We start from the raw sequence: 115,343 nt of genomic DNA on the forward strand, positions 1-115,343 counted from the left end.
CGCTCCCGGAAGGGAGGAGCCTCCGGCGCGGGCAGCGCGACGGGCGACAGCGCGCGCACGTACCGCCTGCCCTCGCGGATCGCCACCTCCGCGACCTCGGCTTCGCCGGTCTCGGCGACGATGGCCGGGACCAGGGCGCCGAACCGCGCCCCGAGGTCCTCGCCGCGCCCGCCCAGCAGCGGGACGTCGAGGACGGCGAACTGCCACCGGGAGAGCTCCCTCGCCGCGGATTTGCACAGCCCGACGAGGCTCGCCGCACCGGGGTTGAGCACGGCCTCGCGACCGACCCGGAGCGCGTCGTTGGTTACCACCTTGATCTGCAAGGCGCGGTGCGCGTGCGTCGCGTGGAGGACGTGGAGGCGGCGGAGCAGCCGGAAGAGCGTGAGCACGCCGTGCTCCTGGCTCCGGCCCAGCGCGCTCAGGTCGGCAGCGGCGAACGGCGCAGGCGAGAGCCCACCCAGGAAGTAGATCGTGTCCACCGCGTCCAGGGCGTCGCCGGCGGCGCCGTCCAGGAGACGGGACAGCGCCTCCGGATCGTCGGCTCGGATGGACCAGGCCCCAGGCCCGAGCGGGCGCTCCTCGGCGCCGAGCTGGATGCGGCGCACGGTTCCTGGCGGGAACGCGCTGCTCAGGGCGGGGATCCAGCCGGAGACGGCGGCGGGGTGGACGAGCAGCACCCCGCGCGGGGCCGCGGCCCTGGGCGGCTCCGGGAGCGGGCGCTCCTGGAATGCCGGCACGAACAGCGACGGCGCGCGGGCGTCGCGGTACTCGCGCACGGTCACGTCGTGGAGCAGCGCGCGCGTCACGCCGGCGTCGTCGAGGATCGCAACGTGGAACCGGAGCTCCCCGGCCCTCTGGACGTAGACGTGGCCCGGGGAGACGAGCGCGTCGAGCACCTCCACCCGACCGACCGAGAAGGGCACCAGCGTCCGGCCGGCGCCCTCCCCGCCCTCGTCCAGGAGGCCGGTCAGCGCCTGGAACGCCGCATCCACCAGGCAGGGATGCAGCACGACCCGGCGGTCCTCCCGGAACGCGGGCCCGGCGGCGGGCTCGAGCGCCAGCGCGCCGAGGACCTCGTCGCCCTTGATCCTGACGCTCTTCAGGCAGTGCAGGGTGGGCCCGTGGTGGAGCCCCGCGGCGCGGGCGCGCGCGCGCAGCGCCTCGCCGCTGGAGAGACGGGCTCCGTCCTCGACCTGGGCCACGGACAGCCGCGCCGGCGCCGGCCCCACGGCAGCCGGAAGCAGCGCGCCCCGCGCGTGGACAATCTGCCGGCCGCCGGCCTCGCTCCGGATCTCGAAGGAGCGCCTCCCGCTCGCCTCCGTGAGCACGACGCGGACGTCCACGGGCTGGTCGACCCAGAGCGGCTGGAGGAACACGACGTCCGCAGGCCACGTGGGCGCCGTGCTCGCGGCCGCCGGCGCGGCGCCGGGCGCCTCGACCAGCGCGGCCGCCGCTCGAGCCATCTCCAGGTAGGCCGCGGCCGGGAGGGCCGGCCGGCCGTGGAGCAGGTGATCCCGGACGATGGGCTCCTCGGGCCACAGGGTCCTCTGGAACACGACCTCCCCGGCCCCGAGGCGCGGGACGACCCGATCGATGAGCGGGTGCAAGGGCGCGACCAGGCCGGGCTCCCGCGGAACCGGGACGGGCACCCAGTAGCGCTCTCCGGCGAACGGGTAGACGGGCAGCGAGATCCTGCGCCGCCCCCGCGACCCGGGCAGCCGGCGGAAGTCCACGGCCACGCCCGTCACCCAGAGCCTGGCCAGCTTGTCGAGGGCGCCCTGGTGCAGCCAGCGCTCGATGAGCACCTCGGCGTCCTCGCCGCTGATCGCCGCCGTCCACGGCGACGTGCTGCCCGCGGCGCTCCCGGCGACGAAGCCGCCGCCCTCGCCGGCCAGGAAGCGGTCCAGCGCGTCCACGAGCTCGCGCCGCGAGGACACGACCAAGGCGAGGCGCGCGGGCATCACCTCGCGGCCGGTCTGCAGGGTGTAGGCGGCGTCGGCGAGGAACCGGCGCTCCTCAGAGGGCGAGGGCCCGGCCTCCTCGCGCCTGGTCATGGCGTCGCGCAGGCGGCGGGCGACAGCGGCGAGGCGCTCCTCGTCCTGCGCGGAGAGCGGGATGAGCACCTGGCCCCCGGCCGGGTCGCTCCCCGGCGAGGGCGCGGCGCTCGCCGGGTCCTCGTGGGACTCCAGCAGGACGTGGATGTTGGCCCCGCCGGCGCCGAACGAGCTGACGCCGGCGCGGAGCGGCAACGCCCGCCCCTCGGCGTCCGTGGCCGGGCGCCAGGGGGCGAGCTCCTGCGCGACGCGGAACGGGGAGCCATCGAGGTGCGCGCGGGGGTTCAGCCGCGCGGCATGCAGCGAGGGCGCCACCTGCCGGTGCTTCATCTGCAGCAGCACCTTGGTGAGGCCAGCGATGCCCGCGGCCGACTCCAGGTGACCGATGTTGGATTTGACCGAGCCGATGGCGCATCGCCCGGGCTCGACCGCGGCGGGGCCGAAGGCCCTGGAGAGCCCGGCGATCTCGATGGGATCCCCCAGCGCGGTGCCGGTGCCATGCGCCTCGACGTACGTCACCGTGCGCGGAGGCCACCCCGCCTGTCGCAGCGCGTCCTCGATGAGCGCGCCCTGGGCGGCGGGGCTCGGCACCGTGTAACCGCTGGTCCGGCCGCCGTGGTTGATCGCGATCGCCTTGATGACGGCGTGGATGCGATCGCCGTCCGCGATCGCTCGGTCGAGCGGCTTGAGGAGGACGGCGCCCACGCCCTCTCCGGGGACGTAACCGTTCGCGCTCTCTCCGAAGGCGCGGCAACGCCCGTCGGGCGAGGCCAGGTGACCCTGGCTCAGGAACAGGTGCTTGTTGGGGTGGAGCGTGAGGTTGACGCCGCCGGCCAGGGCGAGCTCGCTCTCCCCGCTGACCAGACTCTGGCAGGCCAGGTGGATCGCGGTCAGCGAGGACGAGCACATCGTGTCCACGGCCATGCTCGGACCGCTGAGGTCGAAGAAGTACGAGACGCGGTTCGCGATGGAGGAGAACGACGAGCTCAGCGCGATCGGATGGCCGAGATCGGAAGGCGGAACGCCGTGGAGCTGGTACTGCCCCCACATCACCCCGGCGAAGACCCCGACCCGCTTCCCGCCGAGCTGAGCCCGGGTGTAGCCGGCGTCCTCCAGCGCTTGCCAGGCGATCTCCAGGAACAGCCGCTCCTGCGGGTCCAGCGTCGCCGCGTCGCGCGGGTTGATGTGGAAGAACATCGGATCGAAGCGATCCACGTCGTCGAGGAAGCCGCCCCACCGCGTGTACGCCTTGCCCGGCGAGCCCTCCGCAAAGAAGGCGCTGTGGTTCCAGCGCTCGGCGGGGATCTCGGTGATGCAGTCCCTGCCGGCCTCGAGGTTCTCCCAGAAGCGATCGAGATCGGGCGCCATCGGGTAGCGGCCGCTCACGCCGACGATGGCCACGTCGAGCGGCGCCGGGCCCCGCTCCCGCGGCGGAGAGGCCGCACGCGCCGCCGTCGCGCGCGCGGCGGACACAGGCTCGCGATCGGTCGCCGCGGCGGGCGGGCGGACCACCGCGGGCGGGCTCGCGGGCGTCTCTTCCCGGGGCGCGAGCGCGCTTCCCAGGGCGGCGCGGAGCTTGTCGGCCTGCCCCCGCAGGACGGCGAAGCTCGTGCCGCTGGAGGAGAGCCCCGCGAGGAAGGCCTGGATGCCGGCCTCCGCGGACAGCGGCTGCACCCCCTTGGTCCTGGCCAGGTGGGCCTCGACGCGCGGATCCACGCGCATGCCGCCGTCTCTCCAGAGCGGCCAGTCGATGGACAGGCTCTTCCCGGAGCGCTCTCCGCGCGCGCGCAGGCGGTCGCGCGCCTCGGCGAACCGGTCGAGGAAGGTGTTGGCAAAGGCGTACGCGCTCTGGCCGGGGTTCGCGGCGATCGCGGCGGTCGACGAGAACAGGACCAGGAAATCGAGATCATCGCCCCGGGTCGCCTCGTCCAGGAAGACGGCGCCGAGGACCTTCGGGGCGACGACGGCCTCGAAATCCTGGCGGCTCCGGGTGACAGCGAGGCCGTCACGGAGGACGCCGGCGGCATGGAGCACGCCGTGGATCCGGCCGAAGCGCGCCCTGGCCGCGGCGACGAGCGCGGCGACCTGCGCGCGGTCGGCGATGTCGGCGCTGACGTAAATCGCCTGCCCGCCCAGCGCGGCGAGCTGCTCGAGCCGGGCGTCGATGTCCGCGCTCCGCTCGGAGCGGCCCGCCAGCACCAGGCGCGCCCGATGATGGCGCGCGAGGTAGGTCGCGAAGAGGAAGCCGAGCCCGCCGGCGCCGCCCGTGATCACATAGACGCCCTGGTCGACGGGGCGCGGGCCCTCCCCGGCGAGCGGGAGCGGGATCTCCCGCCACTGCCGCGCAGCGCGACGCCCGCCGGCGAGGCGGATCTCTGCGGCCGTGTCCGGATAAACGATCTCCGGCCAGAGGAGCTCGGCGAGCTCGGACGGCGAGAGCCTCGCCGGGGCGGCCACGCAGAGGATCCGGCACGAGACGGAGCTCGGCAGCTCCGCGGTGACGGTCCTCGCGAAGCCGGCCACGGCGGCGTGCAGCGGCCGGGACAGGCCATCGATCTCGCCGTGGACATGGAGGACGCGGACCGCGTGCCCGAGGCGCCGCGCGACGAGCGCCTTGACCAGGGACAGCAGCGTGAAGAGGCTCGATCGCGAAAGCGCCTCGAGCGCGCTCGGCTCCTCGCCTGGCGGGGCGCTCGGCTCCATCACCACGACGGTCCGCGGAGCGAGCCCGCGCTCGACCAGCGCGCCAAGGAGCGCGAGGGCGTCGTCCTCGCGACCGAAGTCGAGGCGATAGGTGGCCGGATCCACGGCCTCGAAGCGCTGGCCTGGCTCGATCAGGAGGACCGGGCTCGGCTCGCCGGCGCCGCCGGTCGCCTCCCGGAGCTTCCGCTCGAGGTGCGCCCGCAGCGCGGGATCATCGGCGAAGAGGAGGACCGGCGCGAACGGCTCCTTCGACGAGGTCCGCCGCTGCGCATCGCGCCACTCCGGCCGCAGGAAGAGCGTCTGTTCCTCGGCCTCCGACGCGACGGACCGGGGCGTCTCGGGCGCGCCGAGCGAGCGGCCGGGGAACTCCCGCCGCAGGTGGGCGACGAGCGCGTCGATCGTCGGGTGCTCGAACAGCACGGTCGGGTAGAGCTGCTCGCCGAGGAGCGCCTCCAGCTCCCGCGCGAGGCTCAGCAGATCGGTGGACTCGAGGCCCAGCTCGTAGAAGCCGCTGTCGGACCGGACCTGCGCGGGCGGGACCCCGAGCAGCCCGGCGATCTTGCGCCGCAGCGCGTCCTCCAGGGGCGCCGTCGCGAAGGTGGAACCGGGCGTGTCGAGCGTAACGAGCGTGTCGGGCGTGTCGAGCGCGCCGGCCGCGCCCGCGGGGCCGGCGGCGTCCGACGGCGCAGCGCTCGCCGTGGTCGGCGCCGCGGCGAGCCGGTCCGGGTGCGCGCGGCGGAGGTACGCGGCGAGCTCGTCGATCGTCGCGTGCTCGAACAGGAGCGTGGGATAGAGCTGCTCACCGAGGAGCGCCTCCAGCTCGCGGACCAGATCGAGCAGATCGGTGGACTCGAGGCCCAGCTCATAGAAGCCGCGCTCCGTCGGGACGCTCTCTGGATCTCGCCCCAGCCGGCCGGCGACGAGCTGCCGCAGGCGCGCCTTGAGCGCCGCCGCGGCGTCCGGCGCGTGTTCGCGAGGGCGGGCCTCGGGCGGCGGGGCCTCGCCAGCGAGCAGCGCGGGCGCGCCTGCGTGGCCGGCCCCCTGGAGCCGGGTGATCAGCGCGCTCGACCGGATCCGCTTCGTCCCGAACCTGCTCAGCCGGGCGACCAGCTGGCCCTGCTCGTCGTGGAGGTCCAGGTCCACGTACATCAGATCGCCGAGGAGGTTCTCCGCGGTGCGGCGGAGCACGCGCACGTAGCATGCGCGCCCGGGCGCCTTCGCGGCGCGGAAGGACCGGATGTAGATGGGCACCGCGGGCTTGTCCGCGGCCTGCTGCGCCTCCTTGACGAAGAGCGCCGGGACGAGCGTGGCCCCGTCCAGGAAGACGGGGTGGAACGCGAAATGCGGCAGGTACGCCTGGGCCGACTCGCTCAGCACCAGCCGGGCCAGCACGCCGTCCGGCTCGAAGAACACCTCGCCCAGGTTCTTCATGAAGACGCCGTGGCGGATATCGACGCTGCGAGCGAACGCGTATGCCTCGTCGAGATCGGCGACCCGGGAGGCGCGGCGCTCGATGGCGCCCGGATCGAGCGCCCCGGCAAGGGGCTCGCGCGTGAGGTGCGCCTCGCACTGGCAGTGCTCTTCCCAGGCGTCCTCGACGATCCGGCCGCCCTTCACCTTGCGCGAGCACGCTGCCACCTTCCAGAAGGCCCCCGCGCGTTCGAAGCGGATCTCGAGGTCGCGGTCGTACGCGTCCGCTGTCACGAGGGGCTTCGAGAACAGGACGTTGCGCAGCTCCACCCGCTCCAGCGCGTGTCCGCACGACTGCAGCGCCCGGCAGATCAGGTCGAGGAACGTGACCCCCGGCATGATCCGCACGCCGTGGACGCGGTGATCGCGGACGATGGGATCCTCGTTGGTGATGACCACGCGGAAGGGCGGCAGTTGCCCCTCCGATGCCGGCGCGCCGCGCGCCTCGACGCGGAGAAGCGGCGGTAGCGGCTCGCGCGCCTCGCGCTCGGCAACACGCGCCGCGCTCTCCGTCCCGCGCGCGGCGAGCGCGGGGCCCGCGCCGGCCGCGACCTTGTCGAGCCAGAAGCGCCGGAGGTTGAACTGGACAGGAGGGAGCGGCTGCCGGAGCGCCCGGCCCGCCTCGGCGAGCCCTGGCACGAGCTCCCCGACGATGACATGCGCGTTGGTGCCGCCGAAGCCGAAGGCGCTGATTCCCGCGTGGCGTCCGAGGTCGCCGCCTTGTTCCCATTCGCGCAGGCGGAGGTTGGGGAAGAAGGGCGAATCGGCGAAGCGAAAGCGCGGGTTCGGCGTCTCGCAGTTCAGGGTGGGCGGGATCTGCCGGTTCTGGAGGGAGAGCACCACCTTGATGAAGCCGGCCATGCCCGCGGCGCTCAGCAGGTGGCCGATGTTCGTCTTGATGCTCCCCACCGCGCAGTAGCCGCGCGCGTCCGTGTCCTCGCGGAACACGCGCGTGAGGGCCTTGAGCTCGATGGGGTCGCCGATCATCGTGCCTGTGCCGTGGGTCTCCACGTACGTGATCGCCCGCGCGCTGATCCCTGCCCGGCGCAGCGCCGCGCTGACGACCCTGGCCTGGGCGTCGGGGTTCGGCGTGGTGATCCCCATGGTCCGACCGTCGTTGTTCACGGCCGTGGCCTCGATGACGGCGAGGATCCGGTCGCCGTCGGCCAGGGCCTGCGCGAGGGGCTTGAGGAGCACGGCGCCCGCGCCCTCCCCTGGCACCAGCCCGCTCGCCTTTTCATCGAACGCGCGGCACACCCCGTCCGGCGAAAGCGCCTGACTCTCGCTCAGCCGGAGATAAGGCTTCTCGTCGAGGAGCAGGTCCACGCCGCCGGCCAGGGCCATCTCCACCTCGCCCGACAGGAGGCTCTGGCAGGCCAGGTGAATCGCCACGAGCGATGACGAGCAGGCCGTGTCCACGAGCAGGCTCGGGCCGGCGAGGTCGAAGACGTGCGAGATGTGGGCGGCGATGAAGTTCTGGCCCGTGCTGGCCATGACGCTCTTCGTGCCCATGTGGATGCGCTCGCCGTAGTCGCCGACCCGCCCGCCCACGAACACCCCGATCGCACGTCCGCCGAGCTCGCGCCTCTCGTACCCGGCGTGGCGGAACGCCTGCGTCGCGACCTGGAGGGCCTGACGGATCAGCGGGTCGACCGACGGCGCGTCTTCCGGCTTGAAGCCGAAGTGCTCCGGGTCGAAGAGCTCGATCCCCTCGATGAAGCCACCCCACTTGCCGGTGCTCTTCCCCGGCTCGAGCGTGGCGCTGTAGAAGCGCTCGACCGGCCAGCGCGACGGCGGAACCTCCGCGATACCGCTCTTCCCGGCCGCGAGGTTGCGCCAGTAGGTGTCCAGATCGGCGGCTCCGGGGAAGTTGCAGGCCATCCCGATGACGGCGATCCGATCCGGCCGCGGCGCTGCGGCGGCGCCCGCTGCGCCGGGGGCAGCGCTCTCCAACCGCGCCTGAAGCACGGGCGCGCTGTCGTACGCGCCCCGGGGCGCCGCGCCTGCGTGGGCGCCGCCCGAGCTACCCGCGGAGATCGCGCGGGTGATGGCGGGGCAGGCCTCGTCCAGCCAGCCGCACAGCCGCTCCAGCGTCCGGTGCTCGAAGAGCTGCGCCGGATCGAGGGCGACCTCGAACGACGCCTCGATGTGGTGCCGCAGCGACGTCAGGACGGTGGGATCGATGCCGAGCTCCTCGATGGGCGTGCTGGCGTCGAGCTCTGCCTCGGGGACCTTGACGAGGCCGGCGAGCTGGCCGCGCACCCACTGCAGCGTGGCGGAGCCCTCGCGCGCTGGCGCCGCCGCGGCATGCCCCGCGGACGCGGCCGGCGGCCGGGCGGCGAGAGCGGCGGCCGAGGGCGCCGGGGCCGGCTCTTTCCAGGAGGATCCGAGCTGCGCGGCGAGGCGGGCGAGCGTGGGGTACTCGAAGAAGAGCGAGGGATCGATCTTGGAGCCCACCCGCTTCTCGACCTTGGCGATGAGCCCGATCAGCAGGACGGAGTCGACGCCGAGCTCTTCGAAGCGGGTGTTGTCGTGCAGCTCGTGCTCGGCCAGCTTGAGCTCGCGGGCGAAGAGCTCGCGGAGGCCGGCCAGCGCGCGCGACACGCCGTCCGTGGATGCGCCCTCGGACACCGGCGGGCTCGCCGGCCGCGCCGGATTGCCTTGCTGCGCGTGATTCCCTTGCTGCGCGTGATTCCCTTGCTGCGCGTGATTCCCTTGCTGCGCGTGACTCCCTTGCCTCGCGTGCAGCAGAACGGTCGTATCGAAGCGCTCGGGATCGACCAGGCACGGGACGAGATGGGCGCTCCCCTCGTGTGCCATGGCCTGCTCCAGGAGCTCGAGCCCCTGCGCCTCGGCGTGGGGCAGGAACCCGAGCTGCCGGTAGATGGGGCTCGTGTGCTCGCCCAGGCCCACGCCCTCCCAGACAGGCCAGCTCAGGGCCAGGTAGGGGGCGCCATGGAGCGCGGCGAAGTGGTCCATGAACGCGTTGGCGGTGGCGTAATCGCTCAGGCCGGCGCCCAGCGCGGGGAGCACCCCGGCGACCGAGGAGAACAGCACGAAGAAGTCGAGCGCGTCCCGGGAGAACAGGCGGTGAAGGACCTCGAGCCCCTGGACCTTGGGCTCGAGGATACGGAGGAAGTCCGGGAGCGGCTTCTGGATGAAGGCGACGTTGCTCGACGGCGCCAGTCCGGCCGCGTGGAGCACACCGCCGATGGGGCCGAGATCGCGCCGCACGCCCGCGAAGAGCTCCTCCAGGCGGCGCTCGTCGACGAGGGAGCCCGACCAGGAAATCACGCGGGCGCCCCGCGCCTCGAGATCGAGGACCTGCTGCAGGGCGCGGCGAACCCTCGGATCGGCGCCGGGATCGCCGGCCACGCGCTCCCACTGGTCGCGCGGCGGCAGCGGGCGATAGCCCATCAGCACGAGCCGCCGCGCCCCCCGGTCGACGAGGAAGCTGGCGAGGAGCTGGCCAATCCCTCCGGTGGCGCCGGTGATCACGTAGACCTTGCGAGGATCGCAGGCGAGCGGAGCGCGCGCGCGCCCGCCGCCGGCGATCGGCTCGAGCCGGGGCGCGAGGCGCTGGCCGTCCCGATAAGCGATCTCGACCTCCGGACCGGGCTCACCCGCTTCCCGGAGCGCGCGCTCCGCGATCACCTCGGGCGCCGCGTCCGGCTCCACGTCCACGGTCCGCGCCCGGAACCGGCGGTGCTCCGCCGCGAGGGCGCGGACCAGCCCGGAGAACAGCGCGCCCGCCTTGCGGCTGGGCCGCCCGGAGACGCCGGCGAGGCCCCGGGTCAGGTGCACGTAGAAGAGGTCGCGGTGAACGCGCTCGGCGAGGATCTCGCCGGCGAAGGCGAGCTTCGGCGCGACCTCCGCGACGTCGCCCACCTCCGCCGCGCCAGCGTCGGTGAGGTCCACGATCCCCTCGATTGAGGGGCTCTGCCGGAGCGCCTCTCGCGCCGCGGATACGGCGGAGTCCACGTCCCACACGTCCTGCCCCGGGCGGCCGAAGCGCACCGGAAGGAGGTCCGGGAAGCGCGCGCGGAGGGGCTCGACCAGGGACGCCGTCTCCGGCGTCGAGAGCACGATCACCCGCCCGCCGGCCGCGGGACCGGAAGCACGGGCGCCCGCGCCGGGCACCGCGCCGATCCCATGGACGCCGTTGATCACATTGACGGCATTGATCCAGTTGATCCCGTCGCTCGCAGGCATCGTGGATGGACTGGGGCGCCAGTTCTTCTCGAGGATCATGGCCCTGGACCCGGCGCGGGCTCCGCCCGCGGCGCCGGGGCTTGCCGGGACAGGAGGCCAGTAGTGTTTCTTCGCGAACGGCGTGAGCGGGAGCGGCACGACGCGGTGAGGCTCGCCGGCGTAGAGCTGCCCGAAGTCCAGCGGGAAGCCCTGGAGATAGAGCGCCGCCACCTCGGCCAGGGCCTCTGCGTAGCGTTCCGGGTCCATGGAGGTCAGCGACGCCAGCAGGACGCGGCCGCGCTGGAGCCGCTCCGGCTCCGGCTCGCACGGGTCTTCCTTCAGATCGCGGACCTCGTATCCGGGCCACGGCTCACCGGCTGCCACGGCTTGCAGGCCGCGGACCAGCTCGTCCCTGCCGGAGAACAGGAACGCGGCGCGGAGCGGGAAATGGGCGCGCCCGAGGAGCGCCGTCGCGCACAGGTCTCCGAGATCGACGCGCGACAGGCCCTCCCACCGGGCGAGATCGCGGATCTTCGCCGCCAGCGCGGCCTGGTTCTTGGCCGACACGGGGAGGAAATAGCGAGGGCGGCTCCGCGCCCTGCGCGGCGGCGCGCTCGGCCCTTCGGCGATGACGGCATGGACGTTGGTGCCGCTGAAGCCGAAGGACGACAGCGCCGCCATGCGGGGCCGGCCTGGAGGAGCGTCCCAGTCCCTGTGCTCCGTGCTGATGTAGAATGGACTCTCGTCGAGCGCGATATGCGGGTTGATCGCCTCGACGTGGAGAGAGGGCACGAGCTGCTTTCGATCGAGGCAGCGCAGGACCTTGATGAGCGAGGCGATCCCGGCCGCGGCCAGCGTGTGGCCGATGTTCGTCTTCACCGAGCCGAGCGCACAGTAGCTGCGCTTCGCGGTGAAGCTCCGGAACGCGTCGGTGAGCGCGTCGCACTCGATGGGATCGCCGAGCTTGGTCCCGGTGCCGTGGGCCTCCACGTAGCCTATCGCCTCGGGATCGATCCGGAACTCGGTGTAGACGCGGCGGATCAGCTCGGCCTGGGACGCTGCGCTGGGCGCGGTGATGCCGTTGGTCTTCCCGTCCTGATTGACGCCGATCCCCTTGATCACCCCGTAGACGGGGTTGCCGTCCGCGAGGGCGGCCTCGAGGGGCTTGAGCACGACGACGCCGACGCCCTCGCCGGGGACGAAGCCGTCGGCCCTCCTGTCGAAGGCCTTGCACTGCCGGTCGGGCGAGAGCATCCCCGCCTTGCCCAGGAGATCGTAAATGACCGCCGTCGAGAACGCGGCCACCCCGCCCACGACGGCGAGCTCGCTCTCCCCCTCGCGGATGCTGCGAAACGCCATGTGAAGGGCCGTCAGCGAGGACGAGCAGGCGGTGTCGACGGCCACGGCCGGCCCTTTCCAGTCGAGGAAGTAGGCCAGCCGCGAGGCCAGGATCGACGTCGCGATGCCCATGAGCTGGTAAGCGTTCGCGCTGCTCTGCTCGACGAGATGCAGATAGCCGCTGTCGGCGGAGCACCCCACGAAGACGCCGCAGCGCCGGCCCCGCAGCCGCTCCGAAGAGCAGCCCGCGTCCTCCAGCGCGTGCCACGCGGCCTGGAGGAAGAGGCGCTGCTGGGGCTCCATGAACTCGGCCTCCAGGGGCGAGATGTTGAAGAAGAGCGGGTCGAAGCCGCCGACGTCGTCGATGAACCCCGCACGCCGCCTCCGGCCCGAGGCGTCGAACGGGTCGGGATCCCGGAAGCCGGCGTGGCTCCGGCGCGGCTCGGGGATCTCGCGGATGGAGCTTCGCCCCTCGACGAGGTTGCGCCAGAAGGCGTCCACGTCCGCCGCCCCGGCAAACGTGGCGGCCATGCCCACCACGGCGACCTCGACGCCGACATCGGAATCGGAAGAAGCAGGCTGCGGAGGCGGCGCGGACGGGGCGCGCGCCTCGGCGGCCGCGCCCTCCTCGGCGCCGGGGCCCGTGGCCTCCTGCTCCCGGCCGTCGGAGCGCGCCTTGAGCAGGCGATGCGCCTCGGCCCTCGAGATCTGCCCGTTCTTCAGCTGCTCGAAGATCACCCTGGGGTCGCGTTTCATCACGGGAGCTCCAAGAGGCGGCAGGCCTCGTTCACATCGAGCGCGCCGCTCTCCACGCCGCGGAGCAGGCGCCACAGGGGCTCGTCCCCCTCCGGCTCGCCGCCTCGCGGCTCGTCGACCGGCGCCGGCGCCGGCGCCGCGCCGTCGCCGAAGAGCGCCGCCGTATCGATCTTCGCGGCTCCGGGCAGGCGGACGTCGGCGGCGAAGCTCGAGAGGACATGGCCGGCCAGCTCGCGAACCGACGGATAGCTGTACGCGTCCGTCGTGCGGAGCGTGATCCCGAGCTGCTTGTTGATGCGGTCCACGATGCGGATGGACAGCAGCGAGTCGACGCCGAGCTCCGTGAACGGAGCGTCGCGGTCGATGCGCTGCCTGTCGGTCTGCAGGACCTCCCCGAGGCAAGCGACGATGGCGCGCTCCACGTCCCGCCCGATCTGCGCGGCGCGCTCCTCGGGCTTGCCGGCCTCCGGCGGGCCCTGCCAGCGAGGCGGCGCGGCGCCGTTGCCGCTCGCGTGGCGAGGCGGCGCGGCCGGCTCGGCGCCGTGGCCGTTCGCGTGGCGAGGCGGCGCGGCCGGCCCGGCGCCGTTGCCGTTGCCGTTCGCGTGGCGGCCATGCGGCGCGGCCGGCTCGGCCCCTCCGGGGGCCTGCTCGACCCTTCCGGGGGCCCGGGCGTTCGCCGTCTGCTCCGCCTCCGCCCCCTCCGCTGCTTGGCGCGGCAGGCTCACCACGCCGTCGCTCTGCGCCACGATGACGTGCTGGGAGAAGCCGAGGACCATGCCGCCGGGCGGCCCGAGGCTCACGGGCGTCGTGAAGCCCTCCTCGCGCAGGAGCTGCTCCCACATCGGGGCGCTCAGCAGCGGAGACGCCGGCAGCCGCCGCGTGGCGTCGTCGAACAGCCACCAGCCCTTCAGCAGGCCGAAGGTGAGCATGTTGAACGGGTGGTTCTCGGTCACCTCGTTCAGCACCAGCCAGCCGCCGGCCTTGAGGAGCGCCTTGGCGTTCGCCAGCGCGACACGCAGCGCTGCTGTCGCGTGCAGCACGTTGCTGGCCAGCACCAGGTCGAAGCTCGCCGGCGAGAAGCCCTGCTGCTCGACGGGCCGCTCCACGTCGAGCAGCGCGAACGTCGCGAAGGGGTACGCGGGGCCGTAGGCGTCGGCGCCATGCCGCGTGAACGCCCGGGAGACGTCGGTGTAGACGTAGCGGACCTTGCTCGCGTACGGCGCGAGCGCCTCGAGGACAGGCTCGCTCGTGCCCCCGGTGCCGGCCCCGATCTCCAGTACCTGGATCCTCTCGTCCCCGCCGAGCAGCGGCGAGCGCTCGCGGACATAGGCGAGCACCACGTCGACGACGCGCCGGTTGACGTAGTCCGTCAGGACGTTTCCCTTGTGGACCCCCTCGACCTTCTCCATCGACGCGCCGGGGAACATCACGTCGGTCGCGGCGACGGCCCCTGTCAGCACGTCGGGATACCGCTCCAGGCATAACCACAAGAGCTCGGCGTGGTGCCGGATCTCCGGGCGTCTCGCGAGCAGGCGCTCCTTCTCGTGCTCCAGCGAGGCGCGCTCGACGCGGGGGGCGCTGCGGACCGTGATCCGGCTCCCGCCGCCGTCGAGCTCAAGCCAGCCCGCCTCGGCCAGGTGGGCGAGCAGGACCGGGAACAGCCGTTCGTGGGCCGGCGCGATGCGGAGCGCTGCCTTCAGCGCCGCGAGCTCGTACCGCTCGCCAGACGCGCGGAACACGCCGAGCCGCTGGAAGGCTGCGAGCAAGCATCGCTGCCCGAGGCGGACGAGCTCGCCGAAGCCGTCGTGGAACGCGAGCAGCACGCCCGCGGGAGCGGGGGGCGCTCCGATGCTGCTCCTGGCGTGCTGGAGCACGGGCAGCCCGCTCTCGGGGTAGTGCTGGCACTGCCGGCCCAGATCGCACCCGAGCTCCACCAACGCGTGCGGCTCTGCCTTGATGGGCATGACGCGCTCCACCCGGGCGGTCAGGGCCTGCTCGACCGCGGCCATACCCTCGTCGGGCTCGATGGATCCGATCCCCATCGCGGCGAATCGCTCGCGGTGGCGGTCGTCGGCGACCACGCCGACGCTGCCCCAGTAGCCCCAGTTGAGGACCTTGACCGCGGTGTCCAGCCGGCGCGCGAGGCCCAGGGCGAAGGCATCCTGGAACGTGCTGGCCGCAGCGTAGTTGCTCTGGCCCGGGCGGCTCGCCTGCGACTGGGCCGAGGAGAAGAAGAGGATGAAATCGAGCGGCTCTCCGCGCGTGACCGCGCAGAGGACCTGGCTGCCCTGCACCTTGGGCGCGAGGGCCGCCCGCAAGGTCGCCTCGTCCATGCGATCGATGGTCCTGTCCTCGAGCCGGAGGGCCGAGTGAACGACGCCATGGAGGGCTCCGAAGCGGGCCTTGCCCGCGTCGACGGCAGCGCGCAGGGCGACCGGATCGGCCACGTCGGCGCGGAGGTAGAGGGCCGCGCCGCCGAGGGCCTCGATCCGCCTCACCTTGCCGCGGATCTCCTCATCCTCCGGCCGGCGGCCGATCAGGATGAGCCTGGCCTTGTACCGCCGGGCCAGGTGCAACCCCAGGGTGTGGCCGATGCCGCCGGCCCCGCCCACGATCAGGTACACGCCGCCGGGCCTGAAGGCGGATCGCTCGTTCGCGGGCACGCTCAGCGGCTCGATGGTCGGCACGAACCGCTGCCCACCGCGCCAAGCGGCGACCTCCGCGCTCCCGTCCATCAGGGCGCCGAGGACGGCCTCGCGCGCCGCGCCCGTGAGCGGCTCGCCGGCCTCGCCGAGGTCGAGGTCGACGTACTCGACGCGGACCCCCGGGTACTCTCCGGCCAGCGACCGGCTCCATCCCAGCAAGGCCCCGCCGTAGAGCGCGTTGACCTCGCCCGGGAGCACGGGGAAGGCGCGGCTCGTGACCACCTGGAAGCGCAGCGGAGCGAGCATGAGCCCTGCCCGGCTCACCGCCTTGACGAGGCGGAACAGGGCGAAGAGCCCCTGGTTCAGGCAGCGATCCAGCGCTTCGCCGTCGTGGAGGCTCGCCTCATCCCGGGAGATCCCGCCCAGGAAATGAAGCGTGGAGACGAGCGAGGCGTCGCGCAGGGGTTGCTCCCAGGCGCCGGGGTCCGCCGTGTCGACCTCCCAGCTCCGCGCGTCGAGGCGGCGTGTCCGTGACCCGAGGCGCACGGCGAGCACGCGCTCCCCGCCGTAGACCTCGGTCAGCGCCGAGGCGAGGGCCTGCTCTGCCGGTGGGTAGACAACGACGACGGTCCTGCCCGCGTCACGGCCGCCGGCATCCGGCCGAGAGCCCTCGCCGGCGCGGCTCGGAGCAGCCACCCAGCGCGGCAGGAAGAGCGCGCAGCGCGCGCCTCGCCGGAGGGGCCGGGTGCGCAGCTCCTGCAGCTTCGCGCAGACCTGGCCCTCCTCGTCGAGGATCGCGAGGTGGTAGCGCCCCTCGGCGATCTTCCTCGCATAGAGGAAGCCGCTGCCCCGCGGCGCCCGGCTCACCTCCACACCGGCGAGCGACGCAGGCACGCTCGCCTCGATCCGGTCCTCTTCCAGAGAGGCGGCCACGTGAAGGGCGCCGGTCAGCAGGGCCGGATGCAGCCAGATCCTGGCCGGCTCCCGGGCGGCCGAGCGAGGCAGCTCGTAGCGGGCCAGCGCCTCGCCGTCGCCGACGTGCACGACCTGGATCACGCGCCGCTCGGCCTGCTCGTGCAGCCCGCGGGGCTCGAGCGACGCATGGAAGGCCTCTCCATCGAGGCGCCTCGGGCAGCGGGCGATGACCGACGCGATCGCGATCTCGCCGCCGGTGCCCTCGCCGGGGGCGTCCACGGCGCCCTGGCCGGAGAGCAGGTCGCCTTCCTTCCCGTCCGCCTGGATGCGGAACGCGAGGCCCCCGTCCTGGCGGTGCAGCGCCACGCGGAGCCGGTGCACGCCGCCGTGGAGCGGCCGCAGGTCCCCCCAGCTCACGGCGCGCAGGCCGCTGCCGCTGCCGGGGCGCGCGTGCTCCAGCGCCACCCGCGCCATCTCCAGGAGCGCGAAGGGGCAGAGGAGCGTCTGGCCGGCGAGGCGAAGGTCCACGCCGGCGGCGCCCGAGATGTCTTTGACATAGGAAAGCCCCTCGCCGAGGCTCTCGGACAGCTCGAGCGCGTCGAGGAGCGGGTGCAGCGGACCGGAGCGGGGGGACAGGCCGGCGCCTCTCGCCGTGAACCAGTGGCGTTCCTGGGCGAAGGGATAGGTCGGCAGCGAGAGCCGCTGGTAGCTCCCCTCGCCGAGGAGCGCCTTCCAGTCCACCGCGCCGCCGCCGACCCAGAGCTCGGCGAGGGCGAGGAGCTTCTCGCGGACGCTCTGCGGAGGCAGCGCCCGCGCCTCCCGCAGCTCGCCGACGAGCCGGCCGCCGCTCTCCTGCGGCGCAGCGGGCTGCGCCGTGCTCCGCGGGGACACGAAGCCTTCCGCGGCGCCCTCGCGCAGCGCGGCCCGGGTGGACTCGAGCAGGCCGCGGCCGTCGGAAGCGACGAAGGCCGCGCGGTGCTTGAACTGCGGCTTCCCCGCGGCCAGCGTGTACGCGACGTCTCCCAGATCGCTGTCCGCGCCGCCCTGCTCGAGCCAGCGGTCGAGATCGGCGATCTTGCGATGCAACGCGTCCTCGGTCCTCGCCGACAGGACGACGGGGTACCAGGGCCATGCCGCCCGGACCGGCGCTCGATCGCGCGCGGGCGGCTCTTCCAGGACCAGGTGGGCGTTGGTGCCGCCGATGCCGAAGGCGCTGATCGCCGCCCGGCGCGGGGCGCCGCCGATCGGCCGCCACGCTGTGCGCGCGGTGCTCACGAAGAACGGGCTGCTCGCGAAATCGATGTGCTCGTTCGCCTCGCGGAAGTGCAGCGACGGGGGGATCTCCCCGTGCTGCATCGCGAGCAGGATCTTGAGGAGCCCGGCCATGCCTGCGGCCGTGGCCGCGTGCCCGATGTTGGTCTTCACCGAGCCGATCGCGCAGTACTGCCGCTCGTCGGTGAACCGGCGGAACGCCCGGGTGAGCGCCTCCACCTCGATCGGGTCTCCCAGCTTCGTGCCGGTCCCGTGGGCCTCCACGTAGCCGACGGTCGCGGGGCTCACGCCGGAGCGCTCGTAGACAGAGACCTCGAGCTCGGTCTGGGACAGCGTGCTCGGCGCGCTGATGCCGTTGGTGCGGCCGTCCTGGTTGACGCCCGATCCCTTGATGATCCCCAGGATGCGATCGCCGTCGCGCAGCGCGGCGTGGAGCGGCTTCAGGACCACCACGCCGACCCCTTCCCCGGGCACGAAGCCGTCGGCGCGGTTGTCGAAGGCGCGGCACTCGCCCGCGGGCGACAGCATGCTGCCGCTGCTCCAGAGGATGAACCAGTCGGCCGTGAGGTTGACGAAGATCCCGCCGGCGAGGGCCATGTCGCAGTCGCCGTCCATCAGGGCGCGGCAGGCCAGATGCACGGCCACCAGGGAGGACGAGCACGCGGTGTGCACGGCCAGCGCTGGCCCCTTGAGATCGAGGAAGTACGAGATCCGCGAGGCCAGGACCGAGACGTCGTTGCCCCAGACGCACTGCCCCTCTCGCCGGGCCCCCTCGTCGCGCAGCAGGCTGAGGTACTCGCCGCGGTCCGCGCCCACGAAGACCCCGCAGCGGGTCTCGGACACCGAGGCGTCGGCATACCCCGCGTCCTCGAGGGCGTGAAACGCCTCCTGCAAGAACAGACGCTGCTGCGGATCGGAGAGATCGGCCTCCTTGCCGGAGATGTTGAAGAACGAGGCGTCGAAGCTGTCGATGTCCTCGAGGAAGCCTCCCCATTTCGAGTAGGTCTTGTCGACGTCGCGGGGATCGGGGTCGTAGAAGACGGCCGGATCCCAGCGGTCCCTGGGGACCTCGGTCACGGAGCAGACGCCGGCAGCGAGGTTCTGCCAGTAGGCATCCAGGCCGTTCGCGCCGGGGAACCGCCCCGACATGCCGATGATGGCGATGTCCGTGCTGACGACCCGGGGCGCGGGGCCGACCGCCGCGCCGTCATCGGCCTGCGTGAACATGGCCGGCGCAGCGAGGGAGCGCGCTGCGGACGCGGACGCGGGCGCCGGCACATCGCGCCGTGAGGGCCCGTGCCGGAACAGATCGTCCGCCGAGCGGTGTGGCGCCTGCTCCTCGGGGAGGCGCGTCGGCGGTTCGCCGTCGAGGCGAGCGACCTCGGTCCATCGCGTGGCGATCGCCTCTCCGTGCTCCTGCCACAGGAGCTCGGACAGGGCGTTCACGTCGGGGTAGTCGTAGAGCACCGTGGTCCGCAGCGCGGTCCCGAACGCCCCGTTGAGGCGGTTGACGAGATCCACGCCGATGATGGAGTCCACGCCGTACTCCACGAAGGGAGCGCTCGTGGGCACCTCGGCGACGGTGGATCCCAGGGCGAGCGCGACCTCGGCGGCGACGCGATGGGCGATGCGCTCCTTGACCGCCTCGCCGCTCCGCGCGCCCGCGGGGCGCCCCGTCGGCGCGGCGCTCGTGGTCTCGACGGGCCGAGTGCCTCGCTCGGAGGCGGCCGGCTCCGAGCGCTCGCGCGCGACGACGGCGCGCGCGCCGAGCTGCCCGCTCGCCGGGCGGCGCGCCTCGCCGAGCACCCAGCCGTCGCTCTCGGCGGTGATGACGTGCTGGGTGGGGCGCAGCCCCTCGATCGACGTCGACTCGAGCCCGATCCGCTCGAAGCCCAGGCCAGCGAGCAGCCCGCGCCACCCCTCGGCGTCCAGCAGCGGCGATCCGGGCACGCGCAGCTCGCTGTCCTCGGACAGCCACCAGCCGTCCAGCAGGCCGAAGGTGAGCGTGTTGTAGTCCTGGACTGCGGTCTGCTCGTTGACGATCAGCCAGCCGTGCGCGCGCAGGAGCCGCTTCACGCGGGTGATCGTCGCCCGCATGCTCCGCGTCGCGTGGAGCACGTTGGTCGCGAGGATCACGTCGAAGGAGCCGGGCGAGAACCCCTGCTCCCCGGGGTCTCGCTCGATGTCGAGGCGCTCGAACGCCACGAAGGGGTGCGCCTGCCCGAAGGTCTGCTCTCCATGGCGGAGGAAAGCGCGCGAGACGTCGGTGTACACGTAGCGGATCCTGCTCGCGAACGGCGCCAGCGCCTCCAGCACGACCGCGCTCGTGCCGCCGGTGCCCGCGCCGATCTCGAGCAGATCGAGGGTCTCGCCCTCGCCGAGGTGCGCGAGCCGAGCCCGGACGATCTCGACCACCCGGCGGGCGACGAGGCGGTTGAAGTGATCGGCGACCGGGTTGTTCCGGTAGATCCCCTCGACGCGCGCCATCGAGCCGCCGGAGAACAGGAGCTCGGTGGCGAGCGCCTCGCCGGCGAGGATCGCGGGCAGATGCTGGAGGCAGGTCGAGAGCAGCGCGACGTGCGCGCCGATCCCGGAGAAGGCCGGTCCGCTCGGCGCGCCCGGGGCCTCCACGGCGAAGGCAGGCGCGGCGCCGACCGTCACGCGATCGCCCTCGACCCGGACCACACCTTCGCACGCGAGCAGGCCGAGCGCGGCATCGAAGAAGCGGCCGTGCCTGGGCAGGATGCCGAGGTGCTCCCGCAGCGCCTCGCGGTCGATGGAGCGTCCCTTGGCGCGGAAGAGCCCCATGGCGCCGAGCTGCCGCGCCAGCGCGCGGCGCCCCCAGCGATCGAGCTCGTCGAGCGCGTTCAGGGCGCGGCCTACCTCCTCCGCCGCGGGCGCCGCGCCCATCGCGGGCGTGGTCGAGAGGAGCGCCGGGTAGCGGCGAGGCAGGAGGATCACCTCGTGCCCCAGATCGACGCCCATGGCGGCGAGCACGTCGTCGTCGGCCTTCACGGCGAGCGCCTGATGGACCGGGCTGGAGAGGACCCGCAGGAGGGCCTCCATCCCCGCCTCGGGCGGCATGGCCTGGTATCCCAGGGTCACGAGCCGCCTGTCGTACTCCTCGTCGCCGGACTGCCAGTATCCCCAGTTGATTGTCTTCACGGGGAAGGGCGCGCGCGCGCGGAGGTGATCGGCGAAGGCGTCCTTGAAGGCGCACCCGGCCGCGTAGTTGCTCTGCGATTTGTCGCCGGTGAACGACTGGATCGACGAGAAGAAGACAAGGAAGTCCAGCGGCTCGTCCGCGAGGGCCCGGTAGAGCGCGACGCTGCCCTGCACCTTGGGAGAGAGGACGCGGGCGAAGGTGTCCGTATCCATCGAGGCGAGCGGCGCGCCCTGGTACGAAAGGGCCGAATGGAAGGCCCCGTTCACGGCGCCGAAGCGGGCCCTGGCGTGGGCGACGGCGGCGCGCAGCGCGGCCGGATCGGCGGCGTCGGCCTGGGCGTACAGCACCTCGCCGCCCTCGGCTTCCACCGCGGCGATCTTCGCCTGGATGCCCGCGTCGAGCGGCGAGCGGCCCACCCACACAAGGCGGGCCTGGAGCTTCCTGGCCAGGAAGCGGCTGACATCGACCCCGAGGCGCCCTGCGCCGCCCAGGATCAGGTACGTCCCCCGGGGCCTCAGCGTCGGCGCGTCCGCGGCCGGCTCCGACAGCAGCGCCGGCGCGATGACGCGGCAGGTACGCTGCCCGCGGCGGATCGCCGTGACCGCCCCGTCCGGGTGCGGCGGCTCGTCGAGCACGGCGCGCGCGAGGCCGAGGAGCGCGCTGCTCTCCGCCGCGCCGCCCTGCTCGTCGAGACCGAGATCGAGGCAGCTCACCATGAGCTCCGGAAGCTCGTGCGCGAGCACCCGGCAGAGCCCGTAGAGCGTCGCCCCGGCCGGGTTGGTGTGAGCCCCGGGCAGCACCGGGTAAACGTCGCTGGCCACGACGCACAACCGGCGCGGCCGGTCGACTGCGCGCCGGGCCGCGAGCTCGCGGACCAGGTGCAGCAGGGCGAAGGCGCCGTGCTCGAGGCCCTCCTCGAGCGCCTGGGCGTCCTCGACATCCCACGGCCGAGCGCGAACGCCGCCCAGGAAGATCACCGCGCCGAACGCCTCGCCGGGCATCGCGAGCTCGAGAGGCCCCTCGCCCGTCCGGCCGCGGCCGCCCTCGATCCTCCGCGCCACCACCCGATCGCGCCCGAGCAGCTCGACGAGCGCCTCCTTCAGAGGCGCGCCGTCCTGCGTATAGAGCACCAGGGTCCGCTCTGCCCACGGCGCGGGTGAGCCGGCCGCCGGCGCCGGAAGGGCGCGGGGGACCCAGCGGGGGACGAAGAGCATGCTATCGCCCCGCGCCGTGCCCGCGGCGCGCTCGCTCTCCGTGACGGAGATGCCGTCGAGCCGGGCGTCCCCCCGGCTGCTGTCGTCGAGGATCGTGGCCCGGTCGTCGCGCGCCCGCGCGGCGGGCGCCTCGGGCGGCGAGAACCAGTGTCGGTCCCGCGCGAACGCGTAGCCAGGCAGGGAGATGCGCCGCGGCGCCTCGCCTGGCGAATACAGCATCTCCCAGTCCACCTCGGCGCCGAGGACCCAGAGCCGGGCGAGCTTGGCCAGGTTCTGGCTCGCGAGGATCGCGTCGAGGAAAGCGCGGCCCTCCGTGCCGGAGACGAGGTGCATCAGGTCGTCGTCTCTCCCCCGGACGCTCCCGTGGAAGAGCCCCTCGATGCGATCGCGGCCTGAGACGAACAGGCCCAGCTTGTCCGAGAGCTCCGCAATGTCCGAGGCGACCACCGCGAGGCGCGCGTTCATGGGCTCGCGGCCCACCTGGAGCGTGTAGGCCAGATCGGCGAGCGCGATCGGGCCCGCGGCGGGCGAAGGCTGCGAGGGCGCGCGCGCGGCCTGATAGCAGTCGCGCAGCGGCGCCTCGAAGCTGTGGCAGAGGTGCTGCGCCAGGGTGCGGAGCGAGTGGTGCGCGCCGAGCCCGTGGGGGGTGAGGTGCAGGTGGTATCGCTCGTTGATGCGGGAGGTGAAGACCGAGAGGCCCACCTGATCGAAGCCGATTTCCAGCAGGTCGCCCTCGGGCTCGATGTCGTCCGGCTCGTGGCGCAGGACCCCGGCGGCCATCAGCAGGAGATCCCGGCCCACGAGATCGGCCAGATCGGCCAGATCGGCGAGATCGCGGGACACCTCGGGCTCCGCGCCGAAGGGGACCCGGCGCAGGTGCTCGCAGAGCTGGGCGGCTTGCGCCCTGAGCCTCTCCTCGGATCTGGCGGAGAGCACCACGACGCGAGGAGCGCGCGCGTCCACCGCCGCGGCGCCGGGCCGCGCCTCGCTGGCCTCGAAGTCCTCGACCACGACGTGGGCGTTGACGCCGCCGAAGCCGAAGGAGCTGATGCCCGCGCGTCGCGGCGCGCCCTCGATCGGGTCCCACGGCACGGTCCGATCCAGGACGAAGAAGGGCGATCCTTCCAGGCGGATGTAGGGGTTCAGCTCCCGGAAATGCAGGTTTCCCGGGAGCTTTTTGTGCTTCATCGCCAGCAGGATCTTGATGAGCCCGGCGATGCCCGCCGCGGTCTCCAGGTGGCCGATGTTCGTCTTGATCGAGCCGAGCGCGCAGAACGGCGCGTCGGGCGCGGCGGCGCCCTGCTGGGCGAACAGCGCCTCGAACGCCTTCTTGAGCGCTTCGATCTCGATGGGATCGCCCAGCTTGGTCCCGGTGCCGTGTGTCTCGATGTAGCTCACGGTGGCGGGGTCCACGCCCGCTCGCCGCCAGGCCTCGGCCACAAGCGCCGCCTGCGCGCTCGGGTTCGGAGTCGTCAGGGTGTTGACCCTGCCCCCGTGGTTGACCGCATGCCCCCGGAGGATGCCGTGGATGGGATCGCCGTCCTCGAGGGCCCTGGACAGGCGCTTGAGCAGGAGCATCCCGGCGCCCTCGCTGCGGACGTAGCCGTCTGCGTCCTTGTCGAAGGTCTTGCAGCGCCCGTCCGGGGAGAGCATGCCGGCCTTGCTCAGCGAGATGTAGAGCGTGGGGCTGACGATGACGTTCACCCCGCCGGCCAGGGCGGTGTCGCACTCGCCGGCCAGGAGCGCATCGACGGCGCGGCAGACCGCCACGAGGGAGCTGGAGCACGCGCTGTCCACGACCTCGCTGGGCCCGTGGAGGTTCAGCAGGTACGAGATGCGGTTCGGCGCGATCGCGTGGCTGAGCGCCCCGGTAGCGAGGTGCGCCTCGGCCGGCACGAGGCGTCTCGCCATCACCTCGCGGTAATCGGCGTTCCCGATCCCCACGTAAACGCCCGTCCGGCTGCCGGACAGCGACGACGGCCGGTACCCGGCGTGCTCGATGGCCTTCCAGGTGATCTCCAGCAGGATGCGCTGCTGTGGATCCATGAGGGCGGCCTCCCGCGGGGAGATCCCGAAGAACGCGGCATCGAACCGATCCACGTGCTTCATAAAGCCGCCCCAGCGGACAGCGGTCTTGTCGAGCTCCTCGGAAGAGGCCCAGTGCTCCTCCCAGTTCCAGCGGTCCCTGGGGATGACCTCGATGACATCGCGCCCCGCTTCGAGGTGCGACCAGAGCTCGTCCACGCTGTCGGAGGCAGGGAACACCCCGCTCATCCCGATGACGGCGATGGGCTCACGCTCCAGGGGGCCGGCGGCCATAGCCGGCTGGAAACGCCGTGGCGCGGCCTTGGCCGGCGGTGCGCCGCCGGCGACCCGGGGGCCCCCCTGGGCCGTCCCTTCGTTGCGCGGCTCGCCGCTGGCGCCGTCTCCGGCGCGCGCTGCCGGACCCGACCAGCGGGCCCGGATCGCGTCACCGTGGCTTCCGCACAACGTGCGGACGACGGAGCCGATGGTCCGGTGCTCGAAGAAGACAGACGGAGTGAGGTCCACCCCGTACGACGTGTTGAGCTGATTCGTCAGCTCCACGAACGTCGTCGAGTCGAATCCATAAGCGCTCATCTCCTCCTGCGGATCGATGTCTCTCGGCGCGATGCTCAGGATCGCGCCGATGATCTCCAGCAGCTCCGCCTGGAACCGCGCGTTCAGCGCGGCGTCCTCCGCCGCGGTCGCGCTCCGCCGCGGCGCCGATCGCGGCCTCGCGGCCGGGACGGTGGTGCCGACGCCGAGCGCCCTGTCGAGCCGCTCGGGCACGCCCTCCAGGACCAGGAAGGTCTCGTGGGGCAGGCGCAGGCCGCGGTCGAACGCGTCGAGGCCCGTCGCCGTCGTCAGCGGGCTCATCCCCAGCGTAAGCTCGAGCCGCTGTGCGGTCGACCGGTCCATCTGCATGCCGCCCTCCCGCCAGAGGGGCCAACCGATGGAGAGCGTCTTTCCGGTGCGCGCTCCCCGCGCCCGCTGCGCCTCCCGCCACACGGCGAACTCATCCATGAAGCGATTGGCGTACGCGTAATCGCTCTGCCCCACGTTCCCGAGCGCCCCCACGAACGACGAGAACATCACGAAGAAATCGAGCGGCTCGTCCCGGGTCGCCTCGTCGAGCGCCAGCGTCCCGAGGACCTTCGGCGCCAGCACCTCGGCCATGTCCTTGCGGGTCTTGGAGAGGCAGAGGCCGTCGCGGAGGACGCCGGCGGCGTGGATCACGCCGTCGATGCGAGAGAACCGGCGCTTGACCGCCTGGATCAGAGCCGCAGCCTGCCCGCTGTCGCCGATGTCCGCCTGGAAGTACGCGGCCTGTCCGCCGAGGGCATCGATCTCCTGCAGCACGGCCTGCGTGCGCGGGTCCGGCGCCGAGCGCCCGCAGAGCGCGATGCGCGCGCGCGAGGTGCGCGCGAGGTGCCGAGCAAACAGCGCGCCCAGCCCACCTGCTCCGCCCGTGATCACGTGGACTCCCTCGTCCTTGAATGCACGCAGGGCGCCGGATCCTTCAGAGCTCAGGGCGGGATCGAGCGCGGCGAACCTCCGGACGAGGCGCCTGCTGCCCTCGAAGCGCACCTCGACCTCGTCTCCTCCATCCCACGCGCCGACGATCCGCCCGAGCCAGGCGTCCAGGTGGAAGGCCTCATGCGCCGCGACCGACAGGCCGACGACCTCGAGGCGGAGCCTGTCGCTCTCCTGGCGAACGGACCGCGCGAAGCCGGCGACGGCAGCGTGCACGTGGCCGGGATCGCGATCGCTCGAGGGGTAGACATAGCGGACGCTCAGGGGCGCTCCGCCCTCGCGCGGGCGCATCTCCTGGAGGAGGGGCAAGAGCGAGTGGATGCCGCGGTCGAGCTTGTCGGCCAGGCTCTCCCGGGCGGCCTCCGCGCCCAGGGACCAAAGGTGGAGCACGTGGCGCGGCGCTGCCCCTCGCTCCCGGAGCTTCTCCGCGAGGAGACGGTAATGGTCTGCGCGCCGGGGCTCGATCGCGAAGGTGGTGTCATCCTCCTGGAGGAACGCTTCCCCCGGCTTCACCACCACGACGGGTTGTCCCCGCAGGTGCCGGGCGAGCGCGCGTCCCGCGCTCGGATCGCGGGCCAGAACGAGCACAGGCCCTTCGGGCGGCGCCCCTGCCGCGCTGCCGGCCTCCCGCCATGCCGCGTGATAGAAGCGGACGGCGTGGCTCGCTTCGGCGGCCGGCGGCGCGGCTGCGGCCGGCGGCGCTGCGGCCGGCGGCGCGGCTGCGGCCGGCGGCGCTGTGGTCGTGGCGCTCGCTCCGGACGCGGTCGCGGTGCTCGCTCCGGGCGCGCTCCGAGGCGCGGGCGCGTCGGGCAGCCAGTAGCGCTGCCGCTGCCACGCATAACGCGGCAGCGGGACGCGATGGTCACCCCCTGGGGAAAGGCCCGACCAGTCCAGATCGAGCCCGCGGCAGTAGAGCTCGCCCGCAGCGCGCAGCATCATCTCCCGTTCGTCTCTCCCCGCCTGCAGGAGCGGCAGCGCGACGCCCTGCGCCTCGACGCGCTGGAGGCTCCGCTGGATCACCTCCGCTAGCGCCGGTTCCGGGCCGATCTCGAGGAACAGCGCGTCCCGGCCGAGGGCGATGCCCTGGATCGCCTCGTCGAGGCGGCTCGGCTCGCGGAGGTTGCGCGTCGACGAGTGCGAGGCGTCGAGCGCCGCGCCTCCCACGACGCGAGCGGCCTCGTCGAGGCTCAGGGCACCCGAAAGATGCGCGGCGGCGATCTCCCCGAGCCCCTCGCCCACGACCGCCTCGGGCACGACGCCCCAGGAGCGCAGCAGCGCGACGAGGGCGATCTGCACGGCGAAGACGGCGGGGTGCGCGACCTCGGGGCGAGCGAGCCGCGACGCGCCCCCCTCGGCGAGGAGCTCCGCCACCACGCCGCAGCCATGGGCGGCGAGCGCCCGGTCGCAGGCCAGGAGCGCCTCGCGGAACACCGGGCTCCACCTGGAGAGGACACGCGCCGCGCTGGACGCGCCGGCCCCCGCGGCCTCGTACGACGGGAGCACGAAGACCACGCGCGGCGGCCCTTCCGCTGAGCTCCGACCCCGCGCGACCCCCTCGATCGCGCGGCTGCCGTCGCGCAGGACCTCACCGAGCTTGCGGTCCGCCTCCGCCCCGCTCGCGGCCACCACGGCCAGGCGGCGGCGGTGATGGGCGCGCCGCCGCGCCGCCGAGGCGCACAGCGCGGGCCACGCGGCCCTCGCGAGGTGATCCCGGTAGCGCCCGACCAGGTCCGCAAGCGCCTCCTCGGTGTGCGCCGAGATCGGCAGCAGCCGCGGCTCCTGCGGCTGCGGCTCCTGCCGACGCTCGCCCCCATCATCCAGGAGCTCTCGCTCCAGGACGCGACGATCGCCCGCGGACTCGAGCCCCTCCCAGCGCAGCGCCGCACCCTGCTCGAAGAGCCGGGCGGCCGCGCTCCGGATCGTCCGGTGCTCGTCCTCGTCGCGGCGCATCGATTCGAGGACCAGCGGGGGTTCCCCTGCGCCGTCGAAATGAGGCGGGATGTACCGGAGCAGCGCCGGATGGGGGCTCAGCTCCAGGTAGATCCGGTGATGGAGCGCGAGCGCGCGCATCGCCTCGTCGAAGCGCACCGGCGAGCAGATGTTGTCGCGCCAGTAGTGCCAGCCGAGCTCGCCCCCCTCGACCGGACCGGCGCGCACCGTGGAGATCATCGGCACCACGGCCCGCCCCGGCGACAGCCGCGCCGACAGCCTGTCCACCGCCTCGGCGAACGGCTCCACCAGCGGGCAGTGGGAGCTCATCGCGTTGAGCCCGTGGCAGTAGACGCCCCGGCTCTCCAGCGTGCCGAGGAGCTGCTGCAGCGCCGCGCGCCCCCCGCAGATCAGGCAGGAGCCCGGCGCGTTGCGCGCCGCCAGGTGGAGGGCGCCGCCGATCCCCTGCTCCGCGGCGATGCGCTCGACCTCCTCGAAGTTCGCCCCCACCACCGCGAGCGCGCCGTCCCCCGAGGCGACGGTGCGCTGGTAGATCGCGCCGAGCTCACGGGCGACCCGCATCGCGTCGTCCAGGCTCAGGATCCCCGCGGCGTAGGCCGCCGCCACCTCACCCGAGCTGTGCCCCACCACCGCCGCGGGCTCGACGCCGAAGGAGCGCCACAGGTCGACGAGCGCGATCTGCACCGCGGTCAGCGCGGGAAAGGCGGCCTCGAGCGCGTCCGGGTCGGCCAGCGGGGACCGGGCGGCGTCCGCCCAGAGGACCTCGGTCAGCGACCAGCCCGCGGCCTCGCGCAGCGCGGCGTCGCAGCGCGCCAGCGCCTGCTGGAACACGGGTTCTGCCATCCACAGCCGCTGCGCCATGCCCGCCCACTGCGGCCCGATCCCGGGAAAGACGAAGACCGGCCGGGCAGCGCCCTCCGGCGCGGCCCCCGGCGGTGCCTTCAGGGACGCGACGGACGCGAGGCGGGCGCTCAGGTCGGCGCGCAGCGCGTCGCGCGAGGCGCCTTCGGCCACGAGCCGGCACGGGGCGGCCCGCACGCGCGAGGCCGCGGCCCCGCAGAGCTCGCCGAGGGGGACATCGCGCGCGCCGCCGTCGAGCACGCGCAGCCACGCCCGGGCCTCCTCGGCCAGCTCGTCGGGCCTCGCCGCGGCGAGGGGCAGCAGGTGGGTTGGCCGCTCAGGCAGGCCTTCCAGGACCATGTGCGCGTTGGTGCCGCCGTAGCCGAAGGAGCTGACGCCGGCGCGCGGCGGTCCCTCCCCGCTCTCCGGCCACGGCGCGAGCCCGGTCACCACGCCCAGGCGGAGCGCGCCGAAGTCGATGTGCGGGTTCGGCGTCTCGTAGTTGCAGCTCGGCACGAGCGTGCGGTGGTGGAGGCACAGCACGGTCTTGATGAGCCCGGCCACCCCGGCCGCCGCTTCCAGGTGGCCGATGTTCGTCTTCACGGAGCCGATCCGGAGGCCGTCCTCCGCCGGGCGCCCGGCGCCGTAGACGGCGCCCAGCGCCGCCGCCTCCACGGGATCGCCCAGCTCGGTCCCGGTCCCGTGGGCCTCCACGTACTGGACCGAGCGCGGCGCCACGCCCGCCCGCGCGCAGGCCTCGCGCAGGACCGCCTCCTGCGCGCGCGGGTTCGGCGCCGTGAGCCCGTTGCTCGGACCGTCGTTGTTCACCGCGCTGCCCCGGATGACGCCGTAGATCCGATCCCCGTCGCGCTGCGCCCGCGACAGCGGCTTGAGCAGGAGGACGCCCCCGCCCTCGCCCCGCACGTACCCGTCCGCCCTCGCGTCGAAGGTCCAGCACCGGCCGGTGGGCGACATGACGCCGAGCTTGTGCATGCCGATCGCGGCGTCGGGCGCCAGCATCAGATTCACGCCGCCGATCAGGGCGAGATCGCACTCCCCGGCGCGGATGGCCTGGCACGCCAGGTGTGCGGCCACCAGGCTCGACGAGCACGCCGTCTCCACGGTCATGCTCGGGCCGTTCAGCTCGAGGAAGTACGAGACGCGGTTCGCCACGATGCAGTGGGAGGTCCCTGTGCTCGAGTAGGCCGTCACGGCCTCGATCCCGCGCCGGCTCTGGAGCGCGGCGTAATCGCCGAACAGGACCCCGAAATAGACCCCTGTGCGGCTCTCCTTGAGTGTCGCCGGGACGACCCCCGCGTCCTCGATGGCCTCCCAGCACAGCTCCAGGGTGAGGCGCTGCTGCGGGTCCATGTCCGCCGCCTCTCGCGGAGAAATCCCGAAGAACAGGGGATCGAAGCCGTCCACCCGATCCAGGAACCCGCCCCACCGCGAGGCGCTCGTCCGGTCAGGGGCGGCGCCCTCCTCGCCGCCTCCCGGCGCGGTCTCCCAGCGGTCGGGAGGCACGCTCCGGATCGCGCTCTCGCCGCGGCAGAGCGCGCTCCAGAAGGCGTCGATATCGTCCGCGCCGGGGAAACGGCAGCTCATGCCGATGATGGCAATGGGCTCGTCCTGCCGCTCTGGCGTCCCCTCGGCCGCGGCGCGCTCCTTCGCCGGCCCTCGGGCCAGGTGCGTGGCCAGGCTCTCGAGCGTGGGATACGACCACAGCAGCGTGAGCGGCAGAGCGCGATCGATCTCGGCGGACAGCCGTCTCAGGAGCGCGATAGCGCCGACCGAGTCGAGCCCCAGGGTGCGAAACGGCACGCCGGGGTCGATATCCTCTTTCGCCCGCCCGAGCAGCTCGGCGGCAGCTCGGCGGAGCGCGCCGACGAGCGCTGCTTTCTTGTCACTGGAGCGATCTTCTCTGTCACTTTCACGATCAAAGGATCCGCCGTCCATCACGACCTTTCCCGCGTCGGCGCCCGGGCGCGCGCCACCGCGCCCGCGGCGCCGCTAGCATCCCTGGCAATGGCCCCGCTCACGCAGCGTTCATGGCTGCGTACGGGTGCGCGGGCGCATAGCGCTGGGCCACGTGAGCGAGCAGCGCGGCCGTGGATTCCATCAGCCGGAGGGCGATGACGTCGGCGTGCCGGTTCCGCCAACTCTCGAGCTCCGTCCCTGTGACCCACTGGTTGAACGCGCCCAGCGCCGGGCTGCAATAGACCTGGAAGTCGACCTTGTTGCCCTCGTCGCCGCGCAGCGCGAGCTTGAAGGCGTGGTCGAGGTACCATTTGAAGACGAGGGCCATCCTGTGCTTGGGGTCGCGCTCGGCCCGCTCGATCTCTCTCGGGCTCTTCTCCCGCAGGAGCGCCCTCGTCTCTTCCCATACCTGCTGGAAGGAGCGCTTGAAGTACTTCTGCTGGACGTGGGTGCTCGTCTTCTCGTCGATCTCTTCGAGCGCGCCGTGGTGGCGATAGAGCTCGTACAGCTTGTTCGCCCTCGCCGCGAAGAACACGCCCTTCTTGAGGACCTGGACCTTCGCGCCGAGCTCGAACATGTCGCTGGCCGGCGCGTAATCCGTATCCTGGACGTGGACGCCCTGGAGCATGTCCTTGACGGCATCGCTCGTGCCGGCCTCCACCGTGCATTGATTGATCGAGCCCGTGACGATGTAATCGGCGCCGAGCACGAACGCCGCGAGCGCGGCCTCGGGCGTGCCGATCCCCCCGGCGGCGCCGATCCGGATCGTCTGCGCATAGCCATGCTGCTTCACGGCCTCGTCCCGCAGCCGGATCATCGTGGGGAGCAGGACGGCGGCGGCGCCGTGGTCCGAGCTCCCGGCGCAGTCCGCGGTCACGGTCAGGTCGTCCGCCATCGGCAAGCGCCTGGCCATCTCGGCCTGAGCGGCGCTGATCTTGCCGGCGGCGAGCAACCTCTCCACGATGCGCGCGGGGGCCGGGCTGCAGAACGCCTGGGCGATCTCGGGGCGCGACACCTTCGCGAGGACGCGGTTCTTGCGGAGGATCGCGCCGTTCGCGCCGCACTCGAGCCCCTTGAGCCGGAAGCGCACCAGCGCCGGCGTGAGCTGGATGTACCCCGACGCCTCCACGTTCCTGATGCCGAGTCGGAGGTACAGGTCGACCATCTCCTCCTCGACCTCGGGGAGGGCGGGGTTCGACGGGAGGTCCACGCCGTAGCTCGCCCCTGCGCCGAGCTCACGCTCGATAAAGGAGACGGCGCTCTCGATCGCGGGCAGCGTCATCCCGGCGGTGCCGAGGAAGCCCATGAAGCCGGCCTTGCCCATGCGGACGCAGAGCTCCTTCGAGGAGATGCCGTCGCGCATGGAGCCCGCGATGCAGGCATAGCGGAGGCGGTAATCCGATCGGAACGACGCCGCGCCCAGGGACCCGGCCGTGACGCCCGAGCCCTCAGCGACGTCCGCCGCCGGCGCGATCGCGCGCGGCGCCGCGTGCGACGGGCGCTCGGCCGCCGGCGACGGGCGCTCGGCCGCCGGCGACGGGCGCTCGGCCACCGGCGATGGGCGCTCGGCCTCCGGCCCCGCCCCTGCGGGCCGCGGTGCCGAGAGCGGCGTGGCCTCCTGCTTGATCTGCTGGACGAGCTTCGTCAGGACGTTACCGGGCCCGATCTCCTTGAAGTCGGTCTCGCCGAGCCCCATGAGGTACCTGATGCTGTCGGTCCACTGAACAGAGCTCGTGATCTGCTCGGTGAGGAGCTGGGACGCTCGCCCGTCGACGTAGGGGCGCGCGGTGACGTTCGAGACGACCGGGATGCCCGGGTTCCGCAGATCAAAGCGCGCGATGTAGGCGGCGAACTCTTCCCTCGCCTCCGCCATCAGCGGGGAGTGGAACGCGCCGCTCACGTTGAGCGTCACATACCGCGCCCCCGCAATGCCGTCGAACACGGGCTTGGCCCGCTGGATCTCCTCTGCCGCGCCGGAGATGACGATCTGCGAGGGGGTGTTGTGGTTCGCGATGTGGAGCCGGCGGAGCCCGTGCCTCTGCAGCGCTTCGAGGATGTCGTCCTCGCGCAGGCCGAACACCGCGGCCATGCCGCCCTTGTCGGCCTTGCTCATCAGCTCTCCCCTCTTCTTGACGAGGAGGAGGCCGGTCTCGAAGTCGAACGCGCCCGCGGCGAGCAGGGCGCTGTACTCTCCCAGGCTATGGCCCGCCAGGTACGCTGGCCGCACCCCCTGGTCCTCGAGCCGCTGGTAGTACGAGAGGGCGTTGATCGTGAACAACGCGGGCTGTGTGTACTGCGTCTGATTCAGCCGCTGATCGGGGTTTTCGAGGCACAGCTCCTTGATCGAGTAGCCCAGGATCTCGTCGGCGGCGCCGATGACGCGGCGGAACCGATCGAAGAGATCCGCTCCCATTCCCTTGCGTTGCGCTCCCTGTCCGGGAAAAACGAATACCGCCATCACCGCCTCACAGTTGTGCAAAGCACTGGATGCATCATGACTGGCGCCTCGCACCAACGAGATCAGGCCTCGTGGCGCACCACCGCATAGTCTCCGGCGGCACCTCGCGGGCGCAACCGGGCGCGACCGGGCGCGCGGCACCATTGACGCTGGACAGCGCCATGGGCCACAGCAATGTCTACTCTTTGGTCTGCAGACAAACCATCAAGCGAGCGTCGGAGCAGACACGCGCTGCCCACAGACGCTGCACGTCATGGTCGAGCCCTCAGGGCCGTTTCTCAGCTTACAACCACCTGGCGCCTAGCCTACAGCGGAAATCTTGCTATGCAAGGCACATATTTGCCAAACAATTCGTCCCACAATGTGGGACACGCCGCGACACTCAACTCGATCAGGTCTCGCGCATCTGTCGAGCGGCTGAGCTGCGTGGTGCGCAGTTTGCATCGATCCTGCGCCGCCATATGTCGCATCTTGGTTGCAAGATGCAATACAATTAACATAGTAGCGCAACCATATTTCGGCGCGATTTCCTCTCCTGATTTCGTATGTATCCACGCGCGCCGAGGCCGTCGTCCGCGTCGGGACCGTCGATAGGCAGAGGCGGCGCCGAGCGCCGCGTCCGCGCCCTGCAGCGCACGACAGGCCGACAGCGCTCCTCGGCCGCAGCACCAGGTTCGCGGGCGCATCACCTCGCGGTCGTGCCGCTTCGCCGCCTGGCCGCTGGCGCAGATCGCCACTCCGCACAACGCCAGCTTTATTCGACGGGGGCAATGACAGTCCCGTTGCATCATGAAGGAGATTCAATGACTGAATGGCCGTGGTCAGCTGCTCGCTGGGAAGACCGGGGTCCACGCACAGCGAGTCAGCGCGGCGGCCGGCTACCCGGACGAAGGGGCATGATTCGAAAGCTCGTGAGGTGTCCAGTAGGGCCCGTACGTTACGTGAGCCTGGGCAGCCTTGAGGAGCCATGCCGCCGTCGATGGATGCCTCCACATTGTTTCGCGATGGTTTCGAGAATCGATCATCTACGCGATCTGTCACTTCTATTGAAATGGAACAACAGTATCCCCAGAGCGCAGACACGCCGCAGCTGGACGAGTCCTGGCGGGGCTATGGCCGGCGCAAGGCTCAGGGTCAGCGGCGTGATCTGGTCGGAGGACGCAGACGCCTAGTACTACAGCCGCACTTGCGACCCATCGCGGCTGTAGGCAGGCTGATGGACATGGTTTTCTCGACGATTTTGACGCCGACCGCCGCGCCTCGGACCAAGTGCGTCCGTGGTACGAGAATCACGTCCGGAGTATGCGGCGATACCTAGGCGACGCCAGGTGGGCGTTCTGGAACGGCCGCGTTCCGTACGTGGAACACGAGAGAGCCAAGGCCAGGGCATCGATCACGTTCACGTTGAGCAAGCGAGAAATGAACCGCCAAGACACCAAGGACGCCAAGAGGGTGTCCTGCGCTTGGCGCCCTTGGTGCCGTGGCAGTTCGAGTTTCTGCTCTTTTCAGTCGGTTTCAGCCCGCTTGTCGTTCTCGCTGCTCAAGGACGAGGGACGGTCCGGGGAGTCGCCAGAAGAGGGCATCCATAGGGGGTCACGCGAGGAGGCGGGTGGGCAGGCGCCCGAGGAAGTTGATCGATGGTCCACTGGCGCACGCCCGCGAGCTTCACGGTGGCGACCGCCGATGAGGCCGTCATCACTGCATCAAAGCGAACGGCCCATCGCCCGTCCGCTTCCCCTTCCGCAGATGGGCCCGAGGGGGTGCCAACGCTGGGGACCGGGGCACCGAGCTCCCCGAGCTCGACCTGGAGCGCCGAGCTCCGACGCTGATACGACAGCACGCGCAACGCTGTGCTACCGTGAGGAGGTGATCCGCCAGAGCGCACTCACCGGGACCGCGGTCGAGCGGAGGATCACATTCGCCGAGTGGACCAGCCTGCCTGAAGAGGAACCGGGTGAGCTCGTCGACGGGCGGCTCGTGGAGGAAGAGGCGCCGGACGCCGTTCACGAAGTGATCGTGGCCTGGGTGATCAGGGTACTCGGGGGCTGGCTCATCCCGCAGGGCGGGCTCGTGCTGGGCTCCGAAGCGAAGTACGCCGTGAGCGCTGTCTCTGGCCGGAAGCCCGACGCCTCTGCGTACATGCCTCAGAGCCGCAAGCCACCTCGGCGCGGGACGATCCACGCTCCGCCCGACATCATGGTCGAGGTGGTCTCTCCTACCCCGCGGGACGCGCGCCGCGACCGTGTCGAGAAGCTCCACGAATACGCGTCTTTCGGGGTGCGCTGGTATTGGATCATCGACCCGCAGGAAAGGACGATCGAGCTCCTCGAGCTAGGAACCGACCGCCGCTACGTGCACGCGCGCTCGGCGGCGGACGGGATCGTCGGCAATCTTCCCGGCGTAGAGGGACTCTCGCTCGAGCTCGACGCGCTCTGGAGCGAGGTAGAGCTGCTCGGTCCTGAATCCGGAGAAGGAGCGCTCGGAGACCCGGAAGCCCAGTCGCGGTGCCGCACTTCGTGCGGCACCTGCCTGAACCTCGAGCCGACGCTCAGCGCGCCGCCAAGCTCTTGAAATTATTAATGAATTGCGTCCCCAGCGGGATTCGAACCCTGGAAGAACGTCGAGATCCGCAGGAATCACGTAGGGTTCCGCATGCTGGCGGCGAGGTGACGATGCAGACAGCGGCGGCTAAGTGCGCGGAACCTCGTGAGCCGGACGAATCGCGGACGAAACCGGAGGACCCGCGGACGGTGCTGCTCGGCCAGCTGGCGGAAGGCATGAGGGCAACGCTCGCGGCGGGCGACGTCGAGGCCGCGCGGATCGCGCACGAGACCATCGGCCGCTTGCTCGGCGCGCCAGGGGCCGACGTGCCCGGCGTGGTCGACCTCGCGGCCGAGCGCGCCCGGCGCGGCGGGTAGCCCCGGCTGGGCCCGCGCTCGCGGCGGGCGACGTCGAGGCCGCGCGGATCGCGCACGAGACCATCGGCCGCTTGCTCGGCGCGCCAGGGGCCGACGTGCCCGGCGTGGTCGACCTCGCGGCCGAGCGCGCCCGGCGCGGCGGGTAGCCCCGGCTGGGCCCGCGCTCGCGGCGGGCGACGTCGAGGCCGCGCGGATCGCGCACGAGACCATCGGCCGCTTGCTCGGCGCGCCAGGGGCCGACGTGCCCGGCGTGGTCGACCTCGCGGCCGAGCGCGCCCGGCGCGGCGGGTAGCCCCGGCTGGGCCCGCGCTCGCGGCGGGCGACGTCGAGGCCGCGCGGATCGCGCACGAGACCATCGGCCGCTTGCTCGGCGCGCCAGGGGCCGACGTGCCCGGCGTGGTCGACCTCGCGGCCGAGCGCGCCCGGCGCGGCGGGTAGCCCCGGCTGGGCCCGCGCTCGCGGCGGGCGACGTCGAGGCCGCGCGGATCGCGCACGAGACCATCGGCCGCTTGCTCGGCGCGCCAGGGGCCGACGTGCCCGGCGTGGTCGACCTCGCGGCCGAGCGCGCCCGGCGCGGCGGGTAGTGGACGATATGAGTTGCGCGCGATGGGGGATCAACCTCGCATGACTTCAGGTGCCACTTAGTTTTTTACTGCCGCGCTTCTGGCCCGCCTGGCTCTCCGGGCGCTGGCTCTCCTGCGCCTTTTTCTGTGGCTGTTGGCTCTTCTGCGGCTTTGCGCCGGGCTGCGGCTTTGCTGGTGGCCGCTCGTTTTGGATGAAATTTTCGAAACTCTCGACAGTATTGAACAGGTTTGATGGGTAGAGTCCCAGTGACTTCGCAATTACGAATTCCGTGATTTGGCAAAACAGCTCGGCTTCATCGTGTACCCCTTCGCGCGCCGGGAGCCTACCATAGTGAATGAGCCGATTCCTGACTTCGGCTAACGCCTCGATCCTGGCACGTGCTTTCTGATCAATCTCTGCCCTGATCGCGAAGACGCTTAGGATGTACGCAATCTTCTCCCTTGCGTAGATGTTCTTTATTGTCTCGGGCGACATCCACGCTTTGTTCAGAGCCCCAAAGAGGTGTTCCCAGATAGTCCAGCATTGCGTAAACGAGCTCTCGATCGATTGACGCTTGAACGCCTCTCGCGCGAGAAATAGGAAGTGCCCGCTCTCGTATCGTTGCTGCCATGCTGGGTCCTTCGTCAAGGCGACGATCCGGTTGAGTTCTTCCTCTAGGCCGATGTCTCCATGGCTTCCGTCTCCGGCTCTTTTGTACGGGATGGAGCATCTTAAGATGCCTCCCCGGGCGTACATGCGAGGATCCTCAATCAGTGGATGATCGGCGTTTGGATCGAGGGCAAAGACATCTCTCCTTGTGAATATAGACAGCAGCAGGAGGACGTCATTAAGCCCTGTCTTGTTCCGACTGTCGGAGAAGATGACGGATTTTTCATTGGCTGGCCCCTCGACGTACGCCGTAACGGCGTTGGCGCCTGCGTTCGGGCTGATTCTGAATTCCGCTTGCCCCGCAACGATGTGCTGAAGCCGAGAGAGTTCTTCTTTGTAGTTCTCGGCCCTTTTAAAGTGATATGGGCCGATGTTTAGCTGGTAGATCCACGGGGGAAATTCAAGGTTGTATATGGGCTTGCGGCTGGAACCGGTCATCGGTGCACCCTGTAGAATCCCTGAAGAAGCGGTTGCGTCCGAAGATGGGGCGAAGCGCTATAAGCGCATGATCGGTCGACTCTGGCTTGTGTTGTCAAATGGAGCTTGTGTCTGTCGGGTGAGATGCAGCCGGTCGCTCTCGGTGACCTCTGGCTTGACCGCTCCGACGCTATCGCATGGTCGTTGACAACGAGACGAGCGTCTCGTTGTCAGAAACCCGGACGGCGCGATTCGGTTGCCTCCGAGTGTGGGTATCGATTGCCCTTCTCGTGCTGACCACGTAAGCTCGCCGGACAAGCAAAGTGCCGCCCGCGGGTGCTGGTAACACCCCGGGCGGCGTGGCCGAACCCCGATAGAGCGAGGTCCGACATGTCCGTTGTATACTTACGCCCCGCGGCGGGCCAAGGAACCGATCCGCCTTCAGGACGGGCCGCTCGCCCGCCCGCTTCCTGTTCTGAAGACGGGCCCGCCGGCCCGCGGTTCCCCCACGAGGACCACAGGAGGCGCGCGTGAAGCCCCGGCGGAAGGGGGCCGGACGCCCGCCTGCCGCACGACACCCCAGGAAGCGACCGAGCATCGAGGAGATCCTTGCCGAGCGCGGCATCGTCCTGGCGACGCTCGCTGGCATCCCGCGGCGCGACCGCCGCGACGTGGAGGCCGAGGTGTTGCTCAACGCCTGGAACGCCGTCCGTCGTGGGCTCTACAGACCAGACCCGCGGGACAAGCCCAGGGACGCGCTCCGCAAGTGGCTCCATGGTATCGCCTGGCGCCTCGCCTCGCACTACGTCCACAGCGCGTGGTCGAGGCGCGCCGTGCTTCATCCGGAACCGCTCGGGTTGCTGCACGAGCCAGTCGGCATCGACATGCACGCCCAGATCGAGGCGCGGGAGGTGCTGGACGCCATGGCCAGCTTGCCGCCCTGGCAACGCGACGCGCTCCTCTCGGTGGACGACCCGCTGTCGCTGGTCGCGTACGCCAAGCGGCGGCGCATGAACCCGAGCACCGCGGCGTCCAGGCTCCGCATCGCTCGGGAAGCGCTGGCGCTGAAGCTCCGGAGGTGGCGCCGATGAGCGACCGCAAGACACGCCGCGCACTGACCCGGGAAGACCTCGCCTACCTTGCGGAGCAGGCGCGCGCCCTTGACCCGTACGTCGTCCACCCCTGGGACCATGACCGGCTCTGGGCCGCCGTGCTTGCCGCTCAGATGAACGCGACGACTCGCGCGGACCGCGAGGCCGTCGCCGAAGCGCGCGGCGCCTTGCAGATCCTCGACGCCATCGAGCGGCACTTCGTGCGGCACGACAGGTAGGCGCTCCACGGGCGGCGCATGCCGGGCGAGCTACGCGGAGCCTCGCCCCCACGCACGCCTGGCGACGCGCGGCGCAGCCCGTCGGCCTCAGCATCGCCACCGCCAACGAGACCGGGGGTTCGATCGCTCCCCGGCCGTGCGGCCCTGAGATCACTCCCACATGCTGTAGGCTCGAAAGGATGCGGCCGGCGAGGGTGGAGCCTCCCGGCCGCGGGCAATCACGCGCGAGGTGACTGTGGCTAAGAAGGTACGCGCAAGCGAAGGCAGGAGCAAGACAGGCGGGCACGGCAGCGACAAGGTGAAGCGGCACCGAGTCGGCCCAGAAGAGATCCGCTCGGACGATCCCGAGGAGGTCGAGAGGTGGGCGCTTGCGAGGCTCACGGCATCGACAGAGGCGGAGGCCACCGGCGAACTCGTGGTGGATCTGCCCGCGATCGTCGGGCAGACGTCCGACGGAGACGAACTGCGTATCCAAGCTCGACCCGGCTTGCATCCAGCAATGGCCGATCTGAAGAGACTTACACGGGAGTTCTACGAACTCGCGATCCAGCATGCCAACCAAGACGCAGTACCCGTGATGCACATCCTTCACGCGGTGTGCGACGCCGTGGAGAAGGGCGATCATGCAGCGCTGCGCGAGCCGGACAAGTGGGCACGCGACCGTCTTCGCCCTCCTCGCGGTTCAGCTGGCCGTTTTGGGTTTCTACCGCTTGAAGATGCAATGGGGCGTCCGCTTGATATCTCGCGGCTGTCCGGTGGATTTTACATGCTCGCGAGCCTGATCCGGGTCGAGATCGAAAAATTCAGAGCGAACACGGTTACGCTCGAAGGCATGGCCACCCAAATTACTTCGTGTATGGCCCACAACTTCCCTTCAATCCCGAGCCTTTCAAGGGATCCAGACGTCTTCGAGCGGCAGGCTCAGATTGTGGTTCGTGTGCGCGAAGCACTGCTCGCGGTTAGCGAGACACTCTCGGGCGAGCATTCGGAATCGTTGGGGCAAACGATCGCCGAACGGCTGCTGCGCGAAGAGTTCAAGATCTCCGGAAAAAGCCGTTCAGAAACCCGCAACGCCTTCAAGTTTCTCGACCACAAGCCGCGCTCGCGATGATGTCAAGAGGGTGCCCCGCATCCCCCCCGTGGGGGGCAGCAGGTGCCCCGCATGCCCCCGGTGGGGGGCAGCAGGTGCCCCGCATGCCCCCCGTGGGGGGCAGTTTCTAGCGGGACGAACCACCGCGAGGCACGGTCTTGCGCATGCACCAGCAAGCACCTGCTCGCGGACCGCGGACGAAGGCGAACCGCGCCCCCACAAATCTCAGTCTCCCCGTCGATGTTCGAGAACGGCTCCGCACCGCGTCAGAGGACACGGGGATCCCGCAGTGCCGGATCGCAGAGCAGGGGCTTCGCCTTCGCTTGGCGCAGATCGAGCGCGCCCAGTCGACACAGGAGCGTTCGTCGTGAAGGCCGCTGTGGACGTCGTGGCGTTGCTGCGCGCGCAGGCGGATGCACTCAGTATGCAAGCCCGCACACTGCGTGCGCAGGCGGACGCGCTCGATATGCAAGCTCGCGCACTGCGTACGCAGGCGGACGCGCTCGATGTGCAAGCCCGCACACTGCGCGCGCAGGCGGACGCGCTCGATGTGCAAGCCCGCACACTGCGCGCGCAGGCGGACGCGCTCGACGCGGGCGGGGTCATCGCGCAGCGGACGCCGCGCTATGCGACCTCGAAGGCGAACCCGCTCGGCTCCGCCCGGGCGTTTCTGGACGCCGGGCGCCGCAAGAATTTCCCCACGTTCAAATGCGGAAGGGAAGTCTGGGCGTTCTGGACCGAAGTCGAGACCTGGATCGAGAGCCGGAAGATCGCGCCTCGCGAACGCAAGCCCGGAGACGACGCGGACGACGATCGCGCTCGGCTCATCGGCGCTGGTCTTCGGTTCGCACCGGCGAACGGCCGCGCTGGCCGAAGGTGACCGGGCGGCAGCCTTATGAAAGGGTGTTCAAACACCACCACCCCGCGCGCCGGGAGCAGCCCCTACGTCGTCGGGGCACGGGTAGATGCGCTGCGGATCGGCTACCGCGTGCCGGTCTCCCCCGCGGTGCTGGACCAGCTGACGCGCGCCAAATTGGCGGCACGCATCGGCGAGGCGTACCTCACGATCGCAGGCGAGCGCTTCGCGGTCGAGCGGCAGGGCAGGCGGGGCAAGCCGTTCTCCGCGGTCGGTGAGAGCGGCCGGATCTTCGTCGGGGCGGGTGACATCATCGTCGATCTCGCGGTTCCCTTCCTCGCGTCGCGTCCCTTGGCGGAAGCCGTGAACCACGCCGACATGATCGCCGCGCACTTCGCCGCCCCCGGCTCCGAGGCACCAGTAGGCAAGGTCCAAGAGCTCGATCTCTGCGTCGACATCGCGGGGGCGACGTTCAGCGAGGCCGATCGGGAGGCGTTCGTCGGCCGCCTGCGACGCATGCGCGACTGGCGGACCGATGCGCGTCGAACGCGCAGCGGACCCATGCTCACCGGCTTGCATGTAGGCGATCGGCGAAACTTGGTCTTCTCGCTCTACAACAAGACGGGCCAGCTAGGTCGGAAGCGCGCTACCGTCCGCGCCGACATGGAGCGCGCGGGGTGGATCGCGCACGGATGGGACGGGCAGGGGCAGATATGGCGTGCAGAGTTTCGCCCTCGCGGCCGGCATCTGGCCGAGCTCGGCCTACGTACGCCGTCGACTCTGCCCGAACGCCTGGATGCCGTATGGCAGCGGTTCACCCGCAAGACGCTGCGTCTCGTCGCCCTCGAAACCGCCACGCGCAGAGAGCGCTGCAAGACGGATCCGCGCTGGGGAGTCCTACAGGAAGCCGTTTTCACGCAATCCGGAGCGTGCCCCGCCGTGCGCTTACGCCGAGCGCCGAGCGGCGCCACCTCGGAGACAGCGGAGCCGCGTGGATTGGACAGAGGTCGTATGAAGCAGGCCAATCCGCGGGTGATGATGGCCGAACACTTGATTCAAGGGATGGTCGAGGCGCTCGCGGCGGGCGACGTCGGGACGGCGCGCATCGCCCATGACGCGCTCGGACGGCTCCTCAGCGCCAACGGAGCGGCGCCGCGGGGGACGGTGGTCGAGATCGGCGTGGCACGGAACGGCGTTCCTGCCCCGCCGAGCCCCGGCGCTCGTGGTGCTCGGCTCGCGACGGTGGCAGCGGGCCAGGGCGCCGCGTGCTCGTCGCCGTCGGCTTCTAGGCCGCCATCGAAGGGGCGAAGCGAGACGAGCACGGAGCGCGCCGCCGCTCCCGATGCACAGGGCAAAGATGGCGCCGATTCTTCGCATACGAAATATCTTGACAGGACGGTGCTAGGACATTGTTCTTCCGACGTCCCCCGCACGCTGCATGCCGGCCCCGGCTGATTTACCGCAAGTAAATCGGCCGGGGCCGGCATGCAGCGTGCTGGGGGACGTGAGGCTTTCCCGATGGACACCATCGTGCTTGGGTTCGACCCTGGCGCCGCCCGCGTCGGATGGGCGGCGCTCAACGTGGACGCGGCCGGCGCGCGGCACGTCGGCTCCGGCGTGCTTCCCGTCGACCTCGCGGGCGATCCCGGGATCGAGGCCCTGCGCGCAGCCGCGGGGGCGCTGCTCTCGCGCTACTCCCCCGCGCTGGTCGCCGTCGAGCGCGTCGTCCGGGTCTTCCCCCGCCCGCGGTTCGGCCCCGCGATGGCCAGCGAGCTCTGTGGCGCCTCGTGGGTCGGAGCCGAGCTCGCCGGGCTCGCGGCGGCTCGCGGGCTCATCGTCCGCACCGCGACGCTCCAGGCGGTGCGCTCGGCCCTGGGGTGCGCCAGAGCAGGTGACGCCGCGCTCGCCGCCGCCATCCGCGTGCGGGTTGCCGGATGGCCCGCCCGGTCGAGCGAGCACGCACGGGACGCCGCCGCGGTCGCGTGGAGCACGATCCGCGAGAAGGGGCCCGCGCCCGCGTCGCAGCCGTGGGCGATCTCGGCAGAGCTCGATCGCAATCTCCCTTGACCGGATACATACCGAGATACATAATGTACATATGGGCGAGCGGACGAGGGCGATCGGTTACGTGCGGGTCTCGACCGAACATCAGGCGGATGGCGGCGTGAGCCTTTTGGCGCAGCGGACGAAGCTCGAAGCCTACGCGACGGCCATGGATCTCGACCTCGTGGACATCATCGAAGACCCCGGCGTCAGCGCCAAGACGCTCGACCGCCCCGGCCTGCAACGCGCCCTCGGCATGCTCGACGCTGGCCAGGCTTCCGCCCTGCTCGTGGCGAAGCTCGATCGCCTCACGCGCAGCGTGCGCGACCTCGACACGTTGATCGCCGGCTACTTCGCCGATCGTTTCTCGCTCCTGTCGGTCGCCGATTCGATCGACACGCGCTCTGCCGCGGGGCGCCTCGTGCTGAACGTGCTCGCGTCGGTCTCGCAGTGGGAGCGCGAAGCGACCGCCGAGCGCACGCGCGATGCGCTGGCCCAGCTGCGCGCCGATGGCGTGCGGCTCGGCGGGGCGGCGCTCGGGTGGGTTCACACCGGGGAGGCCGACGCAGACGGCCGGCGCATCATCGCCCGTGTGCAGGATGAGGCTGCGACCGTCGATCGAATCCTCGCGCTTCGCGCCGATGGCCTCTCGCTGCGCGAGATCGCAGCCACCCTCACCGACGAGGGGTATCGGACGAAGCGGGGCGGTAGCTGGGCAGCTGAAACCGTGCGAAAGGTGCTCGCGAGGTCGAGAGAGTGAGTTTCTCCATCGCGTGCAAGATATGGGGTAGCGCAGCGGTTCGGCATGCCCTGGCCGAGCCGAACCCCGACCCGGCGACCCGCGAGCTCTGCCAGAAGATCCTGAAGCACGCGGACCCGCCCGGCGCCTTCCGCGCGTGGGCGCTCGCGCAGCCCTGGCCGCGGTTCTGCGCGATCGTTCGCATCGTCTCCGGAGAAGAACGTCGAGAGGTCGACGAAGCCGTGAAGGAAAGGATCAAGAGCATGGCACGCATGGGCCGCCCCCCGAAGGAAGACCGGAGCACCGTCGCCGGTGTCATGGTCCACGTCCGGCTCACGCCGGGAGAGGTCGAGAGCGTCGATGCCGAGGTCGAGCGCCAGCGCGCCATCGCGCCGCCCGGCCTCGCGGACAAGGTGTCGCGGTCGTCGGTCATCAAGGGCTTGATCTCGACGCTGCGCCAGCCTGCCGCAGAACCCGCGCCCGCGGCTCCGCCCGCGCGCTCTCCCGCTGGCGAGAGCAGCGAGACCGACGTCCGCGAGCTCATGAGCCGCAGCTTCGAGCGGGGCCTTACCCAAGCCCAGCTGGCGAAGCTCTCGGGCGTCGAGCGTTCCCAGATCAGCCGCTTTCACACGCAGAACCCCGCGAAACCGCCGATGCCCCCCGGGAAGATCGCAGCGCTCGCCCGCGCCCTGCGCGCGTGGGAGGCGAAGCAGAAGTAGACCGCGCCCGCCGCGCCCTGAAGGAGACACCGCGCATGCCCCGACCTCGCACCGGAACGATCGAGCGCCACGGCGACCACTACGATGCGCGCCTCACGCTGGCCGATGGCTCGCGCCCGCGGGTCTGCCTGCCGCCCGGCCTTTCGGAAGCTCGCGCCCGCGACCGCGCCCGGCGCATGGCCGAGATCGCCCGCTCCGAGAACGCCACCATGCAACCCGCCTCGGAGGCGGACGCGCCCGCGGGCGAGCTCCTGCGCGCCTACGCCGATCGCTGGTGCGCGGCCCGCGATGAGCGCGGCCTGACGTCCGTGGACGACGATCGCGGACGCCTCCGGAAGTGGGTACTCCCGATCCTCGGAGAGATGGCCATCACGGCGATCGGCCGGTCAGACCTCGAGCGCTTCGTGGAAGGCCTCGACGCCCGCGTGCGCGCGAAAGAGCTCTCGTGGAAGACGGCCAAGAACGTTTGGGGGGTCGTCTCCAAGCTCTTCGATGACGCCTGCCGCTCCAAGGTCCTGGCGCTGCGCGTGCGCGACGACAACCCCGCCGCCGGTGTGCGGGGTCCGGATGAAGGGGTGAAGAAGAGCAAGAGCTATCTCTTCCCCTCGGAGTTCCTTGCCGTGGTCTCGTGCGACCGCGTGCCGATCCGCTGGCGCCAGCTGTTCGCGCTCTCGGTCTACACCTACACGCGCGCCGCTGAGCTCGAAGCGCTCGAATGGGAAGACATCGACATCGATCGGCGCCTCATCCACATCCACCGGGCGATCGATCGCTCCGAGACGGGCGAGGTGAAAGAGACGAAGACGAACAACCCGCGCCGCATTCCCATCGAGCCCACGCTGCTCCCGCTGCTCCTGGCGATGCAGGGAAAGACACCCCGGGGCCGCGTGATCAACATGCCGGCCAGCTGCGATCTCTCGGTGCGCTTGCGGCAATACCTTCAGTGGGCCGGCATCGAGCGCGCCGAGCTCTTCGCCAACGACGCCACCCGCAAACAGCTCACCTTCCACGATCTCCGCGCGACCGGCATCACGTGGATGGCCCTTCGCGGCGATGAGCCGATCAAGATCATGCGCCGCGCCGGCCACGAGGACATCGCAACGACCATGGGTTACGTGCGCGAGGCCGAGAACCTCATGCACCCCGTGGGCGAGCCCTTCCCGCCGCTCCCTTCCGCGCTCCTGGTTTCGTCCGACGAATCGTCCGAGGGACCGGCCACTTGGGGCCTACTGCGCGGAAATGCTTATGGAAAGCGGAGCGTCCCCAGCGGGATTCGAACCCGCGTAGCAGCCTTGAAAGGGCTGAGTCCTGGGCCGGGCTAGACGATGGGGACCGGCGATTCGGCGCGGGACCCTACCGTCCGTCGTCGAGCAATGCAAGCCCAACTCGCGTCGCCCGTTGGGGTTTCCTCCGTCGGGCCCGCTCCCGCCCTGCGCCCCCCGCAGCCGCGGCACGCGCCGGCCGCGGGGCCTCTCGTGGCGCGCCGCAGGCCACCCGCCGAGGCGTCGGTCGCTCGGCATCGCCGCATCTCCGCTCACCGCTCGCCTGCCACGAGCCTCCGTCCCGACGCGAGCCTCCGTCCCGACGCGAGCTCCTTCGCGGCTCCAGCTGCGCGCCATCTACGCCGCCCACCGCGCCCGCCGCCCCGCGAACCGCTGGACGACCGCCCTGAATCGGGCGACCATCCCCCACCCTACCTCACCCGATCCACCGAACGCCGCACAGGCCGAGCTCTCCCCATGCCGCCGTCCCCGCGCCTCGAGCCTGCCGTTCCGATGTCCCAGGGAGGACCGTGCCCCGGCGTCGGCGCCTGACGCGCGCCGCGCTGCTCGCCTTCTGCCCGCTCCCGGCGCTCGTCCCAGCCGCGTTCTCGCGCCCTGCGCTCGCGCAGCTCCCTTCCGCGCAGCCGTCCGCCGCGCCCTCTTCCCCTTCTCCTCTTCCCGCTTCTTCGCCCTCCTCTCCCGCGTCGCCTCGTCCCTCTCCATCACCTCCGCCCTCGCCCGCCGCGCCGCCTCCCCTCGAGGTCGTCGTCACCGGCACCCGCACCCCGGAGAGCAGCCAGCGCGCCACCGTGCGCACGCGCGTCGTCACCCGCGACGAGGCCGAGCGCCGCGGCGCCACCAACGTCGGTGAGGCGCTCGACGGCGAGCTCGGCGTCCAGGTCAACCCGAGCGCCTACGGCGCGCTCGGCAACCCGAGCGCCATCCAGATCCAGGGCTTCGACCTCGACCGCGTCCTCGTCCTCGAGGACGGCGAGCGCGTCATCGGCGACGCCGGCGGCGCCATCGACCTCTCGTCGCTCCCGCTCGGCGACGTCTCCCGCATCGAGCTCGTCACCGGGCCGACCAGCTCGCTCTACGGCACCAGCGCCATCGGCGGCGTCGTCAACGTGCTCTCCGCGCCCCCCGAGCACCCGGGCTTCAGCGGCCGCGCCCGCCTCGAAGGCCGGAGCCGCGCCGGGCTCGTCCTCCAGGGATCGGGCGCCTACCGGGGCGAGCGCGCCTGGGTCAGCGCCGACGCCTCGTTCCAGCGGGAGGACAGCCTCTCCCTCGTCGAGCCCGCCGAGAACCTCGCCCATCCCGAGGCCGGCGCCGACGCCCCCACCGCCCTGCCCGAGCGCTCCCAGACCCTCCTCGGCCTGCGCGCCGGCGCCGCGCTCGGCAGGGGCATCGACCTGCGGCTCCGCGCGCGCTGGATCCACGACGCGCAGGACGGCATCGAGCAGCAGGAGCGGCCTGTCCTGGGGGTCTACCTTTACGACCTCCCCAAGGTGACCGACCGCATCACCCTGCACCTCGCCGAGACGCTCGACCTCGGCGGCGGCTCCAGCCTGCGCCTCGCCGCGGGCCAGCAATGGGCCTTCCGGTCGAGCGGCCGCGACCAGCGCGGCTCGCCCTACGAGGAGCTGCGCGAGCGCTCGGGCACCCTCCAGAGCTACGAGGCGATCGCCACCGTCGCCGACGGGAAGCGCACCTGGGTCGCCGGGGCGCGCGCCGAGGTGGAGACGCTCGACCAGGTGCTCAAGACCACCGCCGTGACCACCTCCGGCACCGAGGAGATCCCGCCGAACGACGAGGTGCCCAGCACCCGGCTCGGCAGCGCCGCGCTCTACGGCCAGCTCGGGTGGAAGCTCACCGACGAGCTCACCCTCATGCCCGGCGTTCGCGGCGAGCTCCGCGTCCGCTACGGCGGCGTCGTCGCCCCACGCCTCGCGCTCGCGTACCGGCCCTCGCCGTCGCTCACGCTGCGCGTCTCCGGCGGGCGGGGATTCCGCGCCCCCAGCGCGAAGGAGCTCGGCTTCTCGTTCGACCACTCGAGCCTCGGCTACATCCTCGAGGGCAACCCGGAGCTCGCCCCCGAGACGTCCTGGGGCGTGAACGGCGATGTCACATGGATCCCCCGAGAGGGGATCACGGCGCGGGCCGGCGCCTTCTCGAACTGGGTCGACAACCTGATCGACGTCGATCCGAAGCCCGTCAGCTCCTCCGCCGGCGTCGATACGTACACCTACACGAACATCGCCGAGGCCCGCACCGCTGGCCTCGATCTCTCGGCCACGCTCCAGGCCACACCGTGGCTCCGCGTCGAGGCCGGCTACGCCTACCTCTGGACACGCGACGACACGGCCGATCCCGGACAGCCGCTCTCCGGCAAACCGCCGCACACGGCGCAGGCGTCGCTCCGCGCCGATCTGCCGCTCCGGATCGAGCTCGTCACCCGCCTCCGGACCATCAGCGGCGCGTTCGTCGAGAGAGGCCCGCGCGCCGAGGAAGACGTGTACGCCCCCGGGTTCACGACGCTCGACGCGCGGCTCGCGCGGCCGCTCTGGCCTTCGTCGCAGGCGTATCTCGGCGTCAGGAACCTGCTTGGCGCGCAAAAGGCCCCTGATCGCCGCGGCGATCACCGGCCCCTCGAGGGGCGCACGTTTTACGTCGGCGTCCGCGCCGATCTACCGTGGGAGGACTCATGACAAGAGGATCGGTCGCGGCGGCGCTTCTCCTGCTCACCCCGGCGTGCGGCGACGGCGGAGACCCCGGGACCACGGACGACGGCGCGCTCCTCGAGGTCGACGTGCCGGCCACCGGCCGCGTCTTCCTCCGCCTCGCCACGCCGGAGATCGCACTCCCGGAAGGAGACGGCGCGGCGTCCACCGACTGGGATCTCGCGCTCTCGGGCTACGACGTCTTCACCAACAGCGGCCTCAGCGGCCCCGGCGAAGGCGGCGCGCTGCCGATCGGCCTCGAGGACTACAGAGCGGGTGAGCTGCCGAACACCCCGTTCCTGCTCACGGACGACTCCGGCGGTGCCTTCTCGCGCTGGTACGCCTACGACGGCGAGGAGCACGTCGCCTTCAGCCGCTACCACGTCCACGCGATCGAGCACGAGGGCAGGTACTGGAAGCTCCAGATCTTCTCCTTCTACGGGGAGGTGGACGGGGCGCCGATCACCGCGCTCTATCAGCTCCGCTACGCCGAGGTGCTCCCCGACGGCTCCGGCCCGACCGTCGACATCCAGGATCTCGACGCGACCGCGGGCGGCATCGACGCGGTCGAGACCGAGCCGAGCGCTTGCCTCGACCTCGCGGGCAACCGGCAGCTGATGCTCACGCCCGAAGCGGCGCGCGCGTCGGCGGATTGGAATGTCTGCTTCCGAAGGACGCTCGTCAGCGTCAACGGCGAGCTCGGCGGCCCCGGGACCACGCGCGCCGCCGACCTCCAGGCAGATGCGTCGGACTCCGAGGAGCTCGCCGAGGTCAAGGCGCGCACCGCCGCGTCGGAGCAGGCGCGGTTCGACGCGGCCGACCACGCGGCCCTCTCCGATCCCGCCGTCCCGTACCGCGGCGACCACATCGCGACCGCCTTCACGGGGCGGTGGCTCGAGCCCGGCGCGACGCCCCCCGCGCCGGCCAAGGACGCCGCGTGGCTCGTCCAGGGCGCGGACGGCGTATCGCGCTTCGTGATCGTCATCGAGCGCTTCGAGGGCGCGACGGAAGCATCTCCAGGTCGGGTGAGAATGCGCGTCAAGCAAGTGGAATGAGCGCCGCTCACGCCATCGCACACCCCGCCGAGGTCACGAGCGTGCGCAGCGCGTGACACCGCGCGAGGGCCCGCGCATACTGCGCGCGCGGTGAGGGAAGGCCCTTCCCGACGCAGGAGCATGCTTATGTCAAACTCGCTTGCACCGGCATCGAGCGCCATCGATCCGTCTCGCGTGGACGGGAAGCCGGGCGGTGAGCGCCGGGCAACGCAGGTGCGCGGAGGCGCTCTCCTCGCCGCGGGCGCGCTCGCGGCCCTCGTCGCGGGCGCCTGCGGCGGCAGGGTGGTGGTCGACGGGTTCGAGCCGCCGCCGGACGGCTCCGGGGGCTCCGGCGGCTCCTGGAGCTCCGGAGACACCACGAGCTCCGCGCCGCAAGACACCTCCGGGGCCGGTCAAGGCGGCAGCATCGGCGAGGGGGGGGCCCCACCGATTCCGCCCCTCGTCAAGGAAGAGCACACCATCGTCGACAACGACGGCGCCGTCCCGGTGACCATCGAGCCGGGCACCCTGGGCTTCACGGCCGTCGCCGAGATCATGGCGTCATCGCCGAGCTTCGAGCCGGTCGGGATCGAGAGCATCCGCGGCCCCGACGGCAGGCTGCTGGCGGCCGACTACACCATCCCAGGCACGATGGCCGCCTTCTTCAACCAGGGCATCGGCGCGGCGGCCGTCCCCCAGACTGGCGCGGACGCATCCGCGCCGCTCGCGCCGGGCGTCTACTGGATCGAGCTCGGCAACGGCGGAATCGGCCCCCTGAGAGAGCCGGTGCGCCTCTCGGTGTGGCACCGCCGGACGCTCGACGGGCGCTTTCACGGCGGGAAGATCGACATCAACGCCTTCATCGCCGGAGAGGCGGTCTCCGAGCAGTACATGCGGCGCGCGCTGCTCGCCGCGTACGAGGGGTACGTGGGCCTCGGCGTGGGCAGCATCAACATCCGCCACCTGGGCTCGGAGTGGGAGTTCGTCGACGACGAGCTCCTCCCCGGCCTGCTCGAGCAGACGGCCGGCGCCCCCGGCCGTCCGGCCCTCAACGTGATCGCGGTGACGGCGTTCGGGGGGAGCATTGCGCAGGCGTCCGGCGTGACACCCGCCGTGCCCTCGGTCGCGGTCCAGCACGGCACCCACCTGAGCGGCATCGTGGTCACGCTCTACGAGGAGCCCTCGGTCGACACCGTCATCCTGCGCCATGAGCTCGGCCACCTCGCCGGGCTGTTCCACACCACCGAGTTCGACGCTGACTTCGGCGACCCGCTCGACGACACCTCGCGGTGCGGCGACGTGGAGTCACAGATGGAGCGCTGCCCGGATTTCGGGAATCTCATGTTCCCGACGGGGGGCGACTTCTCGGGCACGATGACGCCGCAGCAGACGGCGATCGTGCGGGCGAGCGCGCTTTACCGCGGGATCGTCGAGCAGGGCGGCGGGGCGGCCGTCCCGCTCCCGGCCGACGCGGACACGCCGGCGAGCGGAGCGCCCATCGCGCCGCCGACTCCGGGCGAGGGTGCTCGCTCGTTTGCGCCGGACCGCCTCGCCTCCACCGCCGCGCTCCCGCCGCACGCCGCGGCGCTGCTCGCGGGGCACTTCTGCGGCCAGAGCGCGGCCCGAGGCGCGGATTTCGACGAGCTGCTCCGCGCGGCCGGCGCCGACGCGGATCGGCTGCTCGCGGTCGGCCGCGATCCCGGCGCGCCGGCGTACGTGAGGGCGCGCGCCCTCACCGCGGCGGGCCGCGCCGCCACGCGTTCCTCCGCCTCGGCGCGCGTGATCGCGGAGCTCCAGGCCCTCGCCGCGGACCCGCGCGTCCCGCGCCGCGCGCGGCTCGGCGCCGTCGAGGGGGTCGCGTCGGCCTCGCCCGCCGCCGCCCGCGCGCTCGCCGCGCGCCTGACCGCCGACGCCGACGGGGTCGTCGAGCGGATGGCGACGCGCGCCGCCGCGCGGTGAGCCGCGCCGCCGCGCGGTGAGCCGCGCCGCCGCGCGGTGAGCCGCGCCGCCGCGCGGTGAGGCCGCGCCGCCGAGGCCGGCGTTATCCCGCCCTGGATCTCGCGGCCGTGGTGATCACGCCCGTCCCTGCGACGGCGCGCGCGAAGTCCAGCCCCGTCAGCACGCCGCGGAGCCGCCGCCCCTGCACCACGAGCACGCGCCGCGCCTGCGCCGCGTGCGCGGCGGCCGCGGCGCGGTGGAGCGGCGTCCGGACGTCGAGGCAGACCAGGGCCGGGCTCATCACGTCCTCGACCGGTGAATCGGACAGCACGCCGTGCGCGAGCAGCGCCTCGGTCTGCGTGAACATCCCCACCGGCCACCCGCCGGGATCCACCACCACGAGCCCGCTCACCTGCGCCGTCGTCAGCCGATCGGCGGCGAGCGCGAGCGGCGCGTCGAGCGGGATCGTGTACGCGGGCGCCGACATGAGCCCGGCGATCGGCGTCGGGTCCCGCGCCTCGACCAGGGAGAGCAGGAGATCCTTGGTGCTGAACACGCCGGTCAAGGCCTCGTCCTCGCGGACGAACACGCGATGGATACGGTGCTTCAGCAGCACGCTCGCCGCCTGCACGACCAGCGTCGCGCGCCCGACGGTGATGATGCCCGGGCGCAGCACGGCCCGCGCGGGGACATCGGGCAACGTGAGCAGCATTCCTCGGCTGTTCGTCTTCGTCTCGAACCTGCCGAGCCGGAGCAGGTCGGTGCGCGACAGCACGCCGATCGCGCGCGACGCCGCGTCCAGGATCGGAACGCAGGAGATCGCGCGCTCGCCCAGCGTGCGGTGCACCTCTGGCAGCGGCGTCATGTCGGACGCCGCGATGACTTCACAGGTCATGTAACGCGAGACGGGTGTCGCAAAAGACATCATGGCCAGCATTCCTCGAGGACGCCGGCGCCCCGGCGCGCTCCGGAGGGAGCAAGAAGCGATCCGCCATCCGACGAGGGCTGCCAGGCCTGGCGCAAGCGCAGGCACCGCGCCTCGGCGCGCGATCTGCGCCGAGGTGCGCAACGGACTGGGCAGCGGCTGAGCCGCCAGACCCAGGTGCGCGTGCCAGGCGGCGATGTCCTAAAATGCGACAGGTGGGGGCCCCGGAACGTGGCCGTCAGCTGCACGGCCATCGCCGATCCGGAGACCCCGGGGCGCCTGGCCTCCAGGAGCTTGCGGCAAGCGCGAAGCTCCTGGAGGCCAGGACCCCGGTCACTCCTCCGGGCGACACATCAGACGACCCGCTGCTCGGGCGCCGGGCGCGCAGGGGGTCCCTCGTGTTCGGAGGGCCTGTCGCGCGCCGGCCCAGGGCCCGCGCTCGCCGTCGTCGCCGCGGATGGACTCCGGGCCAGTGGGCTAGAACCTGCCGCAGCCGCCGCCGCCCCAGCCGGGCCTGCCGCACGGCGGCCTGAAGCCGCCCCAGGGGCTGTTCCAGCCGCAAGGCCTGAAGTTCCCGAAGTTGCCCCAGTTGTTCCAGCCCGGGTTACCCCAGGGGTTCCCGCCGAAGAAGCTCCCGTTGCCGCAGGTCGGGAAGCCCAAGTTCCCGTTGGGGAAGCCCAAGTTCCCGTTGGGCCAGCCCCAGCTCGGATCGGTGAAGCCCCCGGGGGCCCCGCAGCTCCGCGCCCAGCTGGCGTCGCCGCACAGCGCCTGGGAGGCCTCCTCCACCGTCACGGCCTCGTCCGCATCACTCTCGTCGACGTCCGCCTCGCCCGCGCCCACCGCGCACCCGGTGGCCAGCGCCGCCATCGCCATCGCGACGCACATCAACCTGGTATTCAACAGCTCGACCATTTCTCCTCCTTGCCCGGCCCGCGACGTCTGCAGGACCGTCGCGCCAGTCGGGTTGCGGAGAGAGCAGCGCTCATGCCCGAGAGCTGGTGTGCAGAGCCTGCCGCCCGAGGGCGCGCGCCGCGGGCGCGAGGCAACGACAAACCGACATTCCTAAACAGCACACGACCCCGCGGTGATCCTGCGTGTCCCCCCGCGGCGGATCACTGCGCAGAGAAGGCGCTTCCAGGCGCGCCCGGCGCCCGCCGGGAGCGCCTCGCGCAACGCGGCGGCTCCGGCAATAACACGCCTTTCGCGCGCTGCGGATTTCTCGGCGCAGCGCGCGTCGACGAGGTGTCTCCGACGATGTCGAGCCTCCGCGCCGACAACATGAGACAAGGGGCGATACCACCGCAGATGCGTTCGCCGTCCTCAGGCGATCCGCGCCGCCCCGCTCGGCGCGCTCAGCCCATCTCCGCTGAGCTCGTGTACGCAAGGGTGCTCAAAAAGGACGCTCCGGGCATCCCGCGTCGCGAGCGTCAGGGGTCCTGTCAAGTCGGCCCCATCCTCCGCCGGGCGAGCGCGGCGGCGATGCGAGGCCGCTCAGGGCGCGGCGATCCAGGTCTCCCAGGCTCGAGAGAAGTCGTCGGCGTGGATCTCGTGGCCGCGCCCCGGGTGCACCACGAGCTCGTGCTCCCAGCCGTGCTGGGTCAGCACGTCGGCGAGGTTCTCGGCGCTCGCGATGGTGGAGGCGAGCTCGAGCTCGCCGACGGCGATGAAGATCGGCGGCCTCTCTTCGGAGAACAGGTGCTCCTCGATGACCATGCGCCCCGCGCCGACGAGCGCCGCGCCGTCGACGGCGACGAGGCCTTCGAGCGCCACGTAGCTCGCGAAATAGCCGCCGTTGGAGAAGCCCATGACATAACGCCTGTCAAACGTCCCGCCGAGGATCCGCGCCAGCAGCGCCTCTGCGCGCATCCACTCTTCGAGCAGGGCGGGCGCCGCGGCGTCGACGGTCTCGCGGCGTGTCGGCCAGCAGGGGTAGGTCTCCACGGACGGATCCCAGGTGCAGAGTCCGGGTCTCCCGCGCGGGAACAAGGCGACGGCGCCGAGCGCCTCGGCGGCCTCCGCGGCGGTGGCCTGGAGGTCCACGGGCAGCGAGTCGGGCGCCATGGCCCCGTGCAGCACATAAAGAATCGGCGCGCCGCGGCGCGCGGTCTCGGGCACATGGAAGCAGGTGTGGTCGTCCAGGCCGATCCACCCTGCCGAGCACCAGTCCGTCTCGACCGGCTCCCAGCTCAGCGCGCCGCCCCCGCCGCCCCCGCCGTCCTCGCCGCCCCCGCCGTCCTCGCCGCCCCCGCCGTCCCCGCCGTCCTCGCCGCCCCCGCCGGAAGCCCCGCTGCTGGTCGCGACCCCGGCACGGGCGGCGCCGCCCTCGCCAGGCTCGCCAGCACCCGCGCCCCCGGCGCTGCCCGCGCCGTCGCCATCGCGCGGGACGCCGACGGCGGCGCTGTCGCACGTGGCCAGCGCCAGGGCGAGCGCCGCGAGCAGAGCCACGCGCCCATCACGGCTCCATCCGCCGCGTGCCCTGTGCACGCCCCCAGCCATGGCGACCTCGAGCGCGCCGCGGGCGCCCGCGTCCCCCTCCACGCCGTGTGCCTTCTCCATGCCTCCTGTCACGATGCCCTGTCGGGCGCGGCCCCGCAACGAGGGCGGCGCCGGCTCCGCGCTCGTCGGATAACGGCTGCGTGAATGACGCCTCGCGCTGCGGTCACCGCGGGGGCAGGCTCGTGCCGTGCCCGCCGCTCCTCTGCCCAGGGTCCTGCCGGTCTCCATCGAGCCGAGCGAGCCACGCCTCGAACTCCTCCTTGCCGAATGGCCCCATCGAGTGCACGCGCGGGTGGGTCTTCACCCGGATCGGCTTGAGCGCCCTCGACACGGGCCCATAAGAGACCGGGTACAGCGCGCGGTTCGTATCTCCGAGCTCCGGATGCGGGCCCGCCATGACGAGGGCGCCGCCTTGCAGCTCACGCAGCTCGGCCGTGCCACCGAGCGCCTGCCCCAGCGCCGACGCGCCTCCCAGCGCCGCGAGCCATCGCTCGCCGAGGATCGTCAGCCAGTTGACGCCCTTGATGCCATCCCGCAGCCAGAGGCTGTGCGTGATCGGGTAATCGATCTCCAGCCCGGGGTGCCGCATCGCCAGCGCGTACACCGTCTTCTCGTGCAGCTGGTTGAGGAAGCGGTTCGGGGACTGGACGAGGCCGAAGCCGCCATAGCCGTGGACGGGCTGGATCCTCTCACAGAAACGGAAGAGCAGGCTCGGGAAGCCACCTGGACGGTCGGCGAACCATGTGATGGGCAGCGCGAAGGAGAAGAAGCCGAGGTCGCCACGCCGGTCGCACTCCCATTTCGGCGCCCCCAGCCCGCCGATCATGAAATGACTCGCCTCCTCGTCGGTCGCGCCGCCATGCCAGATGAACTCCCAGCCTGCGTTCTCGTTCAGGCCTGGATCCACGAGCCAGACCGCAGGGTCGCGCGCGACGGCGCCGTCGAGGCGGTCGAACCCGGCCGACCCAGGGTGCGCCCACCGCAGGTGACCGCCCGCCATCGCGCGGTACTCCTCGAAGCACTCCGCCACGGCCCGGCGCTTCTCGAGGCTGTGCCCGCGCTCGAAATAGACCGTGGCGAGCAGCGCGATCCGCAGGACGGTGCGACCTCTGTCGTCCACCACGGAGAGCCCGTCCTCGAGAGGGAGTTGGGTGTGCTCAGCCACTTGCTCACCTCCGGCGATTGCCATCAGTTACCATCCAAATATCTTCCCGATGCCGGAGCTCCAGCGCCGCTGGCCGTCCAGGACCATCCCGCCTCCGGCGGCCATCCCGGCCCCCGTGACCACGAGCGCGGGGTCGTCCAGCACGCCAACTCCGGTCACGTCGTCCAGGACGAGGCCCGCCGAGCCCACGGTCGATGCCCCGAACAGGACCGCGCCGCCTGCCATCTCCAGGAGCCCCAGCGCTGCCTCTCCCACCCCCTCGAACGAGAACGCCGGTGCAGGCACGCCGACCGGCGGCGAGGGAGAGGGCCTCTCCCGCTCTCGCTCCGACTCAGGAGCGCTCCGGCGCTCGGGGATGGGCACCGGCACGTACCTCGGCGATCGATGCCCGTCCTCGTCGCAGCCGCGCCCGCGCGCCGCCTCGAGCTCCCGCCGCAGCAAAGGCAGCGCGCTGCTCAGCCCGAGCTCGCCGGCGGCTCGCAGCGCGCGCGCCTTGAGGCGTGTATCGTCGGACGCGATGGCTTCCAGGAGCGGCGCCCCCGGATCGCGCCGGTGCGCGGCGGCGGCCGCGATCCCGAGGTAGCGAAGCTCGCCCGGGCAGGCGCTCGACCAGAGCTCCGGCAAGATCCGCGCTGCCCGGGTGAGCGGGATCCAGCCGAGCGCCGACACGATCCCGCGCGAGAGGGGCGCCGAGCGCGCGCCTCTCGCGAGGATCCTCGCCACAGCGGCCATGTCTGCCCGCTCGGCCGCCAGCACCATGGCTGCGAAGAAGGCGCCGGCGTCTCGCGCGTCGAGCTGCTCCTCGCAGAGGGCGAGGCCCTCCTCGCCGGCGATCCGCAGCCCGTCGAGGTGCGCCTCCAGGCGCTCGTCGAGCCTGCCGAGCGAGCCGAGATCGCAGGCAGGAGAGCGGACGGCCCCATCCCGCAGCGACCAGAGGAACGCCGCCTCGCTGGCGTGCTCCTCGACGACGTCGAGGAGGAGCGGGGGGAAATCGATGCTGCCCACGGCATCCCTCGGCGCGGGTAAGCTCATTGCTCGATGCTGCGAGAGGAGCGCGGCTCAGTTGATCCCGACGAGCGAGCCTTTCACCTTCACGTGCCCCGTGGCGTTCAGGTTCACCGTCCCCGACGACTCGACATCGACCTTCCCCGAGGCGACCACCTTCACCATGCCCGAGGCGTTGATCTTCATGTTGCTCGCCTCGATGATCACGTTGCCGCCCTTGTCCATGGACAGCTTGCTGCTGCCGCACTCGATGGTGATCGTCTCGCCAGCGCTCACGGACTTCGAGCCGCCGGCCGACTCGACGCTGCTGCCCGCGACCTCGGTGCGCATGTCGGCGCCGACGGCCACCGCATACAGGGCGCCGATCGAGAGCGCCTTGCCCGCGCCCACCGTCTCCGCCGGCCAGCGAGCCAGAGCAGCCCGCGGTCGATGTCGAGCGCGGAAACGGGCCCATCCGGGCCGAGGACTACGCGCGCTTGCTGGCTGGCACAGGCCGCCGCACCCCACGCCCGCTCGACGGCCTCGATCTGCCGCAGGGCGGCCTCTTGCGGCTCAGGCGCTTTGGCACCCGCAAGATGGCCAAGGATCCGGCGTTCGCCGCGCAGCTCCTGAAGGCCATCCAGAGGCCCGGCTGATCTCCGCGCACCTCGGCGGTCCACAGAGCAGCGGCGAGATCCCGGGGCGCCGGCTGACCCGCGAGGACGGCGCAGCCCGCTTGCCCCCGCCGCCGCGCCGCACTACCGACCCAGCCATGACCCCACTTACTGGCCTCCCCGGCCCCTTCCTCGAGGCCGTCCAGCGTGAGCTCCCCGCGGATTTCCTCTCGACGGACGCCGCCGATCTCGCGACGTTTGGCCGCGACTGGACCAAGGTCCACGAGCCCAGGCCCTCGGCCCTCGCGCTCCCGCGCTCGACCGACGAGGTCTCGCGGCTGCTCCGCCTCTGCTCCGAGCACCGCGTCCCGGTCGTGCCCTCCGGCGGCCGCACGGGGCTCGCCGCCGGCGCCGTGGCGGCCAGGGGCGAGCTCGTCGTGTCGCTCGATCGGATGCGCAAGATGGGCCCTGTCGACGTCCTCGGCGCGACCGTGCGCGTCGAGGCCGGCGCGGTGACCGAGGCGGTGCACCAGCACGTCGCGCCGCACGGCCTCACCTGGCCTGTCGACTTCGCCTCGAAGGGGTCGAGCCAGGTCGGCGGCAACATCGCGACGAACGCCGGCGGCGTGAAGGTCATCCGCTATGGCCTGACGCGCCAGTGGGTCCTCGGGCTCACCGTCGTCACCGCGAGCGGAACCGTGCTCGAGCTGAACGGCGCGCTCGAGAAGAACAACACGGGGATCGACCTGCGCCAGCTGTTCATCGGCAGCGAGGGCACGCTCGGCATCATCACCGAGGCGACGCTCAAGCTCACGCGGGTGCCCGAGGCGCTCAACGTGTTCCTGTTCGCGGTGCCCGACCTCGCCGGCGTGCTCGCGCTCTTCCGCGAGGCCCGGACGGGGCCGTTCGTGGTGATGGCCTACGAGTTCTTCACCGAGAAGTGCCAGGCGCGCCTGCGCCGCCACCGGAACGTGCGCGTGCCGCTCTCCGCGCCGTCGGACTACTACGTGCTCATCGAGGTCGAGCGCGGCGAGCCCGAGGCGCTCGAGGCGTGGATCACCTCGCTGTTCGAGCGCGGGCTGGTCACCGACGGCACGCTCGCGCAGCACGGCGCGCAGGCCGCCGAGCTCTGGGCGCTCCGCGAAGGGATCAGCGAGAGCCTGTCGGCGACCGGGCTGCCGCACAAGAACGACGTGTCCCTCCCCATCCAGGAGCTCGAGGGCTTCTGCTCCGAGCTCGAGAGCCTCTTCGAGGCCCGCTATCCAGGGTGGGAGATCGCGCTCTTCGGCCACATCGGCGACGGCAACCTCCACATCAACGTGATGAAGCCCGACGACCTCACGCGCGAGGAGTTCCTGAAGCGCACCCACGAGGCGGATCACGCCATCTTCTCGCTCGTGAAGAAGTACCACGGCAGCATCTCCGCCGAGCACGGCATCGGCCTGCTCAAGAAGGATTACCTGCCCTACTCGCGCTCGGCCGAGGAGCTCGCGATCATGCGGTCGATCAAGCGGGCGCTCGATCCGCTGAACCTCATGAACCCGGGCAAGATCATCGACGTCTGAGCGCCTTCCGCGCGCCCCCTCGCCTCGCTCGCCGCGCCCCCGGACCACCATGTAACAACCAGCGATTCACCCCGTGACCGCGCGGCAGAGCGCCGGCGGCCGTTCGACGGAATCAGCGCAAGGAGAGACGATGACCCTCGACGAATCCAAGCTCTCGCACCGGTTCACCGAGCACGGCGGCGTGCGCCTCCACTACGTCGAGGCCGGCGACGGGCCGCTCGTCGTGCTCCTCCACGGCTTTCCCGAGATCTGGTACTCGTGGCGCCACCAGATACCCGCGCTGGTCGAGGCGGGTTACCGCGTGATCGCGCCCGACATGCGCGGATACAACCTCTCGGACAAGCCCGAGGGCGTCGCCGCGTACGCGATCGCCGAGCTCACCGCGGACGTGGCCGCGCTGATCCAGGCTTCCGGCGCGGAGCGCGCCGCCGCGGTGGTCGGCCACGACTGGGGCGGCGGCGTCGCCTGGGGGTTCGCGGCGCGGTATCCGGCGCTCCTCGAGCGGCTGGTCGTCCTCAACTGCCCGCACCCCGATCGGCTGGTCGCCGGGTTCCGCACGGCGCGGCAGCTCCGCAAGAGCTGGTACATGTTCTTCTTCCAGCTCCCGAAGCTCCCGGAGCTCGCCGCGCAGAAGGACGATTTTGCGTGGCTCCGCGCGGCGGTGAAGGACGACCCGCGGCGCCCGGGCGCGGTGAGCGACGAGGATCTCGCCCATTACGTGAAGGCGTGGTCGGAGCCCGGCGCGCTCACGGCGATGATCAACTACTACCGGGCGCTCTTCCGCCCGGGCAGCCTTGGCGAGCTCGGTAGGCAGCCCCGCATCGACGTCCCGGTGCAGGTGATCTGGGGCGAGCACGATCGCTATCTCGGCTCCGAGCTCGCCGCGCCGGATCCGGCGCTGGTGCCGAACGCCCGAGTCGCCCGCATCCCCGACGCGAGCCACTTCGTGCATTACGACAGGCCGGAGAAGGTCAATCAGCTCCTCCTCGAGTTCCTGCGCTGACGCCCTCGCGCCCTCGCGCCCTCGCGGCCGCGCGGCGCGACCGCCGGCGACGCGCGTTTCCTGACGCACGTACCCGTTTGACACGGCGGAGCGACCGATCGAACCTGGCGGGCGCTCATGCTCCGCCGCATCCCCGATCGCAACATCTGGCTCGTCTTCGGCGCGATATTCCTCCTCGGTCTCGCGTACGGCATCGCCATCTCGCTCACGGCGGTCTTCCTCGATGCGCGCGGGTTCACCAAGACCGACATCGGCCTGCTCGCGTCGTGCTTCGCGCTCGGCATCGTCCTGCTCTCGCTGCCGATGGACACGCTCATCCGCCGGTTCTCGGCGAAGGCCACGCTGGTGCTCGCGCTGGTCGGGTACGCGACGGCGGTCGGCGCCTTCCCCTACTTGCCGAGCTTCGCCGCCATCGCCGCGGTGCGCTTCCTCGACGGGGCCTGCTCGGTCGGCATCTGGGTGAGCTGCGAGACGATCCTGCTCGCCCGGTCGGACAAGGACAACAAGGCGTTCGTCACGAGCCTCTACGCCGTCTCGATGGCGCTCGGCTACGTCCTCGGGCCGCTCTGCGCGCCGCACATCGTCGCGCTCTCCTCGATGCCCGCGGCGTTCCTCCTCTCGTGCGTGATCTCGCTGATCTCGGCCGTCCTCGTGCTCGCGCGCCTCGACCGCGACCTGCCGGGCATGTCCGAGGCCCACGGGAAGGCCGGCGCGGCGAGCGGGGCGGAGCCCTCGGCGTCCTCCGCCTCGATCCTCGCGCGCATCAAGACCGCGTGCTTCGCGACCTTCGCCTACGGCTATTTCCAGGCGTCGGTCGTGCTGTTCCTCCCGCTCTACCTGATGGCGGAAAAGGGGGTCACGCGCGATCAGACGATCCAGATCCCCGCCTACTTCGCGGTGGGCATGCTCCTCTTCACCAACGTCTTTGGCCGGATCGGCGACCGCCGCGGCCACCTCCTGCTCATGCGCGTGCTCGGCACGATCGGCACGCTGATGATCCTCGGCTTCGTGTACCTCGATCGTTACGACGCGATGTGCGTGGCCGTGTTCGTCGCGGGGGCGACGCTCGCGTCGATATCGCCGCTCAGCCTGGCGCTCCAGGGCGTCGTCACCGCGCCGCGCGACTACAGCCGCGCCAACTCGCTCTACAACGTCTTCTACGCCGCCGGGATGCTCCTCGGCCCTCCGGCGTCGAGCGCCATTTACCAGGCCGCGGGCGGCGTCGCGATGATCTACCACCTCGCGGCGCTGTGGGCCGCGTTCGTCGTGTTCACCGTCGTCTTCGCGGGCGACGACCCGGCCGCGCGGCGCAGCGCCGGAGAGCGCGCCAGCGTCCCGGTCTGGAATGAATAGCGCTCTCCCCATCGCGCGGCGATCGACGTAGAAACAGCCCCGCTCGCCGCGCAGACTCGCCAGCTCGCGGCGGCATACGACGAGGCGCTCGATCGCGGATCCTCGCCGGGCTCAGAGATCGCAGCCGCACGACCGCCGGACGATCAGCTCTGTCGGCAGCTCGATCCTCCGCTCGGCCTTGCCCGTCTGGATGAGGTCCACCAGCGCCTGCACCGCGCGGTAGCCCACCCCGTCCGTCGGCGCGCGCACGGTCGTGAGCGCGGGCTCGAGGTGGCGCGCCGACGGCGCGTCGTCGAAGCCGACGACGGAGACCTCCACGGGCACGCGCTTGCCCGCGGCGCGCAGCGCCTCCATCGCGCCGGCCGCGGCGTGGTCGCACCACGCGAAGATCGCGTCGAAGTCGGCCCCCTCGCGCACCCACGCGAGCGTCGCGGCCCGCGCCTCCCGCGCGTCGAAGCCGCGGCGCATCAGGCGCGGATCCACGGCGATGCCGTGCTCGGCCAGCGCCTCCCGGTACCCCTCCGCGCGCGTCGTCGAGTCCTCGCTCTCGGAGACGCCGTGGAGGAAGGCGATGCGGCGCCGGGCGTGCGCCTCGATCAGGTGCCCCACGATGGCGCGCGCGCCGGAGGCGTTTTTGATGATCACGCTGGGCAGCGGGACGTCCGCGGGCGACGACTGGTACATGAGCACCGCCGGGCACTTCTGGTGGATCAGCTGCTGGAGATCGGCCTCGTGGACGTAGTGGCCGAAGATCAGCACCCCGTCCGTGTTGTGCCGCCCGACGAGGCGCCGCGCCGGCGCCTCCGGCCTCACGGAGAGCAGCACGTCGTAGCCCGCCTCGGCCGCCGAGGCGGCGATGGCCCGCACGAGGCTGGAGATGAACTCGGTGCTGATGTTCGGCAGGAGCAGGCCGAGGACGCCCGTCTTCCCCTGCGCGAGGCTCCTGGCGGCGGTGTTCGGCACGTAGCCGAGCTCGTCGATCGCGGCCAGCACGCGCTCCCGGGTCTCCGCGCTGTACTTGCCCCTGCCGTTCACCACGCGGCTGACGGTCGCGGGCGAGACGCGGGCGCGCTTGGCGACCTCCTCGATCCGGATCTGCGGCCGCGGCCCCGGCTGGATCGTGAACGGTGGCGACAAGGCGGGGGCACCTCTCGGGGCCGGGGACTCCGGCCGGGGCGCGGCGGCGCCCCGGCCCGGCGCGGCTTCAGTAGAGCACGCGGGTGCGGATGCTCGTCTCGAGCGCCCCGATGCGCCGGCTCACCTCGGCGGACACGTCCTGCGACAGGTCCATGATGAGGTAACCGATGTTGGCGTCGGTCGACAGGACCTGGCTGTCGATGTTGGCGTTCACGTCCGACACGATGCGGTTCACGTCGCGGAGCACGCCAGGCACGTTGCGGTGGACGTTGAGGATGCGGTGCGTGGCCTTGAGCGGCGGGAGCTCGACGTTCGGGAAGTTCACCGCGCCCGTCGTCGCCCCGGTGGTCACGAGCTGCGTCAGCGCGCGCGACACCTCGCGGCCGATCGCCTCCTGCGCCTCCTCGGTCGAGCCGCCGATGTGCGGCGTCAGGATCACGTTCGGGAGCTTCTGCAGCTCGGTCAGGAAGCCGTCAGAGTTCGACTCCGGCTCCTCCGGGTAGACGTCGATCGCCGCGCCCGCGAGGTGGCCGCTCTTCAGCGCCTCGGCCAGCGCCGGGATCACGACGACCGAGCCGCGGCTCGCGTTGAGCAGGTACGAGCCCTTGCGCATGTGCGCGAGCTCGGCGGCGCCGATCATGTTGTGCGTCTCCGGCGTGGCCGGCACGTGGAGCGAGACGAAATCCGACTCGGCGAGCAGCGCCTCCAGCGTCGGCAGCGCGCGGTTGTTGCCCATCGGGAGCTTCTGGGCGATGTCGTAGTAGACCACGCGCATCCCCATCGCCTCGGCGAGCACGCCGAGCTGCTGGCCGATGTGGCCGTAGCCGATGAGGCCGATGGTCTTGCCGCGGATCTCGTAGCAGGCCTTCGAGACCTTCTTCCAGGTGCCCGCGTGCACCTCGCGCGACCTGTCCCCGAGCTGCCGGGCCAGCATGATGGACTCGGCGATGATCATCTCGGCGACGCTGCGCGTGTTGCTGAACGGCGCGTTGAACACCGGCACGCCGCGCCGGTTCGCCGCGTCGAGGTCGACCTGGTTCGTGCCGATGCAGAAGCACCCGATGGAGAGCAGCTTGTCCGCCTTCTCCAGCACGCGCGCGGTGACGTGCGTCTTGCTCCGGATGCCGAGCATGTCCACGCCAGCGAGCGCGGCGATGAGCTCGTCTTCCTTCATCGCGGAGCTCCGCGTCTCGATCTCGAACGATCGCGACCGGAACAGCTCGTGCGCGCTCTGGTGGATGTTCTCGAGCAGGAGCACCTTGACGGGCTCCTTCGCGACAGGGGGGGTCGTCTGGAATTTCGTTGCTGAGGGCGTCATGGGCTTCATCCGTCAAGGCCACCTCTACCGCAACTTCGCCCTTTTGCATCCCAGGATCCGATCCGACGCCGACGTGCGCCGACGCCGGAAGGCGACCGTCCTGCGCATCGGTTCCGCGCATCGGTGCGCGCGTCGGTTCCGCGCATTCGTTGCGCGCGGCAGACTGCCGCGCCGCCGCGCAGGCCGACCGCGCGCCGCAGGGGAGACGCCTTGCCGATAGCAAGCTAGATTGCGCCGCATGCGCCACCGCAGCCACGCTCGACTCCCTGCCGTCCTCGTCGTCGCCGCGCTCGCCGCCTCCGCCGGATGCAAGGGGAAGCCCGGCCCCAGCGGCCCGTCGCCCAACGCGACCAAGGTCCCCGACGCGCCGGCGACGTCGGCGACGATCGACACGACGCCGCCGCCCGTCCCGCCCTCGAAGGGCGCGCTCATCGAGGACGAGCGCAACTCGATCGCCGTGTTCCGCGACGTCGCGCCCTCGACGGTGTTCGTGACGCAGCAGCGGCTCGTGGTGGACCGCTTCTGGGGGACGGCCGTCGAGGTGCCCGCGGGCTCGGGCTCGGGCTTCGTCTGGGACGCCGACGGCCACATCGTCACGAACTACCACGTCGTGGCCGGCGCGCAGTCGCTCGTCGTCCGGCTGCAGGGGGAGAAGACGTTCCCGGCGAAGCTCGTCGGCGTCGAGCCGCGCAAGGACATCGCGGTCATCAAGATCGACGCCCCCAAGGACATGCTGAAGCCGATCCAGGTCGCGCCGCTGCGCGAGCCGCTCGAGGTCGGGCAGAAGGCGATCGCGATCGGCAACCCGTTCGGCCTCGATCACACGCTGACGACCGGCATCATCAGCGCGCTCGGCCGCCAGGTCCAGGGCGTGGGCGAGGTGACCATCCGCGACATGATCCAGACGGACGCCGCGATCAACCCCGGCAACTCCGGCGGCCCGCTGCTCGACTCGAGCGGGCACCTCATCGGGATGAACACGATGATCTTCTCGAAGAGCGGCAGCTCCGCCGGCATCGGCTTCGCCGTGCCGTCGACGACGATCGCGCGGATCGTCCCGCAGATCATCAAGACCGGGAAGGCCGAGACGGTCGGCCTCGGCATCCAGCTCGATCAGTCCCGCCGCCTGGAGCGGCGCAACGGCATCCGCGGCGTCATCGTCATGGCCATCGTCCCGGGCGGCCCCGCCGACAAGGCGGGCCTGCGCGGCCTCTCCGAGGGCGACCGCGGGCTCGTGCTGGGCGACGTGATCGTCGGGATCGACGGATCGCCCGTCCAGGACTATGACGGGCTGTACAACGCGCTCGACGGCAAGAAGCCGGGCGAGAAGGTGAAGGTCGACGTGCTCCGCGGCCCGAACGGCGAGAAGGCCACCATCGAGGTCGCGGTCGAGCTCCTCGGCTGACCCGCCTCCCCCGCCCCGAGTTACCCGAGCTCCTCTCTCAGGCAACGATCGCGTCGACGAGCCCGCCTTCGAGGCTCTCGTCGCCGAAGTCGTCGAGCGGGCCCCCCTCACCGTTGGTGCAGCCGACGGCCGCGCCGATCGTGTTGAGCAGCTTGTTGATGGTGACCCGCTGGTCGATGAACTGGCCGGTCTTCAGGTAACCCGCGGCGCCGCCGGCGAGGATGTACGGGACCCTCGAGTAGGAGTGGTACTTGTCGGCGTTGTCGTTGAGCCACACGGCCACGCCGCGGTCGAGGAGCGTCCCCGAGCCGAGATCGTACGACTCGAGCCTGTCGAGCAGGTGCTTGAAGATCCGCGCGTGGATGCGGTCGATCTGGTGGTGCAGCTCCTGCGCGCCCTCGATCGGCGGGCCGACCTCGCCGTCGCCGTCGATGCGGTGAGAGATCTTGTGGTAGCTCTTCTGCCGCACGCCGTGGATCGTGTACTCGGTCCCGTCGTTGCCATCGCCGACCTGCAGGGTCGCCGCGCGCGTCGCGCCGCACGCCATCGCGAGCGCGATGATGTCCATCTGCATGCGGGCGACGGTCTCCACGTTGCCGTAGCTGCCGACGTCCGGGGAGATCGCCTCCATCTCCGCGACCCGCTCCGGCGGGAGCGCGCAGGCGAGCCCGACCTCGAGGTCGCGGATGCTGTCGAAGTGGAGCTCCAGCCGCTCGCGGTCGCCCTGGCTGAGGTCCTTCCGGCGCATCAGCGCCTGCATCTGCTCCCGGACCAGGTCGTTCACGCTGGCGCGGCGCGCGGCCAGCGCCTCCGCGGCCGCGGCGTCCACCTCGGCGAGCCCGAAGAGCTTCTGGTACGCCTTGTACGGGTCGCGCTCGGCGGCGCGCAGCTGCTTCGGCCCGCGGTACGAGAGCACCTCGTTGATGTAGCCGGCCTTCCTGCCCGCGTAGAGCGTCAGCGGCTCGACGCCCGCCGGGTTGAGCTCGGTCGCGATGCGGTTGTCGATCGACTCGCCCATCGCCAGCGACTCGTTGCCCGCCGGATCCTCCGACACCTGCGCGGCCGTCAGGCACTGGTTGCCGCCGCCGGAGTGGCCGCACCCGTTGCCCGGGAACGCGAAGCGGACGCCGCGCACCAGGATCAGCCGGCTCGCGTAGTCCTTGAGCTCGCTGACCGCTCGATCGGCGTCCGCGGCCATCGACTCGGCGGTCAGCGGGCCCGGCGCGCTGGGCCAGAACATCTCCGGCTCGTCGCCGACCTGCTGCGCGACGCCGTTGGCCTGGCGCATGAAGATCGCGAAGGGCGGCGCGTCCCCCGCGCCGGCCGAGGCGCGCCGCGGCGCGAACGTCTCCAGGAACGGGAGCGCCACCGTGACGCCGAACAGGCCTCGAAGCACACGTCGTCGGGTGATCATGGCGCCTCCGCGGGAACGCGAGCGAGGAAGGGTGTGGAGGAGACGATCCGGACGATGAGCTCCTTGGTCGAGGCGCCGCCGCGCGACGCCTCGCCGAGCTCCTCGACGAGCGCCCGGTCCTCCGCGCGCGCGCCGCGGCCGTGGGTGAACTCGAGCCAGCGCTCCGCGTAGCACCCGTGCGCCTCGCTGCTCTCGGCGAGCAGCTGGCTGAACTCGACCGCATCCGCGTAGCTCCTCGGCTGGCCGCCGAGCGTGTAGGCGTCCGCGGAGTTGACCGGCGCGCCGTTGTCGGTCGTGCGGTACTTGCCGATCGCGTCGTAATGCTCGAAGGCGAACCCGGCGGGGTTGATGAGCACCCCGTGGCACGACGCGCCGCAGGTCCCCTTGCCCGTGTGCGCCTCGACGCGCTCGCGGTTGGTCGCGAGCTCGCCCGGCGGCAGCGAGGTCGCGTCGTCGGGCGGCGGCGGCAGCGAGGCGCAGAGGATCCTGAGGTTCACGAAGACGCCGCGGTGGATCGAGTCCGGCTGCCGCGCCGTCGCCTTGGCCGCGAGGAAGCCGAGGCGCGTGAGCAGCCCCGAGCGCTCGGCCTCGTCGAGCTCCACCCGCTTGAACTCGTCCGAGAAGTCCCCCTCGATACCGTAGACCGCGGCGAGGTGATCGTTCACGAACGCGGTGCGCGCGGTGAGCAGGTCGGTGAGCCCGCCCTCCTCGTCGAAGACGACGTGATCCACGAAGAGCTCCGCCTCGCGCTGCATGTCGTCGCCCATCTCGGGGACGAACTCGGGGTAGAGCGCCTGGTCCTTGTTGAGGTCGTGGTACTGCTCGTAATCGTAGAGCTGCCGGTGGAACGCGCCGACGACCTCGCGGGCGCGCGGGTCGTCGAGCATCCCCCCGGCGTAGGCGCGGACGGCCTCGCGGGTCGAGAGCTCGCCCGCCTTCGCCGCCTCGAGGAGCGCGTCGGAGGGCATCGTGTTCCACAGGGTATAGGCGAGCTTGGTCGCGATCTCGTGTCCGCCGAGCGGGATGAGCCCGCCCTCCGCCGGCCCGGCGCCGATCTCGACGCGGTAGAGGAAATGGGGGGACTGCAGGAACGCCTCGAGCGCCGCGCGGGCGCCCGCGGCGAACGGGTCTTCGCCCTCGAAGAGCTCCTCGCCGCGGTGGAACAGCGCGACGTACGCGTCCCGCTCCTCGTCCGTGAGCGGGCGCCGGAACGCCCGCTCGCCGAACCGCTCGACGAACGCCTGCGCCCGCGCCTCCGGCGCGTCCGGCAGGTCCGCCGGCGCGATCCGACCGAGCTTGCCCGGATCGGCGGCCACCATCGCCGCGAGCTCCTCGGCGGCGCGCTGGTAATCGCCCCAGAGGCCCGGCGTCACAAGGAGCGCAGCCTCGTTGTTGTCGAACACGCCGCCGAGCGGGTCGCTCGTGAACGACGCCGAGAGGCCGGGCCGGTCGTCGAGGCGCAGGAGGTCGCGCACCGTGTTCTCCCACTGCGCGTGGGTCAGCCGCGGAAACATGCTGCGCTCGGCGACCTCGGGCCCAGTCGGGCCGCCGGGAATGACGCCATCCCCGTCGTCCTCCCCCGGATCGCCCACGGCGCCCGTACACCCCGAGATCAGGAGCGCGGCGACGCTCAGCTGCGCGCCGAGCAGCCGCCGCCACCGCGGGAAGGCGGTCAATCGACAAGCCAGTGAGATCATCGAGCTCTCCTGATGAGCAGATCGATTGTGTACGCAGGAGACTCACCTCGGCCGCTACCGCGACGAGGTGGTCAATCGATAAGCCAGTGAGGTCGCCGACCTCTCCTGAAGAAAGGCTCCGAACGAACCCGGACTGCACCAGGCAGCCGACGGTGGGCGCAGCGCCGGGTGCCACGAGGCGCCCTGCTGAAGCAGGGCGACGCGGAGCAACGACGCGACGCGCCGACCATCGGCTGCCTGGCGACAAGAGGTTTCGTTCGCTCTAAGCCAAGCAGCGAGATCCAGTTATGTAGGAAATACACTTTACTAACAACCAAAAAAAATCTCGGTCCATGGGCAGGTGCGCGACGATCGCCCTGGAGCAGACAAATCCAACGACACCCAAAACTCTCCTTGCTCGTGTGTGTGATCTCCCATGCATGCCGGCCATGGCAGGAGATCTCGATGGCTGGCCACTCCTGACGAGGCGGTGCGGTGTCGCCGCCGCGGGAACGGGCTCGGCGACAGGCCCGAGTCGTTCACGGGCCTGCTGTCGGGCGCCGACGTCAAGGCGCGCCTCATCGTTCCGCGCGGGCTCACGCCGCCACACGGTGAGCGGCGAGATGCAGCGCGACCTCCTGCAGCTCATGCGCGGCGCCGCCGCCGAGATGCGCTGACGGCCGTCCGGACATGGCCACGGGCCTCGCCCGCCCGGATGTGCTGTTTCCAGGGGCTCTACACGGCGCGCGCGACCTACCCTACGTTGCGGGCCCGAATGAAACCGGATCCTTCCGATCGCTTCGCGCGGTGGCTCAGCCATCCTCGCTTCTTCACGGCTGTCTTGCTCCTCGCGCTCGCCCTGGCGCTGCCCACGGTGGCGATCGCCTTCTATGCCGATGACTACATCCTGTTCTGCTACCTCGCGAAGCTGATCCCTGGCTCGCCTCCCTGGTACGATCTCTACAACTTCTTCCCCGGCGTTCCGGGGGAGACACGGGCTGCCGTCTCCATCTCCGGGCTGCCGTGGTGGACCGATCCGGAGCTCAGGATCCACCTTGTCCGCCCCCTGGCGAGCGCGCTGTTCACGCTGGAGCGCGCGGTCTTCGGCGACGCCCCGCTCGGGTACCACCTTGTCTCGATCGGGCTCTACGTCGCCCTGGTCGCCGCCGCGGGCAGGCTGTTCCTGCGCGTGCTCCCGGGCGTGACCGCGGCGCTCGCCACGCTGATCTTCGCGATCAGCGGGAACCACGTTCACCCGGTCGGCTGGATCGCGTGCCAGCACATGCTGCTCGCGGCGCTCCCGGTGGTGCTCGGGCTCCTTGCGTACCTCCGCTACCGCGAGGAAGGGTGGCGGCCCGGGCTGTACCTGGGCCCGCTCGGGCTCGGGATCGGGCTCCTCGGCGGCGAGGCGGCGCTCGGCGGGGCGGCGTACTGGATCGCCTATCAGCTCGCCGGTCCCGTGCCGCCGGGCCGCGCAGATGGCTTTCGCGCCCGGGCTGCCGGCGTGCTCCCGGTGTTCGGCCTCCTCGTGTACTTCGCCGCGTACAAGGCGTTCGGCGGCGGCGCCGCGCACACCGGCGGGTATATCGACCCGCTCAACAGTCCGCTCGCCTTCATGGCCGCCGCGGCGGAGCGGCTGCCCATCCTGATCGGCGGCGCCCTCGTGGCCGTGCCCGCGGATCTCTCCGTCCCGCTCCCCAAGCTCCCCTTCATCGCGGTCGGGCTCGCGTCGGCCGCCGGCGTCGCCCTCCTCTACCGCGCTTGCCTCCCCGCGGTCCCCGAGCGCGAGCGGGCCGCCTTGCGCTGGCTCGTCCCCGGGGCGCTCCTCGCGTTCTTCACGAGCCTCGGGGGGTTCCCCGGGTCGCGCCTGCTGCTGATGCCGGGCCTCGGGATCGCGCCGCTCCTCGCCGTCGTCGTCCTGCGCGGGCTGCGCCGCGCGCCCTCGCCCGGCGTCGCGTCATGGCCCCACCGCGCCGGCGCCGGGTTCCTCGCCGCCGTGCACCTCGGGATCGCGCCGCTCCTGTTCCTCGCCGCCACCGCGTCGAGCGTCGATATCGCGCGCAAGCTCGAGGACATCGCCCGCACCGCGGAGATCGACGCGCCGCCCCGCAAGCGGGTCTTCATCGCGGCCGCCTCGGATCCCATGGCAGCCATGTACCCTCAGGCGATCCGCGCCCTGGAGTCGCCCGATTCGTTCTCCTGCTGGTCGATCCTCTCGATGAACAAGGGCACCCACCGCCTCACGCGCACAGGCCCGTCCTCGTTCTCCCTGGGGCGCATCGACGGGACGATGCTGACCGGGGCGTTCGAGACCCTCTATCGCGCGCCGTCCTCGCCGATCGCCGCGGGCTACGAGGTCGGCCAGTGCGGCGCCACGATCCGGGTCGCCGAGGTCGCGGACGGGAGGCCGGTGCGGCTCGAGATCGACCTGGGCGCGCCGCTCGAGGATCCGGGGCTCGTGATCCTGGCGTGGCGCGACGGGAGGCTCCGCCGCGTCGCGCCGCCCGCGGTCGGCGAGGCGGTCGAGTTCCGTTGGTCGCCCGGGCCGATCGGGTTCTTCTGAGCTCTTCCGGGGGGCGCCCAGGACGCCAAAAACAGCAGTTTCCGCCCCCCTCTGCACCAAGCAGAGCGGCAGCAGAGCGGCGGTCACCCGCACAGGAGACGGGCCCAGATCGGCGTTTTCGGCGCGCAAGCGCACTCCAGTGCGCTGAGCACCGAAAACGTCGAAATGGGCCCGTATCCGAAGCGGGTGACCGCCGCTCTAAAGGGTCATTGGCAGCGGTGCGCCTTCGCGGCCGACGTAGGCCACGGTCACGAGCTCGCCTTCCCGTGGGTCGTTGACAGGCAGGGTGAAGAATCCCCCTTTCCAGAGCGTCTCCTGCGGGCTCATGAAGGCGCTCCGGACGAACTGCTCGTATTGCTCGAAGTCCTGGTGCACCGTCTCGACACGGCACATCGAGCTCCGGCACTCGATCGAGCGGAGCGACGAGGTGTCCGGGAGCGCCGCGCTCAGCTTTTCCCGGGCCGCCTCGCGCGCCTCGACGCTCCACCGAGCGTCGGTCCCCTGCTGCGTGAACGTGTCCTCCAGGCGCTCGCGCACCGCGGCCAGCGCGGCCGCGCGCTGCTCGACCGTCGGGGCGCTCTCGCTCGCGTCGCCCGGGGGCTCCGGCGCGGGCGACGCGGGCGCTGCCGCCGGCGGAGCCGCGGGGGCCGGCGCGGCGGCCTCGATCCTCCGCTCGGGCCGGGGCGCGGCGCCGGCGAGGGCCGCGCCGCTCTTCGTCGCCTCGATGGCGCGCGAGAGCGCGCCCATGTCCTCGCGCATGCGCGCCATCTCCGCCTCGTCCCGCCGCCTGTCGACGGCGAGCGTCGCGACGGCGCCGGCCGCCGCGAGCACGATCAGAACCTGCCAGATCCTCTTCATGACTCCCTCCGTCGAGCGGCGAGCCGGGCCGGAGCCGTGAGAGCGCGCGCCGCGCTCCCACGGCGGCCACGGCCCCTCTCAGTAAACGAGCTGGACCACCTGCGCGCCCGGACCGACCGCGCAGGCGGCAAACGGCGAGGTGTCGGGATAATAAAAGGTGTCCGGCAGCTTGATGTTCTCGAACCACCCCGTCGTCGTGAGATCGACGCCGCCTCCGGACCAGCCGCCCCCCGTGGCCTTGTCGAAGACGAACGTGGCGCAGTTCATCGTGGTGGTCCAAGTCGGCTTCTTCGCGGTCACGGTGACCCTCGCCCAGTTGTTGAAAGGGCCGGGATCCATCACGAGGGGGAGGATGACGACCGAGTCGCCGCAGCGGCGCCCGCCGACGAAGCCGTCGTTGATGAGGCTCCCGTAGCTCTCGTTGAAGCAGCTGGCCTCGGCGGCGTCCCTGGCGCGGCCGATGAATGCGGCGGTGTTCCTGGCCGAGGCGTCCGGCGCCACGCCGACCGTGGCGAGGGCGGAGGCGACGGCGAGCATCGAGAGCTTGAGGATGGGCTTCATGGGATTCTCCATTCGGGCGCTTGTTGGTAGACGCGCTGCCGGCGATGCGCCCCATCGCCGCGCGTTCAAGGTGTTGCCGTCCATGGACCGTTGACCGTGGACCGTTATCCGCGGACCGCGGGCCGCTGACGTTTCACCGGTGAGCATCGAGCGTGCCAGCCGCATCCCGCGCAAATCGCCCGGTCGCGGAGCGCCCTTGTCGCGCGCCCGTCGCACTCCGCTGCGCCGGCGTGGCCTGGGCGGCGACAGCGCCGCCGCGCGGGGCGCGACGCCGCCGTGGTATCGTGACGCCATGGCGAGCGGACCCCCGAAGAGAGCAGCCCAGAGCGGCGGCGATACGCTGACCCACCCGGGCGCCCGCCCGGACGACAGCGCGGGCATGGTCCGCCGGTTCCGCATCGAGCTCGTGGAGGGCCCGGCCAAGGGGGCTGTCTGGGACTCCTCCGCCGATCGGTGCTCGATCGGGTCGAGCGAGGGCAACGACCTCGTGGTCGCCGACGCCACGGTCTCCCGGTTTCACTGCGAGATCCGCATCGACGACGCCGGGGCGCGCGTCCGCGATCTCCGCAGCCACAACGGCACGGTCGTCGACGGGGTGCACGTGATCGAGGCGTTGCTGCGCACCGGCAGCCTCATCCGGCTCGGGAAGACGGTCGCCCGCTTCGAGTTCGGCACGGAGCACAACCGCCTGCCGCTCTGGGAGGAGGCGCGGTTCGGCGCGCTCTCGGGCGCGTCGGCGGCGATGCGGGCGGTGTTCGCGCTCCTCTCGCGGTCCGCCGAGCGCGACGTCACCGTGCTGCTCGAGGGCGAGACCGGCACCGGCAAGAGCCAGGCGGCCCGCTCGATCCACGAGCGGAGCGCGCGGCGGGACAGGCCGTTCGTGGTCGTCGACTGCGGCGCGATCCATGGGAACCTCATCGAGAGCGAGCTCTTCGGCCACGCGAAGGGCGCGTTCACAGGCGCGGGCGAGCAGCGGATCGGCGCCTTCGAGGAGGCGTCGGGCGGGACCATCTTCCTCGACGAGATCGGCGAGCTGCCGCTCGACCTCCAGCCGAAGCTCCTGCGGGCGCTCGAGGCGCGCGAGATCCGCCGCCTCGGGACGAACACGCCGAGGTCGGTCGACGTGCGCGTCATCGCGGCCACGCACCGGGACCTGCGCGCCGAGGTGAACGCGGGCCGCTTCCGCGCCGATCTCTATTTCCGGATCGCGGTCGTGCGGATCCCGATGCCGCCCCTCCGGCAGCGCCCCGAGGACATCCCGGCGCTGCTCGACGATCTCCTCGCCTCGCTCCACGCGACGCCGGACGAGGCGGCGACGCTGCGGGACCCGAGGGTGATCGCCCGCATGACGCGCGCCGCGTGGCCGGGCAACGTGCGCGAGCTCAGGAACTACGTGGAGCAGTACCTCGTGTTCCGCGCGCCGCCGCCCGTGAGCGAGCTCGCGCCGGTGAGCGCGCCTCCGCCGGTCGACGCGAGCGTGCCGTACGCCCAGGCGCGCGACCGGGTCCTCTCGGACTTCGAGCGCCGCTACTTCGAGGCGCTGCTCCGCGCCCACGACGGCAAGGTCTCGCGGGCCGCGGCCGCCGCGGGGCTGGATCGGCGGTACCTGTACCGCCTGCTCCACCGGCACGGGCTGGGGCCGGAGCGCGATCCGGAGGCGTAGCGCCGCGGCGTCAGAAACTTGGACAGGGTCGGCGGGGTCCGGATAGGAGAGACACATGCTCGATCGCACGCCGCGGGCAAACCGCTCGTACCGATGGCGGGTACGCTCCTGAAGACTCCGTCCCTCACCGTCCGCTCCCCCGCTCCGGTCGCCGACGCGACGGCGGTGATCGAGATCGCGGCGCGCACCTTTGGCACTTACGCGAGCTTCCGCGCTGAATGCGCCGCCTGGTACGTGAGCCACAGCCACTACGACTGGGACGCCTCGGTCATCGGATTCCTCGGTGACGCGATGGTCACCCACTGGGGCGTGTGGGGTTACCGGATGCGGATCGGTCGGGCGGAGGTGCGCTGCGGCGGCATCGGCGCGGTGGCCACCGAGGCGGCCCACCGCGGGAAAGGGCTCATGGCCCGCACGGCTCTGCACAGCCTCGACCGCATGCGCGCCCGCGGCTATCACCTCTCGATCCTGTTCGGGATCGACGACTTCTACCACCGGTTCGGCTATGTGCCGGCGTGGCCCGAGTCGCGGTGGCGCGTGAAGCTCGCCGACCTCCCGGCCACGCTGCCTCGGCTGCGCGGCCTGCGCCGGATCCCGGCGGCGCCCACGCAGGCGCTGGTGCGGCTGCACAACCGGTGGAACGCCGGCCTCACCGGCACGGCGGTGCGGCCGACCTATTTGCGCTCGTGGAGCGGCATGCGCAAGGACGTCGAGGCCTGGTGCTGGGGCGCGGATCGAGAGCGCCCCGAAGGGCATGTCGTCGTCCAGGCGAGCAAGAGCCGGCTCGTGTGCGCCGAGGCGACCGGCGCGCCCGACGCGGCGCTCTCGGCGCTCGGGGCCCTCTGCCGGCGGAAGGCGCTCCCCGAGCTCCGCTTCGACACGCTCCCCTACCGCTCGGCGCTCGCCGCGCGGCTCCGGACGCTGAACAGCCGCCACGAGCAGCGGTATGCTGAAAGCGGCGCCGCGATGGTCCGGGTCGTCGACCTCCCGGGATGCCTCGCGGCGATGGCGCCGGAGCTCTCGGCCCGGCTCGCCGCGTCCGAGCTCGCGGGCTACCGCGGCGCGCTCACCCTCGAGAGCCCCGAGGAGACGGCGACGCTCCGCCTCGACCGCGGCAGCGTCGAGGTCGCCCGCGGGCGGAGCGCCGCGGCGGCGCGCAGCGCGGTCCGCGGCGGCTGGGCGGTGGCGCGGCTCCTCCTCGGCTCGGACGCGCCGCTGGAGGTGTGCGACGCGGGGAAGCTCCGGCTTTCAGGAGACGCCGCCAGGCTCGTCCCGGTGCTCTTCCCGGCGCAGCACCCGCAGCTCACGCTGGCAGATAGGTTCTGAGGCCGCCGGCTCGTTCATCTTCACCCCACCTGATAACAGGCCGGTGTACCGATATCGCATGTCGCAGCAGAGGGGGGTACCCCCCGCGCCCGGGCAGGGTCACGACGGCGCGGCGTCGACCTCGATGGGTCGGCTGGCGAGGAGGTCGTCGAGCAAGGCGCGCAGCGCCACCGACTGGCTGGCGGCGCGGGTATACAGCGCGGTCGCTTGAATCACCGGCAGCTCGACGTCGGGCAGCAGGCGCACCAGCGTTCCTCGTTCCAGGTCACGCAACACAAGGAACTCGGGCACGAAAGCGATGCCCAGCCCGGCCCTCGCGGCGTCCCGCGTGACGATCATGTTGCCGGTGCTCATGCGCCAGGGGACGCGCACGGTCTCCCCGCCGACCCTCCACTGGACGATATCGGGCCGCGTGACGACGGCGTCATGCTGGGCGAGCTCGGCGGGCCTTTGGGGCATACCGTGCTGCTCCAGCCAGGTCGGCGAGGCGACGATGACCATGGTGACGTCGGCCAGCTTGTGGCTGATCAGCTCGCTGTCCTCGATCGCCCCCATCCGGATGGCCAGGTCGTAGCCGCCGTTGACCAGGTTGACGCGCCCATCATGGAGATGCAGGTCGATGCGAACCGCCGGATAACGCCCCATGAACGAGAGCAGGCGGGGCGCGATCGCCGCCTGGCCGTAGGCGACGGGCGCGGTGATGCGCAGCAGCCCCGAGGGCGCCGCGTGGAGGATCTTGACGTCGGCGGTCGCCTGCTGCGCCTCTCGGACGATGGGCTGGACCTTGTCGAAGAAGCGCCTGCCCGTATCCGTCAGGCTGAGCGCGCGCGTGGAGCGGATCAGCAGCGGCGCGCCGAGCCGCTTCTCCAGCAGCGCGAGGTTGCGGCTGAGGGTCGCCTTGGGCAGCCCGAGCGCCCGGCCGGCCGCGCTGAGCGAGCCTTCCTCGACGATGCGCACGAACATCGACAGACCGGACAGATCATCGGGCTCCCTCAACGTTCCACTCCTCGAACGCGGCCGTTCCAGGGCGCCATCTGGCGCCGTCGTGGGCATCCTCGCATACTCCGGACGTGATCCTAAGCGTGGCGGCGCCGGCGCGGCGTCCCGCCTCGCGGCGATCCGCGCCGATGTGCGGCGCCGCCGTCGGCGAAGCCGGTTCCCCCGAGGCCCTACACGGCGCAGCGCGTGCGCCGTCGGCTCCGCCCTGCCACGGCAGCCGCGCGTGCGGCCATCCGTGCAGCCGCTGACCTGGCTGCAGGGGCGAGGTCGTCAGCGCTCTTCGTGTCTTCGCGTTCGCTTCGATGTCGGCCCGATTCGTCGCGCCGACGCGCATGCCCCTGGCCGCGCCGATCGGGTCGCGCCAGCCGGCCAATCTTCGCCCCGCGAGGCATAACCTATGAGTCTCGAACACTCCTCGATCAGAACCGTGGCCATGAAGGCCCCCGGTCGGATGAGCCCCGCCGCCGACGCGCCGTCCTTGGAGAGCCTGGTCTCCACTGCGCGCGAGATCGTCCCTCGCCTCCGCGAGCGGGCCCAGCAGACGGAGATCGAGCGCCGCGTCTCGGAGGAGACGAACCAGCTCTTCCATCACGCCGGCTTCTTCCGGCTGATGCAGCCGGCCCGCTACGGCGGCTATGAGTACGGCTTCACCGCGCTGCTCGACGTGATCAGCGAAATCGGGCGGGGCTGCACCTCGTCCGCCTGGGCGTGCTCGCTCGGGGCCATCCACCAGTGGCTGCTCGGGTTGTTCCCGGCGCAGGCGCAGGACGACGTGTGGAGGGCCAGTCCCCGGGCCATCCTGTGCGGCTCCTACTCGCCCATCACCTCAGCGCAGGCGGTGGATGGCGGGTACCTGATCCAGGGCAAGTGGCGCTTCGCCTCGAACATCGACAACTCACAATGGGCCATGCTGGGCGTCCAGCTCCCGAAGGAGAGCGACGCCGCCCCCAGCGCCGGCTTCTTGCTCGCGCCCCGCTCCGACTGGTCGATCGAGGACGACTGGTACGTCGCGGCGCAAGCTGGCACCGGGTCCAAGACAGTGGTCATCGACAAGCCGACCTTCGTCCCGGGTCATCGGAAGCTCACCTTCGCGGAGGCCGCGTCCGGTGCGCCTCCCGGGGCCGCGGTGAACCCCAACCCTATTTACAGCATCTCCTTCCTCTCGGCGATCCCCGTCTGCCTCGTGGCCCCGCTCCTGGGTACCGCCCAAGGCGCCATCGACGCCTTCATCGATCTCTGTGAGAACCGCGTCACGCGCGGCGGCATCGGAGGCGCGGGGGCGCTCCTAAGCCAGTTCGCTCACGTCCAGTCGCGTCTGGCCGACGCCGCCGCCGCCGTGGACGCGGCGAGGCTCGTCCTCGACCGCGACATCACCGAGGTGGAGCTGACCGCGGCCCAGGGGAGGTCCGTGAGCGTCGAGAAGCGCATCCGCAATCGGCGAGGCCACGCCTACGCGGCGAAGCTGTCGCACGCCGCCATCCAGTCGTTGTTCTCGTGCGTCGGTGGCAGCAGCTTGGCGCTCGGTCAACCCATCCAGCGCATGTGGCGAGACGGCAATGCGATCGCCCAGCACATCACCCTCAACTGGGACGCCGTGTCCACCATGGTAGGCCAGCACATGCTGGGCCTCGAGCCGAAGGGGGCCTACTGAGCGAGGACCGAGAGAGAGCGCCGCATCACCTCTTCGTGAGCCGCATGAACCTCTTCATCGGCTTTCCCTCGTTCTCCTCTGTCAGCGTCTCCGTACCGAGCGTGAACGAGGACCCCTCCACGCAGAACGCCCTATCGTTGAACCCCCACTCCTCGCCGTCCTCCTGGGTCACCAAGGTCGTGCCCAAGACTCCCCAGACGCCCGCCTCGGTCCTGGGGTCCTCGCGCACGAACAGATCGCACACGCAGTCCTCGCCTATCATCCCGCATCTCCCCGATTGAAAGAGCGGCTCTTCCGCGAGCGGGGCAGCTCTCATCTCCTCGTCGAGCTCCGCGCATGTCTTCGAGACGCCATCCGCGTCGACGCACGGCATCCCGATCACCATCTTCATCGGCCCTCTCGGCGTGTAGGTGAGGGCATAGGTGGCGTCCGCGTTGAATTCGGCATGTCCGCCGTACTCGACGTCATCGAACGAGATCGAGACGTCGCAGCGCGCGCTGTTCACGGAGAATCCACCAGCCGCGACCGCTCAGGCGATCTCCAGGAGATCACCGGGCGCCGGGATCACGACCTCGCCGTGCCCGCGCGCGCGGAGCATCCTCGCGAGGACCTCCTGCGCCCGCGGCTCGCCGTGGACGAGCGCGATCTTGCCGAGCGGGCCGCGCTCGCGGCAGCGGTCCGCGTAGCGGAGCAGGTCGCCCTGATCGGCGTGCGCGCTGAAGCCGTTCAGGACCACGACCTCGGCCCGACGGTCCCGCTCCACGCCGAAGATCCTCACCCGCGATCGTCCCTCCACGAGCCGCCGCCCGAGCGTGTGCTGCGCCTGATAGCCGACGATGAGGATCGTGTTCTTCGGGTCCTCGATCCCGGCCTTCAGGTGGTGGAGGATCCTCCCCGCCTCGCACATGCCGCTCGCCGCGATGACGATCGAGGGCTCGGGCTCGGCGTCGATCGCCTTCGAGCCCGCGACGTCCTCGACGTAGCGGAGATCCTCGAAATCGAAGGGCGATCCTGAGCCGCGGAGGAGCGCGCGCGTCTCGACGTCGAAGCACTCGGGGTGGAGCCGGAAGACGTCGGTGAGCTTCACCGTGAGCGGCGAGTCGACGTAGACCGGCAGCGGCGGGATGCGGCCGTGCCGGCGGAGCTTCTTGAGCGCGAAGATCACCTCCTGCGCGCGCTCGAGCGCGAACGTGGGGATGTAGAGCTTGCCGCCCCGCTCGAAGGTCCGCCGGACGACGCGCGCGAGATCCTCGTCGAGCTCGTCGGTCCCCTCGTGCAGGCGATCGCCGTAGGTGCTCTCGCAGACGAGCACGTCCGCGCGCTCGGCGACCTCGGGATCGCGCAGGATCGGGCGCTCATAGCGGCCGAGATCGCCCGTGTAGGCGACGCGCCTGTGGGCATCGCCCTCCACGACGTCGAGCAGCGAGACGGCGCTGCCGAGCACGTGGCCCGCGTCGAGGAAGGTGAGCCGCACGCCCGGCGCGATCTCGATCGGGTGGTGGTAGGGCGCGGCGACCAAGCGGGAGATCGCCTCGACAGCGTCGTCGTCTTCGTAGAGCGGCTCGACGCGCGGCTCGTCGCTCCCCTGCTTCTCGGCGCGGCGGTTGAGGTAGCGCGCGTCGGAGACCTGGATCGCGGCGGCGTCGCGCAGCATCACGGCCGCGAGATCGCGCGTCGCCGGGGTCGCGTAGATCGGGCCGTCATAGCCGTTCTTCACGAGGATCGGCAGGGCGCCGGAGTGATCGATGTGCGCGTGGGAGAGGACGACGGCGTCGATCTCGTGGATGGGGAGAGGGAGGCGGCGGTTGCGCTCGAACGACTCGGCGCGGCGGCCCTGGTAGAGGCCACAGTCGAGCAGGACGGTCGCGTCACGCGTCCTCAGGAGGTGCATGGATCCGGTGACGGTCTGGGCGGCGCCGATGAACTCGAGGTGCACGGGCTCGATGATAGCAACCGCGCCGACGGACCGGGCAGATCATCGAGCTCCATCGACGTTCCCCTCTTCGAACGGGGCCGTTCCAGGGCGCCGTCGGGCCGCGTCGCGGGCATCTTCGCATACGCCGGACGTGCATCGATGCCTTCCTCGATCTCCGTGAGAGCCGCGTCACGCGCGGCGGCCGCGCGCCGTCCGCTCTGGCAGGTTTGCGGAGCCGCTGAGCCGCTGGCCGGGAGGCCGTCCCTCCAAATGGATGGAAAACTGCCAACTCATTGGCAAGGCGCCACGCGCGCCCACCGAGGTTGCTATGCTGCCGCCGGACCCGGCGACGTGGAGCGGCCGTCTGGCCGCGAAGCGCGGACGTTCGATCCGTGGCTGGAGCGCCACCCGAAGGTCTTCGCCGAGCTACTCACAACGGGCTGCGACGAGCGCGTGGCCGCCGACACGCAACACGAGGAACAGAACCATGACCTTCACTCTTCCCGAGCTCCCCTACTCCAGAGACGCGCTGGTCCCCCACATCTCGGCCGAGACGCTCGATTTCCACCACGGCAAGCACCACAACGCCTACGTCACGAAGCTGAACGAGCTCGTGGCAGCGGACGCGGCGCTCGCGGGCAAGAGCCTCGAGGATCTCGTCCGCACGACGTCCGGCGCGGTCTTCAACCAGGCAGCTCAGGTGTGGAATCACACGTTCTACTGGCACAGCATGAAGCCCCAGGGCGGCGGTGAGCCCCCCGCCGCGCTCCGTGCGGCGATCGACGAGGCGTTCGGAAGCGTGTCGTCGTTCAAGGAGAAGTTCACCGCCGCGGCCATCGGTCAGTTCGGCTCTGGCTGGGCCTGGCTGGTGAAGAACGGCTCAGGCAAGCTGGAAATCGTGCAGACGGGCAACGCCGGGAGCCCGCTCACGGAGGGCAAGACGCCGCTGCTCACGTGCGACGTGTGGGAGCACGCGTATTACATCGACTACCGCAATGCCCGGGCGAAGTACGTCGAGGCATGGTGGAACCTGGTGAACTGGGACCACGCCGCCTCGAAGCTGTGACCCGCGCGCTCCCGCGAAGGCTGCATCGAGGCCGCTCTGTGGTCCAGGCATGAGATGAGAGCGACCAGCCTGAGCTGACGCAGCGCGGGGCCGCGCGGGCGCCGGCCTCGTGAGGCGGAGATCACTTGCCCGTCCCGTGCGCGTGGGCCGGGCGCCTGGAGCGCCGCGTCCTCCTCCGAAGACGATGATTCCGGCGATGGTGGGGCGGGAATGAGCCGGCGAAGAGCGAGCGCTGAGCTTGACGACCCCGCTCGATCCACCAAGCTCGGCCCGCGCCATGAGCCACGCCCGCCACACCAGCGCCGAGATGGATGAGCTTGCCCGCGCAGCGCAGCGCGATGGGTTCTGCCTGATAAAGAACCTCCTTCCGAAGAGCCTGCTGCGCGCGTGGCGTGAGGCCTTCGCGCCGCTCCTCGACGCCCACATCGCGCGTGAGGGGCACCTCAAGAACCGGGGGCCGGGTCGCTATTACGTGACGCTCCCGTTCAAGGCCCCCTTCGCGGAGCCGCGCATCTACGAGGACGAGACGATCCTGGGCGTCGTGGAGCGCCTCGTCGGGGCCGACATGACCATGGTCCAGCTCGCGACCGACACCCCGCTCCTCGGGTCCGACTACCAGGACGTCCACCGCGACGCGCCGCCGCTCTTCCCCGAGACCGGGAGAGAGACACCCGCGTTCCAGCTCGCCGTCAACTTCCCCCTGGTCGACGTCACCGCCGAGAACGGCCCGATCGAGATCGCCCGCGGCACGCACATGCTCTCCAAGGCCGAGGGGATGCGGCGCCTCGCGCAGGGCGAGGTCGCGCTCGAGCCGATCGCCATGGAGCTCGGCGACGTCATGGTCCGCGACGTTCGCGGCCTCCACCGCGGGACCCCGAACCGCTCGCGCGAGCCGCGGCCCATGGTCGTCATCGGCTACAGCCGCCGCTGGCTCTTCCGCCCGGAGGTCTCGATCCGGGTGCCCCGCGAGAGCCTCTCCCACCTGTCGGAGCGGGCGAAGCGCATGCTCCGCTTCAATCCCATCGTCGAATCGCTCGACGCGCGCGAGGAGACGGAGGAGACCGAGGTCTACCAGGCCTTCGCCTACTGACGCGCGACGCCGCTCGCCCAGGCGCGGCAGGCCCTCACGCCGCCCCGAACCTCTCGTCCAGCTTGCTGAGCTGGCTGGTGAAGCCCTCCTTCTGCATCTCGGTGAACTCGGGGCTATGCATGGTGTCGAGCAGCACCACCATCTTCACGCGGTCGCCGAGCTCCATGAGCTCGACCTCGATGTCGGCCTCGTAGGGCGGCACGCCGGGCAGGAAGTCGATCACGTTGCGGAGCACGAGCCGTGTCATGGGCCTGAGCTCGGCGAAGGTGGAGGTGACGGCGTGCGAGGGCGGCTGGCCGACCTCCGCCATGGCGCGGACCATCTCGGGCGTGGCGGCGATCATCTCGTAGCGCAGGGTGCCGCCCGGCCTCGCGTCGAGCTCCGCCACGGCGGCCCGGAAGTTTCGCGGCCCCCACCAGGACTCGAAGCCCTCTCGCGTGGTCCAGAGGTCCCAGACCTCCTGCAACGTGGCGCGGTAGGTGCGCTCGACTCTGACCTTGGATCGGGCCTGGGCTTTGACTGCGCTGTTCATGATCGCTTCCTCGTGGTTGGGCCGCCTTGAACGGCCGGGTTGTTCTGAGCTTGCGCGCGCTTCTTCTCGAGCGCGGCGCCGAAACGATCGAGGCGCTCCTCCCAGAGCTGCCGGTAGCGGCCGAGCCAGTCCTCGAGCTCACGGAAAGGCTCGGGACGAAGGGAATAGAGGCGCCGCTGCCCGTCGGGTCGCATCGAGACGAAACCTGACTCCGAGAGGATGCGCAGGTGCCGCGACACGCCGGACTGGTGGATGCCGGCCTTCTCCACGACCTCGGCCACCTGTTGCTCGCCAGAGAGGAGAGCCTCGACGATGCGGCGGCGCGTGGGATCGGCCAGGACCTCGAAGACGTCCAGTTGCATGTCGATGCATATACACCACGGTGCATACATCGGTCAAGCGCTACCGCGCGCGGGCTGCACGCGCGGCCGGACCTTGCCGGCCCGCGTGGAGCGCGGCTCAGCGCGACGCAGCGCCGCGGCGGCTCACCTGGGGTGTCAGGCGTGAGGGCTGCGTATGGCGCCCCGATCAGGGGATGACGTCGCCCTCGACCCGCGCTTCGCGCGGCGCCCGCAGCATGCGCTTCAGGCGCGCCCGCGCGGTCCGCTCGGCGCGGCGCCGCAGGGGCTTCTGCTCGTCGGCCGGCACCGCTCCGTGGCGAGCCGCCGGCACGATCGGCAGCCCCAGGACATCCGTGAGCGGGGCGGCGGGCGCTTCGATCTCCGGCTCCGCCAGCGCAGCGCCGAGCGTGGCGCGGACGCGCGCGGGGTCGAGCGCCAGGCACCACGCGACGATGCTCCAGGCGAGCGCGGCATGCCGCGCTTCGTCCGTCGCGATGCGCGCGAGCGCCCGCGCGACGGCCGGATCGGCCGCGTGGCGCTGCGCTCGTCGCGCGAGCGCCGCGGCGAACGTCTCACCGATGCAGCCGTCCGTGAAGCTCAGGTACGCGACGGCGGCGGCGTCGCCCGAGAGCGCGGTGGCCGGCAACGGCAACGTGCCCGGCCCGAGCGGCAGCCCCGCGTACGTGCTCGCGAGACCGAACGAGAGGCGCGCATGTTCGGTCTCGTCCTGCGCCGCCTGCTGGCAAGCCGCGAGCAAGTCCGCGGGGGCTCCGAGCGCCAGGAGCTCCAGCGCGAGCGCGGCGAACGTCGCGATCGAGGCGTGCTCGGCGAGCGCGGCCTCGAGCCAGAGGGCGGCGAGCTCTTCCCGCTCCCGGGGCGAAAGGTGAGCGACAAGCGCGGGGTCGCGGATGTCCGCCCAGCCGCTCGCTTCGCGCGCAGCGGCCGTGATGGGGCCCTGTTCGTCTCGCAGCGGCCGGCCGAACGAGTTGAATATCTTGCCGCTGTAGATCGGAACCTTGAGGGTCAAGACCCACGACACCTCGACGCCGTGGGCCGGGAGGCCGTGATCGGCGCCGGTCATCGGGATCGTCACGCGCAGCCCCGTCCCCAGCACGGCGGCCGAGGCGAAGACGCCCGTGTGCAGCGCGAACGTCGACGTGTGGAGATCGCTGCGGGTCAGACCCGCGATGCCGAGCTCTCCACCGACGACGTTCCCGAGCTGAAACCCGAACGCCAGGCGCGCATAATCGCCGGCATAGGTCTGCGCCTGGAAGAAACCACCGTAACCGATCGAGCCCGGGTCTCCCTTCGGGAAAACCATGCCGCTGATTTCCGTGCCGAACCCGACCGGGTATTCGCCGCTGCCGACGGACAGCAGCAAGCCGGGGTTGAACGACCCCTCGGGCACGGACGACGCCAGGGCCTGCGCCGGCACCAGGAGCGCGACCGCACCGACGACGTCGATCGCGACGAGCTTGTTCCTGCGTCTCATGTGCGTTGAACCTAACAGAACGGGAGCCAGGGGGAGTTTGGCACGAGCTTGATCGAAGCAGCCCGCCCGGAACCTCCTAAATCGTTGAATTGACAGCGCTTTCATGTGACAACCGGCCAGCGAAGAAAAAAAAATTCGTCGGCGTGTCGATCCGGCCCCGGCTCGTTCGTCGTCACGTCAGAAGAACGGTCGCGGGCGATGCCTGCGCCGGAAGGAGTTCCGCTCATGTCGAGGCTTCGGGTACACGCGTTTGGGATCTCGATCGACGGTCATGGCGCCGGCCCCGGCCAGGATCTGGCCAATCCGATGGGCGTCGGAGGGATGGCGCTGCACCAGTGGGTCCTCGGGACGAAGACGTTCCAGAGAATGTCCGCCGACTTCGCTGCCTCGCTGATCGGCGACACGGTCGGCCGGACAGGCGTCGACGACGACTTCGCCGCGCGCGGCTTCGAGAACCTCGGCGCCTGGATCATGGGCCGCAACATGTTCGGGCCGCAGCGGGGTCCCTGGCCCGACGACGGTTGGCAGGGATGGTGGGGCAAGAACCCGCCCTACCACGTGCCCGTCTTCGTGCTCACGCACCATGCCCGTGAGTCCTTCACCATGGAGGGCGGAACGACGTTCCACTTCGTGACCGAAGGCATCCACGCCGCGCTGGAGCGCGCGAAGGAGGCGGCCCAGGGCAAGGATATCCGGCTCGGCGGCGGCGTCGCCACCGTTCGGCAGTACCTCACCGCGGGGCTCATCGACGAGCTCCACCTCGTGATCTCCCCCGTGCTCCTCGGCCGGGGCGAGCACCTCCTCGCCGGCATCGATACGGTGAGCCTCGGCTACAGGTGCACGGAGCACGCCTCCACGGGCCACGCCACCCATGTCGTCCTGACGAAGTAGATCGAGTCCAGGGAGAAGAGCTCCGTGAAAGTCATGGTGTTCGTCAAGGCCACGAAGGAGTCCGAGGCGGGGATGATGCCGGACGAGAAGGTCATCGCCGAGATGGGCAGGTTCAAAGAGGAGCTCGTCGAGGCCGGCGTCATGCTCGGCGGAGAGGGGCTGCACCCGAGCAGCAAAGGCAAGCGCCTGCGCATCTCGGACGGCAAGACGGCGCTCATCGACGGCCCCTTCGCCGAAGCCAAGGAGCTCGTCGGCGGATACTGGCTCTGGCAGGTGAAGTCGCTGGACGACGCGGTAGCGTGGGCCAGGCGCTGCGCCGATCACATGCCCGGCGGGGAATGGGAGCTCGAGATTCGACCGATCTTCGAGGCGGAGGACTTCGGCGAGGCGTTCACGCCGACGCTGCGCGAGCAGGACGAACGCCTGCGCGCCGAGATCGAGCGGCAGCGGAGAGCCTGAACGGCTAGCCCTCGTCGATCCCCGCGCGCGCCGCGGGCGTGATCACGAGGCCGCCCCGGGAATGCCCCGTCGTCCACTCGTCGAGGCGCAGGAGCGCGCCGCCCGCAAACCGCTGCTGGCCCGGCGCGCCCTCGACCCGCGCGGGCGCGGCGTGCAGCACCAGCACGACCTCTACCGCGGGGCTCGGCCCCGGCCTCGCCGCGATCGTCGTCTCCAGCGCGCGCACGACGTCGACGAGCCGGGCCCGGGCGGCGCGGCTGCCCTCCGGATCGGCCGGGAGCGCCGTCGCCCCGACCAGCACCCCGCCGCCGTCGACGATCGTGACGAGCCCCGCGTCCGCCGCGGCGCGCCGGACCGTCGCGAGCACCGCCTCGGCGTCGTCGAACGCCGCCTCGTCGATCTCGCCCTCCCCCTCGATCTGCACGCTGGCGTGCAGCGCCGCCGCCGGGCGGACGCGCGCCTCGTCCCTCGCCGCGAGCGGCGCCGCGCGGAGATCCGCGAGCAGCCCGGCGACGCTCGGGTAGCGCGCGTCCGGCGACTTCTCGAGGCAGCGCGCGATCGCGGCGTCGAAGGCCGGCGGCACCGCCACGAGATCGCCCGCCCGCGGCGGCGGCGCGAAGAGCTGGAGCTCCTCGAGCTCGACGAGGTTGTCGGCGTGGAACGCGGGCTGCCCCGTGAGCAGCTCGTACAGGAGGAGGCCGAGCGCGTACACGTCGGTGCGCGCGTCGACGGGGCGGCCGGCGATCTGCTCGGGCGCCATGCTGCCCGGCGTCCCGAGCACGCTCGCCTGCGTGAAGATGGGCCCGCGGCCGAGCCGCTCGGGCTCGAGCAGCTTGGCGATCCCGAAGTCGAGCAGGCGCGTCGTGAACCACCCGCCGCGCGGGATCGCCATGATGTTCTGCGCCTTGACGTCGCGGTGGACGATCCCGAGCGCGTGCGCGGCGGAGAGCGCGCCGCCGACCTCCTCGACGACGGCGAGCGCCTCCGCGGCCGAGAGCGCGCCGCGGGCGCGGAGCTCCTGCCGGAGCGTCCGGCCCTCGAGCCACTCCATGACGAGGTAGGGCCGGCCGTCGGGCAGGTCCCCCGCGCCGAGGATCTCGACGATGTGCGGGTGGGCGAGGCGCCGGAGGGCCGCGGCCTCTTGCTGGAATCTCTCGAGGATCCGCGTACTTGCAGCCAGCCGGCGCCGGAGGACCTTGAGCGCCGCCGCGCGCCCCGTCCCGAGCTGCGTGGCCAGGTAGACCACGGCGAAGCCGCCGTGGCTCCGCGCCTCCTCGACCAGGTACTCCCCGGCCAGGGTGCCGGGCGCGAGGTCGTCGGCGGCGTCCAGCGCGTCGTCGACCAGGGTGCCGGTCGGATCGCGAGGCCTGGTGGTCGCCGCCATGATGCCGTGAGATCGCCCGAGCGGGCGCCGGAATGCAAGCGCGCCATGGAGAGGGCGGGCCCCGCGATCCAGCGCCTCGATCGCTTCAGCCCCGGGCAGGCGCCGGGCCAGGCCGGCTAGAAGGAGCCGGGGGCCAGCGAGATGTCGGCGGTGATCGGCTGCGTGAACGGGGAGAGCTCCGAGAACGGCCTGTCCACGATCGAGCACGACGCCGGAAAGAGGGCGCATCGGTCCTGGCTGGACAGGCCGGAGAGCGGCAGGTCCCCCACCTCCGGGAGCCAATCTTCCGCGTACTCGCAGACAGCCGGGGTGAGCGCGCACTCCTCCGCCAGGAACACGGTGATGGGGTTCTCCCAGACGCGGCCGCCAGCGAAGCAGTCATCGTAGACCGGCCGGCCCGTCACAGGGTTGCTCGTCTCCGGCCCGCACACGTACGACGCGCCCATGAGGGCTTCCTCGCCCCGCGCGTATCCACGGCACGCGCCGACGTGCTGGGCCAGGCAGCCGCGCACGGTCGTGCCCTTGGGCGGGACACAGACGCGGTCGCTCGCCAGAAGGGCGGACAGCACGGAGCGTTCTTCGGGGTGGCAGACAAAGGCGCTCTCGTAGATCAGCTCCCCTTCGCCGAGCGACGGCCGCACGATCGAGAACGCAGACTTGCTCTTCTTGAGATAGACCTCCGCCTGTTCGTTCAGCGCATCCGGGTCCAGCAGGTTGCCGAAGAACGCCCCCTCTCGCACCGGAAAGCGCTCGACATCGGCCAGCGCCGCCGACAGCGCCTCCGGGCTCGGCGCGGCGGCGCCCGAGGGATCGGCCGGCGTGAGGTCCCCCCATTCCATCGAGATGTCGACGGTCACGCCGAACGCGTTGTTCCTCGCGTACAGGCAGGCAGAGACGAGCTCCTGGCACGCCGCGGACGGCGCGCCGGTGTGCCAGTCGGGGCAGAGCCCCGCGCGCCCGTGCCACACGGAGACATCCTTGCTCGGCTTGACCAACCCCTCGAGCGGCGTCCACGAGAATCCGTCCTTGAAGACCGCCGAGGCGCCGCTTCCGCCGGCGAGGGCCGCGCGCTCCTCCGGCGTCGGCGCCCACGAGACGCTCTGGTCGCTCGCGAGCGCGCACTCCACAAGGGCCTGCATCACCTCCTGCGCGTTCGGATCGAGCAGCGCCTCGTGGAGCGTGCCGTACGCGAACGCCTTGGTCGACAGCGGGCTCGTGGTGAGCGCCCTGAGGCTCTCCCGGTTCGTGGTGAGCAGGTTGCTGCCCAGGACCTCGAGCTGAAAGTGGTTGCCGATCACGATGGTCCGCCGCGTCGCCGGGCTGCTCACGAGCGACCCGCCGGCGAAGCCAAGGTCGGAGGCGCTGGCGTCGTAGCCCGCGTTCGCGAGGCTCGCCGCGAGGGACAGGGCGGAGAAGGCGGAGAGGGCGAGACCAGCAGTTCGTCGGTTCATGATGGGCCTTTCACAAGGAGGAGCTGGGGGCGGAGCACGCGTCCCGGAGTTGGCGGTCGGCAGTTGGCCGTCGGTGGTTGGCTGCTGGCAGGGAGTTGCACGCGTCGCGCCAGCCTCATCCGGCCGCGATCGCGCGCCATCCCGGGCCCGGCCGCGGCGCGCTGTCACCTCTGCGACGACAGCGGGAGGGGCGCTGTCGCTCCGGAGACCTCAGGACGCCCGGCCCACGGCGCGGCGCTCAGGGCGGCGCGGCGTCGACCTGCGCCGAGAGGTGGGCGAGGCGGCCCCTCCAGAAGCGCTTGCCCCAGGGGATCTGCGCCGCCTCGGCGAGCCACCGGCGGGCCTCCTCGCGCCTGCCTCGCTGGAGCGCGTCGGCCGCCGCGAAGCAGAGGATCTCGATGAGCTCGCTGTTCAGCGCCGCGCTCCGCGCCTCGGCGACGAGCGCCTCCCACGCCTCGCCCTCGGCTCCCCCGCCCTGCGTCAGCTGCGCGCAGAGCCGGAGCAGCACCCGCGTGACCGGCGGCGCCGCGCCGAGATCGCACTGCGCCCGCGCCCAGCCGAGGTGGCGCGCGGCCTCCGCGAGCTCGCCGCGGGCGGCGTGGATCCGGGCCACGAGCAGCGCGTAGTCGGGCACCGGGGTCGCCTGAAAGAACCGCCGCTGGAGCTCGAACGCGCGGACCGCGAGCGGCAGCGCCTCGGCGAGCTCGCCGCTCCAGTAGAGCATCTCGGCCAGGTTGTGGGCCGGACCGCGCTCCAGGTAGGCGTTGCCGACCTCGCGGGCCAGGGCGACGGCGGTCCGCAGGTCGCTCTGCGCGCCCTCCGGATCCTCGCGCGCCAGGCCGAGCGTCACGCGGTTCATGAGGGCGATGCCGAGGTGCAGCCGGTCGCCCACGCGCTCGCAGCGCGAGACGACCTCGTGGAACCGCGCCTCCGCCTCGTCGAGGCGGCCGGCGTAGACGAGCGCGGGGGCGAGCAGGAGCAGGGCGATGACGTGGCCCTCGTGATCCCCCAGCGCGCCGGCGTCCCGGGCCGCGGGCCCGAGGCGCGCGATGGCGTCCTCGAGCCGCTGGCAACGGAAGTGCGCGCGCCCCACCGCGACCTCGCAGCGCGCCCGCTGCGCGGCGTCCCCGAGCCGCTCCACGAGCGGCGCCGCCCGGTCGACGAGCGCCTGCGAGCCCGCGTAGTCGTCGCACCAGTCGAGGACCGTGGCCTCCTCGAGGAGCAGGTCCGCGACGGCCGGGAGATCCCCCTCCGCCTCGGCGATCGCCCGCGCAGCCCGGAGATCGGCGGCGGCGTCGTCGAAGCGCTGGATCCGGTAGCGGACCTTGCCGCGGCCCGCCAGCACGGCGCGGCGGCTCACCGCGATGCCCGGCGCGGGGGCCGCTGCCGCGGACGCGGCCGCCGAAAGCGCCGCCAGCGCCGCGGAGTAGTGCCGCTCCGCGTCGACGTAGAGGTGCCGCCGCCGCGCCTCCTCCGCGAGCTCGAAGCAGGCCGCGGCCGCCTCGGCGTGCGCGCCCGCCGCGGCCGCGTGGCGCGCGATCCGCGCGAGGTGGGCGCCCCGCTCCGCGGGCGCCGCGAGCAGGCGGCGGAGCTCGATCCCGTGCAGCCGCCGCAGCAGCGCCGGCGGCGCCTCCGCCTCGATCGCCGCGCGAAGGAGCGGGTGCGCGAACGCGAGGCGGCCCGCGCCGGCGGCGTCCACGACGCGCAGCAGGCCCCGGCGCACGAGGCGCGACAGGCCGACGCCGGGATCCAGGTCCCGGCACGCGCTGACGGCGTGCGCGCGCGCCGCCTCGTCGAGCAGGCTGCCGAGGTCGTCGATCGCGAGCTCGTCGCCCGCCACGGCGCACACCTGCGCGAGCTCGGCGAGCGGCGGCGGCAGGCCGGCGAGGGCGCGGCGCGCGAGCCGGTCCATGACCTGCGCCGCCTCGCCCCGCGCGCGCTCATCGGCGGCGAGGTACCACCCTGGCCCGCCGCGGACCTTCCGGATGGCGCCCGCCTGCCAGAGCGCGGCCGCGAGCTCGACAAGGAAGAGCGGGACCCCCTGCGCCGCCTCGAGCAGGCCCGCGACGACCGGCTCGGGCACGAACTCGACCGGGCGCAGCCGATCGAGCAGCGCCGCGCGCGCGGCGCCCGGGTCGAGCGGCGGGAGCGCCCGGTGGGCGGAGCGCGCCGCCCGCTCGCCGTGGAGCGGGCGCACCGCGGCCAGCGTGGGGTGGGCCGCCACGAGGATGGCGAGCGGCGCGCGGGCCCCCGAGAGGGTCGCGCTCTCGATCGCGTCGAGGCCGGCCTGATCGCCCCACTGCGCGTCGTCGACGACCAGCGCGAGCGGGCGTCCCTCCAGCGCGCACGCGCGCCGGAGCGCCTCTCCGGCGGCCCGGGCCAGCGTCTGGCGGAGCGCGCCGGGCGCGGCGAGCACCGCGGCGACCTCGGGCTCGCTCTCCGGCAGGGCGTCGAGCGCGAACGCGACCGCCGGCCACGACGCGAGGCCGAGCTCGGGGCCGAGCCGGTCGACGCACGCCGCGCGGATCGCGCCGGCGCGCGCGCCGTCGCCGAGGGCCAGGGCGGCGCGGAGCAGCGCGCGGACGAGCCCGGCCGGCTCCGCGACGTCGGGCGGCCTCGCCGCGAGCGCGATCACCCGCGCGCCGGGCTCGGCCGAGAGCGCCGCGGCGACCGCCTCCCAGAGGCGCGTCTTGCCGTACCCCACCTCGCCGAGCAGCGTGAGCAGGAGCGGCGTGCTGTCGCGCCACGCGGCGCGCACCTGCGCGACGATCTCGCCGAGCAGCTCGTCTCGCCCGCGGAGCGGCAGCTCGGACGGCGGGCCCACCGCCGGGGCGGCGCCTGCGCTCGCGCCGTCATCTCCGTCCGGTCCGGTCGGCTCCTCGAGGAAGGCAGCCGCCTCCGGGGTGATCGCGACCGGCTCGGGCGCGCCGGGGCGCCAGAAGCTCGCGGGCTGCGCGAGCGCGGGCCCCGCGAAGGCCATCCCGGCGGCGCCCTCGCGCACCTGGAGCTCGGCGACATGCACCGCCGCCGAGGTGGCGTGGCCCAGCGCGCGCACGAGCCGCCGGGCCGCCTGGAGGGCCGCGCGAGCGCCCTGGCGGGCCGCGCCGGGAAAGGCGATGACGTAGAGCCCGTCCTGCACCCTGGCAAGCCGCCCGCCGAGCGAGGCCGCGATGCCGGCGACCTGGTCCACCGGCGCGCCGCCGCGGACCGCGAGGAGCGCCACGGGGCTCCGCCGGGGCGGGCCGGGCCTACCCGGCGCGGCGTCGGGGGTCGGCCGGCCGGCCAGCGGGGGCACCTGGCCGGCCCGCCGAGGCGGTTCGCCGGTCGTCTTGGCGGGTTCGCCAGCTACGCTGGAGGGGCCATCGCGTAACCGATGTGATCCAGTGACATCGTGGGCTGGTTCATCGCGTTGGAGCGCCGCCCGGAGCGCCTCGGAGAAGGCACGCGCTGACCCGAATCGCTCCTCCCGCGCCTTGGCCAGGGCGCGCAGCAGGACCTCGTCCGCGCCGCGGGGGACCGGCGCGATCTCCGACGGCCGCGGCGGGCGCCGGGAGACGTGCGCGCGGACGACGGCCGAGGGCTCTCCCACGAACGGTGGCCGCCCGGTGAGCAGCTCGAAGGCGACGACCCCGAGCGCATACAGGTCCGCGCGGCCGTCGACGTCGCGCGCGTCGAGGCACTGCTCCGGGGCCATGTACAGCGCGCTGCCGAGCCGGAGCCCCGTGTGCGTGACCTCGCTCCCCTCCTCCGCCGCGCCGCTCCCCTCCCCCGGCCGCGCGAGCCCGAGATCGAGGAGGGCGACCTCCGGCGCCGGTCCCCCCGTCCGCCGCAACATCACGTTCTCCGGCTTCAGATCCCGATGCACGACGCCGGCCGCGTGCACCCTGTCGATCGCGGCGCCCATCGCGTCGACGAGCCGCATGGCTTCCGCCGGCGCCGCGGCGCCCGCCCCGGGGAGCGCCTCCATCCATCGCGCCAGCGTCTCGCCGTCGACGAGCTCGAGGACCAGATAAGGAAAGACTCCTTCCATCTCGCCTTCGCCGAGCAACCGCGGCACCGCGGGCGGACCGACCCGCCGGAGCGCCGCCGCCTCGCGCGAGAACCGCCGATCGCCTCGGTGGCGCGCGATCTTGAGCGCCACCGCGATGCCGTCCTCGCGCCGCGAGGCCGCGAACACGCGGGCGAAGCCGCCCTCGTCGAGGAGGCGGAGCCCATCGAACCCTGGGACCCGGGGCGCGACCTCCACCGCCCCGGCCTCTTCCTTCGCGGCGCTCGCGGCCGTGCCGCCGTGCAGCGGGCAACCCGTGACGACACCGATCCTGCGGTGACAGAGGGTGCAGCGCATCTGCGGGGCTCGCCTCCGGGGGGATGCTACTGCGCGCGTCGAGCTACCGGAAGCATGGATGCCTCCCGTCGACCTGACGAGGTCGCCATGCCGGGGTTTCGCTCGGTAGAGCCGATCCTGGTTCGCGTTATAGTGGCGCCCTTCGACGACGGGGCGTGACGATCCGTCGACGCGAACGAGCTGCCGGCGCCCTGATGGAGGTGAACGGATGCAGAACTATGTGCTTGCTCTCCAGGAGGTCGATCGAACGAAGGCCAAGGTGGTCGGGGGGAAGGGCGCGAACCTGGGTGAGCTCTCCAGGATCGAGGGGATCCGCGTGCCCGCCGGCTTCTGCGTCACGACCGAGGCTTTCCAGCGGATCATGGGAGAAGCGCCGTCGATCGGCGGGTTGCTCGATCGGTCGTCGTCGCTCGCGGCGGAGGACCGGGACGGGATCCGGGAGCTCAGCGCCGAGCTGCGCCGGATCATCGAGGGGACGGCCATCCCCGAGGACGTACGAGAGGCGATCACCCAGGCTCTTTCCTCGCTTGGCGCGGGCGATGCCTACGCCGTACGGTCCAGCGCGACGGCGGAGGATCTGCCGGGGGCTTCCTTCGCGGGCCAGCAGGATACGTACCTGAACGTCCTCGGGACGCAGGCGATCCTGCAGCACGTCCGCCGGTGCTGGGCGTCGCTCTTCACCGAGCGGGCGGTGATCTACCGGATCCAGCACGGCTTCGATCACCGCAAGGTCCACATGGCGGTGGTGGTGCAGAAGATGGTCTTCCCGCAAGCCGCCGGGATCGTCTTCACGGCCGATCCCGTCACGTCGAACCGGAAGGTGTCGTCGATCGAGGCTGGCTTCGGCCTGGGGGAGGCCCTGGTCGCCGGCCTGGCGCGCGCCGATCGCTACAAGGTGCGCAGCGGCCAGGTCATCGAGAAGGCGATCGCCAGGAAGACGCTGGCCACGCGCGCCCTGGAGGAGGGCGGCACCGAAGAGCGGGCGATCGAGCCCGACCGGCAGGACGGGCAGGTGCTGACCGACGCGCAGATCCTTCGGCTCGAGCGCCTGGGCCGGCAGATCGAAGGGCATTTCGGCCATCCCCAGGACATCGAGTGGTGCCTTGTCGAGGAGGAGCTCCACATCGTCCAGAGCCGGCCGATCACGACCCTGTACCCCATCCCCGAGGCCGGTGATCGAGGCAACCACGTCTACATCTCCGTCGGCCATCAACAGATGATGACCGACGCGATGAGGCCCCTGGGGCTGTCCTTGTTCCAGCTGACCTCGGGTGGCCGCATGCTCGCGGCGGGCGGCAGGTTGTTCGTCGATCCCACGAAGCAGCTGGCCTCACCGGCCAGCCGGGACGCCCTCCTGGAACTCCTCGGGCGCTCCCATCCGCTCCTCAGGGACGCGCTCTCGACGATCCTCTCGCGGGGAGACTTCATCGAGCCCTTGCCCGACGATCCGGCGGCCACGCGCCCCGGCCAGGGCAAGCAGGCGCCAGGGCGCTTCGACGCGCAGGTCGAGGACGACCCGGCGATCGTCGCGGAGCTGATCGAGCGCACCCAGGCCTCGCTCGCAGAGCTGAAGCGCGACATCCGGACCAGGACCGGAACGGCGCTGTTCGACTTCATCCGGGAGGACATCCAGGGGCTGAGCAAGTCCATGTTCGGTCCGCGGAGCATGGGCGCGATCATGGCGGGCATGAACGCTTCCTCGTGGATCAACGAGAAGATGATGGCGTGGCTCGGCGAGAGGAGCGTCGCGGATACGCTCTCCCAGTCCGTGTCGAACAACATCACGTCGGAGATGGGCCTGGCGTTGCTGGATGTCGCCGACGTGATCCGTCCTTATCCGGACGTGGTCGCTTATCTGCAGAACGTGAAGCACGACGGCTTCCTGGACGAGCTGGCCGCGCTCGACGGTGGCAAGGAAGCCCGGGACGCCATCCAAGCTTACCTCGACAAATACGGTATGCGATGTGCGGGGGAGATCGACATCACGAGGGCCCGCTGGAGCGAGAAGCCAGCGACCCTGGTCCCCTTGATCCTGAGCAACATCAAGAACTTCGAGCCTCGTGCCGGCGAGCGGAGGTTCGAGCAGGGGCGGCAGGAGGCCTCGCAGCGGGCGCGAGCGCTGCTCGACCGGTTGAGGCAGCTGCCGGACGGGGAGCAGAAGGCAAGCGAGGCGCAGCGGATGATCGACCGGCTCCGGAGCTTCATCGGCTATCGCGAGTATCCGAAGTACGGCCTCGTCAATCGCTACTTCATTTACAAGCACGCCTTGCTGCAGGAAGCCGAGCGGCTCGTGCAGGCCGGCGTGATCCACGACGCCGAAGACATCTACTACCTCACGTTCGACGAGCTCCGCGAGGTCGTGCGCGCCCATCGGCTGGACGACCGGATCGTCGGCCAGCGGAGAGCGGAGCACGAGCTCCACAAGAGGCTGTCGCCGCCGCTCGTCATCACGTCCGACGGGGAGATCGTGGCAGGCGCGCACGGACGAGCCGATCTCCCCGCAGGAGCCCTCGTCGGCCTGGCTGTCTCCTCCGGCGTCGTCGAGGGGCGAGCCCGCGTCCTCCTGGACATGGCCGACGCGGAGCTGGAGGCGGGGGACATCCTGGTCACCACCTTCACCGATCCCAGCTGGACGCCCTTGTTCGTGTCCATCAAGGGCCTTGTGACCGAGGTGGGGGGCCTGATGACCCATGGCGCGGTGATCGCCCGGGAATACGGCTTGCCGGCGGTCGTCGGCGTGGACAACGCGACCCGGCTGATCCGGGATGGGCAGCGCATCCGCGTGCATGGAACGGACGGGTATGTCGAGATCCTGACCTGAGATCGGCGGCGCTCGCGCCCCTCGCCGGGGCCGCGCTGCGCGCCTTCGATCGTCCGGTCGACGCGGGACCGCCCACCAGATCGCTCGCGTGGGTGCGGATGCCTGGGGCCGAGGCGTGGGCACTTGCCTTCGCAAAGGCGTTTGGACACCCTACCCACCGAAGCCACGTCCGCCGTACGGCCCGGAGCGCCGCTGCCTCTCACGAGGCCGGCCGCCGCTGCGCACCCATCGGATCATCGAGGATCGCCGCGCGGCGGTTTTTGATTGACGCCGGCCATGTGAGCGTTCACATTGGCTTTCTGGAGTTTCTTCCGCTTAACCCTGGATAGACCGTCATGCGCATCGGGCCCTTCTTCTTCATGCGCATTCACCCTGACGGTCGGCTCTCGCTCCAGATGAGCAGCATGCGGGGGAGCGTTGCAACGGTTCCAAGGCGGAACGCCTGGCGACCACCTGTCTGCCAACTTCGTCATCGTCGGCCTGAAGCAGGCGCTTGGCGCTGGCGTGACGTAACCAGAGAGGCCTCATGTACAACAAAATGAAAGCCGTCAGGCGCTTCAACGTCTTCTGCTTGCTCTCGAGCGTCGCGCTGCTGGCGTGCGGCGAAGACAACGGCGGCGCGGCACAAGCTGCCGGTGCGGGCAGTTCGAGCGTGTCAGCCACCACCAGCGGGGCGTCGACCAGCGGAACAGCTGGGTCGGGTGGCGCGGCCAGCAGCGGTGCCGACACCGGCGCCGGTGGAATGGGCGGAGCAGGCGCGGGCGCGGGCGGAGCAGGCCCGGGCGGAGCAGGCGCGGGCGCGGGCGGAGCAGGTGACGGCGGCGCTGGAGCCGGCGGAGCCGGTGGTCCGGCGCTCCCGCCCATCACGGATTACTCTGCCGAGGGTCCGTTCGCGACGACCGTGGAGCGGAACGTGGGGCCGAACGGAGCCTATACGGTGTTTAGGCCCGAACCCTTGGGTGCGGACGGCTTCTTGCACGCTCCGATCATCTTCGGCCCCGGCATCGGCCAGCAGGTGGCGGTGCACACGACCATGCTGACGAACTTTGCTTCTCACGGTTTCGTGGTCGTCGGGAGCCCCGTCCTCAGTGGCGGCCCCGGCGACGCAGGCAATCTCAAGAAGATGGAGGATGGTCTCAATTGGATCCTGGAGCAGAACGACGCGCCAGGCAAATACCAGGGCAAGCTCTACGTCGATCACGCGGTCTCGATGGGCTTCTCGGTCGGCGGCACCTCGGCCGTGCAACTCGGCGGTCACGAGGCGGTGGCCACTGTCGTCTCGATCCACGGCCACAGAGCCTCGGCCGACCTCCACGGCACGATGCTGCAGACGACTGGCACCCGGGATACTGTCGGCATGCCCCTCCAGCAGGACACCTACGACATGTCCGAAGTGCCCACATTCCTGGCAACGCTGACGGGCGCGCCGCATGCATACATCGAGAGCGACGGCGGCGGCGAGGAGCGGCCCGCGATCGTCGCATGGATGCGCTACTGGATCTACAACGACATGGGCGCGCGGGACCATTTCTTCGGCAATGATTGCGTGTTGTGCAAGGCGCCTTGGGAGAATCCCCAGCGCAAGAACTGGGAATAACCTCGCGTCGAGGGTGCTGGAGCGCCCGCTCCGGCTCCCCTCCGCGCTCCCGGCCCGCTCCCGATCCGACCTTCAATCTGGGCAGCGACCTCGCTCACGCTGGCGGGTAGCCGCGTCGCTGGGCTCCGGCGGCTCGCGCCGGTTCGGCACCGCAAGCGCGTCCTCGGCGACGCGGCACGAGGACCCTGCGACCGCCAACGGACGTCGAGACGGGGCGCCGCCGCCCTGCGGTCGCGCAGGCCACAGCCGCGCGGCGCGGTGCGACGGCCACGCGACAAACTCGCCGACAGCAGAGCGAATTCCGCGGTTCGCGGACGGCATATCGGTTGCTTGGCCGGGCGTCGAACGCACAGCGATCCAGGCGCGTCGCTGCGTTTCAGCCAGCCAGCGCCGCGGCGCCGCGCGAGAGCGCAGGAGCCCACGGAGACGACCATGTCGAAGCACTTCTTCCGCACCGCACCGTTCCTCGGAATCCTTGTCACCACCGGCTGCGCCGCGACGGCCGCCGTCGATGAGCTCGACGACGAGCCGGTCGGAGAGGCCGAGAGCGCGCTCGCCGCCGAGATGACGCTCGGCCCGAACCAGCGGATCGTCAACGCCGCCAGCCTTTACCATACGAACCCGGACGTCGCGGTGAGCCAGTTCGCCGAGGCGTCGCTGGGCGGCTACTGCAACGGCGTGATGATCGGACCGAACGTCTTCTTCAGCGCGGCCCACTGCGGGGGCGGGCCGACGACCATCACCTTCCGCACGTACCGGAACGGCAGCACGGCCGCGTCGGACACGGAGGCCTTCACGTGCGACGCCATGGAGCAGACGTTCAACGACACGGACGGCGTGCTCTTCTTCTGCTGGCCGAACGCCGCCGGCGAGAACCCGGGCGACAAGTACGGCTACGTCGATTTCGACGTGTCGCCGCCCGTGGTCGGACAGCAGATCTACAGCATCTCGGCGAACAACCAGCAGAACGGCAGCCTCCCCTTCGACACGCGCATGTACGCGAACGGCCAGGTCACGAGCGTCACCGGCGCGGGGCACTGGTTCACCCCGGCCTCGGCGCCGAACACCGGCGTCGAGATGAACGTCTGGGGGGAAGGTGGCATGAGCGGCTCGCCCCATTTCAACGCGGCGAACGGCAAGATGATCATCGCCCCGCTCTCCACGGCGTGCTCCGGCGGGTGCTGGGGCCGCAACGCCCTCTCGATGCGCGATCTGCTCTTCTGGGGTTACGTCAACCCGAGCTTCGACCCCGCGGCCCAGGGCCCCACGGTCAACGTCTCGCTCGTCACGAGCCTCGGCCTCACCCCGGCCAACTACTACGGCTGGGCGGACAAGGAGCTCGACTGGGAGTTCGACATCCAGCGCGACCTCGAGCGGCTGCGCGGCGAGGCGCGGCGCGACTGGTACAACCTCGGCTTCGACAGCCAGCGCCGCAACGCGCTCTGGGACCTCACCGCGCTCGCGACCCTCGACGTGGCGAACCGGTGGGCGCGCATCAACCGCACGACCGGCGCGGGCTACGCCGACGCGCTCTCGCACGGCAAGCTGAACCTGGCCGCGGGCAGCTACCGGATCACGCTCATGACCAACACGCAGGCGAGCCAGTACACGAGCTCGCTGTGGGTGGGGCTGAAGAGCGGCGCGACGTGGCTCGGGGGCGAATACGTGGCGAACACCGTGGGATCGGGCTGGCAGATGCACACGTTCGAGGTGAACGCCCCGTCCGACGGGCTCACGCTCGGGCTCGGCGTGTTCGGGACCGCGGACATCCTCGTGTCCGCGCCGAGCGTCGTGAAGAGCACCGCCGTCATGAACTTCGACACCTTCGACAAGCGCACGAACTGGCGCAACGACGTCGATGGGAGCCGGGCGCAGGTGGTCCCTGACGGGCGGGTGACGGGCACCCCCAACTGGGCGGTCCGCGTGACGCAGAGCGCGACGGGCTACCCGGTGCGCAACCGCCAGCTCGCGCTGGCCGCGGGGCGGCCGTACCAGATCTGCTTCGACGCGCGCAGGACCACCGCGAGCGGGTCTTCCCAGGCCGAGCTCCGCGTCGTGAGCGGCGGCGCCCAGGTGATGTGGACGAGCTTCTCGCCCTCGAGCGCGTGGAGCACCACCTGCTCGGCCACGTTCACGCCGCCGTCGGACGACAACAACCTGCAGATCCGCGTCTCGACCGGCGATCCGGTCCTCGTCGACAACATCGCGATCGCCGCGATGTGAGCCGGCACCAGGCACCACGGCGCCATCGCGAGCGTTCGGTATCGTGACATGTCATGTGACATGTCACGTGACATGTCACGGATCCGGCAGCCGCGCTCGATGCGCACGGACGAAGGAGCGCGAGCGAGAGGGCGGCGCGCTCGCGGCCCGCCGGGTGGCCCCCTTCGTGCTTCGATGTCGAGAGAGGCTCGCTTCCTTGGCATGCAGCTTGCCAATCCGTGTGTCGACTACCTGTGTCGAATGCCTGTGTCGACGGGGCGGCGCTCCGTCTGGCTTTCTTGCACGGTGATGCCATGGGAGGTTGACGGGTCATGCTCAAAGGATTTCGGTTCACGATGGCGGCGGCCGTCTTGCTGGTGGGCTCCGAGGCGATGGCGTGGTCCACGTCGCCGATCCACGGCACCGGCGCGGTCGGACACACGGCGCAGGGCTATGCGTGGAAGGACTGGGGAGGGGGGGCCTGGAGCAAGTGGCACAGCGTCGCCTACGGCGATACAGCCGGCGATGTCGTCATGGTCGCCCGCCAGGAGGCCCACTCCGGCTCGCCCTCCGGATGGCTGCCCTGGGTGATAGAGACGGTCGATGGATCCGTGAACTTCCTCGACGGCCTCTCGATGACCATCGGCAAGGAGGACGGCACCGAGTTCATCGCGTACGTCGACGTCGACACGTATCGTCTGAAGGTCGCCAGGCGGGTCGGCGGAAACGCCGGCAACTGCGGCGTCCTCAGCCAGTGGGACTGCGAGACGGTCGACTCCGTGGACGTGGTCCGCACCCCGTCGATCGAGGTCAGGTACGACTCGGGGATCCAGGATTACGTCGTCTATGTCGTCTACACCACGGAGACGAGCTCCGGCGTCCGGAGCCTGAAGTTCGCGCGGAAGACCGGCGGGAATCCGTGGTACAAGGCGACGATCAAGGCGAACACGAACCATATCAGGCTGGCCTCCGACGCGATCGCCCTCGATGGCACGACGCCTTTCGTCGCCTTCGCCGAGACCTCGGTCGGGGTGCAGGTGAGCCAGAACGCCCTGCCCTTCGCCATCTGGACGACCACCCTCATCGACGCGAACGGCGGGGGCTACGCGTCGATGGACGCCAGGTCGGGCCGTCGCGAGATCGCGTACACGAGCAACAACGATTTGAAGTCCGCCTCGTGGAGCTCCTCGACCGCGACCTGGACGGTGAGCACCGTCGACACGGCGGTTGAGGGTTCCTATGTATCCCTGGTGATCGACGACGCCTTGAACCCGCAGATCGCCTACAGAAAGGGCAGCGCGCCCTGGCTGGCCAGGCTGGGGACGAGCGGGTGGAGCACCATGGGCACGGTGACGCCCCACGCGGCTGGCTTCAACCCGTCCCTTCAACTGGACACCCATGCCGCGACGGACAAGGCCATCCTCGTCCACTGCAACAGCTACCACGTCGTGCACGCCACCTACGAATAGCTCGAGGGCATCGGCGTTCACCAAGTTCGTTCGGTCGCGCTCAGGGCACGAAGCCCGCCCCCCCACCATCGTCAGCAACGTGAATGTGAACGTGAACGTGAACGTTCGGAGGTGGGAGAACGCGGCGCGAGGCTTGGTTACCGCTATGGCCACGCCCCCGCCATTGGCTCACGAACGCGGTCGTGAACGATGGTGGGGGGCGGCCTTCGTCACGGGACGAACGCGATGTCGTCCACGAGCATATCGAACACGGTCGACTTCGCCGTGTGGAACTCGATCGAATAAGCGTGCGCCGGGTCGAACGCCGCGGGCGCAGGAACGCCCCAGCCGTCCGTGCTGAGGATATCGAACATGACCGTGTACTGCGCCCACTCGGTCGTGATGTCGATCCCCTCGCCGAAGTGGTCGCCGCAGCCGGAGCCTTCACACACTCCGCCCTCGCGATCGGTGTTGCGGTCAGGGAAGTTCACGTAGATGTGCGTCGGCGCCGCCGCCTTGGCCCAGAAGGTCAGGCCCGAATAGGCAGAAGCGTCGTAGGTGAGCTTCGCGCCCCCCGGGGCGAAGTTCAGGTCGAACCCCATTCCGGCCCCCCTCGAGACGAAGCCGCTCCCCGCGACGTGAGCGGCATACTCGCTCGGGCCGTGCCCGGGCGAGACCGGCAGGAACGGGCGGCCGGGCAGAGGGGTCTGCGCGCCGGCCCGGGTGCCGTCGTTGTACGTGTACCAGCTGCCGATGCGGTCCTTGCACCGGAGGATCGCGCCGTCGCCGTCCTCCAGGTCGTCGAGGAGCGCGGTGCAGGTAGGGAGTTCGGGCTCCGCGTCCGAGCCGCCCGAGCCGCCAGCGCCACCCGAGCTGCCGGCACCGCCCGCGCCTCCGTCCGAGCCGCCGGCTCCCCCGGCCCCGTCAGCGAGGCCAAACGGATCCGGGTCGTATTCGCCGGGCGAGATGCCAAGGACCAGGCCGCATCCGCTCAGCGACACCGGCGCGCAGAGGGCGACCGTGAGCACCTGGAAGCGCATCAGAAGCGGCCTTGCACGAGCGCGCCGCCCGCCGCGGGCGAAATCGCCAGCGACGCGCCCTGGGTCGAGCTCTTCGCGGTGAGCCACAGCACGCCGCCGCCGGCGATGGCCGCGAGGCCGAGGCCGGAGACCACGGTCGCGACGTTCGCGCGCGCCACGGCGCCGCCGCGGATGTCCATGCCGCGCCGATCGCAGCGGTCGCCGTTGCAGAACGGGCGCGACTCGTCGAACCTCGACTTCGCCGCGAAGCCGAGCGCCGCCCCGACGCCCACGGCCACGCCCCCCGCGCCTGCCGTGACGAGCGCGATCGTGCGGCGGCCATCCCCCGCGCCGCCCGCGTCCCTCCACGCGGGGTCGTCCTCCAGCGCGCGCACGACGACGGTCGAGGTCACGCCGCCCGGCTTCACGTCGACCTGCGCCGTCCACGCCCGCTTGCCCGGCGCGCTCGCCTGGATCACGTGGGTCCCCGCGTCGACCGGCATGGGCACGCCCCACTGGCCGGGGCCGACCGGCGCGCCGTCGCGCTTCACCTCGAGGCCCGGCGTGCTCGCTGCCTCGACGACCACCGAGAGGCGCGAGACCTTCGGCTGGACGGCCGCCGCGCGCTCGCGCGCCTTCGCCTCCTTCTCCCGGTCGCCGCTCGCGTGCACCCGCGCGGCGACCTCGAGGAAGTGCGCCCACGCGGAGGCCATCTTGCCGATGCGCTCGTAGCAATCGGCGAGGAAATAGCGGGTGTTGACGCTGTCGTAGAGGCGCAGGCTCTCCTCGTACTTGGGGCAGGCGCGCGACGCCTGGCCAGCGTCGACGAGCGCGCCCGCCTCCCGGAACAGCGCCACGGCGCCCGCCTTGTCCTCGGCCCTCGCCGCGCGCCCTGCCGCGATCGCCGCCGCCAGGCCGGCGCCGATCGCGCAGAGGCGCGCGGCGCGCCCGCGCTTCGGTCGGCTGCTCGTCTGCGGCGGCGTCATCGTGCCGGCGAAGGTATCAGAAGACATCGCGCGAGAACGGGTCGGCGTTGGCGGGGCGCTTTCCCTGCGGCGCGACGCGCTTCGCCGGCTGCGCCGAGCCTCCCGGCCTCGCGGGCTTCTGCGCGGCTGGGGCCGCGGAGCGCGCCGCGGGCGGCGGCCCCTCGGCTGACGCGCCGGGAGCGGCGCTGGACGGCGGCGCGGCGCTGGCGGCAGGCTCGACGGCCGCGTCCGGCGCGGCGCTCGGCTGCGCGGGGCGCGGCTCCGGCGCGGCGCTCGGCTCCACGGGGCGCGGCTCCGGCGCGGCGCCCGGCTGCGCGGGGCGCGGCTCCGGGACCGCGCCCTGAGGGCCCGCCGACGCCGCCGTCTCGCGCTCGATGTCGCTCGGGGCTCGGTCCGACAGGCGCCAGAGGAGCAGGCCGCCGCTCGCGAGCGCAAGGCCGAGCCCGATCGCGGCGGCGCGCTTCTCGCGCGACGCTGGCTTGCGGTTCGTCGTACCGAGCGGCGCGATGGTGAGCGCTCCCCCGCCGAGGGGCACGGTCGACGCGGGGAGGATCGCCCCGGCCGCAGTGACCGCCGTGGCGGCGCGAGCAGCCCCGGGCGGCAGCGCCACGGCCGGGAGCGCGCCGCGCAGCGCCCCGAAGAGGCGCTCGGCCGCCGCGCGCGCGTGCGGCGGCGCGAACGGCACCAGCGCGAGCGCGAGATCCGCGACGGTCGGGAACCGGCGATCGCGGTCGCGCGCGATCGCCGCGAGGATCACGTGCTCCAGCGGCTCCGGGAGGTCCGGGCGGAGGGCCCGCGGCCGCTGCGGCTCGCCCTGCGTGACCAGGTAGACCAGCTGCGCGAGCTCGTGCGCGAAGAACGGCGTTCGCCCCGTGAGCAGTTCGAAGAGGACGACGCCCAGCGAATAGATGTCCGCGCGGCCGTCGACGTCGCTCGAGGAGCGGAGCTGCTCGGGGGACATGTAGAGGGGCGAGCCGAGCACTCCCCCCACCCGCGTCAACGCGTGGTCCTCCGCGTGCGTCATCTTGGAGATCCCGAAGTCGAGCACCTTGACGCACGGCGAGCCGTCCGCGTTCCGCGTGACGAACAGGTTGCTCGGCTTCACGTCCCGGTGGACGATGCCTTGCGCGTGCGCCTCCGCGAGCGCCTCGCAGACCTGGAGCACCAGCTCGACGGCCACGGGCACCGCGAGGCGCCCGCTCTCCGCGAGCACGGCGGCGAGGTCCCTCCCCTCGAGGTGATCCATCACCATGTACGGCGCGCCGCTCTCGAGCGTGCCGACGTCGGCGACCCGCACGACGTGCTGGCTGCGGACGCGCACGGCGGCGCGCCCCTCCCTCAGAAAGCGCTGGAGGATCTCCGGATCCCGCACGTACTTCGGCAACAGCACCTTGATCGCGACGCGCTCGTCGAGGGCGAGGTGGCGCGCGGCGACGACGAGCCCCATGGCGCCCCGTCCGAGGACGCTCTCCACGCGATACTTCCCGAGGAGGACATCCCCGGGGGCAATCGTGGTCTCGTCAGGGCTCGACATGGCACGCCAGCGCGGAAGAAGGGCATCCACTATGCCACGTCACGGTCAGAGGCTCATGCAATTTTCCACCGCGCCGGCCTCAGCCGGGCAGCGCTGCCATGGATTGGCCTATCCCGTCCTGTCGCGACCGCTCCTGCCTGACTCGTCGCGACGCGCCGGGAGCAGCGCGACGACGACCTGATCTTCAGCGATGGCCGCGGCGCTGACGGGCCCTTCCATTCCTTCCACCGATTGTTACGAAACGACACGCCCTCACGGATTGTTACGAAACGACACACCACCTCGCCCAGAAATCGAGAATTGCCTCGACTACGTGCCTCGGCTCGCCTGCGAATATGATACGAATGCTCTCACACATGGAAGCCGCATCGCGGCAATTCACATCAGGATCAGGAGCGACCGACGAAACGTCGTCGAGTCGCAATTTCCGTTCTACTCGTCAAATGCTATTGATATAGCGATAGCGAGATAGCCAATGACCACCACCCTTCGATTCGTCGCGCCCGCCGCCGCTTCCCTCGCAACCGTGTTGCTCGCGATTTCGCCGTCATTGGCGGCTTCGTGGCAGACCCGGGTCAACTACGGCGGGAACACGCCCATGGACCTCTACGTCCCGGACAAGGTCGACGCTTCGCCGGGGGTTGTGGTCTCACTGCACTACTGCAGCGGGAACGCAGGAAACGCTCATGGCTGGTTCCAGGGTCTGGCCGATCAGCACGGCTTCCTCATCATCACGCCGCAAGCAGGCGGCAACTGCTTTGACGCGACGCCCGCGCGCAGCGGTGAGCGAGAGGCCATCACCAAGATGGTCCAGTACGCCATCACACAGCACCACGCCGATCCGACCCGAGTCTTCGCTGCGGGGGCGTCTTCCGGCGCTTGCATGACGAACGCGCTCCTCGCTGCCTACCCGGACGTGTTTGCTGGGGGTTCGGTGCTGGCCGGTGTCCCCGCTGGCGCTTGGACGGGAGGCAACGCCTACGGCTGGATGACCCCTCCCGCCAGGACCGCCACCGAGTGGGGTGACATCGTGCGCAAGGCGAATCCGGGCTTCACCGGCGCACGGCCTCGCGTTCAGCTCTGGCACGGAACGGCTGACACCACCCTCAACTACGAGCCGAACTATAAAGCCGAGATCGCGCAGTGGATGGACGTCTTTGGTTTCGGTCATTCCGACAGCAAGACGAGCATCTTCATGGGCTCCCAAGATACATGGCATCGGTACTCCTACACGAACGCCGCGGGCACGCTCCTCCTGGAGGCGAACTACGCGGAAGGTGCCCCGCACGATCTCTCGGGGCGCGGCTTGTGGAAGGACGTCGTGCGCTTCTTCGGGCTCGATATGGATCCTCCGCCCCCCGGGGACGGCGCGGGCGGCGGTGATGGCACCGGCGGCAGCGACACATCGACCGGAGGTGGCAGCGCTTCAGGCGCAGGCGGCGAAGGTGGCAGCGCAAGCGGCGCCACTTCAGGCACGGGTGGCGACGCGAGCGGCAGCACGGGCAGCAGCGGAGCGACCACCGGAGGCGCGGCGCAAGGCACCGGCGGAGCCACCACGGGCGGCTCGACGAGCAACGCGAGCGGAAGCACCGCTTCCGGAGAGAGCGATCCGACCACGACAGGCGGCGACAGCGCGTCGGAAGACGGTGGGTGCAGCTTCAGTGCGGCCTCCAGGGGTCAGCTGCCCGGCGGCGCGCTCGTCGGATTGCTCGTGGCAGGGCTTGGCGCGGTGGTCCGCCGCCGTCGCCGCTCTGCTGCGTGAGCGTGCAGCGCCGGCGAGGAGCTCGGCCTACAGCGGTGGGCAGGTTCGTGGGATACGGGCTCAGCCGCCAGGCAGGCGGGCAAGACGTACGAAAGTACGGCGCAGCGAGCCGAACGACGCGGCCGGGCCCGTAGCGCACGAAGGTGCACCCCGCTTTTAAGGCGCCAGCGGCAGCCAGATCTGGTGGTAGTCGTCCTCCCCCCAGCAGTACACCGTTCCATCCGTCTTCAGCCCGCAGCTGAAGCCGGCGCCCACGCTGATCGCGGTGAAGGTGCCGACGGGATCCGCGGACTGGCCGTACGAGTTGTTCCCCCAGCAGTCGACCGTGCCGTCCGTCTTCAATCCGCAGGTGTGATCCCTGCCCGCGCCGATCTGCGTGAAGGTCCCCGACGGGTCCGCGGCCTGGCCAGAGCCGTTGTTTCCCCAGCAGTCGACCGTGCCGTCGACCCTCAGCCCGCACGAGTGGTTCCAGCCCGCGCTGACCTGCGTGAAGGTGCCCGACGGGTCCGTGGCCTGGCCGAAGGCGTTGTATCCCCAGCAGTCCACCGCCCCGCCCGTCCTCACCCCGCACGTATGGGAGCCGCCCGCGCTGACCTGGGTGAAGGTCCCCGACGGGTCCGTGGCCTTGCCGCTGGTGTTGCTGCCCCAGCAGTGCACGCTACCGTCCGTCCTCACGCCGCAGTTGTGAAACGAGCCCGCGTCCACCTGTGAATAGGCCCCGGGCGGATCCGTCGCCTGGTTCTCGCTGTTGTCGCCCCAGCAGTACACGAGGTTGTCCCAGGTCAGCCCGCAGGTGTGGAGGTTGCCCGCGCTGAAGCTGGGGTAGCCGAGGGTCGGCGCGGCCTGCCCGTGATCGTTGCGGCCCCAGCAGGTACTCTTGCCGTCCGTCTTCTTCCCGCAGCCGTGGTCGAGGCCCACGCTGATGTGCGTGAACGTGTCCGTCTGCGGCGCGGCCTTCTCCGAATGGTTGGCTCCCCAGCAGGCCATGAGGCCCTCCGTCGTCAGGCCGCAGGCGTGCGTGGCGCCCGCGTTGATCTGGAGGAAGGTGGCGTCGGGCGGCGACGTCTCGCCGAGGTCGCCGCGCCCCCAGCACGCCACGGTGCCGTCCACCCTGAGCGCGCAGCCGTAGTACTCACCAACCGCGATCTGCGTGAAGGTGCCGGACGGCGGCGAGGACTGGTTGTCCGCGTCGCGCCCCCAGCACCGCACCGTGCCGTCGGTCTTCAGCCCGCAGCTGTGGTACATGCCCACGCCTATCTGGGTGAAGTTGCCCCCCTGGTCCGCGGCCTGCCCTTCGACGTTGTGCCCCCAGCAATTCACGTAACCATCGGCCCTCAGCGCGCAGGAGTGATAGTAGCCCGCGCTGACCTGGGTATAGCTGCCGCTCTGGTCCTCGGCCTGCCCTTCGAGGTTGCGCCCCCAGCAGTCCACCGAGCCGTTCGTCCTGACGCCGCAGGTGTGCAGCCCGCCCGCGCTGACCTGGGTGAAGCCGCCCGAGGGATCCGCGGCCTGGCCATCGCTGTTGAAGCCCCAGCACCTGACCGGGCCGTAATGAAGCACGCCACAGGTGTGATTCCTGCCGGCGCTGATCTGCCGGTAGGCGCCGATCGGCTCCGTGGACTGGCCATGGACGTTGCTCCCCCAGCAGATCACCGTGCCGTTCGCCCGCAGCCCGCAGGTGTGCTCGCCCCCCGCAGAGACGGCGACGCGCCCGAAGATCCCAGGGGTCGGGTCCTGGGACCCGCTGCCCCAGCAGTCCACGGAGCCGTCCAACTTCAGCCCGCACGTGTTCAACCAGTTCGTGCTGATCTGGGTGAACGTGCCCGAGGGATCCGCGGCCTCGCCGGTTTCGTTCGCCCCCCAGCAGTCGACCGCGCCGTTCGTCCTCACCCCGCAGGTGTGCCCGGAGCCCGCATTGATCTGGATGAAGGTACCTGAAGGATCCGCGGCCTCGCCGTGCGAGTTCTTCCCCCAGCAGTCCACCGTGCCGTCCGGCTTCAGCCCACATGCGTGAAATGTACCGGCGCTGACCTGGACGAAGGTGCCCAGCGGCTCATCGGTCTGTCCGTGGCTGTTGGACCCCCAGCACCTGATCGCGCCGTGCGACATCACCCCGCAGGTGAACGCGAAGCCCGCGCTGACCTGGGTGAAGGTGCCGCCGGGCGCGTCGATCCCGCCCTCGCCGTTCCACCCCCAGCAGTGGACCGTACCGCCCGTCCTCACCCCGCAATTGTGATAGTCACCTGCGCTGATCTGGAGGAACGTGCCTGCGGGATCCGTGGATTTTCCGTATTCGAACTTCCCCCAGCAATCCACCGTGCCATCCGTCCTCAGTCCGCAGGTGTGATCCGTGCCTGCGCTGATCTGGAGGAACGTGCCCTCGGGATCCGCCGACTGGCCATTACCGTTGCTCCCCCAGCAATCCACCGTGCCATCCGGCCTCAGCGCGCAGGCGTGCCCGCCGCCCGCGCTCACGATGGGGTCGTCGGAGAGGGAGTTCGTCGGCGCGTCGTCGTCGCGGACCCCTTGCGAAACGGTGGCGAGCTCGCTCCCCTCCGCGCCCGGAGCCCTCGGCGCCTCGCCGAGACACCCGAGCAAGGGCATCGTCACCATCGTCAGCGCGAGCCAGGGGCCGAGGATCCGGCCGCCGCCCTCGCGCAAGTTCGGAAGAATCAGCCCTGTGGGCACATGCATCAACATAGATCCTCGACCGGGTTTGCTTGGAGTGGCTCGCTGCCGTCCGCGTCGGGCTCTCGCGGCGATTCGCCGAGGCACCCGAGGAGAGATAATGTGATGACCTTCAGCGCGACCAGGGCTCCACGCCGCTGGCCGCCCCGCTCGCGCGATCGCGAAGTCAGGCGTCTTCCAGGCACATAGGTCGACATAGGTCCTCGATGGCTCTTGGTTCGAGTTTCAAGAAAGCAAGCGCTTCAAGAGCAGGCTCCGCACACCGATCGAGACTGCATTTCCGCGCTGCGGCGTTCTGCTGAGCGCTCCGGCGCGTCCCGCCAGGGCTCTCCGCGATGCCTCGCCGGTGGCGGCGAGGCACCCGGGCGTTCCGGGCGTTCGAAAAGGCAACCCTCGGGCCAGGACACGCAAGAGCGCATTCAGGCCCGTTCACGCGACGGCGCCGGTCGAGGGGCTCGCCGCCGGGCGTGACATGTCGCGCTCGCTCCGTGACATGTCACGCCCTCACCTCACATCTCTTGCCGGGCTCCCCCGCGGTCGGCGGGAGCAGCAGTGAAGAGGACCGCCGCCCCGCAGGCGCTGGAGTCGACGCAACCCCTTCGATGCATGAACGAGTCGTCGATCCAGCATCACGTTTCAGGAGGAAGTCGGATCGAGTAAAAATGTTCAGTCAACCCGGGGCCGGTCCCGCGATGGGGCTTGACGTCTCCGAGACGTTTGGATTTCCTTCTCTCACCATGAAGACGGCTTTCCCTCGCCTTCGACTCGCCGCATCGACGGCGCTCCTCGTCGCGGCCGCCGCGTCCTGCAGCAGCGAAGATGCCCATCCTGGCGCGTCAGGTTCGTCGGGTGGCTCGCCGCCGGCCGGCGGGTCGGGCGGGACGGGTGGAGCGGCCGCGAGCAGCGGCGGCGGGGGTTCGGGCTCGGACGCCTCGAGCGCCGGAGGAGCTGGCGGCAGCTCCACGGGAGGTTCGTCCGCGGTCGGCACGGGCGCAGGGGGCGGCGGATCGGCAGGCACGGCGTCCGGCGGTTCGGGAGGGTCGACACCCGAGACGGGCGATCGCTCGCCGGAGGGCACCTGCGCGCGCTTCAACGCCGACACCGCCGACATGAGCGAGGGCACGTGGAGCGGCTCGCTGGATCCCGAGTGCGACCCGGGAGACATCTCTGCCGACGGTCGAGCGAACGCGCTCCGGCTCTTCAATCTGTACCGCTGGCTGGCGGACCTGCCCCCGGTCGTGACCGAGCCCACCCGCGACGTGCAGGCCCAGGCCTGCGCGCTCATGATGGACGCGAACAATGACCTCTCGCACGAGCCGCCGGAGAGCTGGAAGTGCTACTCGAAAGCAGGCGCGGACGGCGCGAGGACGAGCAACATCTCGAGTGGCCCCGGCGTCGCGAGCGTTCTGGGCTATCTGATCGACCCCGGGAACGAGACGACCTTCGGCCACCGGCGCATCATCCTCGCGAACGATCTCGGCCCGATCGGCCTCGGCTCGACCGGCAAGAACGGCGCCTCCTGCATGCAGAACATCGGAGGGACGGGGCGCGCCGGCAAGGAGTGGACGGCCTGGCCTCCGCCCGGCGTGTTCCCGATCCAGGCGTACGGCGACCGCTGGAGCTCACTCAGCGACACCGGCTGGTCGATCCAGAGCGAGGACATCGAGCTCGAGGACGCCGAGGTCACGATCACGAGCGGCGGAGCCCCTCTGGCCGTCGACGTGGAGCCGCTCCAGGGGCGCTACGGCTCCACGAACGCCATCCGCATCGTGCCGAACGGTTGGGACCCTGAAGCCGGCAACACCTACTCCGTGAGCGTCTCCGGCATCTCGGCGACCATCGCCTACGACGTCGTGTTCGTCGACTGCGAATAGAGGATCTCGCTCCCCTTCAGCGCTGGATCGCGAGCGCTCGGGCGCGGCTCCCCGGCCCAGGTTGCGAGAAATGACGCCACCGCGGCCCCTGCGGTCGTGACGGCGCGGCCGGTCAGCGCGCGGCGGGGAGGTCGGGAAGCAACAACATCATTTCGGGAGCTTGACGTCGAGCTTGCCGAGGCGCGCTAGCAGCGGGCCCCGATCCTCCATCGCCACGCCGACGAGCCTTTGCGCCGACGCGTCGTCGAGCTTCGGGACGGATCGCGCCGCGAATCGCGCCTCTTCCGCGGCGGGGACCTGGAAGATCAGATGATAGACGCCGCTCTTCGAGGCCGCGAGCACGCACGGCATCTCCCCCAGTCCGAGCAATCGACGGATCGCCGCGGCGAGGAATCCCGCGGCGGCGCGAGCGAGAGCGCCGCCGCGGAACGAGAGCGAGACGTGGTGCTCTCGTCCGGCCTCGCCGACCTCGGCGACGGTATACACCACGGCGATTTCGGCGGACGTGATGAACGCATTGCCCTCGGCGAACGGGTCCGCGGGCGGGCCCCCCCCGGGGCGCTTGAGCGCGGTGTCCTTGGCGCGGCCGAGCCCGCGCGAGAGCTCGATCAGGTGGTCCGGCGAGAACAGCCGATCGTAACGCGGCCGCTTCATCGCGAACCGGTAGACCAGGAACACCACGAGCCCGACGAGCAGCCATTTCAGCATCGGACCTTGCACCTCCGCGCCCGTGCGCCGAGACAGACCATCACGCCCGCGGGGAGCGGCTCATCGCCGCAGCATGCGCCTTCTTTCGTCCCATGGCGAGGTATCGTGCCGGTCCTCGGGCGATTCGTCCATGGGGTTTCACCTCTGCCGTCACCCCTCGCGCCTCCGCGCCTCACGCCCTTGCGGCTCGGCTTGCCTGATGGCGCGCGTTGCTGCGACGTGGGCAGGCGCACCGCCCGGAGCGGGCTCACCTCCTCGACGTCGTACCCGGTGGGCCGCGGCCCTCATTGGGTGGAGATCCTGACCTTCCCCTGATCCGAGCGCCGCGCGCGACGGCCCCGAGCTGGCGAAACTGGCGGCGCGGGTGGCGGCCGCCAGGTCCCGGAGCGCGGAGAGGGCCCAAAAGTCCCGCAAAAAGGCCGCGGCATACCGCTCGCACTACGTGCCCACCGAAACGCCGCGAGGTCCGACCTCGCGCTGGTCCCCGCCGTTGCGGGGCAGCGCGGAGCCCGGAAGCGGCGTGCTGGCCCGAGCCGGCGCCAGGCGCCGCGCTCGGATGGAGGCACCCATGTCGGTTCGTCATGCCATGTCCATGAGTCTCCCTGTCCTCGCGCTCGCCTGCTCCACCGCGCGAGGCGCCGCCCCGGAGCCACCGGAGAGCACCCCACCGCAGCACGACGACGCAGCGGCGCCGGCCGGCTCGACGAGCGCGAGGAGCTTCGTCGACGCCGCGTCGTACCTCACGAGCTCGGAGGAGATCGACGCCTGGTACGAGCTGCTTCGCGAGCTGAACGACGACTTCGACGTCGTGTGCGGCGACACGTTCTGCGAAGGCGACTTCAGCAACTACGAGCCGCTTCGATTCCGTTGCTCCGTCGAGGAGCACGCCGGGACGATAGGCCGCTGTGTGTGGATCCTCGCCGCGAGCAACGAGGAGATCGTGGCCCTCACGGGCGATGTCGAGGTAGACGCGAGGATCTTCCTCTGCGAGATGCCCATCGCCCCGGACACGGCCGTGACCGACCTCGTCGAGGCGCTCTCGGCGGCGGCAGGTCGGGCGATCGACGCGGAGCTCCCCGGAACGGACCGATCGCTCTACGACGGCCTCGTCGAATGCCTCTGAGGGCCCGCCGGCGCCGGCCAGCTCGGTCGTCGAGCCGCGCTGGCGCCGCCTGATCCCCGGCGCAGGCCGAAGCACGGGGGAAACGCGCTGGTTCGCCGGGCGAGGAGGCGCGGCGCTCAGGAAGGGCCCGCCGGGCGAGCGCTTTCGGCGCCGCCCTCGCCCGTCACCGGCTCGCCTTCGGCGAGCAGCCGCTTGAGCGTGGCGAGATCGACGGGCTTCACGAGGTGCTCGTCGAACCCGGCTTCACGCGCCCTCTCGCGGTCGCCCTGCTGCCCGTAGCCGGTGAGCGCGATCAGATAGACGTTCTTGTGCTGGGGTTTCTCCCGGACGCGGCGCGCGAACTCGAGGCCGTCGATCCCCGGCAGCCCGATGTCCACGATGGCCACGTGCGGGAGCACCTCGTCCATGAGCTCGATCCCCGAGATCCCGTGAGACGCCGAGTGACACTCGAACCCGGCGCGCAAGAGGAGCGCGCAGAGCGCCTGGCGGCCGTCGTCGTTGTCCTCCACGACGACGACCCGCGATCTCCTGGGGAAGTTCGCGAGGAGCGAGCCGCGCGCCGCCTCCTGCTCGGATGACGGCTCGGAGATCGGCAGCCGCACCTCGAACTCGCACCCCTTGCCCTCTCCCTCGCTCCGCGCGCTCACGGTGCCGCCGTGCTTTTCGACGAGGCCTCGGACGAGGGTGAGCCCCACGCCGAGCCCTCCCGCCGATCGGTCCAGGGTGCGGCTCGATTGCACGAAGAGCTCGAACACCGTGTCGAGCATCTCCTTCGGGATCCCCACGCCGTCGTCCTTCACGCGGACCACCGCGTGTCCGTCCAGGCGCTTGGCCTCCAGGGTGACATGCCCCCCTCGCGAGGTGTACTTCGCGGCGTTGTTGAGCAGGTTCACGTGAACCTGCTGGAGCCGCGCAGGGTCGCCCTCGACCCAGATCGGCTCTGGATCGACGACGACCGAGAAATCGACGCCGCGCGTGTCCATGAGGTTCTTGACCGCGTCGGCGGCGTCCTTCACCACCGAGCCGAGGTCGAGCACGCGCTTTCGAAGCTCGATCTTGTTCTGCGTGACGCGGCTCGCCTCCAGCAGATCGTCGAGCAGGCGCGCCATCTGCGCGGACTGACGCTCGAGGATCTGGACGACCTTCTCGTCGATCCCGGACGCGCCGTCCGACGCGGAGCAGTCCTCCTTGAGCAGCGCCGTGGCGTGGACGATCGCGCCGAGGGGGTTGCGGAGCTCGTGCGACAGCATCGCGAGGAACTCGTCGCGCCTGCGCACGGCGTCCTTGATCTGCTCCTCCGATCGCTTTTGCGCGGTGACGCTCCGGAAGATGCCGATGATACCGACGATGTGGCGCGCCGCATCGATGAGCGGGAGCCGCGTGACCAGGTCCCACTCCACGACGCCATCGTGCCGCACGCGCCGCTCCAGCTTGTAATGCTGCGCCTCGCCGGTCCGCAGCACCGCCTCGTCCTCCTGGTGAACGGCGAGCGCCGCCTCGTACCCGGGCAGCTCGAAGCCGGTCTTGCCCGCCGCTTCGCCTGGATCGGAGAGGCCGAGGCGCTCCGCCATGGCGTTGTTCGTGCGAATGAACCGGCCGCGCGCGTCCTTGAAGTAGATCGCGTCGGGCACGCTGCGGAGCAGGCTATTCAGGAGATAGCGCTCGTGGAAGAGCGCGTCCTCCGCCGCCTTCAGGCCGCTCACGTCGATGAGCGTGAGCACGACCCCCGCGATGGTGCCCTTGGCACGGTAGGGGAGGATGCGAAGAAAGAACGAGCGACCATGCCGGTCGCGCAGCTCGCGCTCCACGCGCTCCCCCGTCGCGAGCACGCGCTTGAGATCCGCGGTGAGCTCGGGGTGGTCGACCGCATACGTGAACGTCTCGATCGGCCTGCCGACGTCCTGCAAGAGCAGGTTGAAGCTCTCCGCGATCTGCGGCGTGAATTTCCTGATCTTGAGCTCCCTGTCGAGGAAGATGGTGCCAATGTCCGTGCTCGACAGGAGGTTCTCCATGTCGTTTCCGAGCTCGGTGAGATCGGCGATCTTCCGCTGGTACTCCGCGTTCACCGAGTAGAGCTCCTCGTTGACGCTCTGGAGCTCCTCGTTCGTGCTCTGCAGCTCCTCGTTGGAGGCGAGGAGCTCCTCGTTCGCCGCCTGCAGCTCCTCGTTGCTGGCCTCGAGCTGCTCGGTCATCGCCTGCAAGGTCTGCTTCGTGTGCCCGAGCTCCGCCTCGAGCGCGCCGAGCTGCTCGCGCGACACGTCGTCGAGGTCGATCTCCATCTCCGGCATCGCCGCCCGCCGCGGCGCCCCGTCGATCGCGTCGAAGGTGATGAGGACGTGGGGCAAGGTGCCTCGCCGGCTCTCGACCCGGCGCATCGTGATCTTGTAGGTGCCGCCCTCCGCTTGCACCCCCTTGAACACGATCGCCGTGCGCTCCTGGATGACGCGCCGGAGGCCCCCCGTCAGCACCATCTTGAGGTCGCAGTCCAGCATCTCGAAGGCGTCGAGCCCCTGTCTGCCGTCCTTGACCTTGAGGAACCGGCTCGCGCCGCCGAACGCGTGGACGAGCTCCCCTGTGTCATTGACGAGGAGGCTCGGCGGCATGAACTCGTCGAGCAGCGCGTCGTAGGTCCCGAGCAGGTACGACGCCGGGTGGCGCGCGACGGGCGCGGTGATCCCCGAGCGCGGGGCGCTCCGGGCCTTCGGTGATACCGGCTGGAAGCGGGGCTCGACCTGCATCCGCCGGTCGCTGTACTTCCGGTAGATCCGCCATTGCTTGTCGACGATCTCGAAGTCGTGCGCGAGGTGCCCCGGCGTCTCGCTGGGCCCGAGGAGGACCACGCCCCCGCGGTTGAGCGCGAAGTGAAACAGGCTCAGGACCTTCTGCTGCACCGCCGGCTGAAGGTAGATGAGCACGTTGCGGCAGCTGATGAAGTCGACGCGCGTGAACGGCGCGTCCTTGATCACGTTGTGGTGCGCGAAGACCACCGACTGGCGGAGATCCGGGACAACCTGGTAGCTGCGTCCGCGCCGGATGAAATGCCGCTCGAGCCGCTCGGGCGAGACGTTCACCACCGCCTCTTCCTCGTAGAGCCCGCGCGTCGCGATCTCGAGCGATCCATGGTGCACGTCGGTCG

Annotated in this window: 64 protein-coding genes, 1 tRNA gene and 1 pseudogene (2 of these 66 running past the window's edge); 34 read left to right on the forward strand and 32 right to left on the reverse strand. The window is 71.4% G+C overall.

Annotation, left to right across the window (positions count from 1 at the left end; genetic code table 11):
• From WMF34_RS21380 to fabD, 3 genes are all read right to left on the reverse strand, one after another.
• Positions 1-12,512 carry the beginning of an SDR family NAD(P)-dependent oxidoreductase gene (locus tag WMF34_RS21380; protein ID WP_437994382.1) on the reverse strand. 12,742 nt of this gene lie to the left of the window's left edge, so 12,512 of the gene's 25,254 nt are visible here — the first part of the coding sequence; the start codon lies at positions 12,510-12,512; the stop codon falls past the left edge of the window.
• The gene (locus WMF34_RS21385) at positions 12,512-30,025 is read right to left on the reverse strand and encodes an SDR family NAD(P)-dependent oxidoreductase (protein WP_437994383.1); all 17,514 of its coding nucleotides are present in this window, start codon (positions 30,023-30,025) and stop codon (positions 12,512-12,514) included. The genes WMF34_RS21380 and WMF34_RS21385 overlap by 1 nt, the downstream gene beginning before the upstream one ends.
• A gap of 79 nt (positions 30,026-30,104) precedes the next feature.
• Positions 30,105-32,504, reverse strand: a complete 2,400-nt coding sequence (gene fabD / locus WMF34_RS21390) for an ACP S-malonyltransferase (protein ID WP_437994384.1) — start codon at positions 32,502-32,504, stop codon at positions 30,105-30,107.
• Between the two features lie 1,866 nt (positions 32,505-34,370).
• Here fabD and WMF34_RS21395 point away from each other — a divergent pair.
• Complete coding sequence (locus WMF34_RS21395; RefSeq protein WP_231864977.1) at positions 34,371-35,075, forward strand: Uma2 family endonuclease; 705 nt, start codon at positions 34,371-34,373, stop codon at positions 35,073-35,075.
• A gap of 206 nt (positions 35,076-35,281) precedes the next feature.
• Positions 35,282-35,422 (forward strand): hypothetical protein, encoded by a 141-nt coding sequence (locus WMF34_RS21400; protein WP_437994385.1) that lies wholly within the window; start codon positions 35,282-35,284, stop codon positions 35,420-35,422.
• 630 nt (positions 35,423-36,052) lie between these two features.
• Here WMF34_RS21400 and WMF34_RS21405 read toward each other — a convergent pair.
• The gene (locus WMF34_RS21405) at positions 36,053-37,093 is read right to left on the reverse strand and encodes a hypothetical protein (RefSeq protein ID WP_437994386.1); all 1,041 of its coding nucleotides are present in this window, start codon (positions 37,091-37,093) and stop codon (positions 36,053-36,055) included.
• Positions 37,094-37,602: 509 nt separating this feature from the next.
• On the opposite strand from WMF34_RS21405, the gene WMF34_RS21410 reads away from it, so the two are divergent.
• The 9 genes and pseudogenes from WMF34_RS21410 to WMF34_RS21450 form a co-directional block, all read left to right on the forward strand.
• Complete coding sequence (locus WMF34_RS21410; protein ID WP_012238898.1) at positions 37,603-38,163, forward strand: RNA polymerase sigma factor; 561 nt, start codon at positions 37,603-37,605, stop codon at positions 38,161-38,163.
• Positions 38,160-38,402 (forward strand): hypothetical protein, encoded by a 243-nt coding sequence (locus WMF34_RS21415; RefSeq protein ID WP_437994387.1) that lies wholly within the window; start codon positions 38,160-38,162, stop codon positions 38,400-38,402. Before WMF34_RS21410 ends, WMF34_RS21415 begins: the two co-directional genes overlap by 4 nt.
• A gap of 229 nt (positions 38,403-38,631) precedes the next feature.
• Entirely contained in the window at positions 38,632-39,513 is an 882-nt protein-coding gene (locus tag WMF34_RS21420) for a hypothetical protein (RefSeq protein WP_437994388.1), read from the forward strand.
• 346 nt (positions 39,514-39,859) lie between these two features.
• The gene (locus WMF34_RS21425) at positions 39,860-40,372 is read left to right on the forward strand and encodes a hypothetical protein (RefSeq protein ID WP_437994389.1); all 513 of its coding nucleotides are present in this window, start codon (positions 39,860-39,862) and stop codon (positions 40,370-40,372) included.
• A 108-nt stretch (positions 40,373-40,480) separates the two neighbouring features.
• A complete protein-coding gene (locus WMF34_RS21430) occupies positions 40,481-41,803 on the forward strand; it encodes a hypothetical protein (RefSeq protein WP_437994390.1) in 1,323 nt (440 codons plus the stop codon).
• A gap of 63 nt (positions 41,804-41,866) precedes the next feature.
• A complete protein-coding gene (locus WMF34_RS21435) occupies positions 41,867-42,415 on the forward strand; it encodes a crossover junction endodeoxyribonuclease RuvC (RefSeq protein ID WP_437994391.1) in 549 nt (182 codons plus the stop codon).
• Between the two features lie 31 nt (positions 42,416-42,446).
• Positions 42,447-43,151 (forward strand): recombinase family protein, encoded by a 705-nt coding sequence (locus WMF34_RS21440; protein WP_437994392.1) that lies wholly within the window; start codon positions 42,447-42,449, stop codon positions 43,149-43,151.
• Positions 43,148-43,849 carry a hypothetical protein gene (locus WMF34_RS21445; protein ID WP_437994393.1) on the forward strand — a complete coding sequence of 234 codons (702 nt, stop codon included), beginning with the start codon at positions 43,148-43,150 and terminating at the stop codon, positions 43,847-43,849. The genes WMF34_RS21440 and WMF34_RS21445 overlap by 4 nt, the downstream gene beginning before the upstream one ends.
• 362 nt (positions 43,850-44,211) lie before the next feature.
• Positions 44,212-44,919: pseudogene (locus tag WMF34_RS21450) on the forward strand (tyrosine-type recombinase/integrase); the annotation flags it as partial.
• 188 nt (positions 44,920-45,107) lie between these two features.
• On the opposite strand, the gene WMF34_RS21455 reads toward WMF34_RS21450, so the two are convergent.
• A tRNA-Glu gene (locus tag WMF34_RS21455) sits at positions 45,108-45,182 on the reverse strand.
• Between the two features lie 459 nt (positions 45,183-45,641).
• Here WMF34_RS21455 and WMF34_RS21460 point away from each other — a divergent pair.
• The 3 genes from WMF34_RS21460 to WMF34_RS21470 all read left to right on the forward strand — a co-directional run bounded on the left by WMF34_RS21460 (position 45,642) and on the right by WMF34_RS21470 (position 50,824).
• Entirely contained in the window at positions 45,642-47,819 is a 2,178-nt protein-coding gene (locus tag WMF34_RS21460) for a TonB-dependent receptor plug domain-containing protein (protein ID WP_437994394.1), read from the forward strand.
• Positions 47,816-48,886 carry an HmuY family protein gene (locus tag WMF34_RS21465; protein WP_437994395.1) on the forward strand — a complete coding sequence of 357 codons (1,071 nt, stop codon included), beginning with the start codon at positions 47,816-47,818 and terminating at the stop codon, positions 48,884-48,886. The genes WMF34_RS21460 and WMF34_RS21465 overlap by 4 nt, the downstream gene beginning before the upstream one ends.
• A 126-nt stretch (positions 48,887-49,012) precedes the next feature.
• Positions 49,013-50,824: a hypothetical protein gene (locus tag WMF34_RS21470; RefSeq protein WP_437994396.1), complete on the forward strand. Its 1,812-nt coding sequence runs from the start codon at positions 49,013-49,015 to the stop codon at positions 50,822-50,824.
• Positions 50,825-50,906: 82 nt separating this feature from the next.
• Here WMF34_RS21470 and WMF34_RS21475 read toward each other — a convergent pair whose 3' ends face one another.
• The 6 genes from WMF34_RS21475 to WMF34_RS21500 form a co-directional block, all read right to left on the reverse strand.
• Positions 50,907-51,731, reverse strand: a complete 825-nt coding sequence (locus WMF34_RS21475; protein WP_012236776.1) for a CBS domain-containing protein — start codon at positions 51,729-51,731, stop codon at positions 50,907-50,909.
• 474 nt (positions 51,732-52,205) lie between these two features.
• Positions 52,206-52,640 carry a hypothetical protein gene (locus tag WMF34_RS21480; RefSeq protein ID WP_012236777.1) on the reverse strand — a complete coding sequence of 145 codons (435 nt, stop codon included), beginning with the start codon at positions 52,638-52,640 and terminating at the stop codon, positions 52,206-52,208.
• A gap of 579 nt (positions 52,641-53,219) precedes the next feature.
• Positions 53,220-54,284, reverse strand: a complete 1,065-nt coding sequence (locus tag WMF34_RS21485) for an alpha/beta hydrolase (RefSeq protein ID WP_437994397.1) — start codon at positions 54,282-54,284, stop codon at positions 53,220-53,222.
• A 103-nt stretch (positions 54,285-54,387) separates the two neighbouring features.
• Positions 54,388-55,389 (reverse strand): DUF3396 domain-containing protein, encoded by a 1,002-nt coding sequence (locus WMF34_RS21490; protein ID WP_437994398.1) that lies wholly within the window; start codon positions 55,387-55,389, stop codon positions 54,388-54,390.
• Positions 55,390-55,416: 27 nt separating this feature from the next.
• The gene (locus WMF34_RS21495; protein WP_157906823.1) at positions 55,417-56,421 is read right to left on the reverse strand and encodes a hypothetical protein; all 1,005 of its coding nucleotides are present in this window, start codon (positions 56,419-56,421) and stop codon (positions 55,417-55,419) included.
• 27 nt (positions 56,422-56,448) lie between these two features.
• The gene (locus WMF34_RS21500) at positions 56,449-56,784 is read right to left on the reverse strand and encodes a hypothetical protein (protein WP_437994399.1); all 336 of its coding nucleotides are present in this window, start codon (positions 56,782-56,784) and stop codon (positions 56,449-56,451) included.
• Between the two features lie 86 nt (positions 56,785-56,870).
• On the opposite strand from WMF34_RS21500, the gene WMF34_RS21505 reads away from it, so the two are divergent.
• The 4 genes from WMF34_RS21505 to WMF34_RS21520 all read left to right on the forward strand — a co-directional run bounded on the left by WMF34_RS21505 (position 56,871) and on the right by WMF34_RS21520 (position 60,908).
• Complete coding sequence (locus WMF34_RS21505) at positions 56,871-57,029, forward strand: hypothetical protein (RefSeq protein WP_157906824.1); 159 nt, start codon at positions 56,871-56,873, stop codon at positions 57,027-57,029.
• A 116-nt stretch (positions 57,030-57,145) separates the two neighbouring features.
• Entirely contained in the window at positions 57,146-58,552 is a 1,407-nt protein-coding gene (locus WMF34_RS21510; RefSeq protein ID WP_012236782.1) for an FAD-binding oxidoreductase, read from the forward strand.
• 130 nt (positions 58,553-58,682) lie between these two features.
• Positions 58,683-59,555: an alpha/beta fold hydrolase gene (locus WMF34_RS21515; RefSeq protein ID WP_437994400.1), complete on the forward strand. Its 873-nt coding sequence runs from the start codon at positions 58,683-58,685 to the stop codon at positions 59,553-59,555.
• 117 nt (positions 59,556-59,672) lie between these two features.
• Positions 59,673-60,908 (forward strand): MFS transporter, encoded by a 1,236-nt coding sequence (locus WMF34_RS21520; protein WP_012236784.1) that lies wholly within the window; start codon positions 59,673-59,675, stop codon positions 60,906-60,908.
• Between the two features lie 111 nt (positions 60,909-61,019).
• Here WMF34_RS21520 and WMF34_RS21525 read toward each other — a convergent pair whose 3' ends face one another.
• Together WMF34_RS21525 and serA are read right to left on the reverse strand one after the other, a co-directional pair.
• Positions 61,020-62,045: a LacI family DNA-binding transcriptional regulator gene (locus WMF34_RS21525; protein WP_012236785.1), complete on the reverse strand. Its 1,026-nt coding sequence runs from the start codon at positions 62,043-62,045 to the stop codon at positions 61,020-61,022.
• Between the two features lie 67 nt (positions 62,046-62,112).
• Positions 62,113-63,372, reverse strand: a complete 1,260-nt coding sequence (gene serA, locus WMF34_RS21530; protein ID WP_437994401.1) for a phosphoglycerate dehydrogenase — start codon at positions 63,370-63,372, stop codon at positions 62,113-62,115.
• Between the two features lie 229 nt (positions 63,373-63,601).
• Here serA and WMF34_RS21535 point away from each other — a divergent pair, with 229 nt between their 5' ends.
• Positions 63,602-64,768: a S1C family serine protease gene (locus WMF34_RS21535; RefSeq protein WP_012236787.1), complete on the forward strand. Its 1,167-nt coding sequence runs from the start codon at positions 63,602-63,604 to the stop codon at positions 64,766-64,768.
• 37 nt (positions 64,769-64,805) lie between these two features.
• Here the strand turns inward: WMF34_RS21535 and WMF34_RS21540 are convergent, their stop codons facing one another.
• A complete protein-coding gene (locus tag WMF34_RS21540; RefSeq protein WP_012236788.1) occupies positions 64,806-66,182 on the reverse strand; it encodes a DUF1552 domain-containing protein in 1,377 nt (458 codons plus the stop codon).
• On the reverse strand, positions 66,179-67,879 hold the full coding sequence (locus WMF34_RS21545; protein ID WP_437994402.1) for a DUF1592 domain-containing protein: 1,701 nt from the start codon (positions 67,877-67,879) through the stop codon (positions 66,179-66,181). Before WMF34_RS21545 ends, WMF34_RS21540 begins: the two co-directional genes overlap by 4 nt.
• Positions 67,880-68,633: 754 nt before the next feature.
• On the opposite strand from WMF34_RS21545, the gene WMF34_RS21550 reads away from it, so the two are divergent.
• Positions 68,634-70,421: a hypothetical protein gene (locus tag WMF34_RS21550; RefSeq protein ID WP_437994403.1), complete on the forward strand. Its 1,788-nt coding sequence runs from the start codon at positions 68,634-68,636 to the stop codon at positions 70,419-70,421.
• Between the two features lie 198 nt (positions 70,422-70,619).
• Here the strand turns inward: WMF34_RS21550 and WMF34_RS21555 are convergent, their stop codons facing one another.
• Both WMF34_RS21555 and WMF34_RS21560 read right to left on the reverse strand, forming a co-directional pair.
• Complete coding sequence (locus WMF34_RS21555) at positions 70,620-71,279, reverse strand: hypothetical protein (RefSeq protein ID WP_012236792.1); 660 nt, start codon at positions 71,277-71,279, stop codon at positions 70,620-70,622.
• 78 nt (positions 71,280-71,357) lie between these two features.
• Positions 71,358-71,840 (reverse strand): hypothetical protein, encoded by a 483-nt coding sequence (locus tag WMF34_RS21560; protein WP_437994404.1) that lies wholly within the window; start codon positions 71,838-71,840, stop codon positions 71,358-71,360.
• A 292-nt stretch (positions 71,841-72,132) separates the two neighbouring features.
• On the opposite strand from WMF34_RS21560, the gene WMF34_RS21565 reads away from it, so the two are divergent.
• Both WMF34_RS21565 and WMF34_RS21570 read left to right on the forward strand, forming a co-directional pair.
• Positions 72,133-73,503 carry a sigma 54-interacting transcriptional regulator gene (locus tag WMF34_RS21565; RefSeq protein WP_012236793.1) on the forward strand — a complete coding sequence of 457 codons (1,371 nt, stop codon included), beginning with the start codon at positions 72,133-72,135 and terminating at the stop codon, positions 73,501-73,503.
• A gap of 93 nt (positions 73,504-73,596) precedes the next feature.
• Positions 73,597-74,829: a GNAT family N-acetyltransferase gene (locus WMF34_RS21570; protein ID WP_437994405.1), complete on the forward strand. Its 1,233-nt coding sequence runs from the start codon at positions 73,597-73,599 to the stop codon at positions 74,827-74,829.
• Between the two features lie 99 nt (positions 74,830-74,928).
• Here WMF34_RS21570 and WMF34_RS21575 read toward each other — a convergent pair whose 3' ends face one another.
• Positions 74,929-75,792: a LysR family transcriptional regulator gene (locus WMF34_RS21575; RefSeq protein ID WP_044965452.1), complete on the reverse strand. Its 864-nt coding sequence runs from the start codon at positions 75,790-75,792 to the stop codon at positions 74,929-74,931.
• 433 nt (positions 75,793-76,225) lie between these two features.
• Here WMF34_RS21575 and WMF34_RS21580 point away from each other — a divergent pair, with 433 nt between their 5' ends.
• Positions 76,226-77,479: an acyl-CoA dehydrogenase family protein gene (locus WMF34_RS21580; RefSeq protein WP_437994406.1), complete on the forward strand. Its 1,254-nt coding sequence runs from the start codon at positions 76,226-76,228 to the stop codon at positions 77,477-77,479.
• A gap of 25 nt (positions 77,480-77,504) precedes the next feature.
• On the opposite strand, the gene WMF34_RS21585 is transcribed toward WMF34_RS21580, so the two are convergent.
• Positions 77,505-77,984: a hypothetical protein gene (locus tag WMF34_RS21585; RefSeq protein WP_437994407.1), complete on the reverse strand. Its 480-nt coding sequence runs from the start codon at positions 77,982-77,984 to the stop codon at positions 77,505-77,507.
• A gap of 24 nt (positions 77,985-78,008) precedes the next feature.
• On the reverse strand, positions 78,009-79,415 hold the full coding sequence (locus WMF34_RS21590; RefSeq protein WP_437994408.1) for an MBL fold metallo-hydrolase RNA specificity domain-containing protein: 1,407 nt from the start codon (positions 79,413-79,415) through the stop codon (positions 78,009-78,011).
• A 466-nt stretch (positions 79,416-79,881) separates the two neighbouring features.
• On the opposite strand from WMF34_RS21590, the gene WMF34_RS21595 reads away from it, so the two are divergent.
• Both WMF34_RS21595 and WMF34_RS21600 read left to right on the forward strand, forming a co-directional pair.
• Complete coding sequence (locus WMF34_RS21595; RefSeq protein WP_012236800.1) at positions 79,882-80,460, forward strand: superoxide dismutase; 579 nt, start codon at positions 79,882-79,884, stop codon at positions 80,458-80,460.
• A gap of 277 nt (positions 80,461-80,737) precedes the next feature.
• Positions 80,738-81,550 (forward strand): phytanoyl-CoA dioxygenase family protein, encoded by an 813-nt coding sequence (locus tag WMF34_RS21600; RefSeq protein ID WP_437994409.1) that lies wholly within the window; start codon positions 80,738-80,740, stop codon positions 81,548-81,550.
• 34 nt (positions 81,551-81,584) lie between these two features.
• On the opposite strand, the gene WMF34_RS21605 is transcribed toward WMF34_RS21600, so the two are convergent.
• The 3 genes from WMF34_RS21605 to WMF34_RS21615 all read right to left on the reverse strand — a co-directional run bounded on the left by WMF34_RS21605 (position 81,585) and on the right by WMF34_RS21615 (position 84,020).
• Positions 81,585-82,082: an SRPBCC family protein gene (locus WMF34_RS21605; protein WP_437994410.1), complete on the reverse strand. Its 498-nt coding sequence runs from the start codon at positions 82,080-82,082 to the stop codon at positions 81,585-81,587.
• Complete coding sequence (locus WMF34_RS21610; protein WP_012236803.1) at positions 82,079-82,444, reverse strand: ArsR/SmtB family transcription factor; 366 nt, start codon at positions 82,442-82,444, stop codon at positions 82,079-82,081. Before WMF34_RS21610 ends, WMF34_RS21605 begins: the two co-directional genes overlap by 4 nt.
• A gap of 166 nt (positions 82,445-82,610) precedes the next feature.
• The gene (locus WMF34_RS21615; protein WP_437994411.1) at positions 82,611-84,020 is read right to left on the reverse strand and encodes a hypothetical protein; all 1,410 of its coding nucleotides are present in this window, start codon (positions 84,018-84,020) and stop codon (positions 82,611-82,613) included.
• 120 nt (positions 84,021-84,140) lie between these two features.
• Between WMF34_RS21615 and WMF34_RS21620 the strand changes: the two genes are divergently transcribed.
• Positions 84,141-84,806, forward strand: a complete 666-nt coding sequence (locus tag WMF34_RS21620) for a dihydrofolate reductase family protein (RefSeq protein ID WP_437994412.1) — start codon at positions 84,141-84,143, stop codon at positions 84,804-84,806.
• A gap of 24 nt (positions 84,807-84,830) precedes the next feature.
• Positions 84,831-85,265: a YciI family protein gene (locus tag WMF34_RS21625; protein WP_012236806.1), complete on the forward strand. Its 435-nt coding sequence runs from the start codon at positions 84,831-84,833 to the stop codon at positions 85,263-85,265.
• Positions 85,266-85,269: 4 nt separating this feature from the next.
• Here WMF34_RS21625 and WMF34_RS21630 read toward each other — a convergent pair whose 3' ends face one another.
• From WMF34_RS21630 to WMF34_RS21640, 3 genes are all read right to left on the reverse strand, one after another.
• Positions 85,270-86,649, reverse strand: a complete 1,380-nt coding sequence (locus WMF34_RS21630; protein ID WP_437994413.1) for a serine/threonine-protein kinase — start codon at positions 86,647-86,649, stop codon at positions 85,270-85,272.
• Between the two features lie 116 nt (positions 86,650-86,765).
• Positions 86,766-88,100, reverse strand: a complete 1,335-nt coding sequence (locus tag WMF34_RS21635) for a hypothetical protein (RefSeq protein ID WP_437994414.1) — start codon at positions 88,098-88,100, stop codon at positions 86,766-86,768.
• Positions 88,101-88,338: 238 nt separating this feature from the next.
• Complete coding sequence (locus WMF34_RS21640) at positions 88,339-92,445, reverse strand: protein kinase domain-containing protein (protein ID WP_437994415.1); 4,107 nt, start codon at positions 92,443-92,445, stop codon at positions 88,339-88,341.
• 208 nt (positions 92,446-92,653) lie between these two features.
• Here WMF34_RS21640 and rph point away from each other — a divergent pair, with 208 nt between their 5' ends.
• The 4 genes from rph (at position 92,654) to WMF34_RS21660 (ending at position 100,534) form a co-directional block, all read left to right on the forward strand.
• Positions 92,654-95,266 carry a rifamycin-inactivating phosphotransferase gene (gene rph, locus WMF34_RS21645; protein WP_437994416.1) on the forward strand — a complete coding sequence of 871 codons (2,613 nt, stop codon included), beginning with the start codon at positions 92,654-92,656 and terminating at the stop codon, positions 95,264-95,266.
• 526 nt (positions 95,267-95,792) lie between these two features.
• Positions 95,793-96,863, forward strand: a complete 1,071-nt coding sequence (locus WMF34_RS21650) for an alpha/beta hydrolase (protein WP_437994417.1) — start codon at positions 95,793-95,795, stop codon at positions 96,861-96,863.
• A 432-nt stretch (positions 96,864-97,295) separates the two neighbouring features.
• Positions 97,296-99,086, forward strand: a complete 1,791-nt coding sequence (locus WMF34_RS21655) for a trypsin-like serine peptidase (protein WP_437994418.1) — start codon at positions 97,296-97,298, stop codon at positions 99,084-99,086.
• 311 nt (positions 99,087-99,397) lie between these two features.
• Entirely contained in the window at positions 99,398-100,534 is a 1,137-nt protein-coding gene (locus WMF34_RS21660; protein ID WP_437994419.1) for a hypothetical protein, read from the forward strand.
• A 209-nt stretch (positions 100,535-100,743) separates the two neighbouring features.
• On the opposite strand, the gene WMF34_RS21665 is transcribed toward WMF34_RS21660, so the two are convergent.
• Genes WMF34_RS21665 through WMF34_RS21675 form a run of 3 tightly spaced genes read right to left on the reverse strand, consistent with a single transcriptional unit; the run spans position 100,744 to position 104,052 of the window.
• Positions 100,744-101,553, reverse strand: coding sequence for a hypothetical protein (locus WMF34_RS21665; protein WP_012236814.1), 810 nt, complete (start codon positions 101,551-101,553; stop codon positions 100,744-100,746).
• Entirely contained in the window at positions 101,553-102,545 is a 993-nt protein-coding gene (locus WMF34_RS21670; RefSeq protein WP_012236815.1) for a hypothetical protein, read from the reverse strand. Before WMF34_RS21670 ends, WMF34_RS21665 begins: the two co-directional genes overlap by 1 nt.
• Positions 102,535-104,052, reverse strand: coding sequence for a protein kinase domain-containing protein (locus tag WMF34_RS21675; RefSeq protein WP_437994420.1), 1,518 nt, complete (start codon positions 104,050-104,052; stop codon positions 102,535-102,537). Before WMF34_RS21675 ends, WMF34_RS21670 begins: the two co-directional genes overlap by 11 nt.
• A 475-nt stretch (positions 104,053-104,527) precedes the next feature.
• Between WMF34_RS21675 and WMF34_RS21680 the strand changes: the two genes are divergently transcribed.
• Positions 104,528-105,814: an extracellular catalytic domain type 1 short-chain-length polyhydroxyalkanoate depolymerase gene (locus WMF34_RS21680; protein ID WP_437994421.1), complete on the forward strand. Its 1,287-nt coding sequence runs from the start codon at positions 104,528-104,530 to the stop codon at positions 105,812-105,814.
• Positions 105,815-105,970: 156 nt separating this feature from the next.
• Here the strand turns inward: WMF34_RS21680 and WMF34_RS21685 are convergent, their stop codons facing one another.
• Entirely contained in the window at positions 105,971-108,508 is a 2,538-nt protein-coding gene (locus tag WMF34_RS21685) for an RCC1 domain-containing protein (RefSeq protein WP_437994422.1), read from the reverse strand.
• Between the two features lie 731 nt (positions 108,509-109,239).
• On the opposite strand from WMF34_RS21685, the gene WMF34_RS21690 reads away from it, so the two are divergent.
• A complete protein-coding gene (locus WMF34_RS21690; RefSeq protein WP_049876316.1) occupies positions 109,240-110,376 on the forward strand; it encodes a CAP domain-containing protein in 1,137 nt (378 codons plus the stop codon).
• A 147-nt stretch (positions 110,377-110,523) separates the two neighbouring features.
• Here WMF34_RS21690 and WMF34_RS21695 read toward each other — a convergent pair whose 3' ends face one another.
• The gene (locus tag WMF34_RS21695; protein WP_437994423.1) at positions 110,524-111,084 is read right to left on the reverse strand and encodes a hypothetical protein; all 561 of its coding nucleotides are present in this window, start codon (positions 111,082-111,084) and stop codon (positions 110,524-110,526) included.
• 586 nt (positions 111,085-111,670) lie between these two features.
• On the opposite strand from WMF34_RS21695, the gene WMF34_RS21700 reads away from it, so the two are divergent.
• Positions 111,671-112,207, forward strand: coding sequence for a hypothetical protein (locus WMF34_RS21700; RefSeq protein WP_437994424.1), 537 nt, complete (start codon positions 111,671-111,673; stop codon positions 112,205-112,207).
• Positions 112,208-112,323: 116 nt separating this feature from the next.
• On the opposite strand, the gene WMF34_RS21705 is transcribed toward WMF34_RS21700, so the two are convergent.
• Positions 112,324-115,343, reverse strand: the 3' portion of a protein-coding gene (locus WMF34_RS21705; RefSeq protein WP_437994425.1) for a chemotaxis protein CheB. Its footprint extends 1,063 nt past the window's final position; 3,020 of the gene's 4,083 nt are visible here — the last part of the coding sequence; its start codon lies beyond the right edge, outside the window; the stop codon is at positions 112,324-112,326.

It is taken from the genome of Sorangium sp. So ce145, assembly GCF_051525985.1.
Classification (GTDB): Bacteria; Myxococcota_A; Polyangia; order Polyangiales; family Polyangiaceae; genus Sorangium; species Sorangium cellulosum_B.

Coding starts and splice junctions, on each gene's coding strand:
- WMF34_RS21655 (WP_437994418.1), top strand. CDS start 97,296: ATGTCGAAGCACTTCTTCCGCACCGCACCGTTCCTCGGAATCCTTGTC.
- WMF34_RS21560 (WP_437994404.1), bottom strand. CDS start 71,840: ATGAAGCCCATCCTCAAGCTCTCGATGCTCGCCGTCGCCTCCGCCCTC.
- WMF34_RS21685 (WP_437994422.1), bottom strand. CDS start 108,508: ATGCATGTGCCCACAGGGCTGATTCTTCCGAACTTGCGCGAGGGCGGC.
- WMF34_RS21435 (WP_437994391.1), top strand. CDS start 41,867: ATGGACACCATCGTGCTTGGGTTCGACCCTGGCGCCGCCCGCGTCGGA.
- WMF34_RS21570 (WP_437994405.1), top strand. CDS start 73,597: ATGGCGGGTACGCTCCTGAAGACTCCGTCCCTCACCGTCCGCTCCCCC.
- rph (WP_437994416.1), top strand. CDS start 92,654: ATGCAGAACTATGTGCTTGCTCTCCAGGAGGTCGATCGAACGAAGGCC.
- WMF34_RS21575 (WP_044965452.1), bottom strand. CDS start 75,792: ATGTTCGTGCGCATCGTCGAGGAAGGCTCGCTCAGCGCGGCCGGCCGG.
- WMF34_RS21485 (WP_437994397.1), bottom strand. CDS start 54,284: ATGGAGAAGGCACACGGCGTGGAGGGGGACGCGGGCGCCCGCGGCGCG.
- WMF34_RS21595 (WP_012236800.1), top strand. CDS start 79,882: ATGACCTTCACTCTTCCCGAGCTCCCCTACTCCAGAGACGCGCTGGTC.
- WMF34_RS21610 (WP_012236803.1), bottom strand. CDS start 82,444: ATGCAACTGGACGTCTTCGAGGTCCTGGCCGATCCCACGCGCCGCCGC.
- WMF34_RS21385 (WP_437994383.1), bottom strand. CDS start 30,025: ATGGACGGCGGATCCTTTGATCGTGAAAGTGACAGAGAAGATCGCTCC.
- WMF34_RS21520 (WP_012236784.1), top strand. CDS start 59,673: ATGCTCCGCCGCATCCCCGATCGCAACATCTGGCTCGTCTTCGGCGCG.
- WMF34_RS21440 (WP_437994392.1), top strand. CDS start 42,447: ATGGGCGAGCGGACGAGGGCGATCGGTTACGTGCGGGTCTCGACCGAA.
- WMF34_RS21650 (WP_437994417.1), top strand. CDS start 95,793: ATGTACAACAAAATGAAAGCCGTCAGGCGCTTCAACGTCTTCTGCTTG.
- WMF34_RS21600 (WP_437994409.1), top strand. CDS start 80,738: ATGAGCCACGCCCGCCACACCAGCGCCGAGATGGATGAGCTTGCCCGC.
- WMF34_RS21580 (WP_437994406.1), top strand. CDS start 76,226: ATGAGTCTCGAACACTCCTCGATCAGAACCGTGGCCATGAAGGCCCCC.
- WMF34_RS21565 (WP_012236793.1), top strand. CDS start 72,133: ATGGCGAGCGGACCCCCGAAGAGAGCAGCCCAGAGCGGCGGCGATACG.
- WMF34_RS21495 (WP_157906823.1), bottom strand. CDS start 56,421: ATGAGCTTACCCGCGCCGAGGGATGCCGTGGGCAGCATCGATTTCCCC.
- WMF34_RS21640 (WP_437994415.1), bottom strand. CDS start 92,445: ATGCGCTGCACCCTCTGTCACCGCAGGATCGGTGTCGTCACGGGTTGC.
- WMF34_RS21700 (WP_437994424.1), top strand. CDS start 111,671: ATGTCCATGAGTCTCCCTGTCCTCGCGCTCGCCTGCTCCACCGCGCGA.
- WMF34_RS21660 (WP_437994419.1), top strand. CDS start 99,398: ATGCTCAAAGGATTTCGGTTCACGATGGCGGCGGCCGTCTTGCTGGTG.
- WMF34_RS21465 (WP_437994395.1), top strand. CDS start 47,816: ATGACAAGAGGATCGGTCGCGGCGGCGCTTCTCCTGCTCACCCCGGCG.
- WMF34_RS21415 (WP_437994387.1), top strand. CDS start 38,160: ATGAGCGACCGCAAGACACGCCGCGCACTGACCCGGGAAGACCTCGCC.
- serA (WP_437994401.1), bottom strand. CDS start 63,372: ATGAAGCCCATGACGCCCTCAGCAACGAAATTCCAGACGACCCCCCCT.
- WMF34_RS21400 (WP_437994385.1), top strand. CDS start 35,282: ATGAGGGCAACGCTCGCGGCGGGCGACGTCGAGGCCGCGCGGATCGCG.
- WMF34_RS21615 (WP_437994411.1), bottom strand. CDS start 84,020: ATGAAAGCGCTGTCAATTCAACGATTTAGGAGGTTCCGGGCGGGCTGC.
- WMF34_RS21555 (WP_012236792.1), bottom strand. CDS start 71,279: ATGAAGAGGATCTGGCAGGTTCTGATCGTGCTCGCGGCGGCCGGCGCC.
- fabD (WP_437994384.1), bottom strand. CDS start 32,504: ATGGCGGTATTCGTTTTTCCCGGACAGGGAGCGCAACGCAAGGGAATG.
- WMF34_RS21665 (WP_012236814.1), bottom strand. CDS start 101,553: ATGCGCTTCCAGGTGCTCACGGTCGCCCTCTGCGCGCCGGTGTCGCTG.
- WMF34_RS21480 (WP_012236777.1), bottom strand. CDS start 52,640: ATGGTCGAGCTGTTGAATACCAGGTTGATGTGCGTCGCGATGGCGATG.
- WMF34_RS21695 (WP_437994423.1), bottom strand. CDS start 111,084: ATGCTGAAATGGCTGCTCGTCGGGCTCGTGGTGTTCCTGGTCTACCGG.
- WMF34_RS21470 (WP_437994396.1), top strand. CDS start 49,013: ATGTCAAACTCGCTTGCACCGGCATCGAGCGCCATCGATCCGTCTCGC.
- WMF34_RS21635 (WP_437994414.1), bottom strand. CDS start 88,100: ATGAACCGACGAACTGCTGGTCTCGCCCTCTCCGCCTTCTCCGCCCTG.
- WMF34_RS21535 (WP_012236787.1), top strand. CDS start 63,602: ATGCGCCACCGCAGCCACGCTCGACTCCCTGCCGTCCTCGTCGTCGCC.
- WMF34_RS21620 (WP_437994412.1), top strand. CDS start 84,141: ATGTCGAGGCTTCGGGTACACGCGTTTGGGATCTCGATCGACGGTCAT.
- WMF34_RS21475 (WP_012236776.1), bottom strand. CDS start 51,731: ATGATGTCTTTTGCGACACCCGTCTCGCGTTACATGACCTGTGAAGTC.
- WMF34_RS21515 (WP_437994400.1), top strand. CDS start 58,683: ATGACCCTCGACGAATCCAAGCTCTCGCACCGGTTCACCGAGCACGGC.
- WMF34_RS21605 (WP_437994410.1), bottom strand. CDS start 82,082: ATGAACAGCGCAGTCAAAGCCCAGGCCCGATCCAAGGTCAGAGTCGAG.
- WMF34_RS21630 (WP_437994413.1), bottom strand. CDS start 86,649: ATGGCGGCGACCACCAGGCCTCGCGATCCGACCGGCACCCTGGTCGAC.
- WMF34_RS21675 (WP_437994420.1), bottom strand. CDS start 104,052: ATGTCGAGCCCTGACGAGACCACGATTGCCCCCGGGGATGTCCTCCTC.
- WMF34_RS21670 (WP_012236815.1), bottom strand. CDS start 102,545: ATGTCTTCTGATACCTTCGCCGGCACGATGACGCCGCCGCAGACGAGC.
- WMF34_RS21545 (WP_437994402.1), bottom strand. CDS start 67,879: ATGATCTCACTGGCTTGTCGATTGACCGCCTTCCCGCGGTGGCGGCGG.
- WMF34_RS21540 (WP_012236788.1), bottom strand. CDS start 66,182: ATGATCACCCGACGACGTGTGCTTCGAGGCCTGTTCGGCGTCACGGTG.
- WMF34_RS21405 (WP_437994386.1), bottom strand. CDS start 37,093: ATGACCGGTTCCAGCCGCAAGCCCATATACAACCTTGAATTTCCCCCG.
- WMF34_RS21690 (WP_049876316.1), top strand. CDS start 109,240: ATGAAGACGGCTTTCCCTCGCCTTCGACTCGCCGCATCGACGGCGCTC.
- WMF34_RS21550 (WP_437994403.1), top strand. CDS start 68,634: ATGAAACCGGATCCTTCCGATCGCTTCGCGCGGTGGCTCAGCCATCCT.
- WMF34_RS21510 (WP_012236782.1), top strand. CDS start 57,146: ATGACCCCACTTACTGGCCTCCCCGGCCCCTTCCTCGAGGCCGTCCAG.
- WMF34_RS21680 (WP_437994421.1), top strand. CDS start 104,528: ATGACCACCACCCTTCGATTCGTCGCGCCCGCCGCCGCTTCCCTCGCA.